The sequence below is a fragment of the Dactylosporangium salmoneum genome, from assembly GCF_039532525.1.
GTDB lineage: Bacteria > Actinomycetota > Actinomycetes > Mycobacteriales > Micromonosporaceae > Dactylosporangium > Dactylosporangium salmoneum.
Genome location: NZ_BAAARV010000025.1, coordinates 87153 through 200121, shown reverse-complemented (window position 1 = coordinate 200121; position 112969 = coordinate 87153). Strand labels below are relative to the sequence as shown.

General features: G+C 72.1%; 108 protein-coding genes, 2 pseudogenes and 2 riboswitches (1 of these 112 running past the window's edge). Of the genes and pseudogenes, 48 read left to right on the top strand and 62 right to left on the bottom strand.

Features of this window, described 5'->3' with window-relative positions:
- From ABD352_RS16585 to ABD352_RS16575, 3 genes are all read left to right on the top strand, one after another.
- Positions 1-473: the end of a hypothetical protein gene (locus tag ABD352_RS16585; protein WP_344613260.1), read on the top strand. 742 nt of this gene lie to the left of the window's left edge; the window shows 473 of its 1215 coding nt (coding positions 743-1215); its start codon lies off the left edge, out of view; the stop codon is at positions 471-473.
- A 136-nt stretch (positions 474-609) separates the two neighbouring features.
- Entirely contained in the window at positions 610-1290 is a 681-nt protein-coding gene (locus ABD352_RS16580) for a DsbA family oxidoreductase (protein ID WP_344613259.1), read from the top strand.
- 130 nt (positions 1291-1420) lie between these two features.
- Positions 1421-1897: a GNAT family N-acetyltransferase gene (locus ABD352_RS16575; protein ID WP_344613258.1), complete on the top strand. Its 477-nt coding sequence runs from the start codon at positions 1421-1423 to the stop codon at positions 1895-1897.
- A gap of 132 nt (positions 1898-2029) precedes the next feature.
- Here the strand turns inward: ABD352_RS16575 and ABD352_RS16570 are convergent, their stop codons facing one another.
- Positions 2030-2554, bottom strand: coding sequence for a hypothetical protein (locus tag ABD352_RS16570; protein WP_344613257.1), 525 nt, complete (start codon positions 2552-2554; stop codon positions 2030-2032).
- A gap of 161 nt (positions 2555-2715) precedes the next feature.
- Here ABD352_RS16570 and ABD352_RS16565 point away from each other — a divergent pair, with 161 nt between their 5' ends.
- Both ABD352_RS16565 and ABD352_RS16560 read left to right on the top strand, forming a co-directional pair.
- Entirely contained in the window at positions 2716-4095 is a 1380-nt protein-coding gene (locus tag ABD352_RS16565; RefSeq protein ID WP_344613256.1) for a ferredoxin reductase family protein, read from the top strand.
- A 519-nt stretch (positions 4096-4614) separates the two neighbouring features.
- Entirely contained in the window at positions 4615-5214 is a 600-nt protein-coding gene (locus tag ABD352_RS16560) for an FMN-binding protein (RefSeq protein ID WP_344613255.1), read from the top strand.
- Here the strand turns inward: ABD352_RS16560 and ABD352_RS16555 are convergent.
- Entirely contained in the window at positions 5202-5732 is a 531-nt protein-coding gene (locus ABD352_RS16555; protein ID WP_344613254.1) for a hypothetical protein, read from the bottom strand. The genes ABD352_RS16560 and ABD352_RS16555 overlap by 13 nt on opposite strands.
- A gap of 71 nt (positions 5733-5803) precedes the next feature.
- On the opposite strand from ABD352_RS16555, the gene ABD352_RS16550 reads away from it, so the two are divergent.
- Positions 5804-6604 (top strand): FAD:protein FMN transferase, encoded by an 801-nt coding sequence (locus tag ABD352_RS16550; RefSeq protein ID WP_425553556.1) that lies wholly within the window; start codon positions 5804-5806, stop codon positions 6602-6604.
- On the opposite strand, the gene ABD352_RS16545 is transcribed toward ABD352_RS16550, so the two are convergent.
- The 3 genes from ABD352_RS16545 to ABD352_RS16535 all read right to left on the bottom strand — a co-directional run bounded on the left by ABD352_RS16545 (position 6584) and on the right by ABD352_RS16535 (position 9165).
- Positions 6584-6946, bottom strand: a complete 363-nt coding sequence (locus ABD352_RS16545) for a DUF1801 domain-containing protein (protein ID WP_344613253.1) — start codon at positions 6944-6946, stop codon at positions 6584-6586. The genes ABD352_RS16550 and ABD352_RS16545 overlap by 21 nt on opposite strands.
- A 58-nt stretch (positions 6947-7004) precedes the next feature.
- The gene (locus tag ABD352_RS16540; protein WP_344613252.1) at positions 7005-8579 is read right to left on the bottom strand and encodes a serine/threonine-protein kinase; all 1575 of its coding nucleotides are present in this window, start codon (positions 8577-8579) and stop codon (positions 7005-7007) included.
- A gap of 91 nt (positions 8580-8670) precedes the next feature.
- Positions 8671-9165, bottom strand: a complete 495-nt coding sequence (locus ABD352_RS16535; RefSeq protein ID WP_344613251.1) for a GNAT family N-acetyltransferase — start codon at positions 9163-9165, stop codon at positions 8671-8673.
- Positions 9166-9177: 12 nt separating this feature from the next.
- Between ABD352_RS16535 and ABD352_RS16530 the strand changes: the two genes are divergently transcribed.
- A complete protein-coding gene (locus ABD352_RS16530) occupies positions 9178-9912 on the top strand; it encodes a M50 family metallopeptidase (protein WP_425553555.1) in 735 nt (244 codons plus the stop codon).
- 2 nt (positions 9913-9914) lie between these two features.
- On the opposite strand, the gene ABD352_RS16525 is transcribed toward ABD352_RS16530, so the two are convergent.
- Entirely contained in the window at positions 9915-10991 is a 1077-nt protein-coding gene (locus ABD352_RS16525) for an LLM class flavin-dependent oxidoreductase (protein WP_344613249.1), read from the bottom strand.
- Between the two features lie 100 nt (positions 10992-11091).
- Between ABD352_RS16525 and ABD352_RS16520 the strand changes: the two genes are divergently transcribed.
- Entirely contained in the window at positions 11092-11727 is a 636-nt protein-coding gene (locus tag ABD352_RS16520; protein WP_344613248.1) for a hypothetical protein, read from the top strand.
- A 256-nt stretch (positions 11728-11983) separates the two neighbouring features.
- Here ABD352_RS16520 and ABD352_RS16515 read toward each other — a convergent pair whose 3' ends face one another.
- On the bottom strand, positions 11984-14689 hold the full coding sequence (locus ABD352_RS16515; protein WP_344613247.1) for a putative bifunctional diguanylate cyclase/phosphodiesterase: 2706 nt from the start codon (positions 14687-14689) through the stop codon (positions 11984-11986).
- A gap of 237 nt (positions 14690-14926) precedes the next feature.
- On the opposite strand from ABD352_RS16515, the gene ABD352_RS16510 reads away from it, so the two are divergent.
- Together ABD352_RS16510 and ABD352_RS16505 are read left to right on the top strand one after the other, a co-directional pair.
- On the top strand, positions 14927-16726 hold the full coding sequence (locus ABD352_RS16510) for a hypothetical protein (protein ID WP_344613246.1): 1800 nt from the start codon (positions 14927-14929) through the stop codon (positions 16724-16726).
- A 189-nt stretch (positions 16727-16915) separates the two neighbouring features.
- Positions 16916-17743: a DUF5753 domain-containing protein gene (locus tag ABD352_RS16505; RefSeq protein WP_344613245.1), complete on the top strand. Its 828-nt coding sequence runs from the start codon at positions 16916-16918 to the stop codon at positions 17741-17743.
- An 87-nt stretch (positions 17744-17830) separates the two neighbouring features.
- On the opposite strand, the gene ABD352_RS16500 is transcribed toward ABD352_RS16505, so the two are convergent.
- From ABD352_RS16500 to ABD352_RS16475, 6 genes are all read right to left on the bottom strand, one after another.
- Positions 17831-19129: an ABC transporter substrate-binding protein gene (locus tag ABD352_RS16500; RefSeq protein ID WP_344613244.1), complete on the bottom strand. Its 1299-nt coding sequence runs from the start codon at positions 19127-19129 to the stop codon at positions 17831-17833.
- 10 nt (positions 19130-19139) lie between these two features.
- Positions 19140-20147, bottom strand: a complete 1008-nt coding sequence (locus ABD352_RS16495) for a branched-chain amino acid ABC transporter permease (RefSeq protein WP_344613243.1) — start codon at positions 20145-20147, stop codon at positions 19140-19142.
- Positions 20148-20236: 89 nt separating this feature from the next.
- Entirely contained in the window at positions 20237-21124 is an 888-nt protein-coding gene (locus tag ABD352_RS16490) for a branched-chain amino acid ABC transporter permease (protein WP_344613242.1), read from the bottom strand.
- Positions 21121-22002, bottom strand: a complete 882-nt coding sequence (locus ABD352_RS16485; RefSeq protein ID WP_344613241.1) for an AMP-binding protein — start codon at positions 22000-22002, stop codon at positions 21121-21123. The genes ABD352_RS16490 and ABD352_RS16485 overlap by 4 nt, the downstream gene beginning before the upstream one ends.
- Positions 21999-22793: an ABC transporter ATP-binding protein gene (locus tag ABD352_RS16480; protein ID WP_344613240.1), complete on the bottom strand. Its 795-nt coding sequence runs from the start codon at positions 22791-22793 to the stop codon at positions 21999-22001. Before ABD352_RS16480 ends, ABD352_RS16485 begins: the two co-directional genes overlap by 4 nt.
- Positions 22790-23524 (bottom strand): ABC transporter ATP-binding protein, encoded by a 735-nt coding sequence (locus ABD352_RS16475; RefSeq protein ID WP_344613554.1) that lies wholly within the window; start codon positions 23522-23524, stop codon positions 22790-22792. The genes ABD352_RS16480 and ABD352_RS16475 overlap by 4 nt, the downstream gene beginning before the upstream one ends.
- A 300-nt stretch (positions 23525-23824) precedes the next feature.
- Positions 23825-23996: riboswitch (cyclic di-AMP (ydaO/yuaA leader) on the top strand.
- A 13-nt stretch (positions 23997-24009) separates the two neighbouring features.
- Between ABD352_RS16475 and ABD352_RS16470 the strand changes: the two genes are divergently transcribed.
- The 3 genes from ABD352_RS16470 to ABD352_RS16460 are packed head-to-tail and all read left to right on the top strand — an operon-like array spanning position 24010 to position 26307.
- Complete coding sequence (locus ABD352_RS16470) at positions 24010-25014, top strand: C40 family peptidase (protein WP_344613239.1); 1005 nt, start codon at positions 24010-24012, stop codon at positions 25012-25014.
- Between the two features lie 50 nt (positions 25015-25064).
- Positions 25065-25841 (top strand): methyltransferase domain-containing protein, encoded by a 777-nt coding sequence (locus tag ABD352_RS16465; RefSeq protein ID WP_344613238.1) that lies wholly within the window; start codon positions 25065-25067, stop codon positions 25839-25841.
- Between the two features lie 52 nt (positions 25842-25893).
- Complete coding sequence (locus ABD352_RS16460; RefSeq protein WP_344613237.1) at positions 25894-26307, top strand: Rv0361 family membrane protein; 414 nt, start codon at positions 25894-25896, stop codon at positions 26305-26307.
- A gap of 193 nt (positions 26308-26500) precedes the next feature.
- Here ABD352_RS16460 and ABD352_RS16455 read toward each other — a convergent pair whose 3' ends face one another.
- The 3 genes from ABD352_RS16455 to ABD352_RS16445 form a co-directional block, all read right to left on the bottom strand.
- A complete protein-coding gene (locus ABD352_RS16455; RefSeq protein ID WP_344613236.1) occupies positions 26501-27445 on the bottom strand; it encodes a sigma-70 family RNA polymerase sigma factor in 945 nt (314 codons plus the stop codon).
- Positions 27446-27790: 345 nt separating this feature from the next.
- The gene (locus ABD352_RS16450; RefSeq protein ID WP_344613235.1) at positions 27791-28783 is read right to left on the bottom strand and encodes an NAD-dependent epimerase/dehydratase family protein; all 993 of its coding nucleotides are present in this window, start codon (positions 28781-28783) and stop codon (positions 27791-27793) included.
- A 73-nt stretch (positions 28784-28856) separates the two neighbouring features.
- Complete coding sequence (locus tag ABD352_RS16445) at positions 28857-29768, bottom strand: glycoside hydrolase family 16 protein (protein ID WP_344613234.1); 912 nt, start codon at positions 29766-29768, stop codon at positions 28857-28859.
- A gap of 265 nt (positions 29769-30033) precedes the next feature.
- Here ABD352_RS16445 and ABD352_RS16440 point away from each other — a divergent pair, with 265 nt between their 5' ends.
- From ABD352_RS16440 to ABD352_RS16430, 3 genes are all read left to right on the top strand, one after another.
- Positions 30034-31878 (top strand): bifunctional metallophosphatase/5'-nucleotidase, encoded by a 1845-nt coding sequence (locus tag ABD352_RS16440; RefSeq protein WP_344613233.1) that lies wholly within the window; start codon positions 30034-30036, stop codon positions 31876-31878.
- Positions 31879-32015: 137 nt separating this feature from the next.
- Entirely contained in the window at positions 32016-32825 is an 810-nt protein-coding gene (locus ABD352_RS16435) for an SAM-dependent methyltransferase (protein ID WP_344613232.1), read from the top strand.
- An 11-nt stretch (positions 32826-32836) separates the two neighbouring features.
- Positions 32837-34945: a putative bifunctional diguanylate cyclase/phosphodiesterase gene (locus tag ABD352_RS16430; RefSeq protein WP_344613231.1), complete on the top strand. Its 2109-nt coding sequence runs from the start codon at positions 32837-32839 to the stop codon at positions 34943-34945.
- 23 nt (positions 34946-34968) lie between these two features.
- On the opposite strand, the gene ABD352_RS16425 is transcribed toward ABD352_RS16430, so the two are convergent.
- From ABD352_RS16425 to ABD352_RS16410, 4 genes are all read right to left on the bottom strand, one after another.
- Positions 34969-35361 (bottom strand): hypothetical protein, encoded by a 393-nt coding sequence (locus ABD352_RS16425; protein WP_344613230.1) that lies wholly within the window; start codon positions 35359-35361, stop codon positions 34969-34971.
- Between the two features lie 91 nt (positions 35362-35452).
- Positions 35453-36613, bottom strand: coding sequence for a hypothetical protein (locus tag ABD352_RS16420; protein WP_344613229.1), 1161 nt, complete (start codon positions 36611-36613; stop codon positions 35453-35455).
- Between the two features lie 23 nt (positions 36614-36636).
- The gene (locus ABD352_RS16415; protein ID WP_344613228.1) at positions 36637-36852 is read right to left on the bottom strand and encodes a hypothetical protein; all 216 of its coding nucleotides are present in this window, start codon (positions 36850-36852) and stop codon (positions 36637-36639) included.
- Between the two features lie 9 nt (positions 36853-36861).
- Positions 36862-40221 (bottom strand): cyclic nucleotide-binding protein, encoded by a 3360-nt coding sequence (locus ABD352_RS16410; protein WP_344613227.1) that lies wholly within the window; start codon positions 40219-40221, stop codon positions 36862-36864.
- A gap of 107 nt (positions 40222-40328) precedes the next feature.
- Between ABD352_RS16410 and glpK the strand changes: the two genes are divergently transcribed.
- Entirely contained in the window at positions 40329-41804 is a 1476-nt protein-coding gene (gene glpK, locus ABD352_RS16405; RefSeq protein ID WP_344613226.1) for a glycerol kinase GlpK, read from the top strand.
- Between the two features lie 74 nt (positions 41805-41878).
- Positions 41879-42115, top strand: a complete 237-nt coding sequence (locus tag ABD352_RS16400; protein ID WP_344613225.1) for a maleylpyruvate isomerase N-terminal domain-containing protein — start codon at positions 41879-41881, stop codon at positions 42113-42115.
- On the opposite strand, the gene ABD352_RS16395 is transcribed toward ABD352_RS16400, so the two are convergent.
- The 8 genes from ABD352_RS16395 to ABD352_RS16360 all read right to left on the bottom strand — a co-directional run bounded on the left by ABD352_RS16395 (position 42112) and on the right by ABD352_RS16360 (position 49331).
- On the bottom strand, positions 42112-42363 hold the full coding sequence (locus tag ABD352_RS16395) for a CBU_0592 family membrane protein (RefSeq protein ID WP_344613224.1): 252 nt from the start codon (positions 42361-42363) through the stop codon (positions 42112-42114). The genes ABD352_RS16400 and ABD352_RS16395 overlap by 4 nt on opposite strands.
- A 14-nt stretch (positions 42364-42377) precedes the next feature.
- Positions 42378-42444: riboswitch (guanidine-III (ykkC-III) riboswitch) on the bottom strand.
- A gap of 188 nt (positions 42445-42632) precedes the next feature.
- The gene (locus ABD352_RS16390; protein WP_344613223.1) at positions 42633-43568 is read right to left on the bottom strand and encodes a S1C family serine protease; all 936 of its coding nucleotides are present in this window, start codon (positions 43566-43568) and stop codon (positions 42633-42635) included.
- Complete coding sequence (locus ABD352_RS16385; protein WP_344613222.1) at positions 43565-45031, bottom strand: sensor histidine kinase; 1467 nt, start codon at positions 45029-45031, stop codon at positions 43565-43567. Before ABD352_RS16385 ends, ABD352_RS16390 begins: the two co-directional genes overlap by 4 nt.
- Positions 45032-45044: 13 nt before the next feature.
- Entirely contained in the window at positions 45045-45734 is a 690-nt protein-coding gene (locus ABD352_RS16380; protein ID WP_344613221.1) for a response regulator transcription factor, read from the bottom strand.
- A 123-nt stretch (positions 45735-45857) separates the two neighbouring features.
- Positions 45858-46496, bottom strand: coding sequence for a PadR family transcriptional regulator (locus ABD352_RS16375; RefSeq protein ID WP_344613220.1), 639 nt, complete (start codon positions 46494-46496; stop codon positions 45858-45860).
- A gap of 85 nt (positions 46497-46581) precedes the next feature.
- Entirely contained in the window at positions 46582-47400 is an 819-nt protein-coding gene (locus ABD352_RS16370; RefSeq protein WP_344613219.1) for a DUF4097 family beta strand repeat-containing protein, read from the bottom strand.
- 357 nt (positions 47401-47757) lie between these two features.
- Positions 47758-48564 carry a lysophospholipid acyltransferase family protein gene (locus tag ABD352_RS16365; RefSeq protein WP_344613218.1) on the bottom strand — a complete coding sequence of 269 codons (807 nt, stop codon included), beginning with the start codon at positions 48562-48564 and terminating at the stop codon, positions 47758-47760.
- Positions 48565-48569: 5 nt separating this feature from the next.
- Positions 48570-49331 (bottom strand): GNAT family N-acetyltransferase, encoded by a 762-nt coding sequence (locus ABD352_RS16360; RefSeq protein WP_344613217.1) that lies wholly within the window; start codon positions 49329-49331, stop codon positions 48570-48572.
- Positions 49332-49423: 92 nt separating this feature from the next.
- On the opposite strand from ABD352_RS16360, the gene ABD352_RS16355 reads away from it, so the two are divergent.
- From ABD352_RS16355 to ABD352_RS16330, 6 genes are all read left to right on the top strand, one after another.
- Positions 49424-49825 carry a DUF3052 domain-containing protein gene (locus ABD352_RS16355; RefSeq protein WP_344613216.1) on the top strand — a complete coding sequence of 134 codons (402 nt, stop codon included), beginning with the start codon at positions 49424-49426 and terminating at the stop codon, positions 49823-49825.
- A gap of 68 nt (positions 49826-49893) precedes the next feature.
- Positions 49894-50805 (top strand): ABC transporter ATP-binding protein, encoded by a 912-nt coding sequence (locus tag ABD352_RS16350; RefSeq protein WP_344613215.1) that lies wholly within the window; start codon positions 49894-49896, stop codon positions 50803-50805.
- Complete coding sequence (locus ABD352_RS16345) at positions 50802-51617, top strand: ABC transporter permease (RefSeq protein WP_344613214.1); 816 nt, start codon at positions 50802-50804, stop codon at positions 51615-51617. The genes ABD352_RS16350 and ABD352_RS16345 overlap by 4 nt, the downstream gene beginning before the upstream one ends.
- A 202-nt stretch (positions 51618-51819) precedes the next feature.
- Positions 51820-55515: a multifunctional oxoglutarate decarboxylase/oxoglutarate dehydrogenase thiamine pyrophosphate-binding subunit/dihydrolipoyllysine-residue succinyltransferase subunit gene (locus tag ABD352_RS16340; RefSeq protein ID WP_344613213.1), complete on the top strand. Its 3696-nt coding sequence runs from the start codon at positions 51820-51822 to the stop codon at positions 55513-55515.
- A 63-nt stretch (positions 55516-55578) separates the two neighbouring features.
- Positions 55579-55758, top strand: a complete 180-nt coding sequence (locus ABD352_RS16335; RefSeq protein WP_344613212.1) for a DUF6104 family protein — start codon at positions 55579-55581, stop codon at positions 55756-55758.
- Positions 55759-56053: 295 nt separating this feature from the next.
- Entirely contained in the window at positions 56054-57103 is a 1050-nt protein-coding gene (locus tag ABD352_RS16330; protein WP_344613211.1) for an alpha/beta hydrolase family protein, read from the top strand.
- 194 nt (positions 57104-57297) lie between these two features.
- Here ABD352_RS16330 and ABD352_RS16325 read toward each other — a convergent pair whose 3' ends face one another.
- A complete protein-coding gene (locus ABD352_RS16325) occupies positions 57298-57930 on the bottom strand; it encodes a Pr6Pr family membrane protein (protein WP_344613210.1) in 633 nt (210 codons plus the stop codon).
- Positions 57931-58001: 71 nt separating this feature from the next.
- On the opposite strand from ABD352_RS16325, the gene ABD352_RS16320 reads away from it, so the two are divergent.
- The gene (locus ABD352_RS16320) at positions 58002-58889 is read left to right on the top strand and encodes an alpha/beta hydrolase family protein (protein WP_344613209.1); all 888 of its coding nucleotides are present in this window, start codon (positions 58002-58004) and stop codon (positions 58887-58889) included.
- Positions 58890-58904: 15 nt separating this feature from the next.
- Here the strand turns inward: ABD352_RS16320 and ABD352_RS16315 are convergent, their stop codons facing one another.
- The 3 genes from ABD352_RS16315 to ABD352_RS16305 all read right to left on the bottom strand — a co-directional run bounded on the left by ABD352_RS16315 (position 58905) and on the right by ABD352_RS16305 (position 61492).
- Positions 58905-59849, bottom strand: coding sequence for a zinc-binding dehydrogenase (locus tag ABD352_RS16315; protein WP_344613208.1), 945 nt, complete (start codon positions 59847-59849; stop codon positions 58905-58907).
- 38 nt (positions 59850-59887) lie between these two features.
- Positions 59888-61069, bottom strand: a complete 1182-nt coding sequence (locus tag ABD352_RS16310) for an NAD(P)-dependent malic enzyme (RefSeq protein ID WP_344613207.1) — start codon at positions 61067-61069, stop codon at positions 59888-59890.
- Between the two features lie 108 nt (positions 61070-61177).
- A complete protein-coding gene (locus tag ABD352_RS16305) occupies positions 61178-61492 on the bottom strand; it encodes a S24/S26 family peptidase (RefSeq protein WP_344613206.1) in 315 nt (104 codons plus the stop codon).
- Positions 61493-61561: 69 nt separating this feature from the next.
- Here ABD352_RS16305 and sodN point away from each other — a divergent pair, with 69 nt between their 5' ends.
- The 3 genes from sodN to ABD352_RS16290 all read left to right on the top strand — a co-directional run bounded on the left by sodN (position 61562) and on the right by ABD352_RS16290 (position 62993).
- Positions 61562-61966, top strand: a complete 405-nt coding sequence (gene sodN, locus ABD352_RS16300; protein WP_344613205.1) for a superoxide dismutase, Ni — start codon at positions 61562-61564, stop codon at positions 61964-61966.
- 88 nt (positions 61967-62054) lie between these two features.
- Complete coding sequence (locus ABD352_RS16295; protein WP_344613204.1) at positions 62055-62540, top strand: GNAT family N-acetyltransferase; 486 nt, start codon at positions 62055-62057, stop codon at positions 62538-62540.
- Between the two features lie 24 nt (positions 62541-62564).
- Positions 62565-62993 carry an ATP-binding protein gene (locus tag ABD352_RS16290; protein ID WP_344613203.1) on the top strand — a complete coding sequence of 143 codons (429 nt, stop codon included), beginning with the start codon at positions 62565-62567 and terminating at the stop codon, positions 62991-62993.
- 177 nt (positions 62994-63170) lie between these two features.
- On the opposite strand, the gene ABD352_RS16285 is transcribed toward ABD352_RS16290, so the two are convergent.
- Entirely contained in the window at positions 63171-63851 is a 681-nt protein-coding gene (locus ABD352_RS16285) for a FadR/GntR family transcriptional regulator (protein ID WP_344613202.1), read from the bottom strand.
- A 71-nt stretch (positions 63852-63922) separates the two neighbouring features.
- Positions 63923-64288, bottom strand: coding sequence for a hypothetical protein (locus tag ABD352_RS16280; protein ID WP_344613201.1), 366 nt, complete (start codon positions 64286-64288; stop codon positions 63923-63925).
- Between the two features lie 86 nt (positions 64289-64374).
- On the opposite strand from ABD352_RS16280, the gene ABD352_RS16275 reads away from it, so the two are divergent.
- Both ABD352_RS16275 and ABD352_RS16270 read left to right on the top strand, forming a co-directional pair.
- Positions 64375-65313, top strand: a complete 939-nt coding sequence (locus ABD352_RS16275; RefSeq protein ID WP_344613200.1) for a diacylglycerol/lipid kinase family protein — start codon at positions 64375-64377, stop codon at positions 65311-65313.
- Between the two features lie 380 nt (positions 65314-65693).
- On the top strand, positions 65694-65951 hold the full coding sequence (locus tag ABD352_RS16270; protein WP_190257048.1) for a WhiB family transcriptional regulator: 258 nt from the start codon (positions 65694-65696) through the stop codon (positions 65949-65951).
- Between the two features lie 118 nt (positions 65952-66069).
- On the opposite strand, the gene ABD352_RS16265 is transcribed toward ABD352_RS16270, so the two are convergent.
- The 5 genes from ABD352_RS16265 to ABD352_RS16245 all read right to left on the bottom strand — a co-directional run bounded on the left by ABD352_RS16265 (position 66070) and on the right by ABD352_RS16245 (position 71670).
- On the bottom strand, positions 66070-66369 hold the full coding sequence (locus ABD352_RS16265; protein WP_344613553.1) for a TFIIB-type zinc ribbon-containing protein: 300 nt from the start codon (positions 66367-66369) through the stop codon (positions 66070-66072).
- Between the two features lie 59 nt (positions 66370-66428).
- Positions 66429-67142 carry a sirohydrochlorin chelatase gene (locus tag ABD352_RS16260; RefSeq protein ID WP_425553554.1) on the bottom strand — a complete coding sequence of 238 codons (714 nt, stop codon included), beginning with the start codon at positions 67140-67142 and terminating at the stop codon, positions 66429-66431.
- Positions 67143-67150: 8 nt separating this feature from the next.
- Positions 67151-67867, bottom strand: coding sequence for a phosphoadenylyl-sulfate reductase (locus tag ABD352_RS16255; RefSeq protein ID WP_344613198.1), 717 nt, complete (start codon positions 67865-67867; stop codon positions 67151-67153).
- A 225-nt stretch (positions 67868-68092) separates the two neighbouring features.
- Positions 68093-69784, bottom strand: coding sequence for a nitrite/sulfite reductase (locus ABD352_RS16250; RefSeq protein WP_344613197.1), 1692 nt, complete (start codon positions 69782-69784; stop codon positions 68093-68095).
- A gap of 392 nt (positions 69785-70176) precedes the next feature.
- The gene (locus ABD352_RS16245) at positions 70177-71670 is read right to left on the bottom strand and encodes a sensor histidine kinase (RefSeq protein WP_344613196.1); all 1494 of its coding nucleotides are present in this window, start codon (positions 71668-71670) and stop codon (positions 70177-70179) included.
- Between the two features lie 23 nt (positions 71671-71693).
- Here ABD352_RS16245 and ABD352_RS16240 point away from each other — a divergent pair, with 23 nt between their 5' ends.
- On the top strand, positions 71694-72143 hold the full coding sequence (locus ABD352_RS16240; RefSeq protein WP_344613195.1) for a hypothetical protein: 450 nt from the start codon (positions 71694-71696) through the stop codon (positions 72141-72143).
- Here ABD352_RS16240 and ABD352_RS16235 read toward each other — a convergent pair.
- Positions 72127-73155: an SIS domain-containing protein gene (locus tag ABD352_RS16235; RefSeq protein WP_344613552.1), complete on the bottom strand. Its 1029-nt coding sequence runs from the start codon at positions 73153-73155 to the stop codon at positions 72127-72129. The two genes, ABD352_RS16240 and ABD352_RS16235, sit on opposite strands and share 17 nt — an antisense overlap.
- Positions 73156-73304: 149 nt before the next feature.
- On the bottom strand, positions 73305-74852 hold the full coding sequence (locus ABD352_RS16230; RefSeq protein WP_344613194.1) for an MDR family MFS transporter: 1548 nt from the start codon (positions 74850-74852) through the stop codon (positions 73305-73307).
- A gap of 98 nt (positions 74853-74950) precedes the next feature.
- Between ABD352_RS16230 and ABD352_RS16225 the strand changes: the two genes are divergently transcribed.
- Positions 74951-75715 carry a TetR/AcrR family transcriptional regulator gene (locus ABD352_RS16225; protein ID WP_344613193.1) on the top strand — a complete coding sequence of 255 codons (765 nt, stop codon included), beginning with the start codon at positions 74951-74953 and terminating at the stop codon, positions 75713-75715.
- Here ABD352_RS16225 and ABD352_RS16220 read toward each other — a convergent pair.
- From ABD352_RS16220 to ABD352_RS16190, 7 genes and pseudogenes are all read right to left on the bottom strand, one after another.
- Entirely contained in the window at positions 75623-76177 is a 555-nt protein-coding gene (locus ABD352_RS16220) for a GNAT family N-acetyltransferase (protein WP_344613192.1), read from the bottom strand. The two genes, ABD352_RS16225 and ABD352_RS16220, sit on opposite strands and share 93 nt — an antisense overlap.
- Positions 76174-76389, bottom strand: a complete 216-nt coding sequence (locus tag ABD352_RS16215; RefSeq protein ID WP_344613191.1) for a biotin/lipoyl-binding carrier protein — start codon at positions 76387-76389, stop codon at positions 76174-76176. Before ABD352_RS16215 ends, ABD352_RS16220 begins: the two co-directional genes overlap by 4 nt.
- A 130-nt stretch (positions 76390-76519) precedes the next feature.
- Positions 76520-76804 carry a mycothiol system anti-sigma-R factor gene (gene rsrA, locus ABD352_RS16210; RefSeq protein ID WP_344613190.1) on the bottom strand — a complete coding sequence of 95 codons (285 nt, stop codon included), beginning with the start codon at positions 76802-76804 and terminating at the stop codon, positions 76520-76522.
- A gap of 5 nt (positions 76805-76809) precedes the next feature.
- Positions 76810-77610, bottom strand: a complete 801-nt coding sequence (locus tag ABD352_RS16205; protein ID WP_344613189.1) for a sigma-70 family RNA polymerase sigma factor — start codon at positions 77608-77610, stop codon at positions 76810-76812.
- Positions 77611-77940: 330 nt separating this feature from the next.
- A complete protein-coding gene (locus tag ABD352_RS16200; RefSeq protein ID WP_344613188.1) occupies positions 77941-78576 on the bottom strand; it encodes an alpha/beta hydrolase family protein in 636 nt (211 codons plus the stop codon).
- 785 nt (positions 78577-79361) lie between these two features.
- Positions 79362-79676 (bottom strand): annotated as a pseudogene (locus ABD352_RS16195) (WhiB family transcriptional regulator); the annotation flags it as partial.
- Positions 79677-79843: 167 nt separating this feature from the next.
- Positions 79844-80566: an SOS response-associated peptidase gene (locus tag ABD352_RS16190; RefSeq protein WP_344613187.1), complete on the bottom strand. Its 723-nt coding sequence runs from the start codon at positions 80564-80566 to the stop codon at positions 79844-79846.
- A 90-nt stretch (positions 80567-80656) separates the two neighbouring features.
- Between ABD352_RS16190 and ABD352_RS16185 the strand changes: the two genes are divergently transcribed.
- Together ABD352_RS16185 and rsgA are read left to right on the top strand one after the other, a co-directional pair.
- Positions 80657-81991 (top strand): 3-phosphoshikimate 1-carboxyvinyltransferase, encoded by a 1335-nt coding sequence (locus ABD352_RS16185; RefSeq protein ID WP_344613186.1) that lies wholly within the window; start codon positions 80657-80659, stop codon positions 81989-81991.
- A 7-nt stretch (positions 81992-81998) separates the two neighbouring features.
- Positions 81999-82994 (top strand): ribosome small subunit-dependent GTPase A, encoded by a 996-nt coding sequence (gene rsgA, locus ABD352_RS16180; RefSeq protein ID WP_344613551.1) that lies wholly within the window; start codon positions 81999-82001, stop codon positions 82992-82994.
- Here the strand turns inward: rsgA and ABD352_RS16175 are convergent.
- Entirely contained in the window at positions 82971-83507 is a 537-nt protein-coding gene (locus tag ABD352_RS16175; RefSeq protein ID WP_344613185.1) for a DUF2087 domain-containing protein, read from the bottom strand. The genes rsgA and ABD352_RS16175 overlap by 24 nt on opposite strands.
- Positions 83508-83559: 52 nt before the next feature.
- Here ABD352_RS16175 and hisN point away from each other — a divergent pair, with 52 nt between their 5' ends.
- The 6 genes from hisN to ABD352_RS16145 all read left to right on the top strand — a co-directional run bounded on the left by hisN (position 83560) and on the right by ABD352_RS16145 (position 91714).
- On the top strand, positions 83560-84378 hold the full coding sequence (gene hisN / locus ABD352_RS16170; protein ID WP_344613184.1) for a histidinol-phosphatase: 819 nt from the start codon (positions 83560-83562) through the stop codon (positions 84376-84378).
- An 82-nt stretch (positions 84379-84460) separates the two neighbouring features.
- Positions 84461-85339 (top strand): hypothetical protein, encoded by an 879-nt coding sequence (locus tag ABD352_RS16165; protein WP_344613550.1) that lies wholly within the window; start codon positions 84461-84463, stop codon positions 85337-85339.
- A gap of 230 nt (positions 85340-85569) precedes the next feature.
- Positions 85570-88599, top strand: a complete 3030-nt coding sequence (locus tag ABD352_RS16160) for a putative bifunctional diguanylate cyclase/phosphodiesterase (protein ID WP_344613183.1) — start codon at positions 85570-85572, stop codon at positions 88597-88599.
- A gap of 61 nt (positions 88600-88660) precedes the next feature.
- Complete coding sequence (locus tag ABD352_RS16155) at positions 88661-89920, top strand: aminotransferase class I/II-fold pyridoxal phosphate-dependent enzyme (RefSeq protein WP_344613182.1); 1260 nt, start codon at positions 88661-88663, stop codon at positions 89918-89920.
- Positions 89917-91200, top strand: coding sequence for an MFS transporter (locus tag ABD352_RS16150; protein WP_344613181.1), 1284 nt, complete (start codon positions 89917-89919; stop codon positions 91198-91200). Before ABD352_RS16155 ends, ABD352_RS16150 begins: the two co-directional genes overlap by 4 nt.
- Before the next feature lie 130 nt (positions 91201-91330).
- Positions 91331-91714: a YybH family protein gene (locus tag ABD352_RS16145; protein WP_344613180.1), complete on the top strand. Its 384-nt coding sequence runs from the start codon at positions 91331-91333 to the stop codon at positions 91712-91714.
- A gap of 10 nt (positions 91715-91724) precedes the next feature.
- Here ABD352_RS16145 and ABD352_RS16140 read toward each other — a convergent pair whose 3' ends face one another.
- Positions 91725-92579 carry a hypothetical protein gene (locus ABD352_RS16140; protein ID WP_344613179.1) on the bottom strand — a complete coding sequence of 285 codons (855 nt, stop codon included), beginning with the start codon at positions 92577-92579 and terminating at the stop codon, positions 91725-91727.
- A gap of 64 nt (positions 92580-92643) precedes the next feature.
- Here ABD352_RS16140 and ABD352_RS16135 point away from each other — a divergent pair, with 64 nt between their 5' ends.
- A complete protein-coding gene (locus tag ABD352_RS16135) occupies positions 92644-93804 on the top strand; it encodes a thiolase family protein (protein WP_344613178.1) in 1161 nt (386 codons plus the stop codon).
- A gap of 5 nt (positions 93805-93809) precedes the next feature.
- Positions 93810-94508 carry an SDR family oxidoreductase gene (locus ABD352_RS16130; RefSeq protein WP_344613177.1) on the top strand — a complete coding sequence of 233 codons (699 nt, stop codon included), beginning with the start codon at positions 93810-93812 and terminating at the stop codon, positions 94506-94508.
- A gap of 9 nt (positions 94509-94517) precedes the next feature.
- Here ABD352_RS16130 and ABD352_RS16125 read toward each other — a convergent pair whose 3' ends face one another.
- Positions 94518-97013: an Hsp70 family protein gene (locus tag ABD352_RS16125; RefSeq protein ID WP_344613176.1), complete on the bottom strand. Its 2496-nt coding sequence runs from the start codon at positions 97011-97013 to the stop codon at positions 94518-94520.
- Positions 97014-97035: 22 nt separating this feature from the next.
- Positions 97036-97650 (bottom strand): Dps family protein, encoded by a 615-nt coding sequence (locus ABD352_RS16120; protein WP_344613175.1) that lies wholly within the window; start codon positions 97648-97650, stop codon positions 97036-97038.
- Between the two features lie 198 nt (positions 97651-97848).
- On the opposite strand from ABD352_RS16120, the gene ABD352_RS16115 reads away from it, so the two are divergent.
- Positions 97849-99069, top strand: coding sequence for a type VII secretion protein EccE (locus ABD352_RS16115; protein ID WP_344613174.1), 1221 nt, complete (start codon positions 97849-97851; stop codon positions 99067-99069).
- The gene (locus ABD352_RS16110) at positions 99066-100550 is read left to right on the top strand and encodes a hypothetical protein (RefSeq protein WP_344613173.1); all 1485 of its coding nucleotides are present in this window, start codon (positions 99066-99068) and stop codon (positions 100548-100550) included. Before ABD352_RS16115 ends, ABD352_RS16110 begins: the two co-directional genes overlap by 4 nt.
- On the opposite strand, the gene ABD352_RS16105 is transcribed toward ABD352_RS16110, so the two are convergent.
- Genes ABD352_RS16105 through ABD352_RS16095 form a run of 3 tightly spaced genes read right to left on the bottom strand, consistent with a single transcriptional unit; the run spans position 100551 to position 102317 of the window.
- Complete coding sequence (locus tag ABD352_RS16105; protein WP_344613172.1) at positions 100551-101450, bottom strand: SseB family protein; 900 nt, start codon at positions 101448-101450, stop codon at positions 100551-100553.
- A gap of 4 nt (positions 101451-101454) precedes the next feature.
- A complete protein-coding gene (locus tag ABD352_RS16100; protein ID WP_344613171.1) occupies positions 101455-101937 on the bottom strand; it encodes an SUKH-3 domain-containing protein in 483 nt (160 codons plus the stop codon).
- Positions 101934-102317 (bottom strand): YwqJ-related putative deaminase, encoded by a 384-nt coding sequence (locus ABD352_RS16095; protein ID WP_344613170.1) that lies wholly within the window; start codon positions 102315-102317, stop codon positions 101934-101936. Before ABD352_RS16095 ends, ABD352_RS16100 begins: the two co-directional genes overlap by 4 nt.
- 53 nt (positions 102318-102370) lie before the next feature.
- On the opposite strand from ABD352_RS16095, the gene ABD352_RS16090 reads away from it, so the two are divergent.
- A complete protein-coding gene (locus tag ABD352_RS16090; RefSeq protein WP_344613169.1) occupies positions 102371-104056 on the top strand; it encodes a right-handed parallel beta-helix repeat-containing protein in 1686 nt (561 codons plus the stop codon).
- Positions 104053-104649, top strand: a complete 597-nt coding sequence (locus ABD352_RS16085) for a hypothetical protein (protein WP_344613168.1) — start codon at positions 104053-104055, stop codon at positions 104647-104649. The genes ABD352_RS16090 and ABD352_RS16085 overlap by 4 nt, the downstream gene beginning before the upstream one ends.
- A 1-nt stretch (position 104650) precedes the next feature.
- Here ABD352_RS16085 and map read toward each other — a convergent pair whose 3' ends face one another.
- The gene (gene map, locus ABD352_RS16080; RefSeq protein ID WP_344613167.1) at positions 104651-105433 is read right to left on the bottom strand and encodes a type I methionyl aminopeptidase; all 783 of its coding nucleotides are present in this window, start codon (positions 105431-105433) and stop codon (positions 104651-104653) included.
- Positions 105434-105499: 66 nt separating this feature from the next.
- Between map and ABD352_RS16075 the strand changes: the two genes are divergently transcribed.
- Positions 105500-105772: a helix-turn-helix domain-containing protein gene (locus tag ABD352_RS16075; protein WP_344613166.1), complete on the top strand. Its 273-nt coding sequence runs from the start codon at positions 105500-105502 to the stop codon at positions 105770-105772.
- 45 nt (positions 105773-105817) lie between these two features.
- The gene (locus tag ABD352_RS16070; RefSeq protein ID WP_344613165.1) at positions 105818-106054 is read left to right on the top strand and encodes a hypothetical protein; all 237 of its coding nucleotides are present in this window, start codon (positions 105818-105820) and stop codon (positions 106052-106054) included.
- On the opposite strand, the gene ABD352_RS16065 is transcribed toward ABD352_RS16070, so the two are convergent.
- The 6 genes and pseudogenes from ABD352_RS16065 to ABD352_RS16040 form a co-directional block, all read right to left on the bottom strand.
- On the bottom strand, positions 106051-106503 hold the full coding sequence (locus tag ABD352_RS16065; protein WP_344613164.1) for a TY-Chap domain-containing protein: 453 nt from the start codon (positions 106501-106503) through the stop codon (positions 106051-106053). The genes ABD352_RS16070 and ABD352_RS16065 overlap by 4 nt on opposite strands.
- Complete coding sequence (locus ABD352_RS16060; protein ID WP_344613163.1) at positions 106503-106988, bottom strand: DUF6301 family protein; 486 nt, start codon at positions 106986-106988, stop codon at positions 106503-106505. The genes ABD352_RS16065 and ABD352_RS16060 overlap by 1 nt, the downstream gene beginning before the upstream one ends.
- Before the next feature lie 10 nt (positions 106989-106998).
- A complete protein-coding gene (locus ABD352_RS16055; protein WP_344613162.1) occupies positions 106999-107814 on the bottom strand; it encodes an SUKH-3 domain-containing protein in 816 nt (271 codons plus the stop codon).
- Positions 107811-108389, bottom strand: coding sequence for an HD domain-containing protein (locus tag ABD352_RS16050; RefSeq protein WP_344613161.1), 579 nt, complete (start codon positions 108387-108389; stop codon positions 107811-107813). The genes ABD352_RS16055 and ABD352_RS16050 overlap by 4 nt, the downstream gene beginning before the upstream one ends.
- Positions 108373-109071: a hypothetical protein gene (locus ABD352_RS16045; protein ID WP_344613160.1), complete on the bottom strand. Its 699-nt coding sequence runs from the start codon at positions 109069-109071 to the stop codon at positions 108373-108375. The genes ABD352_RS16050 and ABD352_RS16045 overlap by 17 nt, the downstream gene beginning before the upstream one ends.
- Positions 109068-112969: pseudogene (locus tag ABD352_RS16040) on the bottom strand (hypothetical protein); the annotation flags it as partial. The pseudogene ABD352_RS16040 and the gene ABD352_RS16045, both read right to left, overlap by 4 nt.

The window sequence follows — 112969 nt, the reverse complement described above, 5'->3', positions numbered from 1 at the left end:
TGTCCCGGCGTACCGCGAACAGCCTCGGCGGCGGCCAGCAGCGCCACGCCGCGATCGCCGCCGACTTCACCGGCGACTTCACGGTGGCCTGGGAGTCCGACCACACCGGGACCGCCGGCGTGTGGACCCGCTCCTTCGGCCCCGGCGCGGTCGCGAAGGGCACCGAGGTGCTCGTGGCCGACGGCGGCGTCAACCCGGCGATCGGCATCGACGGGCAGACCAACGCCGTCGTCGCCTGGTCGGTCGGCGGCACCAACCCCGACGTGTGGGCGGCCGGCTTCAACGCCGACGGCACCACCGCCGGGCGCCTGCCCGCGCAGGTGCTGAGCCAGACGGCCACCGGCCGCCAGGAGCAGATCGGCGTGGCGGTGTCCAACTGGGGCGAGGTCGCGGTGGCCTACACCGACGACAACGACGGCAACGGGTTCGACCAGGTGATCCTCGGTACGGGGGCCACCAACTCGGACTGGTAGGTCCTCCCGGACCGCACACGGCGCCGACGGGGCCCGCACGCAGCCAGCGGCGGGCCCCGTCCGCACGGCATTCCGTGCGCTATCGTTGCTCCGTCAAACTTCTGCGAAGTAGCAGATATCGGTTGAAGGAGCGCGCGTGATCCAGATCGACGTCTGGTCGGACATCGTCTGCCCGTGGTGCTACATCGGCAAGCGGCGCCTGGAGCGTGCGCTCGAGGGGTTCGACGGCGAGGTCAGCGTGCAGTGGCACAGCTTCCAGCTCGACCCGTCGACCCCGGTCGGCGACCCACGGCCCGTCGGCGAGTCCCTCGCCGCCCGCCACGGCCTGTCCGCGGCGCAGGTCCAGGGCATGTTCGCCCGGGTGACCGGGATCGCGGCCGAGGAGGGCCTCTCCTACGACTTCTCGCGGGCCCGCACCGCCAACACGCTCGACGCCCACCGGCTGCTGCACTTCGCCAAGGCCCACGGCCGGCAGGGCGAGCTCAAGGAGCGGCTGATGCACGCGTACTTCACCGAGGGCGCCGACGTGGCCGACCACGCGACGCTGGCCGAACTGGCCGCGGCGGCCGGCCTGGACGAGGTGGCGGCGAAGCAGGCGCTCGCCGAAGGCTCCCACGCCGAGGACGTCGAGGCCGACATCGCGCTCGCCCGGGCGTACGGGATCAGCGGCGTGCCCTTCTTCGTCTTCAACGAGCGGCTCGGCGTGTCCGGCGCCCAGCCGCTGGAGGTGTTCCAGCAGGCGCTGCGCCAGTCGTCGCTGACGGTGCTCGGCTCGCCCTCCGCGGACGCCTGCACCGACGACTCCTGCGCGATCTGACGCACGTGCATGTGCGGCGCGCAATAGTAAGCCGTGCAGACGCACAGTCAAGTGGAGCGCCCGGCGGCGTGAACATGAGTGACTACTTTCGGGCAGGCAGGGATCCGGGCCGCGGTTCTACAGTGCACTCATGACCGCTGACGTGCTGCACAGCTACCGGATGCAGGTCGCCCGAGGGGTGCGCCGGCTGGATGCGGACGACACCGAGCAGGTGGCTCGGCTGCTGGAGCAGGACGGTCACCCCCAGGGAGAGTCGAACCTCGCGGGACGCCTGCACCGCTGGTGCGAGCACCCCGACGGGGCCGCGTTCGTGTGGGACGAGCGCGGCCGGCTGCTCGGGGTGATCGCGGCACACATCATCCCGTCGTTCGAGACCGACGGGGCGTGGCTGCGCATCGTGGCCCTGGCCGTGGCCGAGTCGGCCCGCGGGCGGGGGATCGGGACGAGCCTGGTGGCGGCGGCGGAGACCTTCGGGCTCATGCGGGGGTGCTCGAGCGTCGAGGCGACCGCGCTGCGCACGCGGGAGGGGGCGCAGGCCTTCTACCGGGCGCTGGGCTACCAGGACCGCACCGACGCGGCCGGCCGTTTCCTGCGCCAGCTCCCCTGATCTTCATTTTTTGCCGGGGCCGCACGTCGGCCCCACAGTTTTTCCTGTACCGCGCCGACCTGCGCTTTTGGGCCACCCCCAGCGTGTCCGATTTGTGAGTTCAGGCGCCGCGAGCAAAAAGTGAGCGGGCGTTCAGGCGCCCAACCGGGCACCCAGAGCGGTCGCCAGCTTCACCAGGCCGCCCTCGGCGCCGGGCGGCAGGTCTCCCCCGCCGAGGTTGACCACCGAAAGCACGACGATCAGGTTGCTCACCCGCATGCTGATCACCTGGGGCGCGCCGATCGCCTGGGTGCGCTGCCGGATCGCCTGCTCGCCGACGCCGTCGAGCTTCTCCCCGCCACTGCCGGCGACGACGTCGAGGTAGCGCCCGGCCAGTTCCGGCCCGCCCACCCGGGCCTGCTTCCTCACGAGGGTGTACCCCACGTTGACCTGCACCTGACCGTCCGACGCCGTGCAGTTGTCCCCGTCGGCCTCGACCTTCGCGGTGGTCACGACCGGGGCGAACATCTCCGGGGTGAGCACGGAGCAGCCCGGCACCGCACCGAAGCGGCCCGGCTCGGCGAAGGCGCCGAGGGAGTAGGCCATGCCGAGGCCCGTCGCCGCCACCGCCGCCACGACGGCCGCCGAGATCAGGACAATTCGCCAGATCCGCTGCATCACCGCAGTCTATGAGGTTCTGTCGTACCCCCGTGGAAGCATGTCCCCCGCGAGAGAACTTTGCTCGGCCTGAAGTCCGCCTTAAGCCCGTGGCCAGGCAACGTAGGCCGCTGGTATCACCGAGGGCAGTGGAACCACATGCACCGTACGCAGAGTCGACGATGACCGTCCCGAGACAGCGCACCGCCGGCCGCCTCGCCGCCCCCGCGGCGCGACCCGTCGAGCACAACACCGCCGGACGGTTCCTGCTGCGCGCCCTCTTCTGGGGCGGCCTGGCGCTCGCCGTGCTGCCCTGGTGGCTGGGGACGAAGGCGGGCTCGATCGACACCCAGGCCGAGCTCTTCCAGAGCGCGGGCCGGGTGACCGGCCTGATCGCGGGCTATCTGCTGCTGGTGCAGGTCGTCCTGATGAGCCGGCTGCGCTGGCTGGAGCGCTGGATCGGCGCCCGCCACCTGGGCCTGTGGCACCGCGAGCTGGGCGGCTCGGTGCTCGTCACGATCCTGGCCCACGCCGCGCTGATCACCGTCGGCTACGCCCACGCCGACCGGGTCGGGCTCACCTCCGAGCTGGGCACGCTGCTGACCGAGTATCCGGACATGATCACGGCGTTCATCGCCGCCGGCATGCTGGTCTGCATCGGCCTGCTGAGCATCCGGGCGCTGCGCCGGGCCCTGCCCTATGAGATGTGGTACTTCCTGCACCTCACGGCCTACGTGACCCTGCTGCTCGGCTTCGCGCACCAGTTCTCCAACGGCCAGGAGCTGTTCCGCCCCGGCCTCGGCCGCACCGTGTGGATCGGCTTCTACGTGGTGATGATCGCCGCCGTGGTGCTCGGCCGCATCGTCGGCCCGCTGACGCTGAACCTGCGCCACCGCCTGCGCGTCGCCGACGTGGTGCCCGAGTCCCCCGACATGGTCTCGATCTACATCACCGGCCGCCGGCTCGACGACCTCGACGCCCGGGCCGGCCAGTTCTTCCGCTGGCGCTTCCTGGCCCGCGGCCTGTGGTGGCAGGCCCACCCGTTCTCGCTCTCCGCCGCCCCGAACGGCCGCTGGCTGCGCCTCACGGTGAAGACGGTCGGCGACCACACCCAGCGCATGCGCGCGATGCAGCCGGGCACCCACATCTTCGTCGAGGGCCCGTGGGGCGACTTCACCGCGAGCCGCCGCGTGAAGCAGCGCGCCCTGCTCATCGCCGCCGGCTCCGGCATCGCCCCGATCCGCGCCCTGCTGGAGGAGCTGCCCCCGGGCGCCGTCGTCATCTACCGCGCCAGCGCCGTGCACGACCTGCACCTGCGCCACGAGCTGGAGGAGCTCGCCCAGCTGCGCCACGCCCAGCTGTGGTTCGTGGTGGGCGACCGCCGCGACCCGGGCCCGCGCCGCCTCTTCACCGCGGCGGGCATGAGCGACCTGGTCCCGGACATCACGGACCGCGACGTGTACCTGTGCGGCCCCGACGGCCTGGTCGAGCAGTCCCTGCAGGTCCTGCGTCGGCTGCGGGTACCGCGCCGCCAGGTCCACCTGGACCCCTTCGAGCTCTGACATGCCGCAGCCCCTCGCCCCCGGCGCCCTTGCCCTCGCGCCCCTCCCCCGCCTCGCCGGGGCTCCTCTCCCGCAGCTCGCCGGGACGCCGCGCCCGCGTCTCGCCGGGGCGCCGCGCCCGCTCGAAGCGCACTCGCTCGGAGCGGCCCTCGCGGTCGGACGGCGCCTTGATTGCGGGGCACGGCTGGCGTTTCGGGAGCGCTTCGCCGTCGGAGGGCTGCTCTCGCACGGAGCGCACCGCTCGCTCGGGGCCCAACGCCCGCTCGAAGGGCACCTTGCGGTCGGAGGGCGCCTTGATTGCGGGGCACGTCCGGCGTTTCGGGAGCGCTTCGCCGTCGGAGGGCTGCTCTCGCACGGAGCGCGTGGGCGCGGCCTCGTGACCCGGGTGTCCTCGGCGAGCGACGGCGCCCGCTCGAAGCTCGTCGTGCGCCCCGCCGGCACGGCGGTCCGGGACGGGGTACCCGCATCATCGATCACCCTCCCGCGCGGCGCGGGCGAGGACAGAGGAGTTGGTACGGCGTGCGACGCGCTCTGATGGCCCTGATGGGCACCGCGGCGGGCACGGTCCTGCTCGTCGGCGCCAAGGCGGGCTTCAGCAGCCCGTCCAGCGACCAGGCGATGCAACCGCAGTCCGCGAACAGCCCGGCGCCCGGCGCCTCGTCCTCGGCGGCGGATGCGCTGCCGCCGGGCGCGGGGGCCGGTGCGAGCCCACCGCCCGGCACGACGCCGGCCCCGGGCACGACGAAGACCACCGCGGCGACGCAGCCGGCCGGCACGAAGACAACGGCCCCGGCCGGCCGACCGGCGACGACCACACCGACGCGGCGCAGCACGCTGAAGGACGGGACGTTCAACGGGAACCCGATCTACGTCGAGTACGGCAACGTCGAACTCTCGATCGTCGTGTCCGGCGGGAAGATCACCGACGTCAAGGTCCTCGACTCGCCGAGCGACCACTCGCGGTCGGTGCAGATCAACAACAGCGCCCTGCCGAAGCTGCGGGCCGAGGCCCTGGCCGCCCAGAGCGCGACCATCGACACGGTGTCGGGCGCCACGGCGACCAGCTCGGGGTACCGCGCCTCCCTCCAGTCCGCCATCGACCGCGCCTACCAGGCCTGACCCCGCCGCCGCCCATGCCCGCGCCCCACGTCGACGCCCGCCCCCTCGACCACCCCCGCACCGCAGGGGCCTGCAGCGAGTGGCGGGCCGCCCACACCGCGAGCCGGCGCCCCGTGCTCGACGTCGCATCCACCGGCCCTCTTCCCGGTGTCGAGAGCCTCGCCGCCACGGTCGACAGCGTGGCCTTGGTTGCCGGGGACGGGCCGGTCGCTGGCGGGATCGGGCTGCTCGCGGGGCTGATCTCGGTCGGCGGCCTCGCGGTCGACACGCGGCGGATCTGGTTCGCCGGGCGGCTGGACCAAAACAGCAGAGGTGACCAGGGCGGCGAGCCCGGCCAAGACGGTCGGCCCAGCCAGGACGGCCAGCGCGGCCAAGACCGTCAGCGCGGCCAAGACGGCCAGGACGCTCAGCGCGGCCACGACCCTCAGCGCGGCCAAGACCGTCAGCGCGGCCAAGACGGCCAGGACGCTCAGCGCGGCCACGACCCTCAGCGCGGCCAAGACCGTCAGCGCGGCCAAGACGGCCAGGACGCTCAGCGCGGCCAGAATCGCCGCGGCGGTCGGGGTGGCTGGAACGGCAAGGGGTGCAGGTGCGGGAGCGACAGGCCATGACCGGGCACAGCCTCGTGCGGGTCGAGCACGTCATGGGCATGCCGATCAGCCTCGACCTCGACGACGACCTGCCGATCGACGAGCTCGAGCGGCTCGCCGACGGAGTGTTCGACTGGCTGCGGCTGGTGGACGGAATCTTCAGCACGTACAAGCCGGACAGCGAGATCAGCCGGCTCGGGCGCGGGGAGCTGCGCCGCGAGGACTGCTCGCCGGTCGTGGGCGAGGTCCTCGACCGGTGCGCGGAGCTCTGGGACGAGACCGGCGGATACTTCGACATCAACGCCGGCGGGCGGCTCGACCCCTCCGGGTACGTCAAGGGGTGGGCGGTCCAGCGGGCCTGCGACCAGCTGCTCGAGCAGGGCGCCCGCAACCACTGCCTCAACGCCGGCGGGGACGTCTTCGTGCGCGGAGGGCCGCGCGGGCGGCAGCACTGGCGGGTCGGCGTGCGGCACCCGTGGGAGGCGCTGGCGGTGGCCTGGGTGCTGGAGGTGAGCGACGCGGCGGTGGCGACCTCCGGCACGTACGAGCGCGGGCTCCACGTCCTGAACCCCTACACCGGCGCGCCGGCCACGCAGCTGCGCTCGGTCACCGTGGTCGGGCCGGAGCTGGGCACTGCGGACGCGTACGCGACGGCGGCGCTCGCCATGGGCCTCGCCGGCATCGACTGGCTCGCCACCCTGCGGGGCCACGAGAGCGCGGTGGTGACCGAGGACGGCCGTGCGCTGCGTTCGGAGGGACTGCCGGTCGTGCCGCCGAATTCAGGCGGTGGCGAGGGCTAGGTATTCGACGAGGTGCTCGTGCGTCGGCGCGCTCTCGTCCGGCCGGAACCGCAGGTAGCGCAGCCGCTTGCCCGTCCCCTCGAGCAGCCCGTGCGGGTCGGGCAGGTCCGCCCCGTGCTCGAACCCGACCGAGACCGAGTCGGTGCCGGGGAACACCGCCGCGATGTACCCCCGCTCCGGGTGGTGAAAGCCGAGCCCGTGCCATCCGCGGTACACCCGCTCGGTCAATTCCGGCCGGGCGCTGAGAATCACCTCGCGCAGATGCCGGGTCAGCGCGCCGATGCTGGCGCAGTGATCTTCCAGTAGCTCCTCGAACCCCGCTGGGGTGGTAACACCCGTCATGGGCACAGCTCACCACACGGGTACGACAATTTCGGGAGCCATTTCCCGCCCGCTGGAACTACCAGTCGAACTCGAGCCCGCGCACCTCGCCCCGGGGCAGGAGGGCCCGCCCGGTGTACACCCACTTCTGCACCACGACGTAGCGGTGCCCGCGCGGGAGGCGCGCCTCGAACGGGCCGCAGTCGTGCTTCGGGGCGAGGTCGGTGAACATGAGCCCGTCGCAGTCGTGCGGGCCGTCGACGAGGCCGCCGGTGTCGAGGTCGAGGACGGACATGCTCACGTCGGCCTGCACGCCCGGGATGCTCTGCATGCGGCCGACCATCCGGATCCGGTCGGGGGCGACGGCGTGGCAGGGCTGGGCCAGCACCGGGTGGCCGATGTCCCAGGTGTACTCGTTGCCGCACAGCCACGGGCCGAAGGCGTCCGACGCCTCGGCGTGCGCGCCGGGCTGCAGGGACGGCCGGGCGCTCTTGTCGTCCGTGCGCGCGGCGCCGCGGCTGGCTGCGGCATGCGGTGACGGCGCCGGGCCACCGGACGCGGGCGGGACGGCCGGCACGGCGGTGACGTGCGGGTCGGCGGCGGTCTCGGTGCCGTGCTGGCGGGTGATGTACTGCCACGCCGGAAACGCCAGCACCCCGAGCACGATGAGCGCGGCCAGCAGAACGCTCCGGGAGCGCGACGGCGAGGTGCGCGGCCGCGGCACCGGCGGCTGGATGGTGGTGAGCCGGTCGTCGACCGGCTGCGGCGGCAGCGCGGGCTCGTCGGCCACCCGGCGGGCCACCACCCGCAGCGTCACGGCGAGCTCACGGGCCGTGGGCCGGCGCCCCGGACGCTTGTCCATGCACTCCTGGACAACCTTCCAGACCGCCTCCGGCATGCCGGGCACCGGGCGGGGGGACTCGTCCACGTGGCGGCGCAGGATCGCCCAGGCGGGGCCGCCGGCGTACGTCGGCCGCCCCGCCGTCAGCTCGAAGAGCACCACGCCGAGCGCGTAGATGTCGGCCGCGGGAGTGGGGCTCCCGCCGTAGACCGCCTCGGGGGCGACGTAGTTCGCGGTACCGATGAGAGCACCCGGCGTCGTCATGCTCGGCGTGTCCAGGACCCGCGCGATGCCGAAGTCGGTGAGGCGGGTGTGCAGCTCGCCGTCGACCCGGTCCAGCAGGATGTTGTCCGGCTTGAGGTCGCGGTGCACGACGCCGCGGCGGTGGGCGGCCGAGAGCGCCTCGGCGATCTGGGCGAGCAGCAGCGCGGCCTCGGCCGGCGGCAGCGTGCCCTGTTCGTGCAGATAGTCGCGCAGGCTCCCGCCCTCGACGAGGTCCATGACCAGACCGAGCGAGGTGCCGACGGTCACCAGGTCGCGCACCCGCACGATGTGCGGGTGGCGCAGCATGAGCAGGATCGCGCGCTCCTGCACGAACCGGTTGACCGCCTTCGGCTCGGCCATCAGGTCCTCGCGCAGCAGCTTGATCGCGACGAACTCTTCGCTCTTGAGCGCGCGCGCCCGCCAGACGGTGCCGGTCCCGCCGCCGCCGATGGGTTCGATCAGCTCGTACGCGTCACCGATGCGATAGCCGGTCAGGTCACCGCTGTAGTGACCATCCGTGTCGTAGCGCGCTTCGGGGGGAGTACGCATCGGGGTATTGGTACAGAATGCAAGATGAAGACCACAAGCCGTACCAGGAACTACTCCCCCTGCGGGGGAAACGCGGGGCGTTTTAACAGCATCACAGGTACCGATGCATGATATGCAAGTCGACCAACCCGTGTTTGGTGCTCTGGAACGCGTCGGGAACCGTGCCGACGATGATGAAGCCGAGCGAGCGCCACAGCCGCACGGCCACCGTGTTGGTCGACACGACGGCGTTGAACTGCATGGCGGCGAAGCCCAGCTCCCGCGCCCGGTCGAGGCAGTGCTCACCGAGCGTGCGCCCCAGGCCGCGCCCGCGGGCCCGGGAGGAGACCATGAAGCTCGCGTTGGCCACGTGCGCGCCGAGCTCGCCGCGGTTGGGCCCGACCTTGTACATGCCGAGCACCTCGTCGCCGTCGACCGCGACCCACTGCTCCCAGGGCGCCGCTAGCAGCCAGTGCTCGCGCGCCTGCTCCTCGGTCGAGCCGGGCGCGTTGTCGTAGCTCTCGCCGGCGGCCACGACCTCGTGCCATACATCCCACGTGCCCGGCCAGTCACGTTCCGTGTAGCGCCTGATCTCCACGCTGTTCATTCAACACGTGAGATGGCAGGCTCTGCATTCGTGTTTGACGTGTTGCACGACGCTCTCGGCCGCCAACCGTCCCCGGACCGCGTGGTGGTCATCGCGACCGCCGTCGCCGCGCTCCTCGCGGTGCTGCTGCGCCCCGTGTGGAAGGTCATGCGCAACTTCGTGACCATCGCGCACGAGGGCGGCCACGCGCTCGCCGCGGTGCTGAGCGGGCGCCGCCTGTCGGGCATCCGCCTGCATTCCGACACCTCCGGCCTGACCCTGTCCAGGGGCCGGCCGAACGGCTTCGGCATGGTGATCACCGGCCTGGCCGGCTACATCACTCCCTCGCTGCTCGGCCTGGCCGCCGCGGCGATCCTGGGCGCCGGCCGGATCACGATCCTGCTCTGGCTCCTGCTGATCCTGCTGATCCTCATGCTGATCATGATCCGCAACTTCTACGGCGTCATCTCCGTCGTCGCCGCCGGCGCGATCATCTTCGCCGTCTCGTGGTTCGCCGACCCGAAGATCCAGGGCGCCTTCGCCTACGCATTCGCGTGGTTCATGCTGCTCGGCGGCGTGCGCGCGGTCTTCGAGCTGCAGCAGTCGCGCTTCCGCCACCAGGCCCCCAACTCCGACGCCGACCAGATCGCGCGCCTGACCAGGGTGCCCGCCATCGTGTACGTCGGCCTCTTCGTCATCGTCGTGCTGGGCTGCCTGGCCTTCGGCGTCCGCCTGATGCTCGGCCCGGTCGGCCAGCTGGTCGGCTGAAACTACGCCCCAGCCGGCTGCACCGCACGAAAATCGCGCCGGATGGCGTCGCCCACCCGCTCGGCCTCCTCCAGATGCGGCCAGCCCGACAGGATGAACTCGTCGACGCCAGCCGCCTCGTACTCGGCCAGCCGCGCGTTCACCTCGGCCGGGCTGCCCACCAGCGCGGTGCCCGCCCCCTCGCGGACCAGCCCGATCCCGGCCCAGAGGTTGGGCCCGACGACGAGATCGGCCCCGGCGTCGCCGCCGTTGAGGGCGGTCATACGCGCCTGCCCGACCGAGTCCATCCGCCGGAACCGCTCCTGCGCGGCCCGGACGCGCGCCGGGTCCATGCCCCGCAGCAGCCGCTCGGCCTCGCCCCAGGCCCGGTCGGCGTCGTCGCGCACGATCACGTGCACCCGCAGGCCGATCCGGATGCCCGGATTGAGTGCCCGGATCCGCGCAATTCGCTGGCGTACGGCGGGCAGCGGCTCCCCCCACAACAGGTACACGTCGGCGTGCGCGGCCGCGACCCGCACGGCGGCCTCCGAGGCGCCCCCGAAGTAGATCGGCGGCACCCGCTCCAGCGGGCGGGCCAGGCCCCCGCACTCGACGTGGTAGTAGTCGCCGCGGAAGTCGAACGGGCCGCCCGCCCACGTGCGCCGCATGACCTCGATGTACTCGGCGGTCCGGGCGTAGCGGGCGTCCTTGGGCACGAAGTCGCCGTAGGCCTGCTGCTCGGCCTGGTCCCCGCCGGTGACCACGTTGAGCGCGAGCCGATCGCCGGAGATCCACTGGAACGCCTCGGCCTGCTGGGCCAGCAGCGTCGGCAGCGTGAAGCCGGCCCGGAAGGCGACGAGCAGGCGCAGCGTCGTGGTGTGCTGGGCGATCGCCGTGCACATCACGAGGGGGTCCAGGCAGCCGGCGCCGACCGGGGTGAGCGCGGACTCGAAGCCGGCCCGCTCGGCCGCCCGCGCGACCTCCGACAGGTACCCGACAGTGGGCTCCCGGCCGTGCCGCGCGGCGCCCGCGGTGACGGTCGCCGCCCCGACCTGGTCGCCGTCGCCGGTGGTGGGCAGGAACCAGTGGAACGTCGTCATGAAGCCTACTTTACCCACCGGTTCACTGGGTGGGAATCCTTGCCAGGATCGATTAGAATGTGTGTACGAAAGACGCTCTTGACCTGGGAGGAGAGCGCCAGTGACCGCGCCTGTGAACACCACTCAAACCGTCCCCTACGCGACGCTGCTCAGCTTCACGCGGTACGTCGGCCGGACCGGGCCGCGCAAGGCGAGCTTCGTCGGCGGGCTGCGCCGGCAGCGCGAGTCCGGGCACGGGTTCAACCCGCACGGGCAGCTCGTGAAGGCCCTCAAGGCGGACATCCAGTTCCGCACCGGCGGGACCTACCTCAACGCCGTCGTCGAGCAGGTCAACGCGCGGTGGAAGCCGCTGTACGAGGCACTGGTGCCCGGGGCGCTGCGATACCTGGAGTCGCTGGCCACGCCGGTCGAGGTGACGCCCACCCGGGACGCGCTGTGCATGATCGGTGCGCTGCCGGTGAAGATCAACCCGCACTTCGGGCTGCGGTATCCGGACGGGCACGGGGAGGTCGTCCGGATGCACTTCGACGAGGACCCGCCGCTGGACCTGGCGGCGGTCGCGACGCTGCACCTGATGGGGCGCCACATGGATCTGGTGCTGCCCAACGCGACGCCCGTCCTGGTGGACGTGCGGCGGGGCGAGGTGCTGCGGCCCGACCCCTCGGTGAAGGCGGAGGAGGTGGAGCGCTGGCTGGCCGGCGAAGCGGCCGGGTTCGCGGCCATGTGGGCGGCGTGACGGTCTAGAGCTTTCCTTCCGGGGCCGAGCAGGCGGTCTAGAGCTTTCCGTCTGGGGCCGAGCAGGCGGTCTAGAGCTTTCCTTCCTGGGCCGAGCAGGTACGGCGGGCCGGTGACGGTCGCCGGAGCCAGGAACCGAGCCCAGCGGCCGGGAGCCGGGGAGCACCGTGCGCCTGTCTGCGCCGGGTAGCCGGCAGCGGCGCTCGCCGTCGGCGCCTTGCGGGCCGAGAAGTGGTTCACATGCTTTACTCGCCCCCCTAAAACGCGGAGGCGGGCGTGGCCTTGCCAGCCCCCCGGTGGGTCACGCCCGCTTCCGCGGCTATCGCGGCCGTCACGGCCTCCGGCGGCATGGGGCGGTAGAAGTGGAAGCCCTGGGCCAGCTGGTAGCCGAGCTCCAGCAGGCGGTTGGCCTGGGCTCGCGTCTCCACGCCCTCCGCCACCGCCTCGAGGCGCAGGGCTTGGGCTATCTCGCTGATGGACGTGACGATGGCCTCCTGCTCCACCGTGCCGGTCACACCGTCCACGAAGGACTTGTCGACCTTCAGGACGTCCACCGGGCAGGTTCGCAGCAGGCCGAGGGACGAGTGGCCGGTGCCGAAGTCGTCCAGGGCGATCTTGACGCCCAGGGCGTGCAGGGAACGGACCGTGTCCAGGGCTCGGCCGCCGCCGAAGACCGCGGTCTCCGTGATCTCTATGGTCAGGCGGGCCGGGGGCAGGGCGCAGTCGTGCAGGATGGCGGCCACCGTGTCCACGAAGGACGGCTCCAGCAGCTGCCTGGCCGAGGCGTTGACACTCATCTTCCACGGGGCCGCCTCGTCCAGTGCCGAGATCCACGCGGCGGCCTGGTCGCAGGACTTGCGCAGGACCCAGGCGCCGATCTGGACGATCAGGCCCGTTCGCTCGGCGACCGGGATGAACACCGCAGGGGAGACCTGGCCCCTCGTCGGGTGGCGCCAGCGGACCAGGGCCTCCACGCCCCGGATCTCGCCTCCGGGCAGGGCGACGATCGGCTGGTAGTGGACCGTCAGCTCATCGCGGTCCAGGGCCTGGCTCAGGTCGGCGGCCAGCTGGGCGTGCTCGACGGCGTGGGCGTCGAGCTCCGGGCCGTACTCGACCCAGCGGCTCTTGCCGGACTCCTTCGCGGCGTACATGGCCATGTCGGCCCGGCGCAGCAGGTCGCTGGCGTCGCAGTCCGGGGTGTGCCTCGCCACGCCGATGCTGGCCTGGATCAGCAGCTCGTAGCCGGCGGCCCGCACCGGGGCGGCCAGGGCGTCGATGAAGGCGTCGGCGATGTCGGTGCTGGCCTCGCGGGTGGACTCCGGCAGCAGCACCGCGAACTCGTCGCCGCCGAGGCGGGCCACCACGTCGCCCGGGCGGACGGTGGTACGCAGGCGCTCGGCCACCTCGACCAGGAGGGCGTCGCCGACCGCGTGGCCCAGCCGGTCGTTGATGGCCTTGAAGTCGTCCAGGTCGATCAGGGCCAGGGCGAGGCCGCCCGACAGGCTCCCGCCCCTCGACGAGGCCACGGCCTCGACGGTGCGGGCGGCGAAGAGCGAGCGGTTGGCCAGGCCGGTCAGGCCGTCGTGGGAGGCCTGGTAGCTCAGCTGGTCCTGGTAGCGGCGCGACTCGGTGATGTCGCGGGCGTTGGCGACCACGCCCCGCACGCTCGGGTCGTGCAGCAGGTTGGTGGTGACCACCTCGAACCATCGCCAGGTGCCGTCCGGCTGGAGGAGACGCAGCTGCAGGGTGGTGGTGGAGCCGGGGGCGGCCAGGCCGCTGGAGGCCTGGCGCAGGCGCTCGGCGTCGTCGGGGTGGACCAGCTCCCACAGGCTGGTGCCGAGCACCGACTGGCGGCCGGTGAAGCGCAGGAGGCTCGGGCTGCCGTACGTGAGGACGTAGTGCTCGTCGGCGATGGCCAGCACGTCCGAGGAGTGCTGGACCAGGGAGCGGAAGCGGCGCTCGTGGCGGCGCAGCTCCAGCATCGAGGCGTCGACCCGGGCCAGCAGGTGGGAGTTCTCGTAGAGGGAGATCAGCTGGCGGGCGGTGACCAGGAGCGTGAGCAGCACCGAGCCGCCGACCAGGATCCGGGTGTCGCGGGGGTCGTCGCCGACGCCGACCAGGACGAAGGCGTCGGCGACGACGATGGCCACGTACGGGATCAGGCTGAACGGACGGGACTGGCTGCGCCTGACGGCGGCCAGGCCCTCGGCGAAGGCGCGGCGCTGGCGGACGGCGGCCATGGCCAGGCCCACGCAGCAGACCGGGATGGAGATGTGGCAGTCGTTGAGGTACGGGCGCGACTCCAGCAGCGGGGCGGCCGAGCCGGCCACGGCGCCGACGACCACGGTGCCGCCCATGGTCCACAGGGCGCGGCGGTCCAGGGCCCCCGCACCGGCCAGGGCGACCTTGGCCAGGGAGACCAGGCTGGCGAAGACCATGAGCAGGATGCCGAACAGGGTCCACGACGAACCGGTCACGGCGCTGACCGGGACCGAGGCGCGGGCCGCGGCGAACCAGGCGACCAGCGCGGCGGCGGCCAGCACGATCGTCAGGTCCAGGCCCAGCGTGATCAGGTCATGGCTGGTGCGCCGGCCCACGGGCAGGCGCAGGAGGGCCCAGAGCAGCACGACGATCGCCCCGAGGTACAGCACCATCGTCGGCGTGCTGGAGCGCTGACTCGGGGCGCCGAACCGCACCAGGGAGTCGTAGACGCTGCTCACGACCGCCGCTGACAGCAGGGTCAGGACGAGGGCCAGGTGGCGCCAGAAGCGGCCGCTGCGGCGGTCCGGGGCGGCCTGCGACGTGCGCAGGAGGACGATCACCGCCAGGGCGGTGCAGGCGGGGACGGGCAGCCAGCCGACGACCGGATGGATGAGCACGCCGGGCCACTGCGCAGCCAGCCAGGCGACGCTCAGCACGGCGAGCGCCGCCGTCCAGCGCAGCAGCCGAACGTCCAACGCCATACAGGCCGATCCCCACTCCCGCCCCGCTAGCCAACCACTGTGCCGCTTCGGCCGGACCGGGCGAGACCTGAGGGATATGGGCGAATTGCCACAGTAATCGGATGGCGCGAGGCGCCGTCATGATCACTACGTAGTCGGGCGGTCACACATCGATGCACTCCGGTGCTAGGTTGACCGCATCGCGCTTCCTCACCCTCGCGCAACGTAGCGGGCTCGCAGAGGAGAGAAAGGGATGCCATGACGGAGGGCCGGCATCATCGGCGTCACGACGACGACCACACGGCCGACGGGATCTACGTCCCGCCCCCGCGTGAGGTGCCACACCCCCGATCCAGACCGCCCGAGCCGGCCGACCGGCCGCCGGCCGCCGCGCCCTCCCCGTGGGCCCCGGCGGCGCCCGGCGGGCCCCCACCGGTGGACCCGGCCCCGCAGCACGCGCGATCGCCGGAGTGGACCGCCCGCCTCTCCCCCTGGGCGCCGGTCGACGACGACGAGTACGACGACGGGTACTCGGACGAGTACCCCGAGGAGTACGACGAGGAAGACCCGTACGCGGCGGAGGAGAACGTTGCCCCGGCTCCCCCGCCGCGTGCGGACACGCGCCCCCGGTACGAGCCGCCGCGGCAGAGCTGGGCGGCGGACGAGCCGGGGCTGACGCTGCGCATGGGCCCTCGGCGGGAGCCGCCCCGGTACGAGCCGCCCGCGCGGGAGTGGACGGAGGAGGAGCCGCCGCCCCGGTACGAGCCCCCGGCCGAGGAGCGAGCCAATGCCAAAGAGGAGTGGCTGCCACCGCTGTACCCCCAGGAGTGGCCCCCGGAGCCGCGGCGCGAGGAGTGGCCCCCGGAGCCGCGGCGCGAGGAGTGGACCCCGGAGCCGCGGCGCGAGGAGTGGACCCCGGAGCCGCGGCGCGAGGAGTGGACCCCGGAGCCGCGGCGCGAGGAGTGGACCCCGCCGCCGACCGAGCGGCGCCCCACCGTCGCGCCCGCCGGCCCGCCCCCGGAGCGCCGCTCCTCGGCGACCTCGTGGTGGATCGCCATCGGCGTGATCATCGTGGCGCTGGCCGTGGCGGCCGGCGTGCTGGTCGGGCTGAGCCTGGCCGCCCGCGGCGGGTCGGCCGGCCAGCCGGCCGGGGCCGCCGGGGCCAGCTGCGGCGGCCGGGAGGTGCTGCGGGCCACCGTCGCGCCCGAGCTCGCCCCCGCCGTCGAGCAGGCCGCGGCCGACATCGGGGCCAACCAGATCGGCGGCTGCAAGCTCGTCGCGGTCACCGCCCAGCAGGCCTACCAGGGCGGCGAGGCCTGGATCCCGGCCACCGCGGCGTGGGCGCAGGTGGCCAGGTTCACCTACGCACCCGAGCCGGTCTCGCTGGCCCGCTCCCCCGTCGTCGTCGCCGCCCCGCGGCCCTTCGCCGAGGGGCTGGGGTGGCCGGGCGCGCAGCCGACGTGGGCCGCGCTCGCCGCCGGGGTGAATGGCGGCCAGGTGCCCCGGCTCAGCATGAGCAGCCCGCTGCACGACACCGCCGGGCTGCTCGCGGCCCTTGAGGTGCACAGCGCCATGGGCCGCACCACCAACGACCCCGGCCTCGCCCAGACGCGGGCGCTGGCGGTCCGCGCCCGGCTGGCCGACGCCGAGGCCGACCCGGCCAAGCTCCTGGACAGGATGGGCCAGCAGAGCGACCCGGGCAAGGCGCTGCGCGAGGTCGGCCTGTTCCCCGTGCTCGAGCGCGACCTCTGGCGCTACGCGCAGGCCAGGCACCCGGTCGCGCTGGCCGGGATCTACCCGGGCGACGCGCTCTACGAGGCGGACTATCCGCTGCTGCTGACCCCCGAGGCGGCCCGCGACGGCGAGCTCAAGGCGCTGGCCACGCGGCTGGCCGACCGGATGCACGACCAGGAGTTCGCGTCCGCGCTCACCGGGCGGGGGCTACGGCCGGCCACGGGCGAGACTGCGCCAACCGGCGACGGGCTATCGGCGACATACCAGGCGCCGCTGGACCTGCCGGCCACGGCGGCCGGGTGGGCGGCCACCTGGGTGCAGTAACAAACCCGGGCCCGGCGCCGCCATTCGAGACGGTCCAGCGCCATGGCCAAGATCTTCCTGGCAGCACACGCCCGGCGCTGAGCCGTCCAGGAAATCGGATCGCGTCAGGTGCATCTGCCGCAAATCGGGTAGATACGCGGAGCCCTCAACCGGGGCCATGCCAGATGTACGCGATTGGGGGGATGGTCTATGAGCGGGCCCATCGTGGGCAAGCGCCGGCTCCGGGCCGAGCTGCGGCGACTGCGGCGGGAGCGGGAGCTGACCCAGGACCTTGTGGCCGCCGAGATGGAGTGGTCACTGTCCAAACTCATCCGCATCGAGAACGGCACCGTGGCCATCTCGGTGAGCGACCTGCGCAGCCTGCTGGCCTACTACCGGGTGCACGACCCACGCACCGTCGACGAGCTGCTCGAGCTGGCCCGCGCCGCCAAGCGGCGGATGTGGTGGGACGAGTACCGCGCCCTGCTGGCCGGCCAGCAGATCACCTACGTCGGATTCGAGGCGGAGGCGACCAGCATCGGCGAGTTCGCCCCGGTGATGTTCCCGACCCTGCTGCAGACCCGGCGCTACGCCCACGCCACCAGCGACGTGGAGTCCCCGCTGGCCGAGCGGCGGGTCGAGTTCCACGCCCGGCGCCAGGAGGAGCTGTTCGGCCGGGAGGAGCCGCCCCGCGTGGAGCTGTTCCTGGACGAGTCCGTGCTGCGCCGCGGCCCCGTCCCCGGCGACGAGGCGCTGCTGGTCGACCAGCTGGAGCACGCGATCGAGTTTGCCCAGCGCCCGTACGCCGACGTGCGGGTGATCGCGCTCAACGCCGGGTATCACCCCGGCTGGGAGGGCGACTTCACGCTGCTGGAGTTCGGCGCCGACGACGGCGTGCTCTACCGCCAGCAGCTGCTGTGGGAGGAGCCGGAGCTCATCGCGACGTACCGCAGAAACCTGGAGCGGCTGCGCGAGCGTGCCCTGCCGTCGGAGGCATCGGCCGACCTCATGCGCCAGATAGCCCACGAATTGAAATGAGGCCCGGGGCCGGGCGCGCACCCGGCCCCGGCACCCTGCGCCAAGTCTGGCCCGATAAGCTGCGCAGTTTCGGCCCAGACCAGGCGTTCACAGCTTCTCGTAGCAGGGCTTGTCGAGCTTGTAGTCCTTGGCGGTCGGGCCCACGAAGAAGTCCTTGACCAACGGCACGTCGGTGGTGCCGTTGCCGGCCGCCGGGTTGTAGATGAGCGTCTCGCGGAACTGCCCGTCCACGCCGCCGGCGTAGTTGCCGGCGCCGTCGGGCAGCATGCCCTCGTAGTCGACCTTGGTGAGCGACTTGGCCGCCTTGACCAGCCCGGCCCGGGTCAGGTCGCCGTCGGCCTGGGCCTTCTTCAGCGCCGCGAGCAGCGGGTAGGACCACACCCAGCCCGAGGTGAAGCCGTCGTTGGGCGTGACGCCGGAGCCCAGCGCCTCCCGCATGGCCTTGTGGCCGGGCGAGTCGGTGCTGAACGTCTTCCAGGGCGCGCTCTGCAGGTACAGCGCCTTGAGGGCGGGCGCGGCCGCGCTCTGCAGCAGGCCCGGGTTCCAGGTCGGGCTGGTGCCGATGAACTTGCCGGTGAAGCCGCGCTGGGCGGCGCCGCCGACGATCACGGCCAGGTCGGCCGGGCCGACGGTGACGATCACCAGGTCGGGCTTCTGGGTGGCGATCGCGGTGATCGCGCCCGCCTGCTTGTCGGCGCCGGAGTCGGTCTTGACGTCGATGAACTTCAGGCCGAGCTTCTCGGCGGCGATCTTCGTGCCGGCGGCGGCGTCGTCGCCGTAGTCGCCGGCCAGGTGCACGGCCATGACGGTCTTGGGCTTGAGGGCGTCGTTGGCGTAGTCGACGGCGTTCATCGACTCGAAGCAGTAGTTCGCGCCGGACTCGAGAATGTTGTCCTCGAAGGCGTAGCCGGACGTCCAGGCGGCCGGGGCGGCCAGGATGTTGCTGGCCTTCATGTCGGGCAGGATGGCCGCCGTGGTCGGCGAGCCCAGCGACTGGGCCAGCGCCAGGATCTTGCCCTTGATCTCCTGGTACACCTCGTTGTGCGTCTGCGGGTTGTACTTGTTGTCGCGCACGTAGGTCTCGGCGTCCACGTCGTAGCCGCCGATGCCGCCCTGCGCGTTGACCCGCCGCCAGAAGGCCTTCTGCGCCTGGGTGATCGGCACGGCGAGGGCGTGGAACGGGCCCACGGTCAGGTCGGAGATGATGCCGAGGTAGATGCAGCCCCGGTCCTTGTGCTCGGAGTTGGGACAGGGCTCCTTGGTGATGCCGGCGTCGGTCTTCGCGCCGGTGGCGGACTGCTGGTCGCTGTTGGAGCCGCCGCGACAGGCCGAGAGCCCGGCCACGGCAAGCACCGCGGTGAGGAGGAACGCGCCAAACCTCTTCATCGAGGTCTCCTTAATACGAGAACGGCCACGCTTTCCAGTAACTGCGGAGTCGCAACCACACGCCGAAGAGGCCGCGCGGCTCGAAGATCAGGAACACGATGATCAGCACGCCGTACAGCACCGTTTCGAGCTGGTAGGCGTTCGGCGACTCCGCCGAGGAGGTGCTGATGAACGGCAGGTACGAGGGGACCCCCCGGGTCAGCCGCGGCAGCAGCGTGATCAGGAAGGCGCCCAGGACCGCGCCACTGACGGTGCCGGCCCCGCCGATGAGGACCATGGCGATGTACTGCACCGACAGCAGCAGATCGAAGGAGGACGGGTCGAAGTAGCCCGCCCCGACGTAGAGCAGCGCGCCGGCGCAACCGGCGTAGAACGACGAGGCCCCGAAGGCGATCGTCTTGTACCTGGCCAGGTTCACCCCGATGACGCCGGCCGCGACGTCGCGGTCGCGGATCGCGGTGAGGGCCCGGCCGACCCGCGAGCGCGCCAGGTTGCGCGCCGCGAGAGCCTCGATGAGCAGCAGGACCAGCATCAGGACGTACAACTTCTGGTCCCTGGTGAGCAAAGCGTCGGACGTGTTGAGGTCGTAGCCCAGCAGCGTCGGCGCCGGCGGCTGGCGCCCGACGCCCGGCCCGCCGGTCAGCGACGACCACTCGTTGATCACGTGCCCGCCGATGAAGACCAGGCCGAGCGTGACCACGGCCAGGTAGAGCCCGCGCAGCCGGGTGGCCAGCGGCGCCACGAGCACGCCCGCCAGCGCCGCGACGATCCCGGCCGCGGGCAGGAAGACCAGCACCTCGGTGACGCCGAAGCCGATCGTGCGCCCGTCCGGGTCCCCGGCGATGGCGGCCGCGGTGTAGGCGCCGATGGCCAGGAAGAAGGCGTGGCCGAGCGACACCTGGCCGGCCAGCCCGGTGACGATGTTGAGCCCGAGCGCCCCGACCGCGGTGACGCAGGCCAGGCCGAGCAGCTGCAGGACGTCGTCCTCGAGCAGCCACGGCAGCGCGAGTGCCGCCAAAAGCCCAAAAACCACGAAAAATCGCCGTGTTGTACTGCGAAACAGCGCAACGTCCTGCGCGTACGACGTGTGCAGCAGCGGACGGTTCCTCATACGCGCGTGACCTCCCGGGTGCCGAACAGGCCGTAAGGGCGGACGAGCAGGACGAGCAGCATCACGACGTAGGGCGAGACGACCGAGACGTTGCCGCCCAGCCACGCCAGGTGGCCCTGATAGGTGGCGGTCAGCTCCTGCACCACGCCGACCACGAGCCCGCCGACGACGGCCCCGGGCAGCGAGTCCAGGCCACCGAGGATGATCACCGGCAGCGCGGTCAGCGCGACCAGCCACAGCGACTCGCTCACGCTGCCGCCGACCGCGGCGAACGTGCCGGCCACCGCGGCCAGCGCCCCGGCCAGGGCCCAGGACAGCGCGAACACCGAGCCGACGCTGACCCCCTGGGCCAGGGCCGCCTCCTGGTCGTAGGCGGCGGCCCGCATGGCCAGGCCGGTGCGGGTGTAGCGGAAGAAGGCGAACAGCGCAGCGACGATCACCGCGGTGGTGACCGCCATGGCGATGTGCCGCTGCTCGACGACGATCCCGCCCGGCAGCGTGAGCACCTTCAGCCCCCACGGGTCGCCCACGTGCCGCACGTCCAGGCCGATGGCCGCGTTGTCGACGACCCGGACCGCGACGTCGATGCCGAGCGTGATGATGGCGACGGTGAACACCGGCCGGCCGATCATCGGGCGCACCGCGAGCCGCTCGACGCCCAGCGCCAGGCCGCCGGTGAGCGCGGCCGCGGCGAGCAGGGCGGCGAAGAAGCCCAGGGGCCCCGCCAGGTAGGTGACCAGGACGGCGCCGGCCAGCATGAACGACGGCTGGGCGAAGGAGATCACCCGGGTCGCCTTGTAGATGATGACGAAGCCGAGCCCGAGCAACGCGTAGACGCTGCCGGTGCCCACGCCTCGCAGCACGCTCTCGATGAAGTCCGTCATGTCGCGTCCTCGATGGTGACCCCGATGCCCTGGAAGAAGCGCCGCACCTCCGGCGGGACCGGCCCGGCGCTGCCCGCGTGCCGCAGGTGGCGCAGGCCGATCCGCTCGCGCAGCGCGCGGTGGCACAGCAGCCAGCCGAGCGCGGAGCCCCGCTCTCTGTGCAGCCACAGCCGGGCGTTGGCCCGCTTGAGCCGCGAGGCGCCGGCCACCCGCGCCTCGATCCCGGCGTGCAGCCCGGTCCAGTCCTCCGGGCCGGCGAGCAGGATCGTCGGCTGGACCTCCCGCAGGTCCTCCGGCGCGCCGAAGTGCAGCACCGCCCCGTTCGCGGCGTTGGCCCACGCGGCGACCGCCCCGGCCGGCTCGCCCAGCGGCAGACGGGACACGAGCAGGTCGCGCGGGCCGCCGATCGGCGTCGCCGGGTCCCCGGCCGCGTCCGGGGGCTCCATCTCGCCCTCGGCGCCGCGGCCCACCTCGAGGAGTTCGCCGAAAGACAGGAGGAGCCCGCTGTCGTACTTGTTCCAGACGCCCGCCTTGTCGAGGTACACGATCCGCAGCAATCCGCCGGGCGCGGCGAGGGCGTCGTCGACCTGCTCCTGCCCCTCGGCGACGAGCACCTTGGCGCCGTCGTCCGCGACGGTGGCCCCGAGCGCCGCGGCCGCGACGGCGGCGTAGAGCCACTCCGGCCGGTTCTGCGAGCGGATCGCGACGCGGTCGCCCGGGCCGACGCCCAGGGCCCGCAGCCCGAGCGCCACCGCCCGGGCGGTCTGCCAGTACCGGGCCCAGGTGATCTCGCGCCAGATGCCGCGGTGCTTCTCCCGCAGGGCGACCCGGTCCGGATCCCGCCCGGCCCGGTCCCGCACGAGCGTGGCCAGGGTCATCGCGCACCCCCCGGATCGGCCGCGGTGTCCCGGACGCCCAGGTAGGCGCGGATCACGTCGGGGTTGGCCTGCACCTCCTGCGGCGTGCCGCAGGCCACCGGCACGCCGAAGTCGACCACCAGGACCCGGTCGGCGAGGTCCATGACCAGGCCCATGTCGTGCTCGACGAGGATCATCGAGATGCCCAGCTCGTCGCGGATGTCGAGGATGTAGCGGGCCATGTCCTCGGTCTCCTCGAGGTTCATCCCGGCCACCGGCTCGTCGAGCAGCAGCAGCTTCGGCTCCATGGCGAGCGCCCGGCCCAGCTCGACGCGCTTCTGCACGCCGTACGGCAGCAGCCCGACCGGCTGCCGGCGCCACCGACCCAGCTCGAGGAGGTCGACGATCTCCTCGACCCGGGCCCGGTTGGCCAGCTCCTCGCGCCGGGCCCGGCCGACCCAGGCGATGGCGGCCAGGGTGCCGTAGCGCATGTGGTGGTGCCGGCCGAGCATGAGGTTCTCCACGACGTCGAGCTGGCGGAACAGCTCGACGTTCTGGAAGGTGCGGGCCACGCCGCGGCGGGCCACCCGGTCGGGCCGCTCGCCGGTGATGTCCACGCCGCCGAGCAGGACCCGGCCCTCCTGCGGGCGGTACACCCCGGAAATCACGTTGAAGATGGACGTCTTGCCGGCGCCGTTGGGCCCGATGACGGCGAACAGCTCGTCGGCCCCGACGGTGAAGTCGACCCCGTCGATCGCCTTGACCCCGGCGAAGCTCAGCCGCACGCCGCTGAAGGTGAGCACGTCGCTCATGCCGTCCACCGCTTCCGCCGCTTGTAGTACTTGACGTCGCGGAAGGAATGGGCGGCGTGCGCGCCGAGGTAGAACTCCCTGATGTCGTCGTCGGCGAGCAGTTCGGCGGCCGGCTTGTCCAGCACGACCCGGCCGTTCTCCAGCACGTACCCGTGCTCGGCCACCGACAGCGCCATGGCCGCGTTCTGCTCGACCAGCAGCACCGCCGTGCCGGCCCGGTTGATCTCCACGATCAGGTCCCGGACCTGCTCCACCATGCGCGGGGCGAGGCCCAGGCTGGGCTCGTCGAGCAGCAGGTAGGCCGGGCCGGACATGAGCGCCCGGCCCATCGCCAGCATCTGTTGCTCGCCGCCGGAGAGGTATCCGGCGACCGCGCCGCGCCGCTGCTTCAGGACCGGGAAGAGCTCGTACATCCGCGCGAGCGTGTCGGCCGCCCCGCGCCGCCGGGTGTGTGCCCCGAGCCGCAGGTTCTCCTCCACCGTCAGCTCGGCGAACGTGCGCCGGCCCTCCATGACCTGGCTCACCCCGCGGCGCACGATCGCGGCCGGGCGCAGCCGGTGGATCGGCGCGCCGGCGAGGGTGACGGACCCGCGCGCGACGGTCCCGTGGTGCACGCCGAGCAGCCCGGACAGGGCACGCAGCAGGGTGGTCTTGCCGGCGCCGTTCGCGCCGAGCAGGGCGACGATCCGGCCCTCCGGGACGGCGAGGTCGACGCCCCGCAGGACGAGCATCACGTCGTCGTAGACGACCTCGAGGTTCTGGACCCGTAGCACGTTCGGACCCCCGAACTATTTGCATCGTCGGTGTAAGAAGTTACGTGTATTTAACCCGTTCCCTGGACAGAATCAAGCCCCAGATCGATGCGTTGCCGACGTCCTGTCACTGTGCGATGCACACAGCCAACCCCCGGTAATACGGACTTTTATACGCAATACCGATCGATGAGGACACGCGGCTTCCACCCGGCGGATGATCACGTTAAGTTAGGCTCTGGCCTGCTCGGCAGTCCGTCATCCACCCCGGATGGCGCCGGGCAAGCGCCGCCGAATCGAGTTCGGCGCGCCGGGCGGATCCATCGACGGCGCGTGATCGAACCGGGGACCCAGAGTGTTCGTGGGGTGAATCCGCAGCGCGCTGCGGTAGGGCGTTTTCCTTCCCGCCCGAACCCGTCAGCTAACCCGGTAGGCGGTAGTCGGTGAAGAAGGGTCATCCTTCCTTGTCCACTGGACACCGGGCCCACCGGTCGGTGCTGCGAACCCTCCTGCTCGGGTTCGTGATGCTCGCGGTGCTCGCACCGAGCACGGTCGCGCACGCCGATCCCACGCTGGCAGAGATCGAGGCCCAGCTCGACAAGTCGAACCAGGACCTCGAGGCCACGATCGAAGCGTGGAACGGCATCAACGCCGACCTGGCGACCACCCAGGCCAAGGTGGCCGACCTGCAGGCGAAGCTCAAACCGCTGCAGGACGGGGTCGACGCGACCAGCGCCAACGTCGAGCAGTTCGCGATCGCCCAGTTCAAGACGGCCGGCAACATGCAGGCCCTCTCGGCCATCCTCAACGCCCGTGACACAGGCTCCCTCATGGATCAGATGTCCATGCTGCAGCAGATCACGCACAGTCAGCAGAAGGACATCGAGAACTACCGCAACGCCAAGAGCAAGTACGACAGCGAGAAGCAGCAGCTCGACGAGCTGCTCGCCGCGCAGACCACGCAGAAGTCGGACATCGAGAACAAGCGCAAGCTGATCGAGGGCGACATCAAGAAGCTGCAGGATCTGCAGAAGAAGGCCACCGCCGCGGGCTCCAAGAAGGTCAACCCGCCGGCGTACAACCCGGGCACACTGCCCCCCGCCTCCGGCAAGGCCGGCGCCGCCGTGGCATACGCCAAGGCGCAGCTGGGCAAGCCGTACGTGTTCGGCGCCGCCGGACCGAACAGCTTCGACTGTTCGGGTCTGACCATGGCCGCCTGGAAGGCCGCGGGCGTGAGCCTCACGCACCAGGCGTCCCGGCAGTTCTCGGAGATCGCGGCGCACTACAGGACGAGCACGCTTCCGTTCGACAAGCTGGAACCAGGCGACCTGATCTTCTACAACGGCCTCGGCCACGTCGGGATCTACGTCGGGAACAAGTCGATCATCCACGCGCCGCACACCGGCACGGTCGTGCAGTACGCCTCGGCCACCGTGGACAGCGTGTACGGCTGGGCGCGCCCGCAGTAGCGCTCCCCCACCCGCTTCACCAAGACGCCATGCCCTTCATGATGGAGGGCATGGCGTCTTGGGATCCGGGGCAGTACAACCGTTTCGCCGAGGAGCGGGCGCGGCCCTTCCACGAGCTCGTCGCGCGCATCCCGACCACCGCGGCGGTCGCCGTGGCCGACGTCGGCTGCGGGCCGGGCAACATGACCGCGACCCTGGCCGAGCGCTGGCCCGACGCCGCCGTCCTCGGCCTCGACTCCTCGCCGGACATGATCGCGGCGGCGGAGCGGTTCAAGTCGCCGCAGCTGCGGTTCCAGCTCGCCGACGCCTCGACCTGGCGCCCCCAGCGGGGATCACTCGACGTGATCGTGGCCAACGCCTCGCTGCAGTGGGTCGACGACCACGAGACGCTGCTGCCGGCCTGGGCGGCGGCGCTCGACGACGGCGGCACGCTCGCCTTCCAGGTGCCGATCGCCGGCTACGACCCGGGCTTCGCCGCGATCGCGCAGCGGCCACACTGGGCCGAACGGCTGCGGGGCGCGGCGGCCGTCACCGGGCCGCGCTCGGCCAGCCCGGTCCTCGACGCCGAGGAGTACGTCCGGCTGCTCAGCGCCGCCGGGCTCACCGTCGACGCCTGGCAGACGACGTACTACCACGTGCTCCCCGGCGACGACCCGGTCTTCGAGTGGTTCAAGGGCACCGGCCTGCGCCCCTACCTCGACGCGCTGGACGACGCCGAGGCCTTCGCCGAGGAGGTTCGGGTGGAGCTGCGGGCCCGCTTCCCACGGGAGCCGTTCGGCACGATCCTGCCGTTTCCCCGGCTCTTCGTCGTCGCACATCGGGCTTGACCCCGTCAGCTGCTTTACAACGCGCAACGATCATCGCGCCTAGCCTGACGCGGTGAGCAGAACAGCAAAGATCATCATCTTGAGCATCATCGGCGTCGTCGTCGTGTGCTGCGGCGGCGGTGTGGCCGGCATCTTCTTCCTTGCCAACTCGTCCACCAAGGCGCCCAAGGCCGCGGCCGACGACTTCCTGACCGGCCTGGAGGCGGGCAACACCCAGGCCGCCTACAAGCTGCTGTGCGGCCAGACGCAGAATGCCTACGGGCCGGAGACCTTCGACGCGTACGTCAAGAAGAACCAGCCGACCGCGCACGACATGAGCTTCGGCGGCTCGTACAACAACACCAACGGCATCGAGACTGCCTCGATCTCGGCCACCGTCACGTACAAGAGCGGCGGCAAGTCCTCGCACGAGTTCGCCATGCGCAAAGAGGGCGACGCCTGGAAGGTCTGCGGCAACCCGTACTAAATCGGCCCTTGCGCGCGGATCGTTCGAAATGTCGGGCGCTCCGCGCCGCGACATTTCGGACTTATACCCCGCCAGGGCATTTATCCGATAAGTCATGGCGCGGAGCGCCCGACTTATCGGATCTGGGCGTTTCACCCCCCATTGGCGCATAAAAAGGGCCCCGGTCGTCCCGGGGCCCTTTTGCGCTATGTCGTTACGCCGCCTGCAGGCCTTCGGCGCGGGCCAGCTCGCGCAGCCGGCCGAGCGCCTGGATCTCCAGCTGGCGAATCCGCTCGCGGGACAGCGAGAACCGGGTCGCCACCTCGGTCAGCGAGTGCTCGCGGCCGTCCTCGAGGCCGTAGCGGGCCCGCATGATGCCGGCCGACCGGTCGTCGAGGTGGTTGAGCAGGCCCTCGATGCGCTGGCGCTCCAGGGCGGCCAGCACCACGTCCTCCGGCGACGGGGCGTCGGAGTCGGCGACCAGGTCGCCCAGGTTGGTGTCGCCGTCGTCGCCGACGGGCGTGTCGAGCGACACGGTGTCCTGCGACCAGCGCATGAGCTCGTGCACCCGCTCGACCGGCACGCCGAGCGAGGCGGCCAGCTGCTCCGGCTCCGGCTCGTTGCCCAGCTCGCGGGTGAGCTGACGGGCGACGTTGCGCATGCGGTTGACGTCCTCGACGAGGTGCACCGGGAGCCGGACCGTGCGCTCCTGCTGCGCGATCGCCCGGCTGATCGCCTGGCGGATCCACCACGTCGCGTAGGTCGAGAACTTGTAGCCGCGCACGTAGTCGAACTTCTCCACGGCGCGGACCAGGCCGGTGTTGCCTTCCTGGATCAGGTCGAGCATCGGCATGCCGGACCGCACGTAGCGCCGCGCGATCGAGACCACCAGGCGCAGGTTGGCCCGGATGAACCGGTCCTTCGCCCGCTCGCCCTCCGCCACCAGCCGGTGCAGCTCTGCGGCGCTCACCCCGTCGGGGATCTCCTCGCTGTCGAGCAGGTGCTCCGCGTAGAGCCCGGCCTCCACCGCCTTGGACAGCTCGACCTCAGAAGCGGCGTCGAGCAGCGGCGTGCGGGAGATCTCATGCAGGTACACGCCGACCAGGTCGCGCTCCTCGGCACCTGTATCGGTTCGCGTCTCCACTTTCACGTTCTCCACTTCGGGCCCCTCCCCGCTCCATCCTTCGCCTTCCCCGTTTCACCCTGCTAAAACGGGTGCCCCCCGGGTATGCCCCCTACACAACAGTCAAAGCGCCTTCCGAATTCCGCCCCGGGGGGCGTTTCGGTGACGACCCCTGAGAGCTGCACCACTTACCTAGACGCTCGGGAGGCTTCCCCGGTTCGCTTCGGCTGCAACAAGTGATACGTGGTCTACCTGCCCGTCAGACGCCTGAATTCGCTGTGAGTTCCCTGGGAACGCCGCTGCGGGGGGCATCAGACGCCGGTTGAGCACGGCCTGTCATCGGCACCTGTCGGCGGTACGACAGCCTTTTGACCGAACGGGTTACCGCTCGCGCCATTCCCTCAACAACTCCGCCTCTTCTTCGATACCCAGCCCGGCTTTTGCATCGATGTGCGTTGCGTCACGAAATGCCGCCAACGTATCCCGGGCCGTCTCGGCGAGCGGGCGGGTGCGCAGGCCGGCGTCGAGCGAGGGGGTCACGTCGCGGCTCATGAACCCGGCGTACTCCGGCAGCGGCAACCAGAAGGGCAGCGATCGCGGCCCGCTCCACGGCGCCACCCCGCGCGCGGTCAGGAACTCCTGATCGACCCAGGTGAGTGACGAGACCACCCCGGCGCCGTCGGACAGGCCGGCGTGGAACTGCGCCCGGGTCATCGGCGCCCCGATGCCGTCGAAGGGGCCGGCCAGCCCGCCGGTGGCCGCGGTCACGATCCACTCGGCCAGGTCGCGCACGTCGACGAGCTGCACCGCCTGGTCCGGCCCGCCCGGCGCGAGCACCTCGCCGCCGCGGGCCGCCCGGCGCACCCAGTAGTCGAACCGCCCGGTCGGGTCCTCCGGCCCGACGATCATGCCGGCCCGCAGCAGGAACGTGCGGCCGGCGCCGAAGCCCTCGACCGCGAGCCGCTCGCAGGCGACCTTGGCGCGGCCGTAGGACTCCGGGTCGGCCGCGGGGTCGGCCTCGTCGTCCGGCGGCAGCAGCGGCGCGGTGGCCACGCGCTGGTGCGGGGTGGCGACGTCGGCGTAGGCGGACCCGCTGGAGACGAACGTGTAGTGCCCGGCCCGGCCGGCCAGCGCCGCGGCCGCGTGCCGGACGTGGCGGGGGTGGCGCGCGACGTCCACCACGGCGTCGAAGGTGCCCTCGAGCGCCGCCAGGCCGTCGGGGGCGTCGCGGTCGACCCGGACGAAGCGGGCGCCCTCCACGGGATCGCCGGACTCGCCGCGGGCGGCGCAGACGACGTCGTGGCCGGCGGCGAGGAACTGGCGGGCGACGGCGCGGCCGAGGAACACGGTGCCGCCGAGAACGAGGATGGTCATCGGCCGATGATTCGCCCCCGGGGCCGGCCGGCCCAGGCCCGTTCGCCCGTGGCGTATCCGCTGTGGACGAACGTCACGCCCGGTGCGACGACGGCGGCCGGCGCGGGCGGGTCTTGTGGATCACGAACGCGAACAGGGCGAGGGCCGAGGCCACTGCGGCGACGACGGCCAGCCACAGCGACCAGTGCCGCCCGACCGGCCCCGCCGGCGACCCGCCCTCGGCCCGGGTGGACGGGCCGGCGGCGGAGGAGGTCGAGGAGACCGGGGCGAAGGCCCAGATCCGCAGGTAGTCGATCTGGAACTCGGCCGGTAGGGCGGTGGACGAGCCGGGCGTGCCGGCCTTGTCGCCGGTGGTGACCGCGAAGCCGAACCAGCGCGGCTCGGTGGACGCGGCCGGGTCGACCCAGCGCTCCTTGGCGTCGACGTAGACGCGGAAACCGGACGGGGCCCACTCGATCACGTAGGTGTGCCAGTCGCTGTACGAGCCGTCGAGCACCTTGGTGTTGACCTCGGTGCCGTCGCCGTTGCTGACCTCGGCCTGCTCGGCACCGGGCCTGGCCATGATCTCCAGTTGCGAGCCGTGCCGGGTGGCCTGGCCGTCGACCGGGCGCAGCAGCGCCATCGACCCGATCCCGGCGCCGACCGGCACCCGGGCCTTGAACTCGTAGCGGCCGAACTGCTGGGCGGCGCCGAGGCAGCGCACCTCGCCGGTGACGAACTGCTTGCCGGCATAGGCGCGCCGGTGCAGGGCCAGCCGCAGGTGCCCGCCGGAGACGGTCACCGCCTCGGGCAGGAAGTAGCCGGCCTGGGCGCCCTCCTCGGCGCCGTTGTAGGCCGAGCAGCCGGTCGGCAGCGTCCCCTGGTCGTCGAAGGACATCGAGAAGACGGGCTTCCAGCCGACGGGATCGGCGGCGTTCACCCGTCCGGGGAAGGTCAGCGCGGTCGACGCGACGACGACCAGCACGGCCGTGACTCGCCTCAGCATGGTGACCGCCTCCGCACACACGGTGAACCTTCCCGGGCAACCTACCGGATACCTACGGGTGTCGCTTGGTTGCCGAGCGTTGCCATTGCCCTCCGTACCCATTCGTAGGACGCGTTCCGCTCGGACGAGCCGGGGTTGCCACCCTCGCATTTACCCGTAGGACACGAAGCCGACGCCGACACACGCTCGCGCCCGATCAATGGCTTCGGAAGGATGACGAACGACGCATGCGTCCATGCGTGCGTCCGTCATGAATGGAGAGATCATGGCTCAGCCCCGCGCCCGCGGGTGGCGTGTCGCACAGCACCTCGCGGTGCCGGCGCTCGCCGTCGCGGTGGTCGCCTTGCTGCCATTAGCCAAGACCGGATCCACCGCCGGTTCGGACCGGTGGACGCCGCTCACCCCGGCCAAGGTCGCGTTGTCCCAGAAGGTCGGGCCGACGGTGACCGCGCAGCTGCTCGGCTTCAACGACTTCCACGGCAACATCGACCCGCCGACCGGCAGCGGCGGGCTCATCAACGGCGTGCCCGCCGGCGGCTCGGAGTACCTCGGCACCGCGCTCAACAAGCTGCGGGCCAAGGCCAAGGCCGAGGGCATTCACAACAGCGACACCGTGGTGGCCGGCGACAACATCGGCGCCTCGCCGCTGGTGAGCGCCGCGTTCCACGACGAGCCGGCGATCGAGGTCCTCAACGCGATGCACGTGGACCTTGCCTCCGTGGGCAACCACGAGTTCGACGAGGGCGTGACCGAGCTGTACCGCATGCAGTTCGGCGGCTGCCACCCGACCGACGGCTGCCAGGACGGCGACGGCTTCTCCGGCGCCAAGTTCCCGTACCTCGCGGCGAACGTCACGCAGAAGTCGAACGGCCTGCCGATCCTGCTGCCGTTCACCATCCGCTCCTACGAGGGCGTGCCGGTGGCCTTCGTCGGCATGACGCTCGAGGCCACCCCGGGCATCGTCAACCCGGCCGGCATCAAGAACGTCGACTTCCACGACGAGGTCGAGACGGCCAACAAGTACGCGACGGTGCTGGGCTGGCTCGGCATCAAGTCGATGGTGCTGGTCGTCCACGAGGGCGGCATGCAGAGCAGCCCGCCCGCGCCGCTGGACCCGTCCGGCTGCGCGAACTTCGCCGGCCCGATCACCGACATCACCAAGGGCCTCAACCCGGCCTACGGCGTCGTGGTCTCCGGCCACACCCACCGCTTCTACACCTGCGAGCTGCCCAACTCCTCGGGCGCCAACTCGCTGGTGACCAGCGCGGGCACGGCCGGCACCCTGGTGACCGACATCCGCGTGACGCTGGACAAGAAGTCGCGCAAGTTCGTCGACGCGTCGGCCACCAACGTGATCGCCGAGAACGGCATCAAGAACGCCGACGGGACGTACCAGAAGGACGCGCAGGGCAACTTCGTGCGCAACCCCGCGCTGGTCGACCCGGCCGTCAAGAAGATCGCCGACAAGTACCGCGTGGCGGTCGCGCCGCTGGCCAACAAGGTCATCGGCAGCATCACGGCCGACATCACCACCACGCAGACGGCGGCCGGCGAGACCCCGCTGGGCGACGTGATCGCCGACGCACAGCTGGCCTACACCAAGTCGGGCGGCGCGCAGATCGCGTTCATGAACCCGGGCGGCATCCGGGCCTCGCTCATCTACGCCAACTCCCCCGGTGGCGAGGCGCCGGGCCAGGTCACGTACGGCGAGGCCTTCACCGTCCAGCCGTTCAACAACCTGGTCGTGACGCAGGCCTTCACCGGCGCGCAGATCAAGGACGTCCTGGAGCAGCAGTTCGTGGGCTTCCAGGGCCAGACCGTGCAGCGCATGCTGCAGGTGTCGGCCGGCTTCACCTACACCATCAGCGCCTCGGCGCCGGCCGGCTCCAAGATCAGCAACATCAAGCTCAACGGCGTCGCCCTGGACCCGGCGGCCACCTACCTGGTGACCACCAACGACTTCCTGGCCAACGGTGGCGACGGCTTCCTCAACCTGGCCAAGGGCACCAACCGGGTCACCGCGCCCGGCTTCGACGTCGACGCCCTGACCGCCTACCTGGCCACCGGCCCCATCGCGCCCGGCTCGGCCGACCGTTACACGCTGGGCTAGCCAACAGGCAGGCACCCGTACAGTTCCAAACGATCATCATCGTTGCGTTTCGGGGCGGGCGGCGGGTTTTCCCGCCGCCCGCCCCCCACGTATGCTCGCAGTCGCCGGCTGCCACCAAGGTCGAGGAGTGTTGATCTGTGGACCGTCCAAGCTGGGCCCCGGCGGACGTCGACCTCGACCGGCCGAGCGTGGCCCGCGTCTATGACTACTACCTCGGCGGCTCGCACAACTTCGCCGCCGACCGCGCCTTCGCCGAGCAGGTGCTCAAGATCATGCCGGCGGTGGCCGGGCTGGCCCGCAGCAACCGGGCCTTCCTGCGCCGCGCGGTCCGGGAGCTCGCCCGGCAGGGCGTGCGGCAGTTCGTCGACCTCGGCTCCGGCATCCCGACCGTCGGCAACGTGCACGAGGTGCTCGCCGACGCCGGCTGCACCGACGCCCGGGTGGTCTACGTCGACCACGACCCGGTCGCGGTCGCGCACAGCAACGCCATCCTCGCCGACATCCCCGGCACCGCGGTCGTCGCCGGCGACCTGCGCGCCCCGGCCGAGGTGCTGGCCGACGAGCAGCTCCAGGGCCTGCTCGACTTCGGCCGGCCGATCGCGTTCCTGCTCGTCGCCGTGCTGCACTTCGTGCCCGACGAGCAGCGGCCTGCCGACATCGTGGCCGCGTACGCCGCCGCCGGAGTGCCGGGCAGCCACGTGGTGCTGTCGCACGCCGGCCTCGACCGGCCGCTGACCCCGGCCGAGGAAGACGCATACCAGATGTACCGCAAGTCCCCCACCCCGCTGATCCTGCGCACCGGGGAGCAGGTGACGGCCCTGCTCGGCGACCTGACCCTGCTCGAGCCGGGCGTCGTCGCCACCCACGCGTGGCGCCCGGACGGCGACGAGCAGCCGCCGGCCGACGGCCAGGCGATCGGCTTCGCCGCCGTGGCGCGCAAGGACTAGCCCGACCGATCATGACCGCTCTCAGCCCCGCGCCGACGTCGTGGGACCGCCCGCATCGCGCCGCCGAACGGATGGCGCGCGCCTGGTCGCTGGCCATCGCCGGCACCAGCTACGTGTCGATGAACGGCCTGGAGGTCCAGGACTTCCTGACCAGCCTCTCGACCCGGCTCATCCACGCGCTGACCACCGAGGTCTTCGACCCGGCCGACGTGCGCGAGGTCGGCTCGACGCTGGTCGCCGCGCACTTCACCGAGCCGACCACGCTGGAGCGCACCCTCGCGGTGCTGGCCGAGCAGTTCGGCAACGCCCCCGTGAAGCGGGTGGCCCAGGTCCAGGGCGCGCTCGCCTCCGGCTACGCGCTCGCGCTGCGCGACCGGGTGCTCGACGAGCAGGAGGAGATCCGCACCGCCGCCCTGTGGGCCCGGGCCCGGGCCGAGGAGGGCCGGCGGGTCAGCGAGGCCCGCTTCCAGGCGATCTTCGCCGGCGCGGCCATCGGGATGAGCGTCAGCACGATCGACGGCCAGGTCATCGAGGTCAACCAGGCGCTGTGCGACATGCTCGGCTACAGCGACGACGAGCTGCGGGCGATGTCCTTCGAGGACTTCGCGCTGCCCGAGGACCCGCCGGGCGCCCCGGCCATGTTCGCGGAGGTGCTGTCCGGCGGGCGGGACCAGTTCCGCATCGAGAAGCCCTACGTGCACAAGGACGGCCACCGGGTCTGGACCGACCTGGTCGCCTCGATCATCCGGGACGAGGACGGCCGCCCGCGCTGGCTGGTCGCCATGTTCGAGGACATCACCGAGCGGCACCTGCTGCAGGTCCGCCTGCGCCACCAGGCGCTGCACGACCCGCTGACCCAGCTGCCCAACCGCACCCTGTTCTTCGAGCGGCTCAGCGACCTGCTGGAGGCGGCCGAGGACGACGACGCCCGCGTCGGCGTCTGCTACCTCGACGTGGACGGCTTCAAGGTCATCAACGACACGCTCGGCCACGACGTCGGCGACCAACTGCTGCAGACCGTGGCCCGGCGGCTGGCCCGCTCCATCAGCGGCGACCGGCAGCTGGTCGCGCGGATGGGCGGCGACGAGTTCGTGGTGCTGGTCGAGGACTGCGGCGGGATCGAGGAAGTGGTCGCCGTCGCCGAGATGGCGCTGGACACCGTCCGGGCCCCGGTGCACGTCGGCGGCCACGAGATCAGCATCTCGGCCAGCATCGGCGTGGTCGAGCAGCCCCTGCGCGGCACCAGCACCGGCGAGCTCATGAAGGCCGCCGACACCACGCTCTACTGGGCCAAGGCGGACGGGCGCAACCGGCTGGCGCTTTTCGACGCCGAGCGGCACGCGCGCGAGGTGACCCGCTACGAGCTGTCGGCCAGCATGCCGGCCGCGCTCGAGCGGCGGGAGTTCTTCGTGGAGTACCAGCCCCTGGTCCGGCTCAGCGACGGGGTCACCACCGGGGTCGAGGCGCTCGTGCGGTGGCGGCACCCGCGCTTCGGGGTGCTCGGGCCCGACTCGTTCATCGGCATGGCCGAGGAGACCGGGCTCATCGTCCCGCTGGGCCGCTGGGTGCTGCACGAGGCCTGCCGTCAGGCCGCCGAGTGGCGCCGGCAGGTGCAGGACCGGGCCCCGATCATGAGCGTGAACCTGGCGGTACGCCAGATGCGCGACCGCACCATCGTGCGCGACGTGAAGGCGATCCTCGAGCAGACCGGGCTGCCGCCGGCCGGGCTGCAGCTGGAGCTCACCGAGAGCGCCGTCATGAGCACGGGCGGCGACCCGATCGAGGACCTCAACGCCCTGGCCGCGCTCGGCCCGCGCATCGCCATCGACGACTTCGGCACCGGCTACTCGAACTTCGCGTACCTGCGCAACCTGCCCGTGCACAGCCTGAAGCTGGCCGGCTCGTTCGTGGCCGGGCTGCGCCCGCCGGAGCGGCCGGACCCGGTCGACCAGGAGATCGTGGCGGCGGTGATCGGCCTGGCCCACACGCTCAAGCTGAGCGTGACCGCCGAGGGCGTGGAGACCGCCGAGCAGGCCACCCGGCTACTGGCGCTGGGCTGCGACACGGCCCAGGGCTGGTACTACGCCAGCCCCGGACCGGCCGCAGCGGTCAAGCTGTAGTGCTGTAGTGCTGTAGTGCTGTATCAGTTCGCCGCGTAGGGATTGATCTCTTCGTGCATCTCGGTCATGAACTGCGACCACAGGTCGTGCTCGCCCGGGTCGGCCCCCACGAGGTCGTAGTGGCCGTCCAGGAACTGCGTGTCGAGCTGCCAGTCGGGTAGGTCGGGCTCGTGCTCGTCGAGCGTCAGCGGCTCGTCGTGCTGGTGCGGGTCCTCCCCCACGTCGCCGAGGTCGTGCACATCCTCAGCGCCGTGGTCGTGCACGTCTGCGCCGCCGTGGTCGTGCTCGTGCTCGGCGTAGTCGTGCTCGTACCGCTCGTCGGACAAGTGGTCGCCGGCCAGGACGTGGTCGACTCCGCCGTCATGGTCGACGTGGAGATCGTGCTCCATGCCCCAGTCGAGGTCAAAGTCGCTCATAACCTGCTCCCGGATTCTTCAGTGCCCCCGGTGGGGTACCTCTAGAACGGTAGGGGCCGAGCCGAGCAACCTGCTCCCCGAAACGTGCCACTCAGCGCACGCGGCGGTCCAGCCAGCCGTCGCCGTTGGTGTCCTCGTAGCGGGCGTCGACGACACCGTCGTGGTTGGTGTCGATCTCGCTGGAGTCGATCAGGCCGTCGCGGTTGACGTCGTGGCCCACGAACTCGGGGCGGCCGTCGCCGTCGGTGTCGACCACGATGTCCACGCCGCCGTCGGCGCGGTTGACGTACGTGTGCTGGTCCCAGCGGCCGTCGCCGTCCCAGTCCACGCGGGTGTGGTAGCCGTCGGTCGGGGCCTGGCCCGGGACCTGGCCGTGGTGGGCCTGCTGCACGTGCTCGACCAGGCCCTGGAGGCCCGCGCCGATGCCGCCGCCGTGGGCGCCGTGGCCGTGGCCGGAGAGGTCCTCGGCGCTGAGGCCGGACAGCGCGCCGGCCACGCCCGTGCCGCCACCGTGGCCGGAGACGGCATCCGGGCTGAGGCCGGACAGCGCGCCGCCCGCGCCCGCGGCGCCACCCTGGCCGGACAGCGCTTCGCCCACGCCCGCGCCGCCACCCTGCCCGGACAGCGCGCCGCCCACACCCGCGCCGCCGTCCTCGGAGGCGTAGCCCGCGAGGCCGCCGCCCACGGCCTGCGCGCCGGAGGCCGATGACTCCGTGGGGAGGCCGCCGCCGTACGAGCCGGACTGGTAGACCGTGCCGGAGGAGCGCGTCTCGCTGTGGTACTCGGTGTAGGACTCGTGGTGGCTCTCCGTGTGCACCTCCTCCAGCCCGGAGGAGGCGTGCCGGCCCGAGGCCGCCTGCACGACGTCGTCGAGGTTGTGGCCGATCGACGGGCCGCCGGACGGGTCGGGGGTGGCGTGGCGGCCGCCGTACTGCTCGACCACGTCGCGCATGCCGTGCCCGGCCGCCGAGCCGCCGTCGAGCCCGTGGCCGTGCAGGCCCCCGCCGCCGCCGTGCAGCACGTCGTGCAGGCCCGAGCCGATCGACGAGAACACGCCGAACATGCTGGCCTTGCTCGTGCGCTGCTCGACGTGGGCCTGGCCGCCGGCCTCACCGACCTGGGACTGCAGGATGTCCAGCTCGTCGGCGGTCAGGCTGTAGCCGGCCAGGGCCCCCTCCGGATCCGCCGCCAGCCGGGCCTTGAACGCCGGGTCGCCGAGCAGGCGCTCCAGTACCTCGTCGAAGTCGGACATCGGGCACTCCCCCAGGTTGATGGTCAGTCGAGCTCGGGCATCGGAATCGGCTGCGGCCGGGGCCGGCAGGTCCCGCACTGCACCGCATCCTCCACGACGAGCCCCTCGGCCCGCCCGCGGCTCTGCGATCGGTGCACCTCCAGCAGGTAGGGGCCGAACTTCGCGTGGTCCTCACAGAGCCCACGGCCGCAGAACCGGCACGACCCCCGCGCCGCCTTGGCGCAGAACCAACAAAGCACCTTGACTCCTTAACCCGGGTTGCAGAGATAGCTGTAGTGGACGACGGTGGATGCGGTTCGCGACCGGTTACCGGCGGGGTCGACGGCCTGCGCGGTCAAGGTGATGTCTTGGCTCGTGGTCAGCGTCAGGCCGCTCAGGGTGCCGGTGAACGTGCTCCCCTTCGCATACTTGACCGATACCGACTTGACGCTGCTGGTCACGGTCACCGTCAGCGATGACGATGGATCGAACGAGTCCACCGCATCGACGCTGATGGTCGTCGAAGTAGGCCCGGCCGCACCATATTTGCAATTTGACGGGTAAATGGTGTCCGGGTTGGGCGTCGGGAAGCGCACCACGGGAACCGTCGTGTCCTTCGGGGGCGCGGTCGTCGTGGTCGGCGGGGGGCCTGCGGTGGTCGGGGGCGGCGGCCCCGCCGTCGTGCGGGTCGGGGTCGGCGTGCGGGTGCGCGTCGGGGTCGGAGTCGCCTCCGTGGTCGGCGCGGCCGGGTCGGACGCCGACGGGGACGCCGAGGCCGAGTCGCTCGGGGACGGCATCTGCGACGGCGTGTCGGACGGCGACGGCGACACCGTCGGGGTGCCGCCCGGCTTGGGCAGCGCCACGCCGTCGCCACAGGTCAGGTCGGCCCCGCTGGAGGGCGGGACGACCTCGCCGGACAGCTTCACCACGCCCCGGCCGACCTCCGGGTCGTCGCCGGCGGAGAGCGCGAAGCGGGCCGGGCCCTCGTTCTGCACGTCGCCGACGGTGAGGCGCAGCGGCTTGAAGGCCGTGGTCGTGCTGGTCGTGTCGACCAGGAGGCGGCCCTCGCCGAGGGTCAGCGCGGCGCTCGGCTCGATCGGCGTCTGCTGGCCGCTCACGAGGTCGCCGATGGAGACGTCGGCGCCGGCGCACACGACCGTGGCGCTGCCGCCGCGGAAGGTGATCGTGGCCGTGGACTTGGCGTTGACCCGCAGCGCGTCGCCGTGCTGGACGTAGTACTTGCCGCCGCGGCTCAGCGCGTGCTCCTGCCCGCCGACGCGGACGGTCGCGCCGCCCCGCGTGACGGTGACCAGGGCGCTGTCGGTCGGCATCTCCGCCCACACCGGGCCGGTGAACAGGTTGGCGCCGGTCAGGAACACCGCGAAGAGCAGCAGCAGGATGAGCAGCCACCACAGCCGGCGCTCGAAGCGGCGGTCGACGCTGTCGTCCGCCGTGGGCGGCGGGCCGGGCGGCGCGGCCAGCGGCGGGTAGACCGACGGCGGGTGCGCGCCCGACATCGGCCGGCGGCCGCCCGCCGGGATCGTGTCGGGCGAGCGGCCCAGCAGCAGCGGCAGGCCGGCCACCGCGGGCAGCAGCCAGGCCCGGGCCGGGGTGCGGGCGGTGGCGACCTGGCCGGGCGAGCCGTCGCCGTACGGCCCGATCATCGACCCGCGGTGCAGCTCGACGCCTTCGGACAGCTGCAGCGAGCCCGACTCGACGACGAGCGCGTCGTTGCCACCGAGCAGCACGACCGGCTCGCCGGGGCCGAGGTGCATGGGCCGGGACCGGGTGAGCAGGCCGAGGCGGTCCTCGGGGCCGAGGTTCTGCAGCGCCGGCGTCTCGTCGATGAGCTGCTCCAGCTCGTTGCGCTCGACCGGCGGCGGGCCGGGCAGCGGGCCGACGGCCGCGGCGACCGTCGAGGCCGGGATCGAAAGCAGCGTGGTGCCCGCGGTCAGCCAGGCCAGCGCCGCCGGGGCGCCGGTCAGCGCGTTGGCCAGGCCGACCACGCCGCCGCGGCCGACCCGCTCGCGGACCGTGCCGGTCGGGTCGCCGGGGCGGCGGGCCTCCAGCGCGCCGTCGACCACGACGTACACCGCGGGCTGGGCGGCGCCGGCGAAGACGAGCTGCTCACCGGTGCGCGGGTGCACCCAGCGGGCATGCTCGGCCAGCTTGGCCAGGGCGTCCGGCGGCAGGCTGGCCAGCGCGGAGGAGCTCAGCGCGGCGAACCGGCGCGGCTCGTCGCGCACCAGCTTGCGCTCGCCGAGGCGGTCGCGCAGGCGGCGGCCGCGGCGGCGCAGCCAGCCGAAGAAGAGGTACACCACCGGGGCCATCAGCGCGGCACAGATCACGACCAGCAGGGCCCGGCCCGGCCAGCCCGCGTGCCACAGGCCGGTCGCCACGCCGGCCACGCGGTCGGTGTACACGCGGTAGATCAGGTTGACCGCGATGGCGATCCAGATGACGGCGAGCATGCCGTAGAGCGCGACCAGGCGCCCCTCGCGGTCGAGATCGGCGAAGCGCGGCGGGCGGCGGCGCAGGCGGGCCAGCACCCAGGCGAGGCCCCGGGCCCGCAGGTTGGGCACCTCCAGCCAGTCCATCAGCAGGTAGTAGCCGTCGAGCGCCATGAACGGGTTCAGGTTGAACAGCGCGTTGAGGTACCACGCGAAGGCCAGCTTGAACGTCCACGGCTGCAGCTCGGGGAAGAACGCGCCGACGAGCTGGCAGGCGCCGGCCAGCACCAGGCCGGTGGCCGGGCCGGCGACGGTCGTCACGATGCGGGCGCGCCGGCCGGCCATCCACACGTCCGTGGTGTCCACGAAGACGGAGGGGATCCCGAAGTACACCAGGAAGCCCGCAACGGGAACGCGGCGCCCGGCATGCTTGGCGCCCAGCGCGTGACCCAGCTCGTGGCAGGCCAGCGCCAGCACGTTGAGGCCGAGCAGCACGAGGGCGCCGGCGAAGTAGGAGTCATTGGTGAGGAAGACGGACTGGTCGGCGCGGAACCAGTTCCACGCGAACACGCCCAGCCCGGCCAGCGCGACGAGGCCGGCGAGCACGGCGAACACGCGGGTGAAGAACAGCCGCCCGCCCGCCTTGTAGAGGAACGTGACGAACGGGTCGACCTTGGCCAGTACCACCCGGCGCCCCTGCGCGGTGGCGAGCAGGCCCTTGCCGAGCCGGATCGGCCACGGCCGCCGGTGCACCCGCTGCAGCCGGGTGAACGCGTCGACCGGCAGCTCGTCGAGCATCCGGTTGCCGGCCAGGTCGGCCACGATCCGGGTCACCTGGTCCGGGGCGAGCCGGCCGGAGATCCGGGCGAACTCGGCGACCAGCCGGGCCACGGTGCGGCTGCCGTCCATGACCTGCGCGAGCCGGAACTCCTCGGGCGTGAGCCGCAGGTAGCTCGACTCCCCGCTGTCGGGCGAGCGGAGCATCACGTACTCGACGCCGCGGGCCGACGTCAGCATCACCGCCTCGACGCCCTCGCGCAGCACCGGCCGGGCCCGGGCCGGGTTGAGCCGGTCCGACACGGCGTGCCACAACCCCACGTCGGCAGGGCCGAGCGGTACCCCCGGGGCGCGCCCGGCGAGGGCCTCCCAGACACTGATGCGCGTCTCGATGACGGCCACTGTCGCTCCTGTTCGGGCACGGTTTCGGCCACGGACTCTAGGCGGGAATCAGCGCCACGGGAAAGGTTGCGTCCCGAACGTGACAATGCTTCGGCGAAGATGGCACCGTGTACATCCTCGCCATCGACCAGGGCACGACCTCCACCCGTGCGATCGTGTTCGACGCCGACGGCGCCATCGTGGCGCTTGACCAGCGCGAACACCGGCAGAACTTCCCCCGTCCGGGCTGGGTCGAGCACGACCCGGTCGAGATCTGGCACAACGTCCAGGCGGTGTCGACCCGTGCCCTGGACCAGGCCGGCCTCTCCCGGGCCGATGTCGCCGCCATCGGCATCACCAACCAGCGCGAGACCACCATCCTGTGGGACGCCCGCACCGGCGAGCCGGTGCACCCCGCCATCGTCTGGCAGGACACCCGCACCGACGCCCTCATCCGCAACCTCGCCGGCGACGCGGGCCCCGACCGCTTCCGCGACCGCTGTGGCCTGCCGCTGGCCACGTACTTCGCCGCCCCGAAGGTCGCCTGGCTGCTGGAGCACCTTCCCGGCCTGCGCGAGCGCGCCGAGGCCGGCGAGATCCGCTTCGGCACCGTCGACACCTGGCTCATCGAGAAGCTGACCGGCCGGCACGTCACCGACGTGACCAACGCCAGCCGCACCATGCTCATGAACCTCACGACGCTGGACTGGGACGACGAGCTGCTCTCCGCGTTCGGCATCCCGCGCGTGATGCTCCCCGAGATCGGCTCCTCGTCCAATGTGTACGGCGAGGCGCGCACCATGCTGCACGGCGTGCCCGTGGCCAGCGCGCTGGGCGATCAGCAGGCCGCCCTCTTCGGGCAGGCGTGCTTCGCGCCGGGCGAGGCCAAGTGCACGTACGGCACGGGCTCGTTCTTGTTGCTGAACACCGGCGCGCGCCCCGTCTCCAGCGAGCGTGGCCTCGTCACCACCGTCGGTTACCGCATCGGCGACGCGGACCCCGTCTACGCCCTGGAAGGCTCGATCGCGATCACCGGCTCGCTGATCCAGTGGCTGCGCGACAACCTCGGCCTCATCGCCTCTGCCCCCGAGATCAACGACCTCGCCGCCACGGTCGAGGACAACGGCGGCTGCTACATCGTCCCGGCCTTCGCCGGCCTCTTCGCGCCACACTGGCGCCCGGACGCCCGCGGCGTGATCACCGGCCTCACCGGCTACGTCACCAAGGGCCACCTCGCCCGCGCGGCCCTGGAGGCGACGGCGTGGCAGGTGAAGGACGTGGTCGACGCGATGATGGCCGAGTCGGCGGTACCGCTGGAGACGCTCAAGGTCGACGGCGGGATGACCGCGAGCGACCTGCTGATGGGCTTCCAGGCGGACGTCCTCGACGTGCCCGTGGTCCGGCCGACGGTGGCGGAGACGACGGCGCTGGGCGCGGCCTACGCGGCGGGGCTGGCGGTCGGCTTCTGGCCGGACACCGGCGCGCTGCGCGAGAAGTGGCACGTGGACCGGCGCTGGGAGCCCTCGATGTCGGCCGAGGCGCGCGACCGCGGCCACGCCCTGTGGCTGCGGGCCGTCGAGCGCTCCTTCGGCTGGGCCGACTGACCGCCGCTTCTTTTCGGCGGCCGCGAGGTCTACCTGACGACTCGAGGATCCGCCGCGGGAAGGGAGCGTGGATCATGCCGGACAACCGACTCGCCCGGGCCTTTGCCAGCACCCGGGCCGTCCTGTCGACGGTCGAGCCCGACCAGCTCGACCTGTCGACCCCCTGTGCGTCCTGGGACGTACGTTCCCTGATCGACCACTTCGTCGGCACGGCCCGCTGGGCGGGCGACACGATCGCCGGCACGGCCGGTGCCCCCGCGTTCCTCGGCCGGGCGGACCGACCCGGCCGTGGATTCGCGGCCCGCGGTTAGTGAGCGGCGGCGACAGACTGGCCGGTTGCCTTTCTGACGATCGAGTAGATCGAGACCAGAGCCCACACGCCCTCGAGGAGGATGAAGCCCCACTCTCGGCCGATTACCGCGGTGACGGTCAGCGCCGCCGATCCGATCGCGTTCGTGGCGAGGTAGGCATAGGACGACTGCTTCAGGCGGCCGCCCAGAGCCGCGACGAAAGCGGCCAGGATCAGGACCGAACCAGCGATCTGCACGACGTCGTACATGACGAGACTCCCCATCCGCGCCGTCTTGTCGCTGGCCGGGTACGGCGGGCCTCGTCCGGAACGCCACGCTGGGGCGTTGCACCAACTATGCCAGGCGGATGCCGGTGGTGGCGGGCCAGATTGATCACCACCGGCTGCGGACATCCTCGGCGCGCGGGGTGCCCGGCTAGCCGGAAGGCCGCCGATCGCCGGGTGGGCAAAGAAAGGCGGCGCACCCCGCCAGGTGCGCCGCCTCTCTTCTGGGAGGGAATCCAGCCTTTGCGCCGCCGTCAGCCGAGCAGCTGCTGAGCGACGGTCTTCGCGGTGTTGCTCGAGATGGCGAAGCCCACGCCGATGTTGCCGGCCGTCGAGCCCGACGTGGCGATCGCGGTGTTGATGCCGATCAGCTGGCCCGAGGTGTTGACCAGCGCGCCGCCCGAGTTGCCCGGGTTGATGGCGGCGTCGGTCTGGATGGCGCCGGGGATCTTCGCGCCCGAGGCGGTGCGGCTCTCGGAGCTCTCGTCGATGGTCCGGTTCAGGGCGCTCACGATGCCCGAGGTCACCGAGGACTCCAGGCCCAGCGGGCTGCCCACGGCCAGGACCGTGTCGCCGACGTGGACGGTCGAGCTGTCGGCGAAGGCGAGCGGGGTGAAGGTGCCGCCGCCGGTCACCTTGACGACGGCCAGGTCGCTCGACGGGTCGGTGCCGACGATCGTGGCGGTGCCGGTCTTGCCGTCGGAGAAGGTGATCTGGACCGTCTCGCCGCGGGCGGTCGCGACCACGTGGTTGTTGGTGAGGATCGCGCCGTCCTCGGTGATGATCACGCCGGAGCCGACGGCGGAGCCGGTGTTGATGGAGACGACGCTCGGCGTCACCGCGGCGGCCACGTTGGCCAGGCTGGACGTGCCGGAGGAGTTCGAGCTGGAGTTCTGCGCGGTGACCACGGTGCTGCTGGCGGTGGACGGGCGCAGCTCCAGGGCGGCGACGCCGCCGCCGATGGCCGAGGTGATCGACAGCGCGACCGCGGCGACCACCGCCGCGACGCCCTTGCCGAGGCCGTGGCGCTTGAGCGGGGCAGGGACGACCGGCGTCATGATGGGTGACGACGGCGGGTACCACTGCGGGGGGTGCTGCATGTGCGGCACGTGCGGCGGTACGTGGTTGCTAGGCATGTGCTGCTGCGGTTGCGCGGCCGGCTCCGGCACCCATCCCTGCTGTTCGCTCATGATTTGAGCTTGCCGATGGCAGCTTGCGGGCCACCGGGAGCGGCCTGGGAACCGCCTGTGAGAGGAAGGCGAACCTGGAAGGTGGCTCCGCCACCCGGCGTGACGAACACCGACACCGTGCCACGGTGCACGGCGACCAGCGCGGCCACGATGGCCAGTCCGAGCCCGCTGCCGCTGTGCGAGCCGCCGGCCTGCCGCCGCGCGCGGGCCTTGTCCACCCGGTAGAACCGCTCGAACACCCGGGCGGCCTGCTCGTCGGTCAGGCCCGGGCCGTGGTCGGCCACCTCGATCAGCGCATCGGTGCCGTCGCGGCGCAGCCGCATCTCGACCGGCGTCCCGGCCGGGGTGTGGGTCAGCGCGTTAGTCATCAGGTTGCCGACCACCTGGCGCAGGCGGGCCTCGTCGCCGTTGACCTCGATCGGCTCGTCGCGCTCCAGGTCCAGCTCGATCGCCCGATCGGGGGCGACCGCGCGGGCCGCGGCCACGGCGTCGCTGGCGATCACGCGCAGGTCCATGTCGGCCAGGCTGAGCGGCCGCTCCTGGTCCAGCCGGGCGAGCAGCAGCAGGTCCTCGACGAGCAGGCCCATCCGGGACGCCTCCTCCTCGATCCGGCGCAGCAACGCCCCCGTCTCCTCCGGCGCGCGGGCGGCGCCCTGGCGGTACAGCTCGGCGAAGCCCCGGATCGTGGTCAGCGGCGTGCGCAGCTCGTGGGAGGCGTCGGCGATGAACTGGCGCATCCGGTCCTCGGAGGCCTCCCGGATGCGGAACGCCCCCTCGATCTGGCCGAGCATCGTATTCAGCGCGGCGGCCAGGTGGCCCATCTCCGTCTCCGGCGGGCTCTCGGGCACGCGCTTGGTGAGGTCGCCGGCCGCGATCGCCGCCGCGGTGCGCTCGATCTCGCGCAGCGGCTGCAGGCTGGTGCGCACGATGGTGACGCCGACCGCGGCGATCACGACGAGCACGCCGGCGCCGATGAACAGCTCGGCGGCGACCAGCTCGTCGACCGCGTTGTCGATCATCGAGAGGTTCTCGGCCGCGCCGACGTACGTGCCGTCGCGCTGGGTGATGAGCACCCGCCAGCGCTCGTGGGTGCCGGGGGCCCGCACGGTGTAGGGCTCGTCGACCTTGGCCAGCAGGTCGTCGACCGTGGTGGGCAGCGGCGGGTTGGCGTTGATGTCGGAGTTGCCGACGGAGAAGATGACCGGCTCGCCGCGGCGGGTGCCGAGCCAGAAGAAGACGTAGGTGCTGTAGGTGCTCGGTATGACGGAGTCGGTCTGCTGGGGCAGCCGTTGCAGGTCGACGGTGCCGGCGAGCGTCCGCAGCTGGCTGTCGACCTTGTCGATCATCGAGCTGCGCATCACGAGCGCGCTGGCCACGCCGATGATGAGCAGGGCCATGGTGACAAGCGTCAGCACCGCCGCGACGAGCTTGACGCGCAGCGGTACGTCGGCAATGAACCGCACCGAGAACCCCGGATCAGACGGGCAGGCGCAGGACGTAGCCCACGCCGCGCAGCGTGTGGATCAGGCGCGGCTCCGCGATGTCCACCTTGCGCCGAAGGTACGAGATGTACGACTCCACGATGCTGTCGTCGCCGCGGAAGTCGTAGTTCCACACGAAGTCGAGGATCTGGGCCTTGGACAGCACCCGGCCGGCGTTCAGCATGAGGTACCGCAGCAGCTTGAACTCCGTCGGCGACAGCGCGATGGTCTGTCCCGCCCGGCTCACCTCGTGGGTCTCCTCGTCCAGCTCCAGGTCGTGGAAGACCAGCCGGTTCGGCCCCGGGTCGCCGGCGGTGCGCCGCAGCACGGCCCGGATCCGGGCGGTGAGCTCCTCCAGGCTGAAGGGCTTGGTGACGTAGTCGTCGCCGCCGAGCGTGAGGCCGCGGACCTTGTCCTCGGTGCCGTCGCGGGCGGTCAGGAAGACCACGGGGAGGCGTACGCCGCCCTCGCGCAGCCGCCGGATCACCTCGAAGCCGTCGAGGTCGGGCAGCATCACGTCGAGCACCACGAGATCGGGCTTGGACTCGCGGGCCGCGGTGACCGCCTCGCTACCGGTGGTCACCGCGTCAACCGCAAAACCGGCAAAGCGCAGGCTGGCGGAGAGGAGCTCGCGGATATTCGGGTCGTCCTCGACCACGAGCAGCCTCGCCTCAGCCTGCGCCACGCCTGGCGACGATGCACCCCCGGATTGTGCTACGCCGCCTCGTACCCCCATGTGCATATCTTTCCCCCCTCCGCTGGAGTAGGGCTGGTGGTTGCCTGGGAAAAACCTGAGCAACGCGGTCAGCTATCGCAGCAAGCGTCTCACCTGGTCGATCGCTCCGTCCAACACCACCAGGGTGGCGCGCATCGTCTCCTGGCTGGCGCGGCCGGCGCGGGCCAGGCGGCGCACCTCGGCGAGCAGCTGGGCGGCCTTGTCCTCCAGCTCGCGGGCGGCGTCGGCGGCGGGCGGCTCGGGCGGGCGGGTGCCGGCCGCGCCGGGGCGGGGCGGATACCGCCAGCCGAACGAGGTGGGCCCCGGCGGCGCGCTGCGCACCTGGCGGCTGGCCTCCTTCAGCTCGCGCTTGAGGTCGCGCACCGAGCCGCGCACGCCCTGCTCGACCTCGTCGGCCAGGGTGGACAGGTCGGCCAGCGAGGCGTTGATGTCGGCCTCGAGCGACTCGAGCTCGCGGGCCCGGCGCTGCAGCTCCTCGAAGCCGGCCGGGGTGATCTCATAGACCTTGCGCCCGCCCTCGGCCGTGTGCGTGATGAGGCCGTCGGCCTCCATGCGCTGCAGCCGCGGGTAGATCGTGCCGGCCGACGGCGCGTAGAGGCCGTGGAACCGGTTCTCCAGCAGGCGGATCAGCTCATAGCCGTGGCGCGGGCCTTCGTTGAGCAGCTTCAACAGGTACAACCGAAGCCGCCCGTGGCTGAAAACTGCGCTCATGCCGTCGCCTCCGCTTCGCTCCGGCGCCGGCCTGAGCCGATGCTGTGCTCATTGATCGCGGCCCCTCCGCTCCGCTCCGGACCGCTCATTCGTCCACTGCTTCCTCGTCGTCCACGGGCCGGCGCAACAACGAGATCGTGCCAGACGTCGCGTTGGCGGCCAGACGCCCGCCCGTGCCGGTCCCCAACCGGCCGGTCACGGCGTTCTTCGAATGCTGGTCGAGCTCCGGGAACGCGTTGACCACGTGCCCGGAGACCGCGTTGAGGCTCACCCGCAGGTCGCTGTCCTCCCGCACCCGCGCCGTGATCTCCCCCGACACCGTGTCCAGCTGGACCTCGGTGCCCGCCGGTGGGTTGTCCAGGTCGCACGTCACGGAGCCGGAGATGGTACGCGCACTGACCCGCCCCGCCGTGGAGTCCGCGACCACGATCTCCCCCGAGACCGTCTCCAGCTCGACCTCGCCCCCGAGCGTCAGCGCCTCGATCGAGCCCGAGACCACCTTGCCGGCCACCGGCCCGTCGATGCCCAGCAGCGTGATCCGCCCGCTGGTGACGTCGACGGTGGCCCCGTTGCGCAGCGAGGACGCGATCACGGTGCCCGCCACGACGTGGAGCCGGATCGCGGCCGCCACGGGCACGACGATCGAGACGTCGACCTTGTACCGCGGGCTGAACAGCCACCACAGGAACCCGGGCCAGCCCTTGGGGAACTCGTGGGCGACGGTGAGCACGCCGCCTTCGAAGGTCACGCCGACCGGCCGATCCCCGATGTGCGACACCTCGACCCGGGCCGGCCCGTCGGCCCCGACGACGTTGAGGCGCCCCGCCACCAGAGACACGTTGAGCTCGGTGACGTCCCCCTCCAGCGTGAGCCGCTCCGGCTCAGTGATGTTCCACGCGGTCATGACACGACTGTAGCGCAAAACGCGATACATCGCGACTGCGTTTCGAGACACATTGCGATATAACCAAAAACTCGGACATATCGAGCATTTCTGCGCGATATGTCCGAGTTTTGAAATGGAATCAGGCGGCCTCGACCGCAGTGGCGGCCCGCGCCAGGACGCGGCGGGGGTGGATGCGGAGCGGGTGCAGCTTCGGGTGAGCGCGCAGGGCGATGGACAGGCCTTTGCAAGACTCAGGCAGCCACGACCGCGGTGGCGGCCCGCGCCAAGACGCGGCGGGGGTGGATGCGCGACTCGCACGGAGCCAGGTGCAGCTTCGGGTGAGCGCGCAGGGCGATGGACAGGCCTTTGCAAGACTCAGGCAGCCACGACCGCGGTGGCGGCCCGCGCCAGGACGCGGCGGGGGTGGATGCGCGACTCGCACGGAGCCGGGTGCAGCTTCGGGTGAGCGCGCAGGGCGATGGACAGGTCCCGCGCCGCCACGACCCGCTTGAGCGAGGTCAGCAGCGACTCGTCGCCGATGAAGGCGGCCACCGTGGACACGACCCCGGCCTGGGCGAAGGTGAGGCGGACCGGCACCACCGGTACACCGGCATCGACCGCCGCCTGGAACATCGCCGGGCGGAAGGTCCCGCCCATGCGCCCGCACCACGTGGTGCCCTCGGGGAAGACGGCCACCACGCCGCCGGCCGCGATGTTGCGGCTCACCTCGCCGATCGTGGCCGGCAGGCTCTTCGGCCGGGAACGGTCCACGAACACCGTGCCCAGCGTGGCGGCCAGCCGGCCGATCAGCGGCCAGGACCGGACCTCACGCTTGGCCAGCAGGCGGGCCGGGGCGTGGGCCAGGATTACGACGACGTCGAGCCAGGAGACGTGGTTGGCGACCAGCAGGGCGCCGGACTGCGGGATGCGGCCGCTCGCCGAGTGACGGATGCCGAGGCCGGCGAGGACGGCCCGGGCCAGGCCGCGCTGGGCGCGCACCAGGTGGCGCTGCGGCAGCAGGGCGAGGATCGGCACCGACAGCGCGGCGAAGAGGAGCACGGCGCCGGTGAGCACGATCCGCTTCGCCATGACCAGGCGCGACACGGTGCTGGCGGCCGACTGGGGCAGGCAGTCGGTGCCGCAGGTCGAGCGGGGCAGCCAGAGGGTGTCCATGACAGCCATGGAGCTCACTCCTGTCCGAGGAAGTGGCGCATGTACCGCGGGTTGATCCGGTCCAGAGACAGCAGGACGTAGAAGTCCGCGCAGTCGAAGTCCGGGTCGTGGGCCGGCGCGCCGCCCACCCAGGAGCCCAGCCGCAGGTAGCCCTTGAGCAGCGGCGGGACGACGATCTTGGCGGGGGGCTCGACGTCGGCGGTCCAGGGGTTGCGCGGGCGCACCCGCCAGGCCGGCGGCACCAGGTGCTTGCGCTGGGCCAGGTCCCACACGCCCGCGGCGGTCACGCCGCCGTCGGCCAGCGGGACCGACGCGCAGCCGGCCAGCCAGCGGTGGCCGTGCAGGTGCATGTACCGGGCGATGCCGGCCCACATCAGGTTGATCACGGCGCCGCTGCGGTGGTCGGGGTGCACGCAGGAGCGGCCGGTCTCCACCAGGCCGTCGCGCAGCGGGGCCAGCCCGGAGAGGTCGAACTCGGTGTCCGCGTAGAGGCCACCGGCCGCGGCGGCACGCTCCGGCGGGAGCATGCGGTAGGTGCCGACGACCTCGCCCGTGAGATCCTCACGGATGATCAGGTGATCGCAGAACTCGTCGAAGGCGTCGACGTCGAGTCCGGGCTCAGAGCTGTGCAGGGTGGCGCCCAGCTCACCGGCGAAGACGTCGTGGCGGAGCCGTTGTGCGGCCCGGACCTGGGCGCCGTCGGTTGCCACCAGCAGGGTGTAGCGCTGCAAGTCGCCCAGGTCCTGCGGGCCGGCGGCGACGGCGAGAATCGTCATGCGTTCGGTGTAGGCGTCGAGGTCTGCGGATGGCTGACGTTGACTGGTTGCCCCGATGACCTGCGGGTGAACTGTGGTTACCGTGGTCAGCCATGGCGGGATATTCAGGCACACCGTTACCCAAGAAGCTCGGTGTCAGCGCGGGACATCGCGTGCTGCTCGACGGCGCACCGGCCGGCTTCGAACTGCGCGAGCTGCCGGCCGACGTGACGCTGCACCGGCGCAGCACCGCAAGCCTTTACGACGTCATCGTGGTCTTCTGTCCGGATCTCGCCCGCCTGCGCCGCCGCTGGGCGCCGCTGCACCGGCTGACCCCGCCCGCCGGTGCGCTGTGGGTGGCCTGGCCGAAGCGCGCCTCCGGGCTGACGACCGACCTCGACGAGAACGTCGTGCGGGCGTTCGCCTTGGCCAACGGCCGGGTGGACGTCAAGGTGTGCGCGATCGACCAGACGTGGTCGGGCCTCAAGCACGTGGTCCGGTTGGCAGACCGGTAGCACGAGAATTGTCCGGCCGTGCCATATTGACGGCTTCACCGCATCCCCCGAGGGAAAGGAGCGGCGCGTTGTCGGACGGGCAGATCGTCGTCTCCGGCCTGACGAAGCAGTACCGCAAGGTCAGAGCCGTGGACAACTTGTCGTTCGTGGTCGAGCCGGGCCGGGTCACCGGCTTCCTGGGCCCGAACGGGGCCGGCAAGACCACCACGCTGCGCATGGTGCTCAACCTGGTGACCCCGACCGCCGGCACCGCGACGATCGGCGGGCACCGCTACGCCGACGTCGGCGAGCCGCTGCGCCTGGTCGGGGCGATCCTCGAGGCATCCGCGGCGCACAAGGGCCGCTCGGCCCGCAACCACCTGCGCTGCGTCGCGGCCGCGGGCGGCTTCCCGGCCTCGCGGGTCGACGAGGTGCTGGAGCTGGTCGGGCTGACCCCGGCGGCCAAGCGCAAGTTCCGCGGCTACTCGCTGGGCATGAAGCAGCGGCTCGGCATCGCCCAGGCGCTGCTGGGCGACCCGCGGGTGCTGATCCTCGACGAGCCGGCGAACGGTCTTGACCCCGAGGGCATCCGCTGGATGCGCGGGCTGCTGCAGGGTCTGGCCCAGCAGGGGCGCACGGTGCTGGTCTCCAGCCACCTGCTGTCGGAGATGGAGGTCCTCGCCGACGACGTGGTCATCATCGCGGCCGGCCGCCTGGTCACCCAGGGCCCGGTCGACAAGATCATCGGCCAGGGCTCGACGCAGGGCGCCGTACGGGTCCGCACGCCGAACATCCAGGAGCTGGTGACCGCGGTCCGCGGGGCGGGCGGCGCGATCAACCCCAACGCCAACGGCGCGCACCTGGTCACCGGCCTGGACTCGGCGGCCGTCGGCCGGCTGGCCCTGCAGGCGGGTGTCGAGCTGCACGAGCTCGTCGCCGAGCGCCCCGACCTGGAGCACGTGTTCCTCGAGCTGACCCAGGGAAAGGCGGCCATCCGATGATCCGGCTCATCCGCAGCGAGCTGCTGAAGCTGCGCACCACGAACATGTGGTGGATCTTCATGCTGTGCTCGCTGGTCTTCATCGGCCTGGCGCTGCTGCTCAACACGGCCCAGGCGGACACGGACCTGGGCCTCGGCGACGCGCCCCGGGACATGCAGCTGGAGCGCAACGCCGCCAATATCTACACGTCGGGCCAGTTCTTCGGCCTGATGATGGTGATGCTGCTGGCGATCCTGCTGATCACGAACGAGTTCTACCACCAGACGGCGACGGCCACCTTCCTGGCGACGCCGAAGCGGACCAGGGTCATCGTGGCCAAGCTGATCACCGGGGCCGCCATGGCGCTGGCATTCTGGCTGGTGGCCACCGTGATCGACGTGATCGTCGGCGTGATCTTCTTCTCCGCCGAGGGCTACGACAACGGCCTCGGCCACTGGGCCGTGCAGCAGGCGATGCTGTTGAACCTCCTGGTGTACGTCCTGTGGGCGGTCTTCGGCATCGGCATCGGGGTGCTGGTGCGCAGCCAGCTCGGCGCGACGATCACCGCCGCGGTGCTCTACACCATCGGCACCTACGCGTCCCTGGTCGTCATCGCGCTCGTCCGCCAGTTCCTCATCAAGGAGGACTGGGTGTGGCAGGCCGCGGTCTACGTGCCGCCACTGGCCTCCGAGCACGTGGTCGGAGGGCTCTCCGGCCAGCTGGACCAGATCCACCTGCCCGGCCGCTGGGTCGGCGTGGTGGTACTGGTCGGCTACGCGGTGGTGCTCGGCGGTATCGGCACGCTGATCACGCGCCGGCGGGACATCGGGTAGGCCTCAAGAGTTCGGCAATTTCACGAGTGCAAGATCTAGGACAGTTGTGGCCGCCCACGGGCGGCCACAGTTGTAAGGGTGGACGTCTAGATGGTCACTCCCGGCGGCGTCGGCGAAGAACGAGCGTTAGGCAGCGCGTAGCCTGGAGCCGGACATCCGTAACCCCTAGAACACTCGCGTTTGGAAGAGGCGATCAACAGCCGTGTCGACCCAAGCGACCAACTCGCAGGAGAATCCGCTGGCGGGTTTTGGCCCGAACGAGTGGATCGTCGAGGACATGTACCAGCGGTACCTCGCCGACCCGGCCAGTGTGGACTCCGCGTGGCACGACTTCTTCGCCGACTACAAGCCCGCCCCGGACGCCGTCCAGGCGCCCGCCGCCGCGGCTCAGCCGGCACCCGCACCCGCGCCCGTGAAGCCCTCGGCCGCGAAGGCCGCCCCGGCCAAGGTGAGCGAGAAGCCAGCCGAAAAGGTCGAGAAGAAGGGCGTACCCGCCACCAAGCCCGCGCCGACCAGGGAGGCCCCCGCCCCCGCCGGCGGCGCGAAGCACGTCCCGCTGCGCGGCGTCGCCGCCCGGATCGTGCAGAACATGGACGCCTCCCTTGAGGTGCCGACCGCCACGAGCGTGCGCGCCGTGCCGGCCAAGCTGCTGTCCGACAACCGGATCGTGATCAACAACCACCTCACCCGCGGTCGCGGCGGCAAGGTGAGCTTCACGCACCTGATCGGATACGCGCTGGTCCGGGCCCTGGCCGCGCACCCGGAGATGAACAACAGCTTCGCCGAGGTCGACGGCAAGCCCACCCTGGTCCAGCCCGAGCACGTCAACCTGGGCATCGCGATCGACCTGGCCAAGCCGGACGGCTCGCGCTCCCTGGTGGTGCCGAGCATCAAGGCCGCCGACACCATGGACTTCCGCCAGTTCTGGTCGGCCTACGAGGACACCGTGCGCCGCGCCCGGCGGGGCGAGCTCACCATGGACGACTACGCCGGCACGACCGTGTCGCTGACCAACCCGGGCGGCATCGGCACCGTGCACTCCATGCCTCGGCTCATGACCGGGCAGGGCACGATCATCGGCGTCGGCGCGATGGAGTACCCCGCGCCGTACGCCGGGATGTCCGACGAGACCCTGGCCGACCTCGGCATCAGCAAGATCATCACGCTCACCAGCACCTACGACCACCGGATCATCCAGGGCGCCCAGTCCGGCGAGTTCCTCAAGGTCATGCACGAGCTGCTGCTCGGCGACCACGGGTTCTACGACCAGATCTTCACCGCGCTGCGCATCCCGTACGAGCCGGTGCGCTGGGTCCGCGACGTCGCCCGCACCTCCGAGGGGCAGATCGACAAGGCGGCCCGGGTCGTCGAGCTCATCCACGCGTACCGCGTGCGGGGCCACCTCATGGCCGACACCGACCCGCTGGAGTTCCGCATCCGCCGGCACCCGGACCTCGACGTCCTCGAGCACGGCCTGACCCTGTGGGACCTCGACCGCGTCTTCCCCGTCGGCGGGTTCGCCGGCAAGCAGAAGATGAAGCTGCGGGCGGTCCTGGGCGTGCTGCGCGACTCCTACTGCCGGCGGGTCGGCGTGGAGTACATGCACATCATGGACCCCGAGGAGCGGCGCTGGATCGCCGAGCGGGTCGAGAAGCCCTACGAGAAGCCCACGCCCGAGGAGCAGAAGCACATCCTCAACCGCCTCAACGCGGCGGAGGCCTTCGAGACGTTCCTGCAGACGAAGTACGTCGGGCAGCGCCGCTTCTCGCTGGAGGGCGGCGAGTCGCTGATCCCGCTGCTCGACGAGATCCTGCAGAACTCGGCCGAGGGCGAGCTCGACGAGGTCGTCATCGGCATGGCCCACCGCGGCCGGCTCAACGTGCTGGCCAACATCGTCGGCAAGCCCTACGAGAAGATCTTCTCCGAGTTCGAGGGGCACCTGGACCTCAAGTCCGCGCACGGCTCCGGCGATGTGAAGTACCACCTGGGCATGACCGGCAAGTACACGCACCCGGACGGCGAGCACGCCACCACCGTCTCGGTCGTGGCCAACCCCTCCCACCTGGAGGCGGTCAACCCGGTGCTGGAAGGCATCGTGCGGGCCAAGCAGGACAAGATCGACCTCAAGCTCGAGGGCTACACGGTCCTGCCGCTGCTGATCCACGGCGACGCGGCGTTCGCCGGCCAGGGCGTGGTCGCCGAGACGCTGAACCTGTCGCAGCTGCGCGGATACCGCACCGGCGGCACGGTGCACGTGGTCGTCAACAACCAGGTCGGCTTCACCACCGCCCCGGAGTACTCGCGCTCGTCGCTCTACTCGACCGACGTCGCCCGGATGATCCAGGCGCCGATATTCCACGTCAACGGGGACGACCCGGAGGCCGTGGTGCGGGTCGCGCGGCTCGCCTTCGAGTACCGCCAGGCGTTCAACAAGGACGTCGTCATCGACCTCGTCTGCTACCGCCGCCGCGGCCACAACGAGGGCGACGACCCGTCGATGACCAACCCGCTGATGTACGCGATCATCGACCAGAAGCGATCGGTCCGCAAGATCTACACCGAGGAGCTCATCGGCCGCGGCGACATCCCGATCACCGAGGCCGAGGCCCTGCTCAAGGACTATCACGAGCAGCTCGAGACGGTCTTCAAGGCCACCCGCGACGCCTCCTCGACGCCGGCCGCGCGGCTCACCCGGCTGCGGGAGCCCGAGGCCGAGCCGGTGGTGGAGACCGAGATCGATGAGTCGGTACTGCGGGCGATCGGCGAAGCGCACGTCAAGCTCCCCGACGGCTTCACCCCGCACAAGCGCGTCCAGCAGCTGCTGGACCGGCGGGCCAAGATGGCCGTCGAGGGCGACATCGACTGGGGCTTCGGCGAGGTCATCGCGTTCGGCGCCCTGCTCAACGACGGCGTGACCGTGCGCCTGTCCGGCCAGGACTCCCGCCGCGGCACCTTCGTGCAGCGCCACGCCGGCATCGTCGACGCCGAGACGGGCGCCGACTACATGCCGATGTACGCGCTGATGAAGGACAACGCGAAGTTCTTCGTCTACGACTCGCTGCTGTCCGAGTTCGCCGCGATGGGCTTCGAGTACGGCTACTCGGTGGAGAACCCCGACGCGCTGGTCATGTGGGAGGCCCAGTTCGGCGACTTCGTCAACGGCGCCCAGTCCATCGTCGACGAGTTCATCTCCTCCGGCGAGGTCAAGTGGGGCCAGCTGGCCTCGGTGACCCTGCTGCTGCCGCACTCCCACGAGGGCCAGGGCCCGGACCACACGTCCGGCCGCCTGGAGCGCTACCTGCAGCTGTGCGCCGAGGACAACATGCGCGTCGCGGTGCCGACCACCCCGGCCAACCACTTCCACCTGCTGCGCCGCCAGGCGCTGTCGCCGAAGAAGAAGCCGCTGGTCGTCTTCACCCCGAAGTCCCTGCTCCGGCACCGCCTGTGCGTGTCCAGCGCCGAGGACTTCACCACTGGCACCTTCCAGACCGTGCTGGCCGACCCGGGCGTGAAGGGCACCGCGCTCGACCCGGCCGGCGTGAAGCGGGTCCTGCTCTGCTCGGGCAAGGTCTTCTACGACCTGCTGCAGGCGCGCACCGACCGCGGCATCACCGACACCGCGATCCTGCGCCTCGAGCAGCTCTACCCGATGCCGATCGAGGAGCTGCGGGCGGCGCTGTCGCAGTACCCGAACGCCGAGGACTTCGCCTGGGTCCAGGAGGAGCCGGCCAACCAGGGCGCCTGGTCCTTCATCGCCCTCAACCTGCTGGAGCAGCTGCAGGGCGTCGGCCTGCGCCGCATCTCCCGCCCCGCCGCGGCCGCCCCGGCCGTGGGCTCGACCAAGCTGCACGACGCCGAGCAGCAGGCCCTGATCGAGGCCGCTCTGCCGAAGCCGTAGCGGCCGGATTAACGTGGGGCACGGCGGCGACGCCGTGCCCCTTTCGTCTTCGCTGGAGGTTCCATGTACTTCACCGATCGCGGCATCGAGGAGCTGGCTCAGCGCCGCGGCGAGGAAGAGGTCACGCTGGAGTGGCTGGCCGAGCGCCTGCGCGACTTCGTCGACCAGAATCCCGAGTTCGAGACCCCGATCGAGCGCCTGGCCGTCTACCTGGCCCGCCTCGACGACGAGGACGAGGACTGAACGACGCGTCGCCTCGGCTCATCGGCCCGATGAGCTGAGGCGACAAGCCGAACCGATGAGCTGAGGCGACAAGCCGGCGATGAGCCGGGGCGGCGCAATTCGCATGGATATGTCGGAAAAATCGGATATTTCGACGCGGCGATCTCACCCAGAGTGAGAATGGGCGATCTCTCCGAGGTTAGCTGCGTCGTCCAAATGGGTCATCCGCTGACAACCTGGTGTAGTCCGGCAAGCCAATCGATTGTCCCCACTCGGGCGATATGGGCATACCACGGCGTGCACTTACATTCTTCACGTGCCCCCGCGTCGCACCCGAGGTGCAACCGTCTCGCTCCTGACCGCCGCCCTCCTCGTCGTGGGCGGCGCAGTTGCCGCTTCCGGTAGCGACGACGGCGGCACGCCCTTCAGCACCGCGGTCGGGGCGACCGCGATCGAGAGTTCGTCCCCCGTCCCGCACGCTGTAGGGATTCGGCACTTCAACTTCTCCCGCGGCAAGGACCGGCCACTGCCCAGCACCGTGTGGTACCCGGTGCGCGGGTCGGCCCGGCAGACCCGCGGGCGCACGCAGCTCGACGCCACCGCGCTGCCCGGCGAGTTCCCCCTGCTGATCTGGAGCCACGGGTTCTACAGCAACCCGCAGATGCAGGAGGGCATGACCAAGTTCCTGGCCGAGTCCGGGTACGTGGTGGTGGCGCCGGCGTACCCGTTCACCAAGAAGAACGGGCCGAAGTTCGACAAGACCGACGTGCCCAACCAGGCCGTCGACGCGTCGTACGTGATCACGCAGCTGCTGCAGCCGAGCAATCCGCTGGCGCCGAGCATCGATCCGGACCGGCTCGGGGCGATCGGGCACTCGGGGGGCGGGACCACCACCGACTGGCTGTTCACCGGGCATCGCGATCCGCGGCTCAAGGTGGGCGTCATCTTCGCGGGCCGGCCGACCACGGCATACAAGGGCTCCCCGGTGCCGATGCTGTTCATCCACGGGGACAAGGACCCGGTGGTCGCCTACAGCCAGGGACGGGAGTCGTACGGCAAGGACCCCTGGCCGAAGGCGTTCCTGACCATCGAGGGCGGCGAGCACGGCGCGGGGACGAACGACCCCGAGCGCGGCCACACGCAGGTGCTGGCCACGCTGCTGGACTTCCTGAACTGGGCGCTCAACGGCGACGACGCGGCGCGGATGCGGCTGACCGGCGACGCCACGCTCGCCGGGTTCACGCACTTCGAGTCGACGGGGATCTACCCCAGCACGACGAACAGCACGATCGCCACCACGACGACCCCGACGCCCACGCCGACCCAGAGCAACGTCCGGGACTTGGCGGGCGGCTCCGCCGGCTGACTCTGCTCCACCCACGCCTGGAACGCCTGAGTGTTCTGACTCGGGTCGATGCGCTCATCGGACATGGCCGACAGAATACCGAGGGTGACGCTCCGGACAGTGGCGGAACATTGTCGGATTGTGGCACTCTCCCCCGCCCGGGTTAACGCGAGCCCGCCCGGGTTAACGCGAGCCCGCCCGGGTTAACGCGAGTGCTAGACCCGCGCGGGATCCTCGACCGGGGCTCCCCCTTCCGGGGCGGGCGCGCCCGGCAGCACCCGGCGCAGCAGCGCGCCGAGGCCGATGAGCAGCAGGCCCAGCAGGAAGAACGCGATCGTGAAGCCGACCGAGTTGGCCGCGACCCCGCCGGGGTGCTGCTTGTTGACGTCGATGAACGGGTACGGGTACTCGTGCACGAACGCGCCGCGGATCAGGGCGAAGATGAGGTAGGCCAGCGGGTAGGCCAGCCACAGGGCGGCGAACCACCAGCGCACCCGCTCGCGCTCGATCAGCAGCCAGGTCACCGCGGCGAGGATCGGCGTGACGGTGTGCAGCAGGAGGTTGTGCAGCGCGTGAGCGCCCGAGTCGGCCTGGTAGAAGGGGCTCGACGGGTTGGCCAGCAGCGCGTGGTACACCGTGCCGGTGATGCAGCTGTAGAGGGTCGCCGCGCCGCGCACCGGGGCCGCCACCGGGCGGAACACGGCCCACGCGGACACCACGGCGATGACGACGCTGCTCTGCACGGTGAAGTACACGAACGAGCCCCAGTCGCCGTGGTTCCACAGCTGCAGGGCCACGATCCCGGCCACCGCGCACAGGGCGGTCAGCGCGCGGAACACGACTGTCATGCGCGGAACCTAGCCGGATTTCCCCCCGCGGGGAAGCGGCGATCCGCGGCCCCGCCCGTACCGTTGGGATCATGCGCCCGCGCCTCGCGATCGCCACCGTCATCGTGTCAGCCGCGCTGGCGGGTGGCTGCTCGACCGCCCCCGCACCGCAGGCCACCCCGACGCCCTCCACCGCCACGGCGCTGCCTCACCTCGCCGGTGTGGAACTCCCGCCGCCGCTGGCGCTGCCGCCGCCCGGGCTTTCGGTGTCGGCGCAGCAGGTGACGTACACCCGGGCAGGCAGAACCCTGCGGACGGTCATCTGGACCCCCGATCGGCCCGGCCGCTACCCCGCCGTGCTGTTCAGCCACGGCCTCAACGGCGCGCCCGAGGAGTTCGCGCCGCTGCTGAAGACCTGGGCGGCGGCGGGGTTCGTGGTGATCGCGCCGGCCTACCCGAACACCACCCGCGGCGCCCAGCTCGACATCTACGACGTGCTCAACCAGCCGGCCGACGCGAGCTACGTCCTCGGCCAGGTCCTCGCCGGGCCGCTCGGCGCCCACATCGACGCCAAGCGCCTGGCCGCGGCCGGGCACTCGGCCGGCGCCATCACGACCGTCGGGCTGTTCACGGCGAACCGCGACACGCGCCTGCGGGCCGGGGTGATCCTGGCCGGCAGCGGGCTGGGCGTGGGCACCGACTTCACCGGCCCCCCGGCGGCGCTGTTCTTCGTGCACGGCGACGCGGACCCGCTGGTCTCCTACGCGAGCGGCAAGGAGACGTACGACGACGTTCCGTGGTCCAAGGCGATGCTCACCATCCCGGGCGGCAACCACGACGACCCGTACCTGCACCCCGACTCGCCGGACTATCCGCTGGTCGCCAAGAGCACGCTGGAGTTCCTGCTCCTGGAGTTGTACGGCGACGAGGCCGCCCGGGCAGCATTCGCCCCGACGGCGGACCTCGACTCACACCTGTGAACGGGCGCGACCCGGCTACTGCGCGTGGTCCAGCACGACCTTGCCGAAGACGTCGCCCGAGTGCAGCAGCTCGAAGGCCTTGCGGGCCTCCGAGAACGGGATCACCGAGTCGATGATCGGGCGGATGCCGGTGCGAGCCAGCAGCGCCATGAGGTCGGCCAGTTCCTCCGGCGTGCCCATGCTGGTGCCGAGGATCTCCAGCTGCAGCGCGAACATCCGGCGCAGGTTCACCCGCGGCAGGTGCCCGCTGGTCGCCCCGGACACCACGATCCGCCCGCCGGTCTTCGCGCACTTCATGGAGTGCTCGAAGGTCGCCTCGCCGACGGTCTCGATCACCACGTCGACCCGCTCCGGCAGGCGCGCCCCCGGCTCGACGGCGGTCGCGCCGAGCGCCGCGATCCGCTCGCGCTTGGCGGCGTCGCGGCTGGTGGCGTACACCCGGGCGCCCAGCGCGGTGCCGAGGAGCACCGCCGCCGTGGCCACCCCGCCGCCCGCGCCCTGCACGAGGACCGACCCGTCCGCCTCCAGCCGGCCCCTCGTGGTGAGCATGCGGTAGGCGGTCAGCCAGGCCGTGGGCAGGCAGGCCGCCTCGGCGAAGGTGAGCTCGGCCGGCTTGGGCACGAGGTTGTACGCCGGGACGGTCACCCGCTCGGCGACCGTGCCCGGGTAGTACTCCGACAGGATCGAGAAGTCGCCCTTCTCGGTGTAGACGACGGGGTAGACGACGACCTCGGAGCCGTCCGGCCCGATCCCGGCGGCGTCGCAGCCGAGGATCATCGGCAGCTGCTCCTCGCGCAGGCCGACGCCCCGCAGCGACCACAGGTCGTGGTGGTTGAGCGCGCTGGCGCGCACGTCCACCACGGCCCAGCCGTCCTGGGGCGCCGGCTCCGGGGCGTCGCCGATCTCGAGCACGGAAAGCGGGTCGGCATCGTTGAACGCGGTTGCGAATGCGGCACGCATATCCGTGACCCTAGTCGTCGTGAACGGATGAGGACCGGTTACCGGATGACGCCGTCGCGGCGGGCGGCCTCGGCCACCGCGGCCGCCACCGCCGGCGCGACCCGCGGGTCGAGCGGGCTCGGCACGATGCTGTCGGCGGCGATCTCGCCGTCGCCGAGCACACCCGCGATCGCGGCCGCCGCGGCGACCTTCATCCCGTCGCTGATCCGGGTCGCGCCGGCCTCCAGCGCGCCGCGGAAGATGCCGGGGAACGCCAGCACGTTGTTGATCTGGTTGGGGAAGTCGCTGCGGCCGGTGGCGACCACGCTCGCGTAGCGCGCGGCGATCTCCGGGTGCACCTCGGGGGTCGGGTTGGCCAGCGCGAAGATCGCCCCGTCGGGCGCCATGCCGGCCAGCGCCGCCTCGCCGATCGTGCCGCCGGAGACGCCGATGAGCACGTCGGCGCCGCGCAGCGCGGAGGCGATGTCGCCGGTCACGCCGCCGGCGTTGGTCTCGGCGGCCAGGGCGGCCTTGGCCGGGTTGAGGTCGGTGCGGCCGGTGTGCAGGCAGCCGCGCGAGTCCAGCACGACGATCTCGCCCGCGTCGGCGCCGCCGCTGATCAGCATCCGGGTCACCGCGACGCCGGCCGCGCCCGCGCCGCTGACCACGATCCGCAGGTCGCCGATGCCCCGGCCGAGCACCTTGACCGCGTTGCGCAGCGCGGCGAGCACCACGATGGCGGTGCCGTGCTGGTCGTCGTGGAAGACGGGGATCGGCAGCGACTCCTCCAGCCGCCGCTCGATGTCGAAGCAGCGGGGCGCGGAGATGTCTTCCAGGTTGATCCCGCCGAAGGAGGGCGCGAGGGCGGTCACGATTCGCACGATCTCGTCGGGGTCCTGGGTGTCCAGGCAGATCGGCACCGCGTCGACGCCGCCGAACTGCTTGAAGAGGACCGCCTTGCCCTCCATCACCGGCATCGCCGCGCGCGGGCCGATGTTGCCGAGGCCGAGCACCGCCGAGCCGTCGGTCACGACGGCGACGGCCTTGCCGACCCAGGTGAGCCGGTGCACGAGGGATTCGTCGGCGGCGATGGCCTCGCAGACCCGGGCCACGCCGGGCGTGTAGGCCAGCGAGAGGTCCTCGCGCGTGGACAGCGGGACCGTCGACTGCACCGACAACTTGCCGCCGCTGTGCAGATCGAAGACGGGATCGGAGACGGAAGCGGACACGGACGTAAGCACGAGGGCTCCTTTGCCACGGCTTGCAATACAGGAAGGACGCGCGGCGCAGCGGGTGAAGCGCGAAATGAATCTGCGAATGCGGCGGGGGTCTCCCGTATCCGCATCACCTTAGCCTGGCACCCGCCGGAAGCGCATCGGTTGTGGCCACCAGCGAAATGTCACACGGCCGATGACGTCGGCCCGACCGTACCGCGAAGAATCATCACTGCCGAACGAGTTGTCGCCGACGATCCACCAGCCGTCCCCGTCGGCCCGCTCGACCCGCTTGACCACGAGAAGCTCGGGCCGCGCGCGGAACGCGGCGACCACGAGATCACCGGGCCGCGCGACGGTCGTGCGGCGCACCAGGATGCGGTCCCCGGAACGCAGTGTGGGCACCATGGACGGCCCCGACACGAGTGCCGTAAACCACGGCAGGCGCATGGAATCCCCGATGGTGGATAAGAGTAGGGTCAGCACTGAGGATCATCGCAAATCACCCTGGAGGGTTCGATGCGACTGTCGCGTCTTTTCACCCCGCGCACTGTGGTGAGCGCCCACTGCGACTTGCCGTGTGGTGTCTACGACCCGGCGCAGGCCCGAATCGAGGCCGAGTCCGTCAAGGCAATCTGTGAGAAGTACCAGGCCAACGACAACGCGGAGTTCCGTACCCGGGCTCTGATCATCAAGGAGCAGCGGGCCGAGCTGGTCAAGCACCACCTGTGGGTGCTGTGGACCGACTACTTCAAGCCCGCCCACTTCGAGAAGTACCCGCAGCTGCACGGGCTCTTCAACGAGGCCACCAAGCTCGCCGGAGCCTCCGGCGCGAAGGGCTCGGCCGACCCGGCCACCGCCGAGCAGCTCCTGGCGAAGATCGACGAGATCGCGAAGATCTTCTGGGAGACCAAGCAGGCCTGACGCCCGCGCGGTTTCGCCATGCCCCCATCCCGCGCCGCGGGGTGGGGGCCGCTTTTTCCACCGTTCGAACTCAACTGGAGTTGGCTCCTTGCTCATCCGCCCCGCCCAGCCCGACGACGTGCCCGCGCTCGTCGACATGGTCTACGAGCTCGCCGAGTTCGAGCGCGCCCGCGACGAGTGCCGCCTCACCGCGGAGCAGCTCACCGCCACCCTCTTCGGCCCGTCCCCCGCGGTCTTCTGCCACGTCGCCGTGCAGAGCGCGCCGATCGGCATGGCGCTGTGGTTCCTGAACTACTCGACCTGGGAGGGCACGCACGGCATCTACCTCGAGGACCTCTACGTGCGCCCGGCCGCCCGCGGCACCGGCGCGGGCAAGGCGCTGGTGACGGCGCTGGCCAAGGTGTGCGCCGAGCGCGGGTACCGCCGGCTGGACTGGGGCGTGCTGGAGTGGAACCCGGCCCGCGCGTTCTACGAGGCGCTGGGGGCCGACGCGAAGTCCGAATGGGTGCCCTATCGCCTGTCCGGCGCGCCACTGGCCGCACTCGCCGCGTCATCGGATGCACTGACGTCGTAGAGTCGGCTCCGAGGGGGTTCACGCGTGACTCAGGTCGTACCGAACAGATCCGGCGCCGACGGCGACGACGTGGTACTGCTGGCCGTCCCGGCATCGCCCGCCTACCTGGGCGTGCTGCGCACGGCCACGGCGGGCCTGGCCGCGCGCCTGCAGTTCACGCTGGACGAGATCGAGGACCTGCGCATCGCGGTCGACGAGGCCTGCGCGATGCTGCTGGCGATCGCCGCCGACACCCCGCAGCTGGGCGACACGGTCGAGCTGTCCTGCCGCTTCACCGTCACCGCCGACGCCCTGACGGTGTTCACGACGGTGCCGCTCGGCTCCCCGGACGAGCGCCTGCCGGGTGGGGAGTCCTTCGCCTGGCAGGTGCTGAGCGCGCTGGCCGATGAGGTCTCGGCAACCGTCGACGGGCACCAGGCCGGCATCCGCCTGACCAAGCGCCGTCCGGCCTAGGCCCTGTCCTGTCGAGCATGTCGAGCCGAGACGAGGTCCAGATTTCGTCTGCGTGTGCCCCGCGGAAGGCAGGCTACCGGTGTTGTAACCGGCCTTTCGCGGGGTGCGCGCAGGCGGAATCTGGGCCCGTCGCAGGCCGGCATGATCGGCAGGACAGGGCCTAGACCAGACCCCGGGTCAGACCGCCGGGCGCACGTTGTCGATGTGCATCCGGGCGAGCTCCATCGCCCGGGCCACGTCCCCCTCGCGGATCGCCGCGAGCAGCACCCGGTGATCCCGATCGACCGCTCGCCAGAAGGGCGGGGGCGCGGCCGCCTCCACGGCGTCGCGGTCCGACAACATGGCATACAGCGGCCGCACCACCAGGCCGAGCAGCGGGTTGCCGGTCGCCGCGGCCACCGCCAGGTGGAACGCCGCATGGGCCTCGACGCGCCGGGCGATGTCGTCGTGGTCCGGGTCGAACATCGCCCGCTCCATCTCCAGCAGGTGGTGCGGCTCGCGGCGGGCCGCGGCTAGGCCGGCCGCCGGCACCTCCAGCATCCGGCGCACCTCGAGGAAGTCCTCGCCGGTCACGGCGCCGCTGGCGAGCAGGCGGCCGACGCCGTCGGACAGCGTGTCGCCCAGGGCGCGCGGGTCGGGCTCGGCGACGAAGCTGCCGCCGTTGACGCCGCGGGTGGTGACGATCAGGTGCTGGCTGCTGAGCAGGCGCAACGCCTCGCGGACGGTCGAGCGGCTCAGCCCGGACTGCTCGCACAACTGCGGCTCGGTCGGCAGGCGCTCGCCCGGGCGCAGCTGGCCCGAGATGATGTCGACGCGGATGCGCTCGGCGAGAACCTGGTAGGCGGGAGCGACCGTCACGACACCAGAGCGTAGAGCAACCGGGTCTCTGCGTGACCGATCAATGCGCAGTCAACGCACCCGCGGTGCGATCAGCGCACGCCGAGCGCGATGCGGGTCGACGGCGCGAACAGCAGCACGGCGCCGGCCAGGCCGAGGACGAAGAGGGCGGCGCCGATATACGGCTGCCCGTTGTGCAGCATCGTCCAGCCGATCGGCATCTGCAGCATCTGGCACACGATCCCGGGGCCGCGGGCCCAGCGCCGGCGGCGGTGCAGGGCGACCCCGATGCCGAGGAAGAGCACCGCCATGAGGCCCAGGTACGCCGTCGCGCCCACCGCACCGCCGGCGCTGGACGCGGTGGAGGTCAGGTCGAGGTACACGAACAGCAGCGTGAGCGCGGCGAGGCCGGCCCCCTCCACGAGGAGGAGACGAACGGCCCAGCGCAAGGTGGTCACCTGCGTGTCCTTCCTGGTGGAGGTACTTCTCACGGGGTTTTGCGGCTACAACCTTATCGCGCCCGGGAGCGGGTACAGTGCCGCCCATGCGAGCGCTCTTGGTGGTCAACCCCAACGCGACGACCACCACCGAACGCGGCCGGGACATCCTGGTCCGGGCCTTGCGCAGCCAGGTCGATCTCGACGTCGCCTACACGCAGCGCCGGGGCCACGCCGCCGACCTCGCCCGCGACGCCGCCCGGGAGGGCCTCGACCTCGTCGTCACGCTGGGCGGCGACGGCACCGTGAACGAGGCCGTCAACGGCCTGATGACCTTCGACGCCGGGCCGGCCGCGGACCGCGCCGAGCAGCGCCCGGCGCTCGCCGTCGTCCCCGGCGGCTCGACCAACGTCTTCGCCCGCGCGCTCGGGCTGCCCAGCGACTGGGCCGAGGGCACCGGCGCGATCCTGGAGGCACTGCGCGACCGGCGCGAGCGGCTGATCGGGCTGGGCCGGGCCGACGACCGCTACTTCACCTTCTGCGCCGGCCTGGGTCTCGACGCCGAGGTCGTGCGCCGCGTCGACCAGGCCCGGCACAAGGGCTCGACCTCGACGCCGCTGCTCTACTTCCGCGCCACGATGGCCCAGCTGGCCGCGACCGACCGCCGGGTGCCGCTGCTCACGGTCAAGTTGCCGGGCGAAACGGCGCAGACCGGGTTAGCGTGGATGCTGGTGCAAAACACGGCACCGTGGACATACATCGGCGAGAGACCGGTGGATCCCAACCCGCGCGCGTCGTTCGACACGGGTCTCGACGTGCTCGGGCTGCGGGAACTGCAGGTCGGCGGCACGGCGCGGACCATGGTGCAGCTGGTGACGAGCCGTCGCAGCCCCAAGGGCAAGCAGGTCGTGCGCATGCACGATCTGCCGGGTTTCACCCTGACCGCCGCCAAACCGATCGCTTTCCAGGTTGACGGGGAGTACCTCGGAGAGGTCGACAAGTTGGATTTCGCGTCCGTACCGGGGGCGTTACGCGTAGTGTGTTGAGCCACCCCCCGGCGATCAACCACTGAAGGGGGAGAAAGTTGCAGAGAGTCGCGAGAGAGACACCGCAACCGCATCTCCGAAAGCCCTCCGGTCGTTGACCAAACCGTACTACATTGGTCACTGACTGTTGCGATCCAGGGTCACCAGTCGCCATAAAATCGGACAAACTGTGCGTGAGCTTGCTCACCGACTTGGATTTTTTTGGTTTGGACCCCTTGACATCGCGGTAGTTCGTGAAAGCATTCACAAGCGAAACGACCACTGAGCGTTGCCCGCACGCATGTTACGGATCTTCAGGCTCCGCCTAGCCGAACCGTCGCATGAGCTGCATATAGGGAATCAAAACAACGATCCGCGAAAAAACAAGGAGTGTTGCCGCCATGTCGGACTGGCGCCACCATGCCCTCTGCCGCGACGAGGACCCGGAGCTGTTCTTCCCCATCGGGACTTCCGGACCGGCGTTGCTGCAGGTTGAGCAGGCTAAGGCGGTCTGCCAGCGCTGCTCCGTGACCAGCGAGTGCCTGCAGTGGGCGCTCGACTCCGGTCAGGACGCAGGTGTCTGGGGCGGAATGAGCGAAGACGAGCGTCGCCTGATGAAGCGTCGCGGCGGCCTGCGGGTCCGCGCTCACTCCGCCTGAACTGTCAGCCCAGGACCTTTCTAGAGAACGAAGACGCGAACGCCCCGGCCGAACCGGCCGGGGCGTTGTTGCATCTGTGAATCAATCGAACTGCCGGCTCCAGGCGAACGGCCCGGTCTCAGTCGAACAGCTCGCCGAAGAAGCTTTCCCGGTGGTGCCGCCGGTGTTTCTTGTGATGGCCGTAATGCCCATAGCCACCGTGCGGCGGCGGATACGACTGCTGCGGATAGGGCTGTTGCTGATTTGGCTGCGGCTGATGCGAGGACTGGCGGCCACCGTGCCAGGCCTGCTCGGCGTCAATGAGCCGCTCCAGCTCGCCGCGGTCGAGGAAGATCCCGCGGCACTCCAGGCACTGGTCTACGGTGACGCCGCTGCGCTCGTACTGGCGCATCTCCCCACGGCACTTCGGGCATGTCATCATCCGACAACGGTAACCATCACGCGCCACGTGACGGTTGGAACGGCCCGTAAACGGCCTCAGGCGGCCCGTACGCGCCCGAACTCGCCGATCCGGGACATCACCAGCCGGGCCACGTCCAGGTTGCCCCCGAGGGGCGGAGCGGCCGGGGCCAGCGCGCCGGCCGACAGCGCCGACGCGACCGCGATGTCGTGCAGCCGGCCCGGCGCGAGGAAGTACGACGAGATGGCGACCCGCCGGCAGCCGCGCGCCCGCAGAGCCTCCACGGCGACCGCGCCCGTCACCGGGGACCCCGAGGCATAGGCGGCGTGGCATGGCACGCCCAGCGACGCCCCTAGGGCCCCCGCCGCCACATCCACGGAGTGCCGGGCCAGGTCGTCGCGGGTGCCCGCGGCGACGAGCACGACGCCGTCGTACCGCACGGAAGGCAACAGCCGCCGAAGGGCCGACAGGAGCAGGGCCGGAGCGCCGGCGCCCAGCACGTCGGTGGTGCGCACGTCCATGCTCAGGCCGTCGGCGCAGGCCTGGTCGAGCACGGCCGGCAGGTCGACCCGGCCGTGGTAGGCGGCGGTCAGCAGCAGCGGCACGACGACCGCCGCCCGGTGACCGAGCCGCTCGAAGGCGAACAGTTGCTCGCCGGGGCGCGGTCCGCCGTGGTCCAGGAACGCGCAGCGCACGTCCAGGCCGGGCCGCTGGGCCGCGACCGCCCGCGTCAACGCGCGGGTGGCCGCGGCCGCCCGCGGATCCGAAGACCCGTGGGCAACGAGAAGCACCGCTGCGGTCATCCCGAGGTGTGCAGCCCGCACTCGGTCTTGTCGAACGCCGCCCAGCGGCCACTGCGCGGGTCGCCGCCCGGGGGCGTGCGCCGCGTGCACGGCCAGCAGCCGACCGAGGCGTACCCCTGGCGCATGAGCGCGTTCACCGGCACGTTGTAGCGGGAGATGTACGCGTCCACGTCCGCCTGCGTCCACAGCGCCAGCGGCGACACCTTGAACTTGCCGCGGGCCCGCTCGAAGCTCACGACCGGCGTGTTGGCGCGGCTCGGCGACTCGTCGCGGCGCAGGCCCGCGGCCCACGCGTCGTAGTCCTCCAGGGCCCGCTCCAGCGGCTCGACCTTGCGCAGGAAGCAGCACTCGTCGGGGTCGCGGGCGTAGAGCCGCGGCCCGAACTCGGCGTCCTGCTCGGCGACCGTCTGGCGGGGGCGGATCGAGCGGACGGTCACCGGCAGGGTGCGCTGCACGATCTCGCGCACCCGCAGCGTCTCGGCGAAGTGCAGGCCGGTGTCGAGGAACACGACCGGCACGCCGGGCACCACCTTCGACACGACGTGCGCGAGGACGGCGTCGGCGAACGAGCTGGTCACACAGAAGCGCTCGCCGAACTCGCCGGCGGCCCACTCCACGATCTTCTCGGCCGTCTGGCCCTCCAGCCGCGCCGAGGCGGCCTTGGCCAGGTCGATGGACTCTTGCGCAGTTCGGGCAACGGTCGTGCTGCTCATCGCTTCGCCTCCAAAGCGTTCGCCGCCAGTCCCAGGAATTTCAGCGAGAAGACCCGGGCGCAGCTGCGGCATTCCCATGCGCCGTGCGAGTCCTCGTGTGGCCGGAGGTCCTCCTCGCCGCAGTACGGGCAGTACAGCGGCGCCATCCGATCGCTCATGACGCCGACTCGCTTCGCTCCCCGGCGCCATGAGGCTCAAAAGACACTGAATGCATTGATCGCTCGCTCATCGCAACTCTTCTTCCGGAGCGCGCATGACCCAGCGGGCGAAGGACTCGCCGGGCTCGCGCCCGGCCAGGTAGTGGTTGGCGACCCGCTCGACGTACGCGGGCAGGTCGGCGGCGGTCGTCTTCAGGCCGCGCAGCTTCCGGCCGAAGCCGGCCGTCTGCCCCTCGGCCATCCCCAGGCCGCCGCCCAGGTGGATCTGGAAGCCCTCGACCATGTCGCCGGTCCGCTCGTCGCGCACCAGCATCCCCTTGAGGCCGATGTCCGCGACCTGCGTGCGGGCGCAGGCGTTGGGGCAGCCGTTGAGGTGGATCGAGATGTCGGCGTCGAGCTCCGCGACCTTGTGCTCGAGGTACTCGATGAGCTCCGCGGCGCGGGCCTTGGTCTCGACGATCGCCAGCTTGCAGAACTCGATGCCGGTGCAGGCCATCGTGCTGCGCCGCCACGGGGACGGGCGCGCCTCCAGGCCGACCTTGGCGAGGCCTTCGACCAGCGACTCGGTGTCGTCCTCGGCGATGTCGAGGACCAGGATCTTCTGGTACGGCGTGAGCCGCACCCGGTCCGATCCGTACTGCTCCGCCAGGTCGGCCACGCCGGCCAGCTGGGTGCCGGAGCTGCGCCCGGCGATCGGGGCGGCCCCGACGAAGTACTTGCCGTCCCACTGCTTGTAGACGCCGACGTGGTCGACCGGCTTCTCCGGCAGGTCGGGCGCCGGGCCGTCGACGAGGCGCCGGCCGAGGTACTCGTTCTCCAGGATCTGCCGGAACTGCGCCGCACCCCAGTCGGCGACCAGGAACTTCAGCCGGGCGCGGCTACGCAGCCGGCGGTAGCCGTAGTCGCGGAAGATCTTGATCACGCCGTGCCAGACCTCGGACACCTCGTGCAGGGGCACCCACACGCCGAGCCGCACCGCGAGCATCGGGTTGGTGGACAGCCCGCCGCCGACCCACAGGTCGAAGCCGGGGCCGTGCTCGGGGTGGATCACGCCCACGAACGAGACGTCGTTGGCCTCGTACGGGGTGTCGGGCAGCCATGAGATCGAGGTCTTGAACTTGCGCGGCAGGTTGGACAGCTCCGGGTCGCCGATGAAGCGCTGGTTGATCTCGGTGATCGCCTCGGTCGGGTCGAGCACCTCGGTCTCGGCGACGCCGGCGATCGGGCTGCCGAGGATCACGCGCGGGCTGTCGCCGCAGGCCTCCATCGTGGACAGGCCGACCGCCTCGAGCTCCTTCCAGATGGTCGGCACGTTCTCGATCTCGATCCAGTGCAGCTGGATGTTCTGCCGGTCGGTGACGTCGGCGGTGTCGCGGGCGAAGCGCTGCGAGATCGAGGCGATCGCGCGCAGCTGGGCCAGCGACAGCTGTCCGCCGTCGCTGCGGATGCGCAGCATGAAGTAGCGGTCGTCGAGCTCCTCCGGCTCCAGCACGGCGGTGCGCCCGCCGTCGATGCCGGGGCGGCGCTGCGTGTACAGCCCGTACCAGCGGAACCGGCCGCGCAGGTCCGCGGGGTCGATCGAGTCGAAGCCGCGGTGCGCGTAAATGTTCTCGATCCGGGCGCGCACGTTGAGCGGGTTGTCGTCCTTCTTACTGCGCTCGTTCGGGTTGAGCGGCTCGCGGTGGCCGAGGGCCCACTGGCCTTCACCACGAGGGCGCCCACCGGCCGCACCACGTCCGCGGACGGTGTTCACCGACATGTCGGCGTCCTCTCAGTTTGAGAGCACGCGACCAAGCGCCGGCCGTCGTCGGGATTGCCCGAGAACGGATGACGTCGATGTCATAAAGATTCCGGCGCGAAGTCGCGCGCCCGGGAAAGAATTCGGCGGGCGGCGTTCAGCAAGCCGGACAGATGGCGCTGCGCACGCGACCGTAGTCGACGTGTCGGCGGCTGACGAGCCGCAGAGAAGCAGCGTGCATGGTTTGCAGTGTTCCACGGAGAGCGGTCCTTACGCCACGTCCGCGTGAGGGTTCTCTCAGCTCGATTTCACGGGACGGTAACGGAAATAAGACTCAGCCGATAGGAATAGCGGGACTGAGTTGCGCGGCCCCACCGGCCTCGTTACGGCACCGTCCCACACTCCGGTTGGTTTCAGCGCTTGGCCAGCGGTACGACCATGACCGCCTCGGTGCCGCCGCCGGCCCGCCGCCGCAGCTCGATCGTGCCGCGCAGCTCACCCGTGGCCAGGGTGCGCACGATCTGCAGCCCCAGGCGCTCGCTGGCGTCCAGGTCGAAGCCCTCGGGCAGCCCGCACCCGTTGTCGGCGACGGTCACGTGCAGCTGCTTGCGGAAGCGGTGCACGGAGACGACGACCTCGGGCTCCTCCGGGGCCACCGGCTCGAACGCGTGCTCGACCGCGTTCTGCAGCAGCTCGTTGAGGACCATGACCAGCGGGGTGGCGATCTCGGCGGGCAGCACCCCGAAGTCACCCTCGCGGCGCACGACGACCCGGACGGTCGCGCCGACCTCGACGGCCGCGGCGGCGACCCGGTCGACGATGCCGTCGAACTCGACCGCCTCGTCCGAGGACTCGGACGACATCGACAGCGTCTCGTGGACCAGGGCGATGGATGCCACCCGGCGTACCGACTCCTCCAGTGCGTGCCGGGCCGCCGGCACCCCCACCCGGCGGGCCTGCAGGCGCAGCAGCGCGGCGACGGTCTGCAGGTTGTTCTTGACCCGGTGGTGGATCTCGCGGATCGTGGCGTCCTTGGTCATCAGCTGCCGGTCCCGCCGGCGCACCTCGGTGATGTCCCGCACCAGCACCAGCGCCCCGATCGGCACGCCGGCCGGCATGAGCGGCAGCGCGCGCATGAGCACGGTGGCGCCCCGGGCCTCGAGCTCCTTGCGGGCCGGGGCCTCGCCGTGCAGGGCCAGGTGGATCCGGTCGGTCGCGTCGGCACCTTCGAGCGGGTCGTCGACCAGCCGGCCGGTGATCTGAGCGAGGCTCTCGCCCACCAGATGGGCGGCGAGTCCCAGTCGCCGGTACGCCGACTGCGCGTTCGGGCTGGCGTAGGTGACCTTGCCGGTGGCGTCGAGGCGCACCAGTCCGTCGCCGATGCGCGGCGCGGAGGTCGTCTCCCCCGGGTGGCGCGGCGGCGGCCAGCTGCCGTCGGCGATCATCTGGGCCAGGTCGTCGGCCGTGGTCAGGTAGTTGAGCTCCAGCTGGGCCGGCGTGCGGGCGGTGCTCAGGTTGGTGTCGCGCCCGAGCACGGCGATGACCTTGGCCTCGCCGCGCCGGCGGACCGGGATCGCCTCGTGGCGGGCGGGCATGTCGCCGTACCAGACGGGGTCCCCCTCCCGCCAGATGCGCCCCTGTTGCCGCACGATGGCCAGGTGCGCGACCTCGGGGCCGCCGGCCACCCGCCCGACCTGGTCGTCCTGGTAGGCGGTGGGCGCCGTGGTCGGGCGCACCTGGGCGACGCAGACGTACTCGCCGCGCGCCTCGATCGGGACCCACATCAGCAGGTCGGCGAAGCTGAGGTCGGACACGATCTGCCAGTCGCCGGCCAGCCGGTGCAGGTGCTCGATGTCGTCGGGCTCGAGGCTGGTGTGCTCCTCGACGAGGTCACGCAGGGTCGACACGCACACAAGACTAAGGTTGCCCGGTGCGGCGTTTGGTGGTTCCCCTCGTGATGGTGCTCTCGCTGGGCGGTTGTGGCTGGGTCGGGCGCCACGACGACACGTCGAAACCCGACGGGATCCTGCTGCACGGGTACGTCAGCGTGGCCGGCGCCGCCGCCGGCTCGACGGGCTCGGCGTGCCTGGCGCCGACCTCGGTGCCGGACATCGTGGAGGGGGCGACCGTCCGGGCGGCCGACGACGCCGGCCACGTCATCGCGGCCACCCAGCTGTCCGGCGGGGTGCTGGCGCAGGCCGCGGCCGGCGGCTACACCTGCAACTTCGCCTTCGAGTTCCGCAACCTCTCGGGGAGCCGGGCGACCTACACGATCATGGTCGGCGACCGCCCGGCCACCACGTTCCAGACGAAGGCGATGCGCGAGGGCACGCCGGCGATCATCGAGGTCGCCGCCGCGGCCCCTACAGCGTCGTCGTGACCTTCTTGAGCCCGCGCGGGGCGTCCGGGTTCTCGCCGCGCAGCAGGGCCAGCGACAGGGCCAGGCGCTGCAGCGGCAGGATGTCCAGCAGCGGGGCGTAGCGCTCGTCGACGTCGGGCGTGCGCACCCAGCCCTTCGCGCCCTCGACCCCGCTCGGGCCGAACACCACCGTGTCGGCGCGCCGCTCCCCCAGCCGGGCCACCACGTCGCGCATCGACGCCCCGGCCGGGCCGTTGCCGACGACGGCGAGCACCGGCACATCCGGGTCGGTCATCGCCAGCGGGCCGTGCAGCAGGTCGGCGCCGGAGAACGCGAGGCCGGCCAGGTAGCAGGTCTCCATGAGCTTGAGCGCGGTCTCGCGGGCGGTCGGGTAGGCGTAGCCGCGGCCGGTGGTGACCAGGCGGGCGGCGAAGCGGTAGCGCGCGGCGAGGTCGACCACGCTGTCGTCGGCCAGCAGCGACTCGGCGTGCCCGGGCAGCTTGCGCAGCTCGGCCAGCTCATCGGCGGGCAGCGCGCCGCCGCCGCGGACGCTCTCCACGAGCATGAGCAGCGCGAGCAGCTCGGCCGTGTAGGTCTTCGTGGCGGCCACCGCGACCTCGTGCCCGGCGACCACGTCGACGTGCAGCTCGGCCACCTGGGCCAGCGGCGACTCGGCGTTGTTGGTCACCGCGAGGGTGTGCGCGCCCTGCTCGCGGGCCACCCGCAGCACCTCGTGCAGGTCGGGCGAGCCGCCGCTCTGGCTGACCCCGACGACCAGCGTGTCGCGCAGGTCGGGGCGGGCGCCGTACACCGTCATGGCCGACGGGCTGGCGAGGCCGGCCGGGATGCCGAGCCGGATCTCGGTGAGGTAGGCGGCGTAGAGGGCCGCGTGGTCGGAGGTCCCGCGCGCGGTGAAGACCACGCTGCGCGGGCGCCACTGGGCGATCTTCGCGGCCACGTCGGCGATGGCGCCGGCCTGCTGGTCGAGCAGGCGGGCGAAGACCTCCGGCTGCTCGGCGATGTCGGCCTTCATCCCGGCGCCGGGCTGCTGCTCGGTCACTGGTCCACACCCCTCTAGGTACGTCCAAACGCGCAATCGGTGCGCGATCCTGCTCGTAGTCTGGCAGTTTCGCGCACCGATCGCTAGTTCGAGGGGCAAATTCGCGCATGTCGTGCGCGAAACTAGCCTTCCTGCGCAACCAGTGTGCGCTCGGCCTGCTCGGACGGCCCGCCGCGCAGGGCGACCTCGCGGATGAAGAACGCGAGGACCGGCACGAGCACCGCGGCCACGACCGACCACAGGAACACGCTCGAGACGGCGCCGGCGATGGCGTCCACGACCGCGCTGCGCACCGGCGCCGGCAGCTGGGACAGGGTCGACGGGTCGATCCGGGCGCCACCGCCGCCGGCCGCCATCTTGTCCGCCGCGGCCGTGCCGAGCCGCTCGCCGAGCAGCGCGTGCAGCCGGTGGTTGAAGATCGCGCCGAACACGGCCACGCCGAAGGCGCCGCCGATCGAGCGGGCGAAGGTCGCCGTGCTGCTGGCCACGCCCAGGTCCTTGAGCTCGACGCTGTTCTGCGCGATCAGCATGGTGGTCTGCATCAGGAAGCCCAGGCCGAGGCCCAGCACCGCCATGTAGGCGCCGGAGGTGAGCTTCGACGTGTGCGCGCCCAGCTGGGCCAGCAGGAGCATCGCGCCGACCAGCACCACGCCGCCGATGACGGGGAAGATGCGGTACCGCCCGGTCTTGGTGATGATCCGGCCGACCGCCAGCGACGTGACCAGCATGCCGCCCATCATCGGCAGCAGGAGCAGCCCGGAGTTGGTCGCCGAGGCGCCCTGCACGATCTGCTGGTAGAGCGGCAGGAAGGTGATCGCGCCGAACATGGCAAACCCGACTACGAAGCCGACGAGCGCCACCAGCGTGAAGTTGCGGTTGGCGAACACGCCCAGCGGCACGATCGGCTCCGGGTGCTTGCGCTCGACCAGCACGAAGGCGACCAGCCCGAGCACGGCCAGCACGGCCAGGCCGCGGATCTGGGCCGAGCCCCAGGCGTACTGCGAGCCGCCCCAGGTCGTGATGAGCACCAGCGCCGTGACGCCGATGGACAGCAGCAGCGCGCCCAGCCAGTCGATGCGGTGCTCGGTGCGCCGCTTCGGCACGTGCAGCCGCAGCGCGAGCAGGACCAGCGCGGCGCCGCCCAGCGGCACGTTGACGAAGAACGCCCAGCGCCAGTTCGCGTGGTCGGTGATGAAGCCGCCGACCAGCGGGCCGCCGACCATGGCCACCGCCATCACCGCGGCGAACTGGCCCTGGTACTTCCCGCGCTCCCGCGGCGGGACAAGGTCGCCGAGCACCGACATCGCGCCGACGATGAGCCCGCCGGCGCCGAGGCCCTGGAACGCCCGGAAGCCGATGAGCTGCACCATGCTCGTGGCCACGCCGCACAGCATCGAGCCGATCAGGAACAGCACGATCGAGGTCATGAAGACCGTCTTGCGGCCGTAGAGGTCGCCGAGCTTGCCCCACAGCGGCGTGGAGACCGTCGTGCCGAGCACATACGCGGTGACCACCCAGGACAGGTGTTCGACGCCGCCGAGGTCTCCGACGATCCGCGGCATCGCGGTGCCGACGATCACGTTGTCGAGCATGGCCAGCAGCATGGCCATGAGCAGCCCCGGGAGGACCACCTTGACCGGGCTCTGCGCCCTTTCGGTTGATTCGGACATCTCCCCTTGCCCCCGAACTTACCTGTCGACCGGCTAGTGAACTTACTAGCCGCACGGTAAGCTGTCTCCTAGCCGAGCGTCAAGTAAGATTGGCAACGATGAACGAACAGCACGCCGCGAGAGTTGTGCGCGGGCGCAACCGGATCCACACCGGGGAGTCCGGCGCCGAGGACGTGCGCGCCCACATCCAGCGGGTGGCGCTCGATCTCTTCATCGAGGAGGGGTACGACAAGACGTCGTTGCGCGAGATCGCCGAGAAGCTCGGCGTGACCAAGGCGGCGCTCTACTACCACTTCCCGACCAAGGACGACATCGTCGCCAGCCTGATCGAGCAGCGCATCAGGGCGGTCGACGCGCTGCTGGACTGGGCGAGCACGCAGCCGCGGGACTCGGCGACGCGGCTGCAGTTCATTCAGCGGTACTCCGTGCTGCACGACGAGTTCGTGCACGGCAACGTGATCCGGTTCTTCGAGCGCAACCAGACGCTGGTCAACACGCTCCCGGCGGGCATGCGCCTGCGCGAGCAGATGGGGCGGATCTTCGACTTCCTCTCCGACCCGGAGGAGTCGCTGGCCCAGCAGCTGCGCCGCACGATGGCCATCTTCTCGGTCCACGCCAGCTGGTTCCTGCTGCGCGAGCGGCCCGGGACGCCGCAGGAGCGGCGCGAGGCGGCCTTGGAGGTCGCGGCGGAGCTGCTGCGCGCCGCGGACGCCCACTCCGAGGTGGAGGCGCACCTGGCCGACACGCTCGTCGACCAGGTGGGCGCGGACCTACTGGGCGAGGATGGGCCCCGCGAGGACGGGCCGCGTGAGGACGGGCAGGGGCAGGCGGAAGCCGAGGAGCTCGACGCCGGGCACCGGTGACCAGTCCAGGCTGGGGTCGCGCGCGAAGCCGAACCCGCCGTAGAGGGCGTGCGCCCCGTCGTTGTCGTGGCGCACGCAGATGACCAGGGCCGCGCAGCCCAGCTCGGCCGCCCGGTCGATGCACGCCTGCACCAGCGCGCGGGCCACGCCTTGGCGCTGGGCCGCCGGATCGACGGCGAGGGTGCGGAACTCGCCCTCGCCGGGCTTGGAGACCTCCGCGAAGTCCCCGCCCGGCAGCGTGAACGTCACCGCCCCGAGGCAGACCCCGTCCCGGACGGCCACGAGGACCTCGGCCGCCGCGGCCCGGCCGGCGACGTCGGCGAGGACCTCCGCGTATTCGGGCGATGCCTCCAGCTGCCCGTCGGCCCGGTAGGCCTCGACGGTCAGCCGGGCGACGGCGTCGTGCTCGCCCGGCTCCACGAGCCGGACGACCAGTTCGGGTGCGCCGCCGGGTGTGCTCACCCGATCACGGCGATGAGGTCGCCCTCCTGCACCACGTCGCCCTCGTTGACGGCGATCCGGCTGATCGTGCCCTCGGACTCGGCGACGACCGGGATCTCCATCTTCATCGACTCGAGGATCACCAGCGTGTCGCCCTCGGCGACCGCGGCCCCGACCTCAGTGGTGATCTTCCAGACGTTCGCCACCATCTCGGCGCGGATCTCGTCGGCCATCCCGGTCTCCTTTGACGCAGCGACATGCGCTCGCAGCATATCGGGGATCATCGCCCTCGCGCGGCGCAGCACGGCCCGGACTCCCGCATTTAGGGGTGTCCGGGCCGTCGTAGCCGGGTTGGCCGGGTTGCTAGTCCGGCCGCAGCTCGCGGGTGTCGGCGTTGAGGACCAGCTCGGAGAGCTTGCTGCGCAGGCGGGCCTTGAGGTCGGCCGGGGCCAGCTCCGAGCCGCAGCAGCGGGCGACCAGCGCCTTGACCTCTTGCTCGATGCCGAACTCGCGCAAGCACGGGGAGCACTCGTCCAGGTGGTCGCGGATCAGGCTGCGGCGCTCATCGGGGCACTCCAGGTCCAGATAGAGGTAGACCTCGGCCAGGACGTCGCTGCAGTCGGTTTCGTGCGGGTCTCCACAGCTCATCTGACTCAGACCTCGCTCGGCTCAGCGGACGGGTTGCGGGTGAAACCCCGGTCGGCAGCATAAGTCTCCAGCTGCCGGCGCAGGTTCCGCCGTCCGCGGTGCAGGCGGGACATCACGGTGCCGATCGGCGTGTTCATGATGTCGGCGATCTCCTTGTAGGAGAAGCCCTCGACGTCGGCCAGGTACACCGCGAGGCGGAACTCCTCCGGCAGCGACTGCAGCGCGTCCTTCACGTCGGAGTCCGGCAGCCGGTCCAGGGCCTCCGTCTCGGCCGAGCGCAGGCCGCTGGAGGTGTGCGACTCCGCCTCCGCCAGCTGCCAGTCGGTGATCTCCTCGGTCGGCGCCTGGACGGGCTGACGCTGCCGGCGCCGGTACGAGTTGATGTACGTGTTGGTCAGGATGCGGTACAGCCACGCCTTGAGGTTGGTGCCCGTCTCGAACTGGTGGAACGCCGCGAAGGCCTTCAGGAACGTCTCCTGCACCAGATCCTCGGCGTCCGACGGGTTGCGCGTCATCCGCAAGGCCGCGGCGTACAGCTGATCGATGAAGGGCAACGCGTCACGCTCGAAGCGGACCCGTTGCTGTTCCGCGCTTTCGCTGCTCACCACTCGTGCGACTCCCACCCTCGACCGTCCCGCCGAGGATACGCCGAGTTGCTGTGCGAGGTCTGAGTTTGTGGCGCCCGTCAATCGTTCCCGGGCGATCGGCTGCCACGACGGGCCCGGCTCCGCGTCGGTCGCCGCCGGCCACGCCGGACTGAACAGCAACTCGCGGAACCGCAGGTCGTCGCGCTCAAGTGTGGCCACGCTTGGTTTCCCTCCGCTGGCGGCGCCGTCGGCAGCGCCGCACCCCCGCTGTAACAACGCCGGGGTGCTCCCCATTCCGCGGTGGGTCTGTGGGCCGCTCGCGTGACCCATCTGACACCGGTTCACCCTGGGATCCACCCGGCCTGCCCCCGGCGGCCGCCGCACTTGTGGGACCGGGCGGCCGCCGGGAACAGGAAGGGCCTGGGAGGTTGTGGAACACGACCGGCTCGCACCGGCCACATCCTCCTCAACGACCGGCCCGAGCCCCCGTGACGCGCCCGGTGGGGTGATCGCCCTCGCCAGGCTCGCGCGGAAGCGCGGCGGCGGGGCTCAACCGGCGGCGACGAAGTCGATGGCGGCCGCGGCGACGGCGTCCGGGTGCTTCGACAGGGCGTGGGTCTCCCCCGGCAGGACGTGGACGCGCACGCCCGGGCGCGACGGCGGCACCCCGAACGCGTCGCGGTCGCCGTTGATCACCAGGGTCGGCACGCCCGTGTCGAGCTCCTGGTCGCGCGACTTCTCCGGCCTGCCCGGCGGGTGGAGGGGGAAGGCCAGCGCGAGGATGCGGTCGGCGCCGGCCTCCCGCGCGGTACGGCACGCCACCCGCGCGCCGCTGGACCGGCCGCCGACGACGAGCGAGCCGAAGTCCAGCGCGCGGCGCAGGTCGGCCAGGACGGCGAGCCAGGCGGCGTCGAGCTGGGCGGCAGGTGCGGGCGCGCGGCGGCCGGCCACCCGGTACGGCTGGGTCACCAGCGCCACCGCCACGCCCCGGGCCAGTGCGGCGGCGTGGACGGCGGTCAGGTCGGCGGCGTCGACGTCCCCGCCGGCGCCGTGGCCGAGCACGAGCAGCACCCCGCCGTGGCGGTCCGGGACGTCGAGCCGGTACCGCGCCGGCCCATGCGGCGTCTCGATCTTGTGGGCGCCGGAATGCTCTGCGACACCACTATTCCCCGGGGCAACTTTCACCCGGGGCGATTTCGGCGATGCACCTTTCGCATTGGCCGCCGTCACATTCTGCGACTTACCCGTAGCCGCGCGCGAAGGTGCGGCCTTGCGCGAAGGCGTGGCCTTGCGCACAGACGCGGCCTTGCGCGCAGGCGCCGCCTCGGAGCCGGCCTCACGCGAGGACGCAGCCTTCGAAGACGCGGCCTTGCGCGCTGGCGCGTCCTCGCGCGCAGACGCCGCCTCGGAGCCGGCCTTGCGCGAAGGCGCGGCCTTGCGCACAGACGCGGCCTTGCGCGTAGGCGCGGCCTTGCGCGTAGGCGCGGCCTTGCGCGTAGGCGCGGCCTCGGAGCCGGCCTCACGCGAGGACGCAGCCTTCGAAGACGCGGCCTTGCGCGCTGGCGCGTCCTCGCGCGCAGACGCCGCCTCGGAGCCGGCCTCACGCGAGGACACAGCCTTCGAAGACGCGGCGTTCGAAGACGCGGCCTTCGAGGCAGCCGTCCCGGAGGCAGCCTTGCGCGCAGGCTGCGCCCCGGTGGCGGCCTTGCGCGGTGGCTCGGCCGGTGTGGCGGAGTCCTCCGCGCCGGACGAGGCCGCGGAGGACTTCCGTGTTGTCGTTGCCTTGGCTGACGCCGCCTTGACCGGCGCCGATCCGGCCCGCGTCGCCCTGGTCGGTTGCGCGCCGGACGCCGCTACGTTGCGGCCGCACCCACCGGATCGGGGCTCTCGTGCCGCCCCACCCGCTGGATCGGCAGGATCGGCAGGCACGCCATCGCGGCCGGTCTCACCTGGCCCGATATCTGCCCCGGAGCCTCGCTGCGCCATGCGACGAGCATCGCACGCCGCTCACGTGGCGTGGTGGCTCCCCACACACCGTGGCAGTCGCCGACCTCCAGGGCCCACGCGAGGCAGGCCCCCTGGACGTCGCAGGTGCGGCACAGCGCCACGGCTGCGTCGGCCGGCTCCGTCGGGGCCGGGAAAAACGTCTCAGGATCAACCTTCTGGCATGCGCCGCGGATGCGCCAGGCCCCATCGCCCTGCTGTTCCTTGACGGCCCGTAACAGTCGCGGGTCTCGTCGCGCGGCGGCTACCTCGTGAGGGCGTGGCATCCTCGCCCGGGTCATACACCCACCTCCCCCGTGGGTCAAACGAACGCAAGGTGAGTGAACATCGGGATGCCCCCATCCGACATACACCCACCGGCGCTGTGTTGTATCGCACATACGACGGCAAATACAAGACCTATCAGGCCGATTCGCAAAACCTCCAGATTTTTATTTGGACTTTCAGCCTAAAAAAGGGTCAGATCGATCGGGTCAACTTCGTTCGATCGCAGTGGCGGGGCGGCGACCCGCTCGACCAGGTCGGGACCGTCATTGTGCACATCACCCACGCGGGCGCCTACGGGCCGTAGCTCCAGGCGTGCGACGTGCGACGACGGGGTGGGCTCGAGCAGGGCCCCCGACGGCTCGCCGGAGAGCCAGGCGGCCCACCGCTCGGGCGGGAGCAGGAACGGCATGCGGTCGTGGATCAGCGCCAGGTCGCCGACGGCGGGCTCGGTGAGGATGCTGCACGTGAGCAGCCGGCCCTCGCCCTTGCCCCACACCGTCCACACCCCGGCGAACACGCACGGCTCGCCGGGGCCGAGCGTCATGAAGTACGGCTGCTTGCTCTTGGAACCTTCGGTGCGCAGCCACTCGAACCAGCCGTCGGCCGGCACCAGGCAGCGGCGCCTGGCGAAGGACTGGGCGAAGGCGTTGGAGCTAGCCACGGTCTCCGCCCGGGCGTTGATCATCCGGGCGCCGACCTTCGGGTCCTTGGCCCAGGCCGGGACGAGGCCCCAGCGGGCGGTGGAGAGCACCCGGCCGCCGGCGGACTGCGAGACCCGCACGATCGGCACCGGGTCGGTCGGGGCCACGTTGTAGTCGGGCTCCAGCCCGTCCGTGTCGTCGGTGGCCTCGAACAGGGCGCTCAGGTCGGCGTTGCTGCGCGAGGTCGCATACCTGCCACACATGAGGCAACCGTACCGACGGGGTGTGACAAAACTCGGGAAGCGAGCACCCCGATGGTCGCTACATATTGAAACTGATTGCACACTGAGCGCGTGGAAACGCAGTTACCGTGGCGCGCGCCGACCGCCACCGGCCCCCTCGACGCGGCGCTGCGGCTGCCGGGGTCGAAGTCCATGACCGCCCGGGCGCTGGTGCTGGGCGCGAACTCGGCCGGCGCCACCACGCTGCGGGGGCCGCTGCGCAACCGCGACACCGAGCTGATGGCGGCCGGGCTGCGCGCCATGGGCTGCCACGTGTCGACCGCCGACGACGGCCTGTGGCTACTGCGCTCGCGGCCGCTGCAGGGGCCGGCCCGGGTCGACGTGGGGCTGGCCGGCACCGTACTGCGCTTCCTGCCGCCGTTGGCCACGCTAGCCGAGGGCGCGGTCGCCTTCGACGGGCACCCGCGCTCGCGGCGCCGGCCGATGGCCCCGCTGCTCGGCGCGCTGCGCACCCTCGGCGCCCGGGTCGAGCCCGGCGGCGGGCTGCCGTTCACCGTGCACGGCGTCGGGCGCATCGGCGGCGGGCCGGTGACCATCGACGCCTCCGCCTCCAGCCAGCTCGTCTCCGGGCTGCTGCTGTCCGCCCCGGAGTTCGACCGGGGGCTGGTGCTGCGCCACGTCGGGCGGCCGGTGCCGAAGCCGCAGGTGGACCTGACCGTGCACATGCTGCGCTCGGCCGGCGCCGGGGTGGACGACAGCCGGCCCGACGTGTGGTCGGTCGAGCCGGGCCGGCTCAAGGGGCGGGCCTGGGAGATCGAGCCGGACCTGGGCAGCGCCGCGCCGTTCCTGGCCGCCGCCCTGGTCACCGGCGGCTCGGTGACCGTGCAGCGCTGGCCCCCGGCGACCAGCCAGCCCGCCCGCCGCCTGCTCGACCTGCTGCACCGGATGGGCGGCGAGGCGCGCCTGACCCCGCGCGGGCTGGTGATGCGGGGCACGGGGAAGGTGCGCGGGCTGAGCGCGAGCCTCGCCGGCGTGGCCGAGTTCGCCCCGGTGCTGGCCGCGCTGGCCGCAGTGGCCGACTCGCCGTCGCACCTCTACGGCCTCGGGCCGGCCTGGCGGGACGAGACCGCGGACGGGCAGGACGGGCAGGAAGGGCTCGCGCGGCTGGCCGGCGCGCTGGCCGCGCTGGGCGCCGACGTCACCGTCGAGGCCGACGGCCTGCGGGTGCGGCCCCGGCCGCTGCGCGGGGGCACGCTGCCCACGCACGGCGACCGGCACCTCGCGCACGCGGGCGCGGTGCTCGGGCTGACGGTCGCCGGGGTTGATCTGGACGACGTGGCATGCACCGCGAAGACGGTGCCGGACTTTCCCCGGCTATGGTCGACCATGGTGTTCGGCTACGAGGGAGGGTCGGCTGACGCGGAAGCGCGAGTACGACGAGGATGACGTGCGGGTGCGTCCCAGCCGGTCCTCGCGACCGCGCACGCGCCAGCGCCCGAAGCACAGCGACGCCGTCGAGGGGCTCGTGGTGGCCGTGGACCGCGGGCGGTACACCTGCCATCTCTTCGACACCGGCGCCACCGTGACCGCCATGCGCGCCCGCGAGCTCGGCCGGCACGGGGTCGTGGTCGGCGACCACGTGCAGATCGTCGGCGACGTGAGCGGCCGACCGGACACCCTGGCCCGCATCGTGCGCATCGCCGAGCGGAACTCGGTGCTCATGCGCACGGCCGACGACGAGGAGGGCGGCACCGAGGGGCGCTTCGAGCGGGTGGTGGTGGCCAACGCCGAGCAACTGGTGATCGTCAACTCGCTGCAGGACCCGCCGCCGCGCACCGGGTTCATCGACCGGTGCCTGGTGGCCGCGTACGACGCCGAGATCGACCCGCTGCTGTGCCTGACCAAGGGCGACCTCGCGGGCCCCGAGGCGGTGCTGGACTACTACGCCGAGCTGGACCTGCCCTACGTGCTGTGCCGGCCGGACGAGCCGCTGGACGCCCTCGTCGAGCAGCTGCGCGGGCGGGTGTCGGTCATGATCGGCCACTCCGGGGTGGGCAAGTCCACGCTCGTGAACCGGCTGGTCCCGGGGACCGACCGGGCGGTCGGCTCGGTCAGCGCGGTCGGCAAGGGGCGGCACACCTCCACCAGTGCGCTCGCCCTGCGGCTGCCGAACGACCTGGGCTGGATCATCGACACGCCCGGCGTGCGCTCCTTCGGGCTGGCCCACGTGTCGGCCGACAGCCTCCTGCACGGCTTCCCCGACCTGGTCGAGGCCTCCACCCGCTGCTCGCCCAACTGCGACCACACGGGCGCGGGCGGCGACTGCGGCCTGGACAAGCTCATCGCCGAGGGCGGGGCCGACCCCCGCCGGCTGGCCTCGTTCCGCCGGTTGCTCGCGTCCAAGGAGGGCGCGGCCACCGAGACGTCAGACGACGACGGGTCCGCCTGAGCGCCAGTAGACGTTGTTGTCCCGGGACAGCAGGCCGGCGTCGACCAGGTAGCGGCGAAGGGCCGCGTGGTCGTCGTGCCAGGCGCGCAGGATCGCGTCGACCTCGCGCTCGGGGTACCGGACCCCGGGCTCGAACGACGAGGCGATGTGCTCCAGCACGACCATGCGCTTGCCGTGCGCGGCCGGGATCTGGGTCAGCCGCCCGTCGGCGATGAAGGTGCGCAGGACGAGGTCGCGGTGCCGGTCCGGGTCCAGCTGGGGCTGCGGGCCGGCCTGGACCGCGGCGGTGCGCACCGCGTCCTTGAAGGCGTCCCGCGCGGCGGCCAGCTGTCCGTCCTCCACCACGAGCAGGCCGCCCTGCTGCAGGCGGCGGATGGCCGGCTCGACCAGCCGGGCGGGCATCCCGGTGGCCGCCTCGACGGCCGAGGGCGTGCGCGCGCCGAGCACGACGGCGGCGAAGACATCGAGACGGTCGGACTCGGCGAGCAGGCCGCACAGGGCTGTGGGAGTCACAAACGGCGACAGTACTGCCAGAAGTTGGCGATCGTCGGCTAAGTTTCCGCGCATGGCGCGCTACGCGGATGATCTGGCCCTTGCACACCTTCTTGCCGACACCGCGGACGCGATCGCCGTGCCGCGCTTCCGCGCGCAGGACCTGCACGTGACCGAGAAGCCGGACCTGACGCCGGTCACCGACGCCGACACGGCGGTGGAGAAGGCGCTGCGGGCCACCCTGGGCCGGGCCCGGCCGCGCGACGGGGTGCTCGGCGAGGAGTACGGCGCGACCGAGGCCGCCGCCGGCCCCGGCAGCCGCCAGTGGGTCATCGACCCGATCGACGGGACGAAGAACTTCGTGCGCGGCGTGCCGATCTGGGCCACGCTCATCGCGCTCATGGAGGGCGACCAGCCGGTCGTCGGCCTGGTGTCGGCGCCCGCGCTCGGGCGGCGCTGGTGGGGCGCCCTCGGCCACGGGGCGTACGCCGGGCGCCACACGGCGGCGGCCACCCCCATCCGGGTGTCGGGCGTCAACCGGCTCGCCGACGCGTCGTTCTGCTACTCCTCGCTCGGCGGCTGGGAGGAGGCCGGCCGGCTGGGCGCCATCCTGGACATCAGCCGCCGGACGTGGCGACAGCGGGCGTACGGGGACTTCTACGGCTACATGCTGCTGGCCGAGGGCGCCGTGGACATCATGATCGAGCCCGAGCTGTCCCTGTGGGACCTGGCCGCCCTGGTGCCGATCGTGACCGAGGCCGGCGGCACCTTCACCGACCTGCAGGGCCAGCCCGGCCCGGGCGGCGGCAGCGCGGTGGCCACGAACGGCCACCTGCACGAGGACGTGCTCACCCGTTTGGGCAATACCCGACTGTCCGGTTTGTCCGGCTGAACCGAATGGTCCGTATGCTGAGCCCGTCCGCGGGGTCTATCCTGCCCGGGTGGCATCTTGGAGTTGGCTGTTCCTCGGCGCGATGATCGCCGCCTACGGCGTCGCCAACCTGCTGCAATCCATGGCCGCCGCACGCACCGATCTGCACCATGGCTTCCAGCCGATGCTGCTGCTGCGGCTGGGTCGCCACAAGTCGTACCTCGTCGGCGTGGGCTGTCAGTGCGCCGGTTTTCTCCTGGCCTTCTTCGCCCGACGCGACCTGCCGTTGTTCCTCGTGCAGTCCGCCATGGCGGCCGGCCTGGGCGTGACCACCCTGCTGGGCGTGCTGATCCTCAAGTGGAAGCTGCCGCGCACCGAGATCGCCCTGCTGCTGGCGCTGACCGTGGGCATCGCCGCCCTGGTGATGGCGGCCAAGCCGGCCCCGTCCCGCCAGCTCGGCACCGGCGGGGTGATCGCGCTGGTCGGCGTCCTCGTCGCGCTGGCCGTGCTCGGCTTCTTCGCCGGCCGGCTGCACGGCGCGCCGGGCTCGGTCGTGCTGGGCTCCCTGTCGGGCGTGGCCTTCGGGGCCGCGGCGGTGGCCTCGCGCCCACTCGCCTCGGCGGACTCGTTCGCGCATTTCTTGGCGGACCCGCTGTCGTACCTCCTCATCGCCCACTCGCTGGTCGGCCAGCTCCTGCTCGGCCTGGCGATGCAGCGGGGCTCGACGACGGCGGCGGTGGCCGCCATGGACGCCGCGGGCGCGGTGCCGGCCGCGCTGGTCGGACTGCTCTTCCTGGGCGACGGCGTGTGGCCCCACCGCGAGTGGCTGGTGGCGATCGGCTTCGTGGTGACGCTGGCCGGGGTGATCGGGCTGAGCTTCTACGCGGAGCCCCAGCACCACCACAAGATCGCGCCCGAGGCCGAGCGCTCGCCCGCGGGGCTGGCCTTCAGCGGCACGCAGCAGCGCGCCGCCGACCACTGAATCCAGCCCGTCCTTTTTGCCACCTTCCAGGGCATAAATCCGAGATGTCGCGGCGCGGAGCGCCCGATATGTCAAAAAGGCCCGCCTTGGCTACGTTGAGTGTTCAAATAAACACTCGCTGTCGTCCAAATGGAGGACCCGTCCGGCAACTCGGAGGACCCTAGCCGCACCCCGGTTCCTGTTCAGACTCCGGCCCGCTGACCGATCAGGGAGATCGCAGCAGTCCGATCGTGAGCGGGAAGGAGGCGGGCGGCGTGCTGAAGAGCAAGCTCAGCGCCTGGTTCGCGGTCTGGATGGCCCTGCTCACGGTGGCCTTCTACCGCTGGCCGGACATGCACATGCTCTGGTGGGGCGCGATCGGCCTGTCCAGCACGACCGGCGTGGTCGTCGGCGTCCTCGTCCACCGGCCCAACCGCCGATGGCCGTGGTTCCTGCTCGCCACCGCGCTCGCCTGCTTCGGGCTCGGGGACTTCCTGTACAACGTGCAGACCGACGTGTTCGGGCTGACCAACCCGTTCCCGTCCTTCCCCGACGGGTTGTACCTGGCGATGTACCCCCTCGTCGCCGGCGGCCTGCTCGGGTTCATCCGGTCGCGGACCGGGCGCGCCAACCGCGACAGCCTGATCGACGCGGCGACGCTGACCATAGGCGTGGCGCTGCTGTCGTGGATCTTCCTGATCGACCCGTACGTGCGCAACACCGAGCTGACGCTGTGGCAGAAGATGGTGTCGATCGGGTACCCGCTCGGCGACGTGCTGACCCTGGCCGTCTTCGCCCGGCTGCTGACCGGCGGCGTGCGGCGCACCGGGTCGATCAACCTGCTCGGGCTCGGCACCGCCGGGTTGCTCATCGCCGACGTCATCTACGGGCTCATCCAGCTCAACGGCGACTGGCACGTCGGCGGGCCGACCGACCTCGGCTGGGTGGTCTGCTACGGGGCCTGGGCGGCCGCCGCGCTGCACCCGTCCATGCGCGAGCTGACCGAGCCGACCCGCTCGGCCGACACCGACCTCGGCGTGCGCCGCATCGCGCTGCTCGGCGCCGCATCGCTGATCGCACCCGGCCTCACGCTGGTCGAGGCGAGCCTCGGCACGGTGCGCGACGCCGCCGTCATCGCGGTCTCCTCCGGCGTCATGTTCGTGCTCGTGCTGACCCGCCTGGCCGGCGTCATGGGCGTGCACCGGCAGTCCCTCGCCCGCGAGCGGGAGCTGCGCGAGGCCACCACCACGCTGGTGTCCGCGGCCGACCCGGCCGAGGCGCTGTCCGCGGTGCGCACGGCGCTGGACCGGCTGCTGCCGGCCGACACCCCGCACATCATCGCCGTGGTCCGCGTCGACGCCGAGGCCGAGCTGCCCGCCCCAGGCCTGGTGCGCGTCTCCGGGCTGACCCCGGACGTGCGGGCCGTGCTGCGCGAGTTCAGCTCCACGCTGCGCCACCCGCTCGGCGTGACCAGCGACATGCTGTACCTCGCCGCGCCCACCGAGGCCCTGCAGGCCCTCCAGCCGACCTTCGAGGTGCTGGCGTCCCAGGCCGCGATGGCGCTGGAGCGGATCACGCTGACCGCCGAGGTGAACCGGCGCAACAGCGAGGCCTACTTCCGTACCCTCATCCACAACACGTCCGACGTGATCCTCATCGTCGACGACAACGACGTCATCCAGTACGCGAGCCCGTCGGCCGGCCCGGTCTTCGGCGACGAGCGCATCGCCGGCTACGAGCTGTGGGAGTTCATCGCCCACGACGAGCGGCCCCGCCTGGCCGAGCTGCTCGGGCAGGTGCGGGCCGGGCTGCACGGCCACGACGTCATCGACGTGCGGGCCGAGCGGGTCGACGGCGCCGCGATGGTGGTCGAGGCCGACTGCCGCGACCTGCGTGACGACACCACCGTCGGCGGCCTGGTGCTCACCGTGCGCGACGTGACCGAGCGCCGGCGCATGGAGGAGCAGCTCATCCGGCAGGCGTTCCACGACGCCCTGACCGGCCTGGCCAACCGGGTGCTGTTCCAGGACCGGGTCGAGCAGGCGGTGGTCCGGGCCGAGCGGCACGGCAGCCTCGTCGGCGTCCTCTTCATCGACCTGGACGACTTCAAGATCGTCAACGACACGCTCGGCCACGCGGTCGGCGACGAGCTGCTGCAGTCGGTGGCCCGCCGGATCACCGGGGAGCTGCGCCCGTCCGACACCGTGGCCCGCCTCGGCGGCGACGAGTTCGCCGCGCTCATCGAGGCGGACTCGGTGAGCGACCTGGAGCTGGCCGCCGAGCGGATCACGCTCGCGCTCGCCGAGCCCTTCACCGTGGCCGGCGACTCGGTCAACGGCATCAGCAGCATCGGCCTGTCCACCACGGTCGACGCGAGCTCGGCCGAGCAGCTCATGCGCCAGGCCGACCTGGCGCTGTACGTGGCCAAGGGCGCCGGCAAGGGGCGCTGGCGGCGGTACCAGTCGGATCTGCACACGGCCGTGCTGGAGCGCCTCGAGCTGCGCGCCGCGCTCGACCAAGCGGTCAAGGACCACCAGTTCGTGCTGCAGTACCAGCCGATCGTGGATCTGGAGACCGGCGTGCCGCTGGGCTTCGAGGCGCTCGTGCGCTGGAACCACCCGACCCGGGGCATGATCGCGCCCGGTCACTTCATCGAGGTGGCCGAGGAGAGCGGGCTCATCGTGCCGATGGGGCGCATGGTGCTGCAGCAGGCGCTGAGCACCGCGGGGCGCTGGCAGCGCTCGACCGCGCAAGGCGCGCTGCGGTACATGAGCGTGAACGTCTCGGCGAGGCAGTTCCGCACGCCCGGCTTCGTCGAGGAGGTGCGCCAGATGCTGCACACCTCGGGCGTGGAGCCCGGCACGCTGCTGCTGGAGATCACCGAGAGCCTGCTGCTGCGCAACGACGACCAGGTCCGGGCCGACCTCGACGCGCTGCGCGCGATGGGCATCCGGCTGGCCATCGACGACTTCGGCACCGGCTACTCGTCGCTGTCGTACCTGCAGCACATGCCGATCGACGTGCTCAAGATCGACAAGTCCTTCATCGACGACATGTTGTCCTCCACCCAGCAGCGGGCGGTCGTCACCGCGATCGTCCAGCTGGCCCAGACCTTCAACCTCTCGGTCGTGGCCGAGGGCGTCGAGGAGGCCGGCCAGCGCGAGGCGCTGCAGGAGATCGGCTGCCCCTACGGCCAGGGCTACCTCTTCGCCCGGCCGCTGTCCGAGCCCGACGCGTTCGCGCTCATCCCGAAGACCGCGCCATTCGCCGCGATGGCGTAGCTCGCCCGGTGATCCCGGCGAGACAACCCGGAACGTCCGTTACCAAGGAAGGTACTACCGCATGACTGTCCACCCGCTGCACAGCACCAAGGGTGCCTACGTTCGTCGCGACGGACGCTGGGACGACCTCGAGCGCCTGCGCGCGACCAGCCCGATGTACGACGCCGTGATCGAGGAGATCAACGGCCGCCGGATCCGGGTGGGCAGTCACTGGCTGACCGACTGGGCCTCCTGCAACTACCTCGGCTTCGACCTGGAGCCGGAGATCATGGACGCGGTCGACCCGTACATCCGCACCTGGGGCACGCACCCGAGCTGGTCGCGGCTGCTGGGCAACGCCAAGCCGTACATCGAGATCGAGGAGCGCCTGACCGAGCTGCTCGGCGCGCCGGACACCCTGCTGCTGCCCACCATCACGCACATCCACATGTCGGTGATCCCGATCCTGGCCGGCGACGGGCACATCTTCCTGGACTCGCAGTCGCACAAGACCATCTACGACGGCTGCATGTACGCCAAGGGCCTCGGCGCCACGGTCCAGCGCTTCCGGGCGAACGACCCCGAGCACCTGGCCGAGCTGCTGGCCCAGGCCCCGGTCGGCAAGGCGAAGCTGGTCGCGATGGACGGCGTGAACTCCATGACGGGCCTCGCGCCAGATCTGGCGGCGTTCGCGGCGGTCTGCCGGCAGTACGACGCCCTCCTCTACGTCGACGAGGCGCACGGCTTCGGCGTCATCGGCGAGCGGCGGCCCGACGAGACCTCGCCCTACGGCTCGCGGGGCAACGCGATCGTGAAGTACGCCGGCGAGACCTACGACAACATCGTGCTGGTCGGCGGCTTCTCCAAGTCGTACTCCTCATTGATGGCCTTCCTGGCCCTGCCGACCTGGCTGAAGAACCACCTGAAGGTCGCCGCCCCGCCGTACCTCTACTCCGGCCCGTCCCCGACCGCCTCGCTGGCCACCGTCATGGCCGGCCTGGACCTCAACGAGAAGCGCGGCGACGAGATCCGCGCCGACCTGTACCGCAAGACCGTGCGGGTGCTCGACCACGTGCGCGCCCTCGGCCTGCACACGCCGAACACGGGCACCACGCCGATCATCGAGCTGCCGCTGGCCCCGGGCCAGGACATCGCCCAGGTCGGGCAGTTCCTGTGGGACCGCGAGACCTACGTGACGCTGGCCGCCTACCCGCTCGTCCCGCGGGACCAGGTCGGCTTCCGCATCCAGGTCACCGCGGCCAACACCGACGAGGAGATCGACCAGCTCAACGCCGTCCTGTCCGACCTCGCCGGCGCGGACCGACTCCGGGACGCGGCTTGAGGCACGGCTTCGAGGCCAGGCATCGCGCCCCGCGCGCGCTTCCGGGCCTGCTCATCCCCCTCCGCAGCCGGGACTTCCGCCTGCTGTGGACGGGGATGAGCACCTCGCTGATCGGCGACGGGATCCTGCTCGTCGCGCTGGCCTGGCAGGTGTACGCGCTGTCGGGCGCCCCGGCGGCGATGTCCGTCGTCGGGTTCGCCCTGTCGCTGCCCCAGGTCGCCACCCTGCTCTTCGGCGGGGTCATCAGCGACCGGTTCGACCGGCGGAAGATCATGCTCGGCACCGACCTGGTGCGGGGCGCGGTGCTGGCCGCGCTCACGGTGCTCAGCCTCACCGGCGTGGTGCAGGTGTGGCACATCGTGGCGCTGGTCGCGGTCTACGGGGCGGCGTCGGGCTTCTTCGGCCCGGCGTTCGACTCGCTCGTGCCGACCCTGGTCGAGAACGAGGAGCTGGTCCAGGCCAACGCCCTGGACCAGTTCGTCCGCCCGGCCGCGCTGCAGATGGCGGGGCCGTCGCTGGGCGGCCTGCTCATCGCGCTGGGCGGCTCCGGCCTGACCTTCGCGGTGGACGCGGTCACGTTCACGGTCTCGGCCACCTGCCTCTTCCTCATGCGGGCGCGGACGGCCGCCGGTCCGGACACGTCCGACATGTCCGAGAGCTCGGTTTGGGAGGAGTTCAAGGAGGGCATGAACTACGTGCGCGGCAACGTGTGGCTGTGGGGCACGTTCGTCGCGGCGACGTTCGCCTACCTGCTGTTCATCGGCCCGACCGAGGTCCTCCTGCCGTTCGTGGTGAAGAACGAGCTGCACGGCTCGGCCGGCGACCTGGGCCTGGTGCTCGCCAGCGGCGGCATCGGGGCGATCGCCGCCGCGCTCATCGTGGGGCAGCGCGGGGTACCACGGGAGTACATGCGCTTCATCTACATCACCTGGACGCTCGCCACGCTCGCCGTCGCGGGCTACGGCATGGCCACCGCGACGTGGCACCTGGCCGTGGCGTGCGCGCTGGTGAACGGCCTGGAGGCGGCCGGCACGATCGCCTGGGCGACCGCGAAGCAGCGGCTCGTGCCCGAGGAGCTCATGGGCCGCGTCTCATCGGTGGACTGGTTCATCTCCATCGCGTTGGTACCGCTGAGCTACGCCATGGCCGCCCCCGTCGCGAACGCGATCGGCGTCCAGAACACGCTCGTCGGCGCCGGTGTCCTCGGCGCCGCGGTGACCTTCGCGTTCTTGTACCTGCCGGGCATGCGCTCGCCGAAGCAGTTGGTGGTGACGACATGAGCGGTCCGGAGCGAAGCGGCGCCTGGTCTGGGTCGCTCAGTGCGGAGCCTCAGCGAGCCAGACCAGGCGCTGGGGCCGCTCACAATGAACACAGCTCTGGCTCATGCGGCCGGAGCGAAGCGGAGGCCGTATGAGCGACGTGGTCGCGATGGTGGATCGCCTGGGGCGGGCGTTCCTCGAGAAGGACCTGGAGGAGGCGCTCGCCTGCTTCGTGCCCGAGGACGACATCACGTACGTCGGGTCCGAGGCGGGCGAGTCGGCCCACGGCCGGGCGGCCGTGCGGGAGCTCCTGACGGATCTGTTCGCGCGGCCGGCGGCCTACTCCTGGCAGACCACCTCGGCCACCGTGCACAGCCTGCCCGGAGCCGCGTTCGTGATCGCGGAGGCGGACGGGGCCGAGCACGGCCCGGACGGGGCGGTGGAGCCGTTCCCGTACCGCATCACGGGCCTGCTCTCCCGCCGCTCGTCGGGCGCCTGGCTCTGGCGGGCGGTCCAGGGCTCGGAACCCTCTTGAACCGGACCCCTCAGCGGCCCAGGTCCGCGCAGCCCGACTCGTCCGGCAGGAGCGGGCGGAACTCCACGGCCCAGCGGGTGCCGCCCGAGAGCCACGGCGTTCTCGCGTTCGCCGAATTCGCCGCCGACAGTACCGGTGACGCCTCCACCGCCAGGCAGTTGACGCCGGTGCGGTCGGGCACGGGGTCGCCGGGCAGGGCGGACGCGGAGGGCCACTCGACCGCCGGCGGGTCGGAGGGCAGACCGTCGGCGGAGGGCTGCCACGGCGTCGCCACCGCGGCGATGCGGGCCGGCTCGTAGGGGACGGCCTCGCCGACCGAGTTCCGGCCGAGGGTCTTGGGCAGGTCGCGCAGATCTTCGACGTACTGCCGCATCCTCTCCCGGGCGGCGCGCTGGTCCGCCGTCATCCCGTCCCCGGCCGAGTCGATGCCCATCGCGGGCACGTCCGTGGTCGCGGCGCCCGACGCGGTGCGCACGGTGATGTGCGTGGTCGGGGCGTCGGCCACGTTGGTGGGCACGCCCATGTCCTCGCCCCGGCCGACGCCCGCCGCCAGGCCGCGCTGGGCGAGCCGGCGCACGTCGGCGGCGGAGATGCGGCGGACCTGGATGTTGGGCAGGGCAGGGCCGGGGTAGAGGCCCGGCACCGGGCCGATGGTGACGACCCGGCCGTCGCCGTACACGCTGATCTCGGGCAGCTGCGTCACTGCCGCCGACACGGGCGCGAACCCGCCGCCGGTGAGCACCCGCACGACAAGGTCGCCAGGGGCGTAGGACGCGGCGGAGCCGGCGGAGTCGGCGGCACTTCCGGCGGCGGCGCATCCGGAGGCGGCCAGCAGCACGGCGGGGACCAGTCGCAACAGCTTCATGCCCGGTTGGACGCAAGGGACCTCCGAAGGGTTCCCAGCCTACTAACAGTGTTAGTTTTATGGCATGCGAACCGTGTACTTTGCCGCCGCCCGGCGCACCCCGATCGGGAAGCTGCGTGGCGCGCTCGCCCACGTGCGCCCCGACGACCTCGCGGCGGCCGTGGTCAGGGAGCTGGTGGCCGGGATCGACCCGGCGCGCGTGGACGAGGTGTACTGGGGCGCGGCCAACCAGGCCGGCGAGGACAACCGCAACGTCGCGCGGATGGCGGTACTGCTGGCCGGTCTCCCCGACAGCGTGCCCGGCGCCACCGTCAACCGGCTGTGCGCCTCCGGCCTGGAGGCGGTCACCATCGCCGCCCGCACGATCGCCGCAGGCGAGGCCGACGTCGTGGTCGCCGGCGGGTCGGAGTCGATGAGCCGGGCCCCGTTCGTGCTCCCCCGCCCCGACGACGCGCTGCCCAACGCGATGGCCATCGCCGACACCCGCCTCGGATGGCGCCTGATCAACCCCGCCATGCGCGAGCTGCACGGGCTGCTGAGCATGGGCGAGACGGCCGAGGAGGTGGCGGCGCGGTACGGCGTCACGCGCGAGCGGCAGGACGAGTTCGCGCTGCGCAGCCACCGCAACGCCGGCCGGGCGACGAGGGACGGGCACTTCGCGGCCGAGCTGCTGCCGATCGAGGGCGTCGCCGCCGACGAGGGCATCCGGGCCGACACCAGCCTCGAGAAGCTGGCCAAGCTGAAGCCGGTGTTCCGCGAGGGCGGGACGGTGACCGCGGGCAACTCCTCGCCGCTCAACGACGGCGCCGCCGGGCTGCTGCTGGTCAGCGAGGACGCGCTGCGCGAGTTCGGGCTCGAGCCGCTCGGGCGCTACGTCGCCGGCGCCTCGGCCGGCGTGCACCCCGACGTGATGGGGATCGGGCCGGTCCCGGCCACCCGCAAGGCGCTGGCCCGGGCCGGGTGGAAGGTCGGCGACGTGCAGCAGGCCGAGCTCAACGAGGCCTTCGCGGCCCAGGTCCTGGCCAGCGCCGAGCAGCTCGGGCTGGACCCGGAGATGATCAACCCCGACGGCGGCGCGATCGCCATCGGGCACCCGCTGGGCTGCTCGGGGGCGCGAATCCTGACCACGCTGCTGCACCGGATGCGCCGCACCGGGGACAGCCGGGGGTTGGCGACCATGTGCGTCGGGGTGGGGCAGGGTTCCGCGGTACTGGTGGAAAGGTGACGAACATGCGATTCGAGGGCAGGACCGCCGTGGTGACCGGCGCCGCGCAGGGCATCGGGGCGGCCACCGCCGAGCTGCTGCGCGCGCAGGGTGCGAACGTGGTGGCGCTGGACCTGAAGGCCGGCGACGGGGTCGTGGCCTGCGACGTGACCGACAAGGCGCAGGTCGACGAGGTGTTCGCCGGCATCGGCCGGATCGACATCCTCGTCAACAACGCCGGGATCACCCGGGACAACCTGCTGTTCAAGATGCCGTACGACGAGTGGACCGCCGTGCTGCAGACGAACCTGACGAGCATGTTCCTGTGCTGTCAGGCGGCGCAGCGGTACATGGTGAAGGCCCGCTACGGCCGCATCGTGAACCTCAGCAGCCGTTCGGCGCTGGGCGCCCGCGGCCAGGCCAACTACGCCGCCGCGAAGGCCGGCGTGCAGGGGCTCACCGCGACCCTGGCGATCGAGCTCGGGCCGTACGACATCACGGTCAACGCCGTCGCGCCGGGCTACATCGCGACCGCGATGACCGCCGCGACGGCCGAACGCGTCGGCAGCTCGCCCGAGGAGCACCAGGCGCTGGCCGCCGAGCGCACGCCGCTGCGCCGGGTCGGCCGGCCCGAGGAGGTCGCCGCCGTCATCGCCTTCCTGGCCAGCGACGAGGCCTCCTACGTGTCCGGCCAGACCCTGTACGTCAACGGCGGCGCCCGCTAGTTCCCGCCGCTACTTGAGGACCAGGTCGATCTCGGCGACGTCGCCGGCCTGGCGGTCCTTGTGATCGCCGAGGTCGACCAGGCGCAGCTTGTACGTGCCCAGCAGGTCCGCCTTCACCTGGAACGCGAGGGGGTCGCCGACCGCGACCTGCCCGCCGGAGAGCGCCTCGTTCGGCGCGGTGAGCGGCCCGAGCTCGCTGCCGTCGGGGGCGCCGAGCCGGAAGTGCTCCTGCCCGATGTACTCGGAGCTGTTGCCGGTGTACTGGATGTCGACCTTGCACATGACCACCCGGTAGCCCTTCTTCGCCTGACCGTTGTAGTCGAAGAAGCCGCCGCGCAGGTCGCAGCTGGTGAAGGTGGCCGTCACGGCGTGCACGGTGGCCTTCTTGTCCTTGAGCAGGTTGACCGGCTCGTAGGCGTTGACCGGGCTGCCGTCGAGCGGGATCGTGGGCTGCTCCACGTCGCCGTCGCCGAAGATGAACTGGCCGGTGGCGATGCTGGCGTTCAGCGGGTCGTAGATCGAGAAGTCCAGGTTGTAGTTGCTCTTCTGGCCGGCCGCGACGGTCGAGGTCTCCCGCAGCGAGCCGGTGTACTGCTGCCCGCCGACCGAGAAGACGATCGGGAGGTACGGCGACGAGTTGGACGTGCCGAGGTTCTCCACCACGATCTCGGCCGAGAGCTTGTGCTGCGAAGCGTCGGCGTCGTACGTCATCTTGTTGACGGTGATCTTGTACTGGGCGTACCAGACCGACTTGCCCACCTGGACGCTCTGCTGCTTGGCGCCGGGCTTGGCGTCCTTGGTGCTGGCCGCCTGACCGCCGGAGCCGGCGCCGGCGGTGCTGCCCGACCCGCCGCCGCCGTGGGTGTTACTGCCGTTGCCGCCGCCGCTGCCGCGATTGGCGGTCGAGTCGGTCGACTTGTCGTCGCTGACCGCGCGGTAGGCCACCACGCCGCCGACGCCGAGCAGCAGCACGAGCACGGCGACGATGCCGACCAGCAGGCCCAGCCTGCCGCCGGAGCCGCCCGTGCGGGCCGGGACGGGCGCAGCGCCGTACGGGGCCGGTGGGGCCGCCCCGAAGACGGCCGTGCCGTTCGGCGGCCCGCCCGGGACCGGCGGCGGCTGCGGCGTGGCCGCGGACTGGAACCCGGCCGGCGACATCGGGGCCGTCGGGCCGCCCGAGACGGGCGGGGACTGCGGCGTGGCCGCGGACTGGAACCCGACCGGCGACATCGGGGCCGTCGGGCCGCCCGGGACGAGCGGGACCGAGGAGACCGGCGCCGGCGGGCCGGACGCGGGCATGCCGGACACCGGCATGCCGACCGGGCCCGAGACGGGCGCGTTGGGCGGTGGAATGGGCACGCCACCGGGTGCGATGACCGGCGGCCGGGGCGGCGGCGGAGTGGCCGCGAACGACGCCGGGCGGGCCGGCATCGCGGCCAGCACGCTGCCCAGCGCCACCACCAGCTCGGGCTGCTCGATGAGGGTCGGCGCGACCCCGAGCCGCTGGTGCAGCAGGGTGCTGACCAGTGGGATCCGGCTCGACCCGCCGACCAGGAACAGCCCGCCGATCTGATCGGAGCGCACGCCGGCGCGCTGCAGCGTGCTCGCCGTCAGGTCCACGGTGCGCTGCAGGTAGGAGCGGGACAGCTGCTCGAACTCGGGCCGCGTGACGTGCACGTCGGTCTCGAACAGCGGCAGGTGCACGCTCGCGGTGGAGCTGCGCGAGAGCTGTTCCTTGGCCGCGCGCACGTCCTCGCGCAGCAGGTGGTGGCGGCGCCGGTCGGCGTCGTCGGCCGGCTCGACGAGCTGCCGCCAGCGCTGCGGGTCGCTCGGCGCGATCGTCTGGCCGAGGTGGCCGATGATGGCCGCGTCCAGGTCGACGCCGCCCACGTCGGGCAGGCCGTCGCTGGCCAGCACGTCCCAGCCGCCGTCGGGCCGGCGGCGCAGCACCGTGGTGTCGAACGTGCCGCCGCCGAAGTCGTACACCACGAGGACCTGGCCGGGGACGATGTTGCGGCCGAGGACCGTGGTGAAGTAGGCGGCCGCCGCGATCGGCTCGGGCACCAGGATCGGCGACGGCATGCCCGCCCGCGACGCCGCGTCGGCGAGGACCGAGCGGCGATGCGTCGCCCAGTTCGCCGGGTAGGTCAGCACGGTGCGCACCGGCATGATGCCGAGCACCCGCGAGGCCTCGTCGGCGGTGCGCCGCAGCAGCGCCGCCAGCAGGTCGGAGACGGCGTACTCCCGGTTGCCCAGCAGCACCGTGCCGTCGTCGACCCGGCGCTTCGGGTTGGGCTCGTAGCGGGACGGATCGAGCCGCGCGGAGCGCTCGGCATCCCTGCCGACGAGCAGGTGCCCGTCGACCTCGGCGTAGACCGACGACGGCAGCAGGAAGCTGGCGTCGAACAGCAGCGGCTGGCTGCGACCGTCGGCGGCGGTCAGTGCGGCGACCGTGTGCGTGGTGCCAAGGTCGACGCCCAGCTGCGACTCGATATGCCTCGTCACGCCGACACGGTAGCGCTTCTTATCAACGTCGGCCGTTGGCGCCCGCCTTTACCTCCTCTTCCGTCCGAACGATGGGGGTGTCGACCAGATGTTCGGCCAGGAACCAGGCCTCCAGTTCGCCGGTGCGGATGACCTCGGAGACCAGCATGTCGTTGCTGCCGTCGTCGCCGAGTTCCTCCACCCGCGCGGCGGCGTCGTGCGCGTCGGACAGGATCATCTCGTGGGCCTCCAGGAGGCGGGAGAGCATCGCCGGTACCTCCTCGGCCCCGTCCGGCGGCCGGGGCACCCTGGTCAGCTCGGCCACGTGCCGCGGATCCCCGACCGCGATCCCGCCGAGCGTCTGCACCCGCTCGGCCAGGGCGTCGACCAGCTCGAGCTGCTCGCCCGCGTGCTTGTCCAGCAGCAGGTGGAGCTGGTAGAAGGTCGGCCCCCGCATCAGCCAGTGGTGCTTCTTGTACAGCGCATAGAGGATCTGCGTGTCGGCGAGGACCTGGTTGAGGCGCTCACAGGAGTACATCCGGGCGTCGTAGGACAGCGCGACCGGGAACTGCCGGATCTGCCCGAACCGCTGGATCTCGTGGCCCTGCTGGTGCAGCCACGGCTGGCTGCCCTGCGTCTGCTTCTTCTTCGCTGGCATGCGCGGCCACTGCCCATCCGGTGCCGCTCGACCCTCACCCACGGCGGTGACTCACGCACCGGGTCGCGCACCATTGATCGGCTATGCTGTCCCGCCTGGCAGATGCCACAGGAGCGCGCCCGCCATAGGGTGAACGGGATAGGTAAGCTGCGATCCCGACAAGGATTGAGCGGCTCGAGCTACGGGGGTGCCGGCCAGATGACTCAAGCGCCCGTCTCCGCGCGCGGCGAGGAGTCCCAGCCCCGGCTGCGGCGCCGGCCCGGGTACGTCGGCGGCGTACACATCGGGCGGCTCGTCCTGATCGAGGCCGTGCTGGTGGTCATCGCGGCCATGCTGCCCCGCGGGCCGATCGTCGCCGGGATCACCGCCTTCGCCGGCGTCCTCGTCATCGTCGTGTTCCTGCTGCGCGCCCGCGGCCGGTGGTGGCTGGAGCGGCGCGCCCTGGTCCGCGAGCACAACCGGCGCCGCCGGGCCGGCCCCGATCCGACCCCGGAGCGGGACCGCCGGATGGTGATGCTGCGCACGCTCGCCCCCGGACTGCTCGTGCAGGACGTCGCCGGGCCCACCGCCGACGGGCCGAAGATCGGCGTGGGGTGCGACGCGGCCGGCTGGTTCGCCGCGGCGGTCCTCGGCGCCGAGACGTCCATGCGGGGCGATGCCGAGCCGGGGGTACCACTGGATCTCCTCGCCCGCGTGCTGGACGAGGCCGAGCACCCCGGCGCGATCGTGCAGGTCACCACGGTGAGCGTGCCGGCGCCGTGGCAGCAGGTCGACAACGCCCAGTTCGCCGCCCGCTCCTACCGCGAGCTGCAGCAGCTGCAGGCCGCTCCCCCGCTGCCGGCCGAGCGCACCACGTGGGTCGCCGTGCGGCTCGAGGCGCGCTCGCGGGCCGAGGCCGGGATGGCCGGCAGCTACGACGCCGAGCACGCGCCGGCGCTGGTCGGCTCGCTCATCCGCAAGGTCGGCCGGCTGCTGCGCGACGCGGGGGTCGAGCACCACATCCTCGACGCCGACCAGCTCACCGCCGCCCTGACCCGGGCCTGCGAGTTCGACCCGGCCGCGCCGGGCGACGGCTGGCGGCCGCACGAGGAGTGGACCGCGTGGCGCTCCGGCGAGCTGTCCCACACCGGGCTGTGGCTCAGGACCTGGCCCCACCTTCCCGACACGGCGGCGCTGCTGGAGCGGCTCATCTCGATGCCGGCCGCGTCGTCGGCGTCCTCGCTCACGCTGACCCGCGACGGCTCGGGGCTGGCGCTGCGCTGCCTGCTGCGGGTCTCGGCGACCGCGAGCAACCTGGAGCCGTCGGTGCGGGCGATCGAGGAGGCCGCCGCGGCGGCGAAGGCGGAGCTCGTGCGGCTCGATGGTGAGCACGGGCCGGCGGTGTACGCCTGCGCCCCGACCGGAGGCGGTGCCAAGTGACCCAGCCACCCCAGCAGCCGCCTCAGCAGCCGCCCTACCAGCCAGAGCCGCCGCCGGATCAGGTCGGCTACTACCGCGGTCCGGCGCACGCCCAGCAGGGTCAGCCTGGGCAGCAGGGTCAGCCTGGGCAGCAGCCGCCGCACGGGGCGCCGGCCGCCGGGCGGGCCCAGGTCGGGCGCGCGCAGGTGGGTCCGCCGCCCGGGCAGCCCGGACACGGGCAGCAGGGCCCGGCGCCGACCGTGTACGGCGGCTCCGCGCAGGCCGCGCCGCCGCCGGCCCAGCCCGCGCCCTACCAGCCGGCGCCCGCGGTGTACGGCGGCGCCGCCCAGGCCGCTCCGCCGCCCGCCCCGGCCGCTTACCAGCAGCCTTCGCAGGCCCAGGCCGCGCCGTATCAGCCGGCGGCCGCCCAGCCGGCCCACGCCCAGCCGGCCCACGCCCAGCCGGCCCACGCCCAGCCGGCCCACGCCCAGCCGGCCCACGCCCAGCCGGCCCACGCCCAGCCGGCGCACGCCCAGCCCGCGCATGCTCAGCCGGCGCAGGCGGTGCGGGGGCACACGACGACGGAGGTGCGGCCGGCGGTCGCGCATCCGCAGTTCGACCTGGAGAGCTCGCTGTCGCGGACCGCGGCGCCCAGCCTGCCGTGGCAGCAGGCGCAGGCCGCGGCGGCCGCGGTGGCGGCCCCGGCCGAGTCGGCGCAGGCCGCGCCCGAGGACCTGGCCCAGCGGCAGGACGGGCCCGGCGGCCCGCCATCGGGGGCGGCCGGGGCGGTCGCGCCGGGCAAGGTCGGGCGGCCGCTGTCGCACAGCCTGCCCCGGCTGCACGTCGACTGGCACGAGGTGAGCGCGGCCGCGCTCGGCCAGGTGCGCGGCGGCACCGGGGCGACCGGGCTGATGCTCGGCGTGGACTACCAGCGCCAGCCGGTGCCGATCCGGATCTTCCGGCCCGAGGCGACCCGCGTGACGCTGGTCGGCGGGCTCTGGGCCCAGCGGATCCTGGTGTTCCGGGCGCTGGCGCTCGGCGCCCGGGTGATCGTGATGACCGGCGACCCGCGGCCGTGGCAGGGCCTCGGCGAGTGGGCGACCGGCATGAACGACCGCCTCGCGCTGTGGAACGACCCGCGCCCGCCCTCGGCCCCGGCCAGCGCCCGTCAGCCGCTGCTCATCGTCACCGACGTGAGCCAGGTCGGCTTCGGCGCCCGGCCGGATCTCGGGCCGTGGCAGACGCAGGTGACCGTGGTCCGCAAGCTCGGCGCCGAGCACGCACACACGCTGCAGGGCTGCAGCCTGGTGATGCTGCAGAAGCTGAGCCGGCAGGAGGCGGCCGTGGCCGGGTCGGCCCTGAACCTCACCGAGAGCGGCGCCGGCCTGCTGCAGGAGATGACCCCCGAGATGCTGGCGCTCATGGGCAGCGGGGCCAACCGCTACGTGTGGCTCTCGCCGACGAGCGTCGAGCGGCAGTACCACGGGGAGCCCCAGCGCTGATCAGGACTCCTCGCGGGGCCGGTTCTTCTCGTGCAGCGCCGCCAGGACGAGCTCGTACATCGCGGCGAGGGCCTCGGCGGGAAGCTCCACGCCGTTGGCCCCGCCGGGGTTGATGCGCAGCGCGCCGCCGAGCGTGGTGTCCTCCAGCCCCGGCCAGGCGACCACGATGTCGACGAAGCGCACCGCGATCCAGTCCCGGTCGCCGACCTCGGCCTGCAGCTGCGCCTGCGACGAGAAGGCGAAGATGACCGGGCTGCCGTCCACCCGCTCGGTGCGCCACCACGGGAACTCCGGGTCGGTGATGTCGCGCGAGACGCTCGGCAGGATGCGGTCGGTGCGCACCGCCGTCCAGTACTCGTCCGGGTCGGGCGCGTCCGGCGGCGGGACGGCCGCGGCGATCTCCTCCTCGGTCGGCAGCGGCAGCAGCAGGTGGGCATCGAGCAGCGCACCCATGTAGGCGTCGCGGTCCCCGGCGCTCACCGCGCGGCGCAGCGCGTCGTCCAGCGGGGCCCACTCCGGCTCCCACGGCGGCAGCGTGCGCACCGCGTCCGGCGACAGGAACGCCTGCAGCGGCAGCCCCGGGTCGACGGCGATGCCCCAGCCGAGCCCGGCGATGGAGTGCACGAGCTCGAACAGCGGCGCGCGGCGCACGGCCGGGATCTCCGGCGGCAGCACCGCGCCCGAGGTCCACGCCAGCACGTAGGTCACGCCGCCGGCCTGGGAGGTGGCCAGCGTGACCGGCTCGCGGGCGGCGGCCGCGGCCGGGGTGATCGGGAGGTACAGCGCCTCCTCGGCCAGCGCCTTGCAGTAGGCCAGTTGGTCGCCGGTCGCGACCGCCGCGGCCATGGCCTCCTCGGCCTCGGTCGTGGGGCGCCAGTCGGCGAACCCGGGCAGCGTCACGCGATCACGCCCAGGTGCCGTCGTCCGTGACCCGGGCCGGCATCCGGCCGAGCACCAGCGTGGCGATGGCCTCCTCGATCGAGGCGCCGAGGTACCAGTCGGCGGTGTGGTCGAGCGCGAACACGCGGCCGTGCTCGTCCATCGCCAGCAGCCCGGCGTCGTCGCGCTCGGCGCCGATCGGGGTCAGCCGCGCGCCGATCAGCTCGCCCAGGTCGGCCAGGGTCGAGGCGGCGTGCAGGCCGCGCAGCGGGTCGAGCACGAAGCCGGAGCGGGCGATCTGCTCGCCGGCGCCGTCGGCGCGCACCGCAAGGCCGCCGAACTCGGCGAAGGCCGCCATGGCCGGCGGCACCACGGTGTGCTGGTGGCCGCTCGGAGAGGCGTGCGAGGCCAGGGCGAGGGCCCACATCCGGGCCCGGGCCGGGTCGGTGCGGCCGGGGGTCCAGCCGGCCTCGCGCAGCGCCGCGTCCACTTCCACGGGGAGGTTCACTGCTCGCTCACCTCGATGCCCAGCCAGTCGAGCAGGGCGGCGCAGGTGCGGCACGGGCGGGCCGGGCGGCCGTGCATCGGGTCGCCCTCCTCGCGGATGTGCACGACCGACACCCGCGCCCCCCACAGCTCGGCGCGGGCCGCCGACGGGGTCAGCGGGGCGCCCATGCGCCGCTCGGCCTCGTGCAGCCGGTCGGAGACCAGCACGGTCTCGGCACACGAGCCGGCGAAGCGCTCGCGCGACTCGACCGGCAGCTCGTGCAGGAACCGGCGGATCAGCGAGTGCAACTCGGGCGCGGTGTCGCCGCGCACCGACGTGTGCTGGAAGATGCCGTCGCCGACCAGCAGCGCCCCCGCGGTCATCGGCAGCTTGCGGCTCATGGCCGACAGCCTATCCGGCCATAGAATGCGAGGGCGTCACTGGATTCGAGCCGTTGTTTGGAGTCACCATTCGCACACTCCTTGTCTCACCGCAGCAGCGGGGCGCGTACGCCACCATCGGCGACGCGCTCGCCGCGGCCACCGATGACTCGGTGATCGCGGTGGCCCCGGGCACCTATGCGGAGGCCATCTTCGTCACCGGCAAGCGGCTGCGGCTGGTCGGCGCCGACCCCGCGGGCGGCCCGGTGACGCTGGACGCGACCGACATCCCGTATCCGGCCGTGAGCGCGCGCAACGCCACCCTCGCCATCGAGGGCTTCACGCTGCGCTCGGCCGACGCCGCGGTGGTCACCGCCCGCGGCACGCAGCTGTCGCTGTCCGGCTGCGACCTCGGCGCCCGCTTCGGCCCCGGCGTCGACCTGGCCGGCGGCTCGATCGAGATGCGCAAGTGCACGATCACCGGCGCGCAGTTCGGCATCGTGGTCGAGGACGCCGCCGGGACCATCGAGGACTGCCAGATCAGCGAGGTCGCCGAGGACGGCATCATCGTGCGCATCGGGGCCGACCCGCTGATCACCGCCACCACCGTGCGCGGCTGCGGGCGGCGCGGGGTGTACGTGTACCAGTTCGGCAAGCCGACCCTCGAGGGCTGCGAGGTGACCCAGACCGGCGACGCCGGCGTGATGGTCGCCCACCAGAGCGCGCCCACGATCCGCCGGTGCAAGGTCCACGACACGCAGGGCGTCGGCATCTCCTTCGCCCGCGGCTGCGCCGGCCTGGTCGAGGAGTGCCAGATCGAGAACACCGGCGTGCCCGCCCTGGACATCGCCGAGGGCGCCACCCCCACGGTCATCGCCGCCCGCCCCGACGCGCCGCCCCTGACCATCGGCGACGCCAGCCCGGCCGGCGGCGGCGACGCGGCCGCGGTCGAGGCGCTGCTGGCCGACCTGGACACGATGGTCGGCCTGGCCGGCGTGAAGGACGAGGTCCGCGCCCTCATCGACGAGATCCAGGTCAACGAGTGGCGCCGCAGCGCCGGCCTCTCCGTCGGCGCGATGAGCCACCACCTCGTCTTCGCCGGCGCCCCCGGCACGGGCAAGACCACCGTGGCCCGCATCTACGGCAAGCTCCTGGCCGCCCTGGGCGTCCTGCCGAAGGGCGCGTTCAAGGAGGTCTCGCGGCGCGATCTCGTCGGGCAGTACCTCGGCCACACCGCCGAGAAGACCTCGGCCGCCTTCGAGGAGGCCCGCGGCGGCGTGCTCTTCATCGACGAGGCCTACACGCTGTCCCGCTCGATGGGCTCCGGCGGGGACTTCGGCCAGGAGTCGATCGACACGCTGGTCAAGCTCATGGAGGACCACCGCCACGAGATCGCGGTCATCGCCGCCGGCTACACGGCGGAGATGGACGAGTTCATCTCGGCCAACCCCGGCCTGGCGTCCCGCTTCACCAAGACCGTGGTCTTCGAGAACTACACCCCCGAGGAGCTCGTCCGGATCGTGCGCCGCATGTGCGCCGCCGACGACTACCTGCTGGGCGACCAGGTCGAGCCCGCCCTGCTGCGCCACTTCGACCAGGTCGAGCGCGACGCCAACTTCGGCAACGCCCGCGACGCCCGCAAGCTCTTCGAGAGCGTGCGCAAGGCCCAGGCCCAGCGGCTGCGCATCCTCGGCCGCCGCCCGACCCTGGACGAGCTGCGCATCCTGGAGCAGGCCGACCTGGAGGCGGTCATCGCATGACATCTCCCTCCGCCTCCGCCCAGGAGTTCCGCGCCACCTGGTCGCAGACCTGGAAGACCCACATCAAGCCCTACCTGGCCGCCAACATCGTGGTCGCCCTGCTGAGCTGGATGATCGGCTACGTCATCGGCGGTTACGTGATGTCGGTGGTACTCCCCGTGGTCCTCGTCGGCGGCACGGTCCTGCTGCACCGGGTCGCCAGCCGCGGCCACGGCCTGCGCCTCTCCCCCACGGGCGTGGAGTTCCTCCGCCGCGACGGCAAGATCGCCCGGATGCGCTGGCCCGACGTCGGCGGCGTGGTCCTCATCAACCGCCGCACCAGCGCCGTAATCGCCCCGTGGGGCCCGGGCCGCGCGGCGGCCCAGCTGGGCGCGGACATGTTCGCGGACGCGAACAGCGGGCCGGGCATCACCGGCGTCGGCGAGCTGCTGAGCCAGTCGCAGGCCGCCCAGCAGCGCCAGGCCGGCCCGGAGTGGGTGCCGCTGGCCGAGCCGCAGGCGCTGAACATGAGCCTGGCGATGATCGACCGCGACTGGCCGAACGGCCCGATCGGCGCCTGGTTCCGCCGCTACCGCCCCGACCTGCTGCCCTAGCTCATGGTTGCGCCCGCTTCGGCAGGGTGAGGATCTCGGCCCCGTCGTCGGTGATGGCGATCGTGTGCTCGCTGTGCGCCGTCCGGCAGCCGGTCGCGCTGCGGAGCGTCCAGCCGTCGGCATCGGTGACGAGCTTGGCGGTGTCCGCCATGACCCACGGCTCCAATGCGAGCAACAGCCCGGGGCGCAGCCGGTATCCGCGACCGGGGCGCCCGGTGTTCGAGACGTGCGGGTCCTGGTGCATCGTCGATCCGACGCCATGACCCCCGAACTCGGTGTTGATCGAATACCCCGCCTCGCTGAGGACCGAGCCGATGGCGTGGGAGATGTCACCGAGGCGAACCCCCGGTCCGGCCGCGGCGATCCCCGCGCTCAGGGCGCGCTCGGTCGCGCTGATCAGCGCGACGCTCTCCGGGGGGTTCGAGTCGCCCACGATGAAGCTGATGGCGGAGTCGGCGACGACTCCGCTCTTGGAGACGGCGAGGTCGAGTGTCAGCAGGTCGCCGTCGGCGAGCGGGTAGTCGTGCGGCAGCCCGTGGAGCACGGCGTCGTTGACCGACGTGCAGATGTAGTGGCCGAAGGGCCCGCGCCCGAAGGACGGCGCGTAGTCGACGTAGCAGGACTCGCCTCCGGCCTCGACGATCATGGCCTGCGTCCACCGGTCGATGTCCAGGAGGTTCGTGCCCACCTCGCAGCGACTCCTCAACGCCTGCAATATGCCGGCGACCAGGGCACCCGCCGCCCTGGCTCGCGGCAGTTCGTCGGGGCTCAGGAACTCGATCATGCGACGCCTCACTCGTGCAACCAATAAGTATCCCGGCCATATTATCCCGGTACTAGAATCGCAGCCATGGTCAGGTTGCCGCTCACTCCCGAAGAGGTCGAACGCGGACAGCGCCTCGGCGCCCTCCTGCGCCGGGCCAGGGGACAGCGTTCGATGCTCGGCACCGCGCTGGACGCGGGCGTCTCGCCGGAGACGCTGCGGAAGATCGAGTCCGGTCGCGTGGCCACCCCAGCCTTCGCGACCATCGCCGCGATCGCCGACGTCCTCGGCCTTTCCCTCGATGCGGTGTGGTCGGAGATCAACGAGTCGGACGGCACGGGCGAGCGGCTGGCCTCGTAAGTCCCGGCCCACCGGCATCGACGGGAAGCCCTAGGCTCACTGCGCATGAGACGATCGAACGATCCGGTCGAGACGCGATGGGTGACGACCGACGACGTGCTCAACGGCGCCATCGACCTGGACAGCTATCCCCACCGGTATCTCGCCCTCGTTCCGGTCTCGACCCTGCGCAGCCCGATGGGCCGCCTGCTGGAGGCGGTCGAGCTGCTCGAGGACCGGTCGTGGGAGCTGGTCAACATCCTGGCCAAGGAGAACTTCTACGCGGTGCTCCGCCGCGCCTAGATCTGGGGGGCCTCCGCGACGCCGGGCAGGTCCACCGTCCACGGGCGGTTGTCGTGGTTGCCGTCCCAAGCCCGGTAGGTCAGGTCGGACGGGGCGGCGGTGCCGTTGACCTCGTGCAGCGCGCGGACCACCGAGCCGGCTAGGTCGCGGTACTCGCGCGTGGTCGCGGGCCACGGCAGCCGGAGGTGCCAGGACTGGCCGTAGGGGGTGGGCGGCGACCAGGACATCGCCTCCAGCAGGGCCCGGGCCTGCGGGGTGTCGTGCGGTACGCCGCCCGAGCCGTCCTCGGTCTGGCCGGACACCTCGGCGGTCAGGTGGGTGCGGGCCTGGTAGAACTGGGCGAAGCGCCACGGCCGGGCGCGGTCGTTGAGCACCAGGTAGAGGCCGTCGCCCAGGCGCTGCAGCTCCCGGACCAGGGCCGGGGTGAAGTCTTCCCAGGTCGCGGGCATCAGACGTCGTCGTCCTGGGCCACGTCGCGGGCCGCGAAGAGGTGCAGGTTCACCGTGTTGCGGCCGCGGGACAGCTGCAGGGCGGTCTCGCCCCTCCTCCACTCCATGACCGGCTGGTCGCCGGGGATGGTGCGGCCGACCGGGCCCAGGTCCTCGGTCAGCGCCCGGCCCGCGATCGCGAACGCGTCCTGGTGGAAGTCCCAGTCGTCGTCGGTCTCCTCGTCCGGCAGGGGGTCGGAGACGGGGACCGCCACCGTGCGGACGGCGCCGTTGTCGGAGACGCCCAGCGTGGCCTGGCCGGTGCCCACCGGGAGGCCCGGGTCGGCGAAGCGCATGGAGCCGATCTTGCGGGGCAGCAGCGACCAACCCAGCTCGGCGGCGATGCGGTCCGGCGGGACCTGATACAGCAGGGGGCCCGCGGCGAGCAGCCGGTGGGCCAGGCCGCGGACCTGCGTCGCGTCGAGCATGCGCATGGCGGTCGACATGGACTCCACCTTAGCCAACGGCCTGGCCGCGGATCAGCGAGGTGAGGGCCTCGTCGATGTCCCGGCCCAGGTAGCGCTCGACCTCGCCGACGGTGGCGATGCCGCGCCTCGGGTCCAGGACGATCTGCGACTTCCACTGGGGGACGCTGCCGATGGGCAGCAGGGGGCCCGCGACGTCGCCGAGCGGACCGTTGGGCAGCAGGTGGAAGGCCATCACCCGCCAGTCGCGGCCGTACCCGTACACCGGATACGTCAGCCCGCCGAACTCGGACAGGATCTGCCGCCGCACGGGGTCCAGCTCGATGCCCTGGCCGGCCGCCCACTCGTCGACCCGGGCGCTCTCGTCGCGGCCGGGCTGCCAGCCGACGGTGACCAGCAGGTCGTAGACGTCCGGCGGCAGGCGGAACTGCATCGGGGCGGGCGGCTCGAACGGGCCCGGCATGTGCGCCAGGAGCGCCTGGTGGGCCTGGCCGCACCGGTCGGCGTGGGCGCGCGGGGCGTAGTAGCCGCGCTCGGCCATCAGCTCGAGCAGCTCCGCGGGTGGGGCGACGCCGTGGTGTTCGAGGTAGTACTCCAGCGCCACCGGCCAGATCCAGTCGCCGTCGGTGCGGTAGCCCCGCGGTACCGGGGAAGCCGCCGCCGGATCGAGCGCGTCGGGGCCGGACGTCTGCGGGTCGCGGATGACCCACGCGGCGCTGCGCAGGTAGCGCAGGGCGCGATGGAAGCGGCGGTCGGGCTCGGGCAGCTCGCCCGGGACGAGGCGGCCGCCGGTCCGCTCGCCCAGCACCACGATCCGGAACGGCTGGTCGGACTCGGCGACGCTCACACCGCACCGCCCAGATCCGCGTGCTCGGCGGCCCAGGCGCGGTACCAGTCCTCGAACCACGGCCGGCCGGCGGCGAGCGGCACGATGGTGGCGACCGTCTCGCGGTAGTAGGAGGCGCGCTTGGCCGGGCGGGGGTGGGTGCGCAGGCGCTGGACGTTGCTGAGGCGGTCGGCCAGCTTCACGGCGATGGCGGCGTCCGGGGCGCCGGGCAGGGCGGCGAGGTACGCCTCCCGGTCCTCGCCCTTGGTGACCCAGCCGACCAGCTCGGCGACCCGGTCGCCGAAGCGGGCGCGGACCTCCTCCAGCGTGGTCGGGGTGTCCTCGACGACGTCGTGCAGCACCGCGGCGCGCAGGGTGTCCGGGTCGCGCTCGCCCACGCCCTCGGCGAGCACCTCCAGGGCCTCCAGCAGGTGCTCGACGTAGGGCTCGCCGGCCGGGCGGCGCTGGTCGCCGTGGCGCTCGACGGCGAAGGCGACCGCCTCGTCCAGGGCGGCGAGCGTGCCGGGATCGAGCCTCGCGGCGAGGCGTTCGCGCAGGGCCGGCCAGCCGGCCGACCCGTCAAACGTGCGCGGCACCGGCGGTTCCTCCCTGCGGGTCGAAGTACGTGGCGTCGACCGCCGGCGACGAGCCGACCAGGCGGACCGAGTTGTACCGCTCGGTCCACACGGCGGTGACGGTGTATCCGGCGTTGGTGGCGCTCAGGGTGCCCCCGTCGGGGACCACCGCCCAGCCGTTCGCGCGCAGCCAGGCGGCGATCGGGTCGAGGGTGGCCGGGACGGCGAGGTACTCGACGTCGACCTGGTAGCGCTCCTCGGCCAGCACGACGGAGGCGCGGCCGACGCGGCGGGGCTCGGGCTCGCGCACGCGGCGCACCCGCGCCCCGGGCACGGCGCCGGCGGCCGCGGCGACCTGGGCGTCGAGCCAGGCCTGGGAGTTCTCCAGCCAGCGGCCCATGGCGGCCCAGCCGGGCGGGGTCTCCTGCACCTCCGGGCGGGGCCGCACGCCGATGGGCTCGCCGCCGTCGATGTGCAGGGCGCGCCACTCGCGCCAGGTGGGCAGGGGCGAGCGGGGGGCCTCGGGGGCCGCCGCCGAGGCCTCGAAGTCGGCGATCAGCCGGCGCTCGTCGAGGGCCCGCCGGGCGGCCTCCACGTCGGCGCGCGCGGCGGCGTCGTCGGGATAGTCGCGCCCGTCGACGACGAAGACCGGCTCCAGGTCGTCGTGGGCCTCGCCCAGCCGGAACACGAAGAGCTCCGTCACGAGCTGTCCTCCAGCTGGTCCAGGGCGGCCGCCTCCTCGAAGGCGCGGCGGACGGCCTCGGCGTCGGCCGGTCCCAGCACGACGTAGGGCTTGTACAGCGAGTTGTGCTCGATGTCGGCGGCGATGGACGCGCGCAGCGTGGTGAGCTGCAGCTCGAACGCGTAGTGGTGGCCGTTGACCTCGATGCCGATGCAGAGCGGGATCACACGGTACTCCGGGCTCTTCGACTTCGGCGCGGCGTACATGTTGTCCACCTCCACGATCCGTCCGCCGTCGCCCACGCCGAAGTGCTCGACGACGGCGCGGAGCGTGCGGGCCAGGCTCGCGGTGTCGGGCACGGTGATCCGCGCGCCCACCGCGTCCACGATATCGCCGACGCGGTACCAGTCGCGGGGCGGAGCGCCGGGCCGGCCGCGGCTCATCCGGCCGACCTTGTCGATGAGGCCCTCGGCGTCCTTCGGGCGGCTGTTGTAGTCGACCGGGCCGTCGGTGGTGGCCCGGATGCGGTCGGCGATCGCGTTCAGCTGCCGGTCGACCTCGGGCTTGACCTCCTCGACGAGGCGGCGGGCGTAGTCGCGCACGTGGGTCATGTCGGCCTCGGTCGGGTGCGCGCCGACGTCCAGGGCCGGGTCGGTGGTCTTGAGCCGCTCGACGTAGACGTCCAGCCGGGTGCGCTCGACGCCGTCCACGACGACCTTGTTGACGTGCGGCGGCACCTTCTCGTACAGCGGGCCCTGGCCGGGGTGCTCCTCCAGGAACGCGGTCAGGTCGCCGCCGTACGGGGCCAGGGCGTCGCCGCGGCCCAGCTCCTCGATGTGGCCGAGGACCACCTCACGCAGGGCCGGGTTGCGCAGCGAGTTGGTGACGTTGAGCGGGTGCGGGTCGTCGAGCAGCTGCTCGACCACGTTGGCCAGCTCCGGCGCGACCGGCGCGACGCGCTCCTGGACCGCCCGGTGCGCGTCTAGGTTCGCCGCAGCAGGATCCGGCGCAGCTCCGGCTCGGACGGCAGGCTCGTGCCCGCCGCCCGGACCAGCCGCTCCGCCTGCTCCCGGGTGATCTCCCGGCTGTGCGGGGGCGGGGTCTCCGCGAAGCGCCGCGAGGATGTCGCCAGCTCGATAGTCATCGACCGGCGCGCCCCCGGCGTCGCCTCCGAGATCGTCACGCTCCCCGGCGCCTCGTGATACGTGTACGGGATCGCCGGGGTCTCCTCCACCGTGAGCACCACCCGGTCCGCGACCGGGCTCGGCGTCGCCGCCTCGACCAGCAGCGTCGTCCAGCCCTCGCGGCGGTCCCGCGGGCTCTCCGGCTCGATCGCCAGCACCCTCGCCCGGGCCCCGGTCCCATTGCCCAGCGCCATCCCCGGCTCGATGACGCCCCCCAGCGTCATGCCCGAGATCAGCAGGCCCCGGCCGGTCCAGTCGAACATCGTCTCCACCGAGAAGCGGATCACCAAGGTGGTCTCCCGTGCGGTCGCGAAGGGTGTCGGCGAGCGTCGCCGCCAGCGTGTCGTGGTCGGCGAAGGCCGCCGGGCCGAGCAGCAGCACCCGGCCGCCCTCCTCGGGCGGCACGAACGCGGCGACGCCCTGGCGGTCCAGGAAGCGGGCCTGCTCCACGTCGGTGACCACGCGGATCTCGATCCCGCGCAGGTCGACGCCGGCCCCGCGGGCGGCGTCGCGGGCCTGCTCGGCGGTCATCGGCAGGCCGTCGCCGCGCACCAGCAGGTCCTCGTTGCCGCGGGTGAGCCCCTCGGGCACGAACGGCCCCTGGTCCGGTGGCGGCGGGTCGTCGTGCAGGCGCCCGGTCAGCGCGGCCGGGTCGTCGTAGCCCTCGTAGCGCAGCCGCAGCTCGTAGCGGTCGTAGCCGAGGCGCTCGAGCCCCAGCACGTGCAGGCGCGCCCCGGCGGGCAGCACGACGTGGCCCTGGCCCTCGACGTGGTCGGGGTTCGCGCCGCCGATCCAGCTCATGGGGGTACCGCTGGGAGCATCCACGACGACGCGGACGGTGCCGACCATCGGGGCGGAGGCATCGTCGGCCGCCAGCCGGGTGAAGCCGTCCATCGTGACGTCGGCGTCGATGAGCCGCGGCAGGTCGGACAGCTCGGCCACGCCCAGCCGGCTCGGGTCGAGGTAGCCGTGCAGGCTCAGGTCGGCGGTCGACTCGCGCATGGCGTTTTGGATGCGGTAGGCGTCGGCGCGGTACGACTCCCGGTTGTACTCCCCGGTGCGCAGGTAGTGGTCGATGTCGTAGCCGGCGGTCCCGCCGTAGCGGCGGAGGGCCTCCTGCTCCTGCTCGGTCCAGCCGGCGGCGTGCTCGTCGCGGCGCGCGGCCACCCACTCGGGCGAGGCGTCCCGGAAGCCCTCGTCGACGAGGTCGAAGCGCGGGCCGTGGCTGGTCGCGAGGTCCAGGCCGATCATCGCCTCGTGGTGGGCCCGCCCCTCCGGCGTGGCGAGGAAGTCGTCGATGATCCGCTCGTAGCGGGGGGTGCCGCCGCGGGCGACGACGGCCTCGTCCATGGCCCGGGCGGCCTCGCGGATCGTCATGCCGCTGGAGTAGTCGGCCGTCTTGCGGTGCGCCTGCTCCCGCAGCGTGTCGTAGACGTCGCGCGGGCTGGGCTCGTTGCGGCGGTACTCCAGGTCCTGGCGCACCGCGTCCGTCATCCGCTGGACCTCTTCGGGCAGCGGCGGGCGCTCCCACCGGGCGAGCACCGCGTCGCGCCGGGCCACCAGGTCGCCGACCAGGTGCGCGGCCTCGCCGGCGGACAGCCCGGCCGCGTCGACCGGGCCGCGGATCTGCTCGTGGGAGAGGTCCCGCAGCGCGGCGATGGAGTGGTTGGTGTGCCGGGGCGGCGGCAGCGGCTCGCCGGACCGGTCGTGCAGCGGCTGCTGGCCGAGCCGCTCGGCGAGCAGCCGGTCCAGCTCGGTCAGCACGTGGTCGGGACGGCCGCCGGCGACCGCGGCCCGCGGCTCGGACGGGGCCGCGCCGTGGTCGGGCAGCGCCGCCTCGATGCGGTCGCGCAGCTGGTCGGAGCCCTGCAGCGCGAGGTCGTGGTCGCTGGTGAAGATGATGCGGTCCGGGCGGACGCCGGCCGCGTCGGGGCCCTCGTAGCGGCCCGCGCGCAGGAAGTCGCGGACACCCGTCGCGTCCACCTCGACGTGCGTGCCGTCGGCCAGCTCCACCCGCAGCAGCGCGGAGTCGCCGGTGCGGGCCATGCCCTCGGCCTCGGTGACGCGGTGCACGCCGACCACGCCGTCGATCTCGCCGGGGCGGCCCAACTCGGCGACGGCCCGGTCGAAGGCCTCCTCGCCGCGGGCCCGCGAGTAGGGGGTCGGGTCGCCGTCGGACACCCTGAACTCGGCGCCGCCGAGGTCGGTGCCGTGGAACCGGAACGCGTCGCGGGCCCGGCTGACGTGGTCGGCGACCGGCGTGTAGTGGCCGCTGTGGTTGTCCACGCTGACCAGCCGGCCGTTTTCGACCCGCAGCTCGCCGGCCGCGTGGACGTTGCCGCCGGCGAACAGGCTGGAGTGCTTCGCGTTGATCGCGCCGGCCTCGGAGAACCGCATCGCGTGGATCTCCTGGCCGTGCTCGCCCACCGCGAAGATGTAGTGGCCGTGCAGCGGCAGGCCCTCCTGGTCGTACAGCCGGCCGTCGATGACCCGGACCGTCTGGCGGGCCTGGGTCTCGGCGTCGAAGAAGGGCACGTCCTCGCGGTGGTCCTGCTCGATGATCTCGCGCGCCAGCCGGATCGGGTCGGCGTGCAGCCGCGGCCCGTCGACGACCGCCCGCGGCGCGGCGACCGGGTGCTCCGGGTCGGGCTGCGGGAAGTCGATCCGGGTGTGCTCGATGAGCCGCGCGGTGGCCGCGTCGATGCCGTGCTCGGCGTGCACGACGACCCGCGGCG

Excerpts from the sequence above, each read along its gene's own strand:
- ABD352_RS16075 (WP_344613166.1), top strand. The coding sequence starts at position 105,500 with ATGGTCAGGTTGCCGCTCACTCCCGAAGAGGTCGAACGCGGACAGCGC.
- ABD352_RS16395 (WP_344613224.1), bottom strand. The coding sequence starts at position 42,363 with ATGTACGACGTCGTGCAGATCGCTGGTTCGGTCCTGATCCTGGCCGCT.
- ABD352_RS16475 (WP_344613554.1), bottom strand. The coding sequence starts at position 23,524 with ATGCTCGTCCTGCGGGGCGTCGACCTCGCCGTCCCGGAGGGCCGGATC.
- ABD352_RS16235 (WP_344613552.1), bottom strand. The coding sequence starts at position 73,155 with ATGAAGGCCGACATCGCCGAGCAGCCGGAGGTCTTCGCCCGCCTGCTC.
- ABD352_RS16225 (WP_344613193.1), top strand. The coding sequence starts at position 74,951 with ATGAACGAACAGCACGCCGCGAGAGTTGTGCGCGGGCGCAACCGGATC.
- ABD352_RS16060 (WP_344613163.1), bottom strand. The coding sequence starts at position 106,988 with ATGTCGACCGCCATGCGCATGCTCGACGCGACGCAGGTCCGCGGCCTG.
- ABD352_RS16120 (WP_344613175.1), bottom strand. The coding sequence starts at position 97,650 with ATGCCAGCGAAGAAGAAGCAGACGCAGGGCAGCCAGCCGTGGCTGCAC.
- ABD352_RS16370 (WP_344613219.1), bottom strand. The coding sequence starts at position 47,400 with ATGACCGCGTGGAACATCACTGAGCCGGAGCGGCTCACGCTGGAGGGG.
- ABD352_RS16065 (WP_344613164.1), bottom strand. The coding sequence starts at position 106,503 with ATGCCCGCGACCTGGGAAGACTTCACCCCGGCCCTGGTCCGGGAGCTG.
- ABD352_RS16465 (WP_344613238.1), top strand. The coding sequence starts at position 25,065 with ATGGCGTCTTGGGATCCGGGGCAGTACAACCGTTTCGCCGAGGAGCGG.
- ABD352_RS16270 (WP_190257048.1), top strand. The coding sequence starts at position 65,694 with ATGTCGGACTGGCGCCACCATGCCCTCTGCCGCGACGAGGACCCGGAG.
- ABD352_RS16450 (WP_344613235.1), bottom strand. The coding sequence starts at position 28,783 with ATGACCATCCTCGTTCTCGGCGGCACCGTGTTCCTCGGCCGCGCCGTC.
- ABD352_RS16525 (WP_344613249.1), bottom strand. The coding sequence starts at position 10,991 with ATGACGACGTTCCACTGGTTCCTGCCCACCACCGGCGACGGCGACCAG.
- ABD352_RS16265 (WP_344613553.1), bottom strand. The coding sequence starts at position 66,369 with ATGACATGCCCGAAGTGCCGTGGGGAGATGCGCCAGTACGAGCGCAGC.
- map (WP_344613167.1), bottom strand. The coding sequence starts at position 105,433 with ATGATCGAGTTCCTGAGCCCCGACGAACTGCCGCGAGCCAGGGCGGCG.
- ABD352_RS16215 (WP_344613191.1), bottom strand. The coding sequence starts at position 76,389 with ATGGCCGACGAGATCCGCGCCGAGATGGTGGCGAACGTCTGGAAGATC.
- ABD352_RS16325 (WP_344613210.1), bottom strand. The coding sequence starts at position 57,930 with ATGACAGTCGTGTTCCGCGCGCTGACCGCCCTGTGCGCGGTGGCCGGG.
- ABD352_RS16255 (WP_344613198.1), bottom strand. The coding sequence starts at position 67,867 with ATGAGCAGCACGACCGTTGCCCGAACTGCGCAAGAGTCCATCGACCTG.
- ABD352_RS16510 (WP_344613246.1), top strand. The coding sequence starts at position 14,927 with ATGACGGAGGGCCGGCATCATCGGCGTCACGACGACGACCACACGGCC.
- ABD352_RS16425 (WP_344613230.1), bottom strand. The coding sequence starts at position 35,361 with ATGAGCGACTTTGACCTCGACTGGGGCATGGAGCACGATCTCCACGTC.
- ABD352_RS16155 (WP_344613182.1), top strand. The coding sequence starts at position 88,661 with ATGACTGTCCACCCGCTGCACAGCACCAAGGGTGCCTACGTTCGTCGC.
- ABD352_RS16440 (WP_344613233.1), top strand. The coding sequence starts at position 30,034 with ATGGCTCAGCCCCGCGCCCGCGGGTGGCGTGTCGCACAGCACCTCGCG.
- ABD352_RS16140 (WP_344613179.1), bottom strand. The coding sequence starts at position 92,579 with ATGAAGCTGTTGCGACTGGTCCCCGCCGTGCTGCTGGCCGCCTCCGGA.
- ABD352_RS16335 (WP_344613212.1), top strand. The coding sequence starts at position 55,579 with ATGTACTTCACCGATCGCGGCATCGAGGAGCTGGCTCAGCGCCGCGGC.
- ABD352_RS16535 (WP_344613251.1), bottom strand. The coding sequence starts at position 9,165 with ATGAACAGCGTGGAGATCAGGCGCTACACGGAACGTGACTGGCCGGGC.
- ABD352_RS16130 (WP_344613177.1), top strand. The coding sequence starts at position 93,810 with ATGCGATTCGAGGGCAGGACCGCCGTGGTGACCGGCGCCGCGCAGGGC.
- ABD352_RS16365 (WP_344613218.1), bottom strand. The coding sequence starts at position 48,564 with ATGGCTGTCATGGACACCCTCTGGCTGCCCCGCTCGACCTGCGGCACC.
- ABD352_RS16115 (WP_344613174.1), top strand. The coding sequence starts at position 97,849 with ATGACTCAAGCGCCCGTCTCCGCGCGCGGCGAGGAGTCCCAGCCCCGG.
- ABD352_RS16085 (WP_344613168.1), top strand. The coding sequence starts at position 104,053 with ATGACATCTCCCTCCGCCTCCGCCCAGGAGTTCCGCGCCACCTGGTCG.
- ABD352_RS16565 (WP_344613256.1), top strand. The coding sequence starts at position 2,716 with ATGACCGTCCCGAGACAGCGCACCGCCGGCCGCCTCGCCGCCCCCGCG.
- ABD352_RS16275 (WP_344613200.1), top strand. The coding sequence starts at position 64,375 with ATGCGAGCGCTCTTGGTGGTCAACCCCAACGCGACGACCACCACCGAA.
- hisN (WP_344613184.1), top strand. The coding sequence starts at position 83,560 with ATGGCGCGCTACGCGGATGATCTGGCCCTTGCACACCTTCTTGCCGAC.
- ABD352_RS16480 (WP_344613240.1), bottom strand. The coding sequence starts at position 22,793 with ATGAGCGACGTGCTCACCTTCAGCGGCGTGCGGCTGAGCTTCGCCGGG.
- ABD352_RS16570 (WP_344613257.1), bottom strand. The coding sequence starts at position 2,554 with ATGCAGCGGATCTGGCGAATTGTCCTGATCTCGGCGGCCGTCGTGGCG.
- ABD352_RS16355 (WP_344613216.1), top strand. The coding sequence starts at position 49,424 with ATGGCGGGATATTCAGGCACACCGTTACCCAAGAAGCTCGGTGTCAGC.
- ABD352_RS16230 (WP_344613194.1), bottom strand. The coding sequence starts at position 74,852 with ATGTCCGAATCAACCGAAAGGGCGCAGAGCCCGGTCAAGGTGGTCCTC.
- ABD352_RS16145 (WP_344613180.1), top strand. The coding sequence starts at position 91,331 with ATGAGCGACGTGGTCGCGATGGTGGATCGCCTGGGGCGGGCGTTCCTC.
- ABD352_RS16490 (WP_344613242.1), bottom strand. The coding sequence starts at position 21,124 with ATGACGGACTTCATCGAGAGCGTGCTGCGAGGCGTGGGCACCGGCAGC.
- sodN (WP_344613205.1), top strand. The coding sequence starts at position 61,562 with ATGCGACTGTCGCGTCTTTTCACCCCGCGCACTGTGGTGAGCGCCCAC.
- ABD352_RS16320 (WP_344613209.1), top strand. The coding sequence starts at position 58,002 with ATGCGCCCGCGCCTCGCGATCGCCACCGTCATCGTGTCAGCCGCGCTG.
- ABD352_RS16400 (WP_344613225.1), top strand. The coding sequence starts at position 41,879 with ATGCCGGACAACCGACTCGCCCGGGCCTTTGCCAGCACCCGGGCCGTC.
- ABD352_RS16545 (WP_344613253.1), bottom strand. The coding sequence starts at position 6,946 with ATGACGGGTGTTACCACCCCAGCGGGGTTCGAGGAGCTACTGGAAGAT.
- ABD352_RS16165 (WP_344613550.1), top strand. The coding sequence starts at position 84,461 with ATGATCGCCGCCTACGGCGTCGCCAACCTGCTGCAATCCATGGCCGCC.
- ABD352_RS16095 (WP_344613170.1), bottom strand. The coding sequence starts at position 102,317 with ATGAGCCGCAAGCTGCCGATGACCGCGGGGGCGCTGCTGGTCGGCGAC.
- ABD352_RS16315 (WP_344613208.1), bottom strand. The coding sequence starts at position 59,849 with ATGCGTGCCGCATTCGCAACCGCGTTCAACGATGCCGACCCGCTTTCC.
- ABD352_RS16445 (WP_344613234.1), bottom strand. The coding sequence starts at position 29,768 with ATGCTGAGGCGAGTCACGGCCGTGCTGGTCGTCGTCGCGTCGACCGCG.
- ABD352_RS16575 (WP_344613258.1), top strand. The coding sequence starts at position 1,421 with ATGACCGCTGACGTGCTGCACAGCTACCGGATGCAGGTCGCCCGAGGG.
- ABD352_RS16505 (WP_344613245.1), top strand. The coding sequence starts at position 16,916 with ATGAGCGGGCCCATCGTGGGCAAGCGCCGGCTCCGGGCCGAGCTGCGG.
- ABD352_RS16375 (WP_344613220.1), bottom strand. The coding sequence starts at position 46,496 with ATGAGCGCAGTTTTCAGCCACGGGCGGCTTCGGTTGTACCTGTTGAAG.
- ABD352_RS16360 (WP_344613217.1), bottom strand. The coding sequence starts at position 49,331 with ATGACGATTCTCGCCGTCGCCGCCGGCCCGCAGGACCTGGGCGACTTG.
- ABD352_RS16420 (WP_344613229.1), bottom strand. The coding sequence starts at position 36,613 with ATGTCCGACTTCGACGAGGTACTGGAGCGCCTGCTCGGCGACCCGGCG.
- ABD352_RS16540 (WP_344613252.1), bottom strand. The coding sequence starts at position 8,579 with ATGCGTACTCCCCCCGAAGCGCGCTACGACACGGATGGTCACTACAGC.
- ABD352_RS16515 (WP_344613247.1), bottom strand. The coding sequence starts at position 14,689 with ATGGCGTTGGACGTTCGGCTGCTGCGCTGGACGGCGGCGCTCGCCGTG.
- ABD352_RS16500 (WP_344613244.1), bottom strand. The coding sequence starts at position 19,129 with ATGAAGAGGTTTGGCGCGTTCCTCCTCACCGCGGTGCTTGCCGTGGCC.
- ABD352_RS16190 (WP_344613187.1), bottom strand. The coding sequence starts at position 80,566 with ATGTGTGGCAGGTATGCGACCTCGCGCAGCAACGCCGACCTGAGCGCC.
- ABD352_RS16135 (WP_344613178.1), top strand. The coding sequence starts at position 92,644 with ATGCGAACCGTGTACTTTGCCGCCGCCCGGCGCACCCCGATCGGGAAG.
- rsrA (WP_344613190.1), bottom strand. The coding sequence starts at position 76,804 with ATGAGCTGTGGAGACCCGCACGAAACCGACTGCAGCGACGTCCTGGCC.
- ABD352_RS16250 (WP_344613197.1), bottom strand. The coding sequence starts at position 69,784 with ATGTCGGTGAACACCGTCCGCGGACGTGGTGCGGCCGGTGGGCGCCCT.
- ABD352_RS16345 (WP_344613214.1), top strand. The coding sequence starts at position 50,802 with ATGATCCGGCTCATCCGCAGCGAGCTGCTGAAGCTGCGCACCACGAAC.
- ABD352_RS16070 (WP_344613165.1), top strand. The coding sequence starts at position 105,818 with ATGAGACGATCGAACGATCCGGTCGAGACGCGATGGGTGACGACCGAC.
- ABD352_RS16430 (WP_344613231.1), top strand. The coding sequence starts at position 32,837 with ATGACCGCTCTCAGCCCCGCGCCGACGTCGTGGGACCGCCCGCATCGC.
- ABD352_RS16390 (WP_344613223.1), bottom strand. The coding sequence starts at position 43,568 with ATGAGCGAACAGCAGGGATGGGTGCCGGAGCCGGCCGCGCAACCGCAG.
- ABD352_RS16530 (WP_425553555.1), top strand. The coding sequence starts at position 9,178 with ATGGCAGGCTCTGCATTCGTGTTTGACGTGTTGCACGACGCTCTCGGC.
- ABD352_RS16305 (WP_344613206.1), bottom strand. The coding sequence starts at position 61,492 with ATGCGCCTGCCGTGGTTTACGGCACTCGTGTCGGGGCCGTCCATGGTG.
- ABD352_RS16485 (WP_344613241.1), bottom strand. The coding sequence starts at position 22,002 with ATGACCCTGGCCACGCTCGTGCGGGACCGGGCCGGGCGGGATCCGGAC.